Raw genomic sequence first — 88,491 nt, 5'->3', positions numbered from 1 at the left:
GTTCGGGTGTTGGTTCGGGTGTCGGTTCCGACGTGGTCTGCGGCGGTCCAGTGGACGTCTGTGGCGGTTCGGTCGTCTGCGTCGGTTCGGAGGTCTGTGGCGGTTCGGTCGTGTTCTCCGGTGGGTCGGGAGTCTGTGGTGGTTGTGTCGTCGGCGCGGGCGTCTGCGGTCGGGTCCGGCGTCGGCTCGGGGGTCGGTGCTTCCGTGGGCTCCGGCGTCGGCTCGGGGGGTCGGCGCTTCCGTGGGCTCCGGCGTCGGCTCGGGGGTCGGGTCCGGTTCCTCCGTGGGTTCGGGTTCCTCGGTCGGTTCCGGGTCGTTCGGCTCTTCTGTCGGTTCCGGGTCGTTCGGTTCCGGCTCCTCCGTGGGCTCGGGTTCTTCGGTCGGCTCCTTGGTCGGGTCGGGAGCGTCCGTCGCTGGTGGATCCGTCGGCTGGTCCGTCGCCGGCGGGTCGGTCTCCTCGGTCTGTTCTCCCGCGGGTGTATCGGTGGCGGTACTGCCCGGCGTCGTCACGGTCGAGCCGCTACCGTCCGTGACGAGGGTGCCGTTCGTGTCGTTCTGCTCCGCCGGTCCCGCGCCGTTGATATCGACGATGTCACCGAACAGGGTGATGCCGAAGTACGCGAGCGGAACCACGAGCAGGAGGACACCCAGCGCTACGACGGCGACGAAGGTGATGTCGTCAGTCTCCATAATCGAGGGCGTGTATGTCCCCAAAACACCGCGGGCGGGCTTAACTTAGCGGCCCTTAACTAGCCCCCCGTGACAGTGTTCTGTTGGAGAAGGTATTCGGGGAGGGCGGCACGGTAAGACTCCCGTCCGGTGGTTCCACAGATTGCGATGTGGTTAAACATTAATACTCTCGCTATCCGACACACAGACGAGTGTCTCCGCCATCTCCATCGTCCGACCGACCGACCGTCTTCATGTATCCGGACTACTCGGAGAGCAACGCTTACCAGCGACACCTTCGTGACGCCGTCACGGAGCGCGGTTACGACGTTCGGATGGTCGGTGCGGACCGAGTCCTCCCACTGCTCGGCGCGGTCCGTACACACGGTCGCCCCGACATCTTCCACGTCAACTGGCTGCATCGTCACTTCGTCACCGGGTCGTCGCTGCTGACCGCCGTTCTCGCGTTTCGGCTGCTGTTCGAGCTTCTCGTCCTCCGAGCCCTCGGTGTCGAACTGGTCTGGACGGTCCACAACCTCGTCGAGCACAGTCGTCGGACGCCCCGCCTCGAACTGGCGGTCCGGCGACTCGCCGCACAGCTCTGTGACCGCATCATCGTCCACTGTGAGAGCGCCCGTGACCTCGTCGTCGATACCTACCGACTCCCCGCGGCGACGGCCGAGCGAATCGAAGTCGTCCCGCACGGCCACTACATCGACAGCTACCCCAACGAGGTGAGCCGTGAGACTGCCCGTGAGTCGCTCGGATACGACGACGACCAGACCGTGTTCCTCTACTTCGGGCTCATCCGGTCGTACAAGAACGTCCCGAACCTCGTCCGTACGTTCTCGTCCATCGACGACCCCGACGCACGGCTGCTCGTCGTCGGAAACCCGATGAGCGAGGAGCTGGCGACCGAGGTCCGAACGCTCTGTGAACGGGACGACCGGGTCGCCTGCGTCCTGCAGTTCGTCCCCGACGGGGAGATACAGCAGTACATGAACGCCGCGGACGCCGTCGTCCTCCCGTTCGAGGAGGTGCTCACGTCGGGGACGGCCATCCTCGCCATGTCGTTCGGGCGCGCGCTCGTCGCTCCCCGTGCGGGCTGTGTCGCCGAACTCATCGACGCTGACGACCCGCTCGGCTACCAGCCCTCGAACCCCGGCGGGCTTCGACAGTCGCTGTGTACCGCCCTCGACGAGGACGCCGACGTCGACGCCGTCGGCCGCGCGAACCGCGAACTGGTGACCACGCTCGACTGGAACGGCATCGCGGACCGGACCGTCCGAGCGTACGCTCGGGGGGCCCGATGACCGGCGAAACGACCTGCTAACTCTCCCGGCGGTAGGGGTAGCCGCCGAATACTCATGGCCACTCCACGCCCCACCTCGGGTATGGGATACCGCGTCGCTATCATCGGCACCGGTGCCGACCCGAACAAGAAGGATCGGACCGGCTACGCCATGGCCTATCGCCACGCGCCGGGCTACCTCCGACTCGACGACTGTGACCTCGTGGCCTGTGCCGACATCGTGCCCGAGAACGCTCGGGCGTTCGCCGACCACCACGACATCGCACAGACGAGCGTCTACGAGGACTACCAGGAGATGCTCGAAGAGGAGGACCTCGACGTCGTCTCCGTCTGTGTGCCCGCCGCCTACCACGCCGACATCGTCGTCGGCGCGGCCGAGAGCGGCGAGTTACAGGCCATCCACTGCGAGAAGCCCATGGCGACGACGTGGGCCGACTGCAAACGGATGGTCGAGACCTGCGAGCGCCACAACGTCCAGTTGACCATCGACAACCAGCGTCGCTTCGGGAGTCCGTTCCGCAAAGCGAAGGAACTGCTCGACGACGGCACCGTCGGTGACCTCGTCCGCGTCGAGTGGTCCGAGGACAACCTCTTCGACGCCGGCGTCCACACCTTCGACCTCTGTCGGTACTACACCGACGACGCCGACGTCGACTGGGTGCTCGCGGGCATCGATTTCAGTGAGGAGAACGTCTGGTTCGGCACGCACAACGAGAACCACGGCTTCTCACAGTGGAGGTACGAGAACGGCGTCTACGGCCTCGCCGCCACCGGCGACGGCATGGACATGGTCGGTGCGTACTTCCGCCTCGTCGGCGAGTCCGGCGTCATCGAGATCGGCGTCGACGACGGTCCCGCGCTCCGCTACCGCAGAGACGGCGGGAAGTGGAAGACCGTCAAGACGGACGACTCCATCCACGGCCCGGCCTACAGCCTCCCTCGCGCCGGTGCGCGGAAGGTCGTCCAGAAGCTTCCGGTCCTCTCCGACCGCACGTTCGACAAGACGACGTTCTACGAGCGTGCCATCGAAGAGGTGGTGACCGCGCTCGACGAGGAGCGTGAGCCGGAAATCTCGGGGCGCAACGCGCTCGCCGGCACCGAACTGGTCTACGCGTCGTGGGAGTCCTCCCGCCGCCGCGGCCGCGTCAACCTCCCCATCGACATCGACGACAACCCGCTCGACGAGATGATCGAAGCACGCAACGACGACGGCGACGACCGGGAGGAAGCGGAAGCCGAATCCACGGACTGACGCGACCCGACGCGCCGTTCGACCGTCTTCCTCGCTCTCTTCGTCCTCGTTCTCTGCTCCTCACTGTCGTCGTCGGACTCGTCGTCTGGAGCGTGGGCAGCCGAGACTGACGCCTGCCACGCGAGAGACAGAGGGTGGTTCGGCCGAGGCGGTTCGGACCGTTCGGGGTCGTCGGGGGCGACCGGTTCAGACGCCGCGGCCCTGCAGTTTCTCCTCTTCGGGCATCGTCTCGTTGGCCTGCCCTTTCATGCCCTTGCCGATGCCCTTCGCGATGTCCTTCAGTCGCTCCGGGTCGTCGTAGTTGTTGACCGCCTCGACGACGGCGGTGCCCATTGCCTCGGGGTCCTCCGCGCCGAAGATGCCCGACCCGACGAAGATGCCGTCACAGCCGAGTTGCATCATCAGTGCCGCGTCCGCGGGGGTGGCGATGCCACCGGCCGCGAAGTTGACGACCGGGAGCCGACCACGCTCTGCGGTCTCGTGGACGAGGTCACGCGGGGCCTCGTTCTTCCGTGCCCACTCGTCGCGCTCCTCGTAGGCCATCCCCGAGAGCTGTCGAATGGCACGCTGGATGTTGCGCTGGTGGGTGACGGCCTGGTTGACGTCGCCCGTGCCGGCCTCGCCCTTCGTGCGAATCATCGCCGCACCCTCGTCGATGCGCCGGAGCGCCTCACCGAGGTTCCGGGCACCACAGACGAACGGGGCGGTGAAGTCGCGCTTGTCGATGTGGTAGCGCTCGTCGGCCGTCGTGAGCACCTCGCTCTCGTCGACCATGTCCGCGCCCGTCGCTTCGAGAATCTGGGCCTCGACGGAGTGACCGATGCGGGCCTTGCCCATCACGGGGATGGAGACCTCGTCGATGATGTTCTCGAGCAGTGCCGGGTCGGCCATCCGGGCGACGCCGCCGCGCTTGCGGATGTCGGCGGGCACCGCTTCGAGGCTCATGACGGCGACCGCACCGCAGTCCTCGGCGATGCGGGCCTGCTCTCGGGTCACCACGTCCATGATGACGCCGCCTTTCTGCATCTTCGCGAAGCCGCGCTTGACGAGGTCGGTGCCTCGCTTCAGGTCCTCGATGTCGGTCGCCTCGCTCATACGAATCCTCGGAACGGGACGCACTTAACCCGTGTCCTTCCGGCCCGGAACGCCCGAAAGGGACGGGACCAGCACTGTTTTGCTCGCCGCCTCCGACCCACGTCTATGTCCTTCGCCGACGCGCTGGGGACCCGTCTCACGCGTGCCTACCGGCAGTTCCTCGCGTTCGTCCGCGACGGGTCGCTCCCGCCGCGCGACGACCTTCCGCGCTACCTCGCGCCGCTCCCGGAACTCCTCGAGGATATCGGCTACCGACTCGTCTGGCTGGTCGTCGTCATCAACCTCGCGGGGACGGCGTTCGGCTTCTACTACTACAGCCAGCAGTTCGCCGCCACGCCCGTCGTGATGTGGCCGTTCGTCCCCGACTCGCCGATGGGGACGCTGTTCATCGCGCTCGCACTCGGCCTGTGGGCGCTCGGCCGAACGAACGAGTACGCCAACGCGTTCGCGCTCTTTGGCTGTATCAAACTCGGCGCGTGGACCCCCTACGTCCTGCTCGCGTTCTTCCCGGCGTGGGACGTCTGGTGGCCGATGTACAACTTCCTGTTCTGGAGTCACTGTGCGATGGTCGTCCAGGCGTTCGTCCTCCACCGTATCGCCGACTTCCCGGTGAAGGCGGTGGCGGCCGCGACGCTCTGGTACACCGTCGACCTCACACTGGATTACTTCTACAACCCGACGGGCGTCCTCACGCACACGACCATCCCCGTCTTCCGCTACGAGCCGTGGTTCCTCGACGGCTCCGTGACGAACCTCCAGATAGCGGCGGCGGGGGCGGTCGTGTTGACCGTCATCCCCCTGTTCGTCGCGCTAGCGACGCGGGTGAAGAAACTCGAATCCCGGCAGCGTACGCACTGACTCGGCCGCCCGACCACGGTCACAACGTACTTGTCGACGGACACGAACTGTCGGGCAGATGCCCTCTAGACGTGACGTACTCGCCGTGATGACGCTCGGTGGCGCGACGGCGCTCGCCGGCTGTGCCGGCACGCTGGCCGACGGTTCGGCCGGCCGCGACACCAGCGAGGACTGGCCGCAGTTCCGCGCCGACGCCGCCAACACCGGTGCGAACCTCGACGCGACCGGTCCGGTCGACGACCCCGACGTCGAGTGGGTCCACCTCGGCGGCCCGTGGTACGACATGCTCGAACCCGTGGTCACCGACGCCGTCTACACCGTCGACGACGGGGTCGCCGCACTCGATTCGGCTTCCGGCGACGTCGACTGGCGGGCAGGGGACTCCTACACCCGGCACACGCCTGCCGTCGCGGGCGACCTGCTCGTTCCCGGGGACCCGATTCGGGCGGTCGCCCGCGACGGCGGCCGGTCGGCGCTCGGTCGTCGATTCGACTTCCGGCGGTGGGAGACGACGATCGACGCCGACACGTCGCTCACGCTCCACGACGAGGTGGTTCTGCTCGGCGGAGTCGCCGATTCGGGGACGCTCGCGACGGATGTGGTCGCGCTGGAGACGGCGACGGGCGAGATTCGGTGGACGACGACCGGATCCGTAGAGGGCGCACCCGCGACCGACGGCGAGGCGGTCTACGTGGCGACGGACGGCCGGGATAGCGCCACCGCGCTCCTCGCACTCGACGCGAGGGACGGCAGTGAACTCTGGTCCCGACGACTCGGTGAGGGAGGGCCGGACGTACCGGTCGTGCTCGGGGAGGGTCTCGTCTACGTCCCACGGGACGGGTCGCTCCGTGCGTTCGACACAGCCACGGGTGACGCCGTCTGGACGTTCACACCGGACGGCGAGACCCGCGTCTCCGCGTCGCCAGCGCTCGCACAGGAGCGGCTGTACGTCCCCACGAGCGCCGAATCGTCGGGATTGGTCGCACTCGACGCCGCGACGGGCGAGCGACTGTGGGCCGCCGGCGACGGCCCCTACCGGTGTTCGCCGTCGGTCGGTGACGACGGCATCTACGCCGTCGACTTCGACGGACGACTGTCGCTGCACTGGCGCGACGGACCTGCACAGTGGCGTGTGCAGGTCGACGCGCCCGTCGCGTCCTCGCCCGTTCCGAGCGACGGGCGGGTGTTCGTCGGGACTCGTGACGGGCTACTGTACGCGCTCGGTGAGCACGAGTAGCGCTCCCGCTTAGACCAGCGCGTCGGGGTCGCCGTCGGCGTGTGAGCGGACCCACAGCTCTCCGATACGCGAGAGTCGTGTCCGGTAGGATTTGCCCTGTTCTTCCTGTTCGATGTAGCCCTTCCCGCCCGGTCCGAGGCGGTCGACGTTGTAGATGACCTTCGACCGGAAGGAGTCGGTGTACTCCTCGCCCAGGTCGCGGGCGAGCGTCTGCGCGAGTTCGGAGACGGAGGCGAACTCGCCGTGTTCGCCGAGCGTGAACATGATGAGCTCCTCGAACGGCTTGACGTTCGAGAACGAGGCGACGGGCAGTTCGACGACGTGGCTCCCTTCGACCTCCTTCGCGCCGATGGTCGTCCCGCGCTCGTCGAACTCCGCGAGCAGTTCGCGGGCGTCCCCGAGCCACTCGCTGATGCGTTCTTCCTCGACCGAGGAGTCCCGGACGTCGGTGAGCAGGTCCAGACCCAGCCGCAACTCCTCGGCGAGTTCCGTCTCCAGGTACTTCTCGGGCACCGTGTAGTACGTGCGGATGCGCTCACGGTCGCCCTGTCGCTCGACCATGATGGAGTGGGCGGCGGTGGCGAACGCGAACGAGACGGTGCGGGGCATCGAGGAGACGTTGACCCACACCTCGCCGTCCTCGCGCGACTCGCGGTCTAACTCCGCGTTGATGAGGTCGTACGCCTGCTCGAAGGCCGTGTCGTAGTCGTAGACGTCCTCGATGACGAACCGCTCGGTCTGCGCACCGAGGAGGTTCGAGAAGTCCTTCTCCAGTTTGGTGGCGAGGTTCCGGGAGTACTCGACGTTGGCCTCGCTCCCCACCGCGCCCTCCAGCAGGATGACGCGGTCCACGTCGAGTTGATCTCTGACGAGCGGAGCGATGAGCCGGTCGTAGTCGAACCCGACCGGGACGATGTGCGTCTGCATACGCCCTATGGCGTGAGGCGGCGTATAAAATCCCGCAGTCGTCGTCGGGATGGCCCCGACAGAACGGGGGTCTCACCGAGCGATACGCGGCGACAGCGCGTACTCCACCTGCCCCGCCCCCGCCGCGATCTCGAACGACAGCGCCATCGGTATCTCCATTCCCAGTTCCAGCGTCACCTCGCTCCCGCTCGGAATCGGTCGTTCCAGCGCGGTCAGGTAGTCCACCGAGAACAGCGACTCGGCCTCGCCCGCGTCGATATCGAGCAGGTCGTCGCCCGCGAGTCGGTGTCGCACGTCGTCGGTGTCGCCGCTCGCGCTGACGACGAACGCCTCGTCGTCTGCGTCCACCCCGACGGTGGCGTGGCTCGACACCATGTCGGCGGCCCGGACCGACCGCGAGAGCGCCGTCGACTCGAGCGTCACCGCCGCGGTGTACTCGAACTCCATCTCCGCCAGGTCCGGCGGCGAGCGAATCGCCTCGGGGTCCACGAGCGCCATCGTGTAGTCCAGTCCGGCGACGGCGACGGTCAGCCGTCGAGTTTCGGGGTCGAGCGCCAACTGTACGGGGTCGTCGCCGCTCGCCATCGAGAGCACGTCGTCGAGTCGTTCGAGCGGGACGCCGAGCGTCCGTTCCTCGACGTCGTAGGACTCGAACGCCGCCGGAGAGAGGTCGAGCGACACCGAAGCGACGGTCGCCGGGTCCATCGCGGCGACGTGGACGCCGTCGGCGTCGAACCGCATGCGACACTCCTCGACGAGCGCACCGAGGACGTCGACGACGGTCCGGAGGGTCGATGCGGGGACGACGACGTGGAGTGGCGTCTCCTCGGGCGGGGCGGCGAGCGTGGCGTCTGTCATGAGTACGTCCCGTCGGTTCTCGACGTGAGTGATAAACGCTACGTCGGCTTCCCGATAGATAACTCGAAATGCGGTATGTTTACCTACCTGAAACGCACACTATACTCTGATTTCGGGTATGAACGGCGACGACCGCGACCGTGGACTCCTCAGTTCGGCCGACCGCGCGTTCCTGCGTGGCGAGGCGGACCTGTCGAGTGTACAGTCCGAGCGCAACGCCCGTGCACGCATCCGTGACCGGGTGTACGACGGAGTGTTGGACTTCGAACTGCTGGTCGAACGGCTCTCCGAACGCGACCGAACGCTCGTCTTCGAGAAGCGCTTCGGGTCGATGGAGGGGACGGCGGCCCACGACGCGCTGGTCTCGGCGCTGGCGTTCGTCTACCGAGCGGTCGGCGACACGGACCTCGACTTCGAGGACGTGCTTCGTGAGGCCGTCAACGTCGCCGAGGCGAGCGAGGACCGCGCGGCGAGCGTCGACCTCGACGTGACCTACCACTCGTTGACGGTGCCCGAACTCCGGCGGAAACTCGACCGTGGGGAGTCGCTGTCGCTGACCGAACTCGCCTTCCTCCAGTCGAGCGAGGAGGTGAGCCTCCGGGAACTCGCGCGCTACTTCGAGGACGCCGACGCCGCCCGGCAGGGCATCGACGACGGGCGCATCCAGTCGAAGGTGACGGAGTTCTGACCTCGGCCGAGCTGACGGCTGGCCGCGCGCTCGTGGGCGGCCGACGGGACAGGTAGGTTCGGTGCTGACAGTCCTCGGCGGACTGAAAGGGCGAGGTGGAAGGACGAAGCACGGCACGACAAGCACTGCAGCGAACGACCAGCGGGAGCGAGCGAAGCGCGCAGTGGGCCGCACGAGTCGTCCCACCGAGGGCTTTCGGGACGCCATCTCCAGCGACGAATCAGGTGAGGGCTTTCGAGGCCGTGTCGACCGTATCGTCCACGTTATCGTATCGAACTGCGACCCACGGTAGACTGACAAACCCTTTAGCCGAAACCGACCCAGACGCGCCTATGGAGAGTCTCAATCGGATGGCGCTCGAACTCGTCGACGAGGCCATCGAGTTCGGCGACGAACTCGCCGTCGACGCCTACGAACTCGACAACGGCGCGACGGTCCTCGACTTCGGTCTCGACGCCATCGGCGGCGTCGAAGCGGGGCTACTGCTCGCCGAGATACAGTCCGCGGGGCTGGCGACGATGTCCGCCCGACTGGGCGACCTCGCGGGCACCCCCCGGACGTACGTCGACGTCTCGACCGACCAACCGGCGCTCGGCCTGCTCTGCTCGCAGAAAGCCGGCTGGGAGGTCAGTGTCGACGGCTACGAGGCACTCGGGAGCGGTCCCGCCCGTGCGCTCGTCGCCGAGGAGGAGGAGTTCCAGCGCGTCGGCTACGCCGACGCCTTCGAGTTCGCCATCCTCGCGCTCGAAGCCGACGAACACCCGACCGAAGCGGTCGCCGAACACGTCGCGGACCTCGCGGACGTGGACGTGGGGAGCGTCTTCCTGCCGGTCTACCCCACCGCGAGCATCGCCGGCAGCGTCGCCACCGCCGCACGGGTCGGCGAACTGGCGGCGTTCCGTTGCTCGGAACTGGGCTACGACCCGATGGACCTGCTCTCGATCACCGCGAGCGCCCCCGTCGCCCCCGTCGCCGAGGACGAACGCGTGGCGCTCGCACGGACGAACGACGCACTGGCCTACGGTGGTCGGGCGCACCTCGTCTGTGACTCGCCGTTCGACCGGTTCGACGAGGTGGCCTCGACGGCCGCCGAGGAGTACGGCACGTCGTTCGCCGAGGTGTTCGAGGACGTCGACTGGGACTTCTACGACGTGCCGACGAGCGTCTTCGCGCCCGCACAGGTCAGCGTCGACGTGGTCGGCGGCGAGGCGACGAGCTACGGCGAGACCGACGAGACACTGCTCGCGGACTCGTTCGGACTCGACGGGTCGTGAAGTTCAAGGTCGTCCCCGAACCGCGCTCGCTACGGTTCGTCCGCGAGGTGACGCTGGCCGTCCCGCTCGTCCCGGGCAGCGAGGACGACTGCTGTGCCCGCCTCGTCGCGGACACCCCCATCGCCTCCCGCGACGCGGCCAGGGAGTGGCTGACGTTCCTCCGCGCGCTGGGACCGGTCGCCGAGAGCGACGGGAAGTACTACCAGACGCGTGCGGACCTCGACGACACCGACCTGGCGCGTGCGTTCCGCGAACGGGTCCACCCTGTCGCCGACCTGCTGGCCGTCCTCGACACCGCCGCGGCCGACGGCGAGACGCCACTCACGCCCGAGGACGCCTACGAACGGGTCCGCGAGCGAGTCCCGCACTGGGAGCGCTCGCGCCGGACGGACTGGGAGGACGTCTGGCTCGAACGCACCGGCCGGGCGCTCGCCTGGAGCGTCGAGTTCGGCTTCGCCCAGCGCGTCGACGGCGGCTATCGACCGACCGACGACCCGCCGGCGACCGAGTGATGGTCGGAACGAACCCCCCGACGAGCGCCGTCCTGTTCGACCTCGACGGGACGCTCTGTCGGTACCGCCGGTCGCCGGCCGAGGTGCTCGCCGTCGCCTTCGAGCGCGAGGGTCTCGACCCGCTGTTCCCGGTCGAGGCGTACTACGACGCGTTCGACGAGTTCGCCGCGGAAGCCGACGGGATGACCGACCTGCGCGAACGATGCTTCGCCGCGCTCTGCGAGGACCGCGGTCACGACCCCGCCGTCGGCCGGTCGCTCGCCCGGACGTTCGCCGCCGAACGTGACCACCGCGACGTGACCCCGACGCCGGGGGCGCTGTCGACGCTCGACACGCTCGCCGGCGACCTGCCGCTCGGCGTCGTCACGAACGGGCCACGCGACGCACAACACGAGAAGCTCTCGGGACTGGGCCGCCCCGACGCGTTCGACGTGGTGGTGTGTGCCGGCGAGGAGACGCCACCGAAACCCGCGACGGAGCCGTTCGCGGTCGCACTGGCGGCGCTCGGCGTGACCGCAGAACGGACGCTGTTCGTCGGTGACTCCCCGGAGACGGACGTGACTGGCGCGAACGCGACCGGTATCGTCTCCGTGCTCGTCGGCCCGCGTACGGCCGACGGGGTGGTCCCCGACGCTCGACTCGACTCGCTCCACGCGCTCCCCGACCTGGTCCGCACGACCGACCGGTCGGTGTGACACGGCGCGGACGCGGTACGGGGCCTGAACCGCGGGACGGTGGGTGAGTATATGCCGACCCGGACGAACAGCGGATACTGTGAACGGGTACCACGAACGCGACGGCCCGCGAGACGACGGCACCTCGTCGGTCGGTCGCTGCAGCGACGACACGGTTCGAGGCCGGCGATGAGCGGGAACTCTCGGGACGTCTCCCCCGAGGGGTTCGACGGCGACACCGACGACGAGTGGGACGTGGCGCTCGACACGGCGTTCGACCTCCTCGCCGCTCGACCGCGCCGGGCGATGCTGTATCGACTCGCAGACGAGGGTACGGTCTCGTCGGAGGCGCTCACGACTGCCGTCGCCGAGGTACAGGGGGACGGCGACCGCCGACGCGCCCGAACGACGCTGACACACGCACACCTCCCGCGACTGGTCGACTCGGGCGTCGTCTCGGTCGACGCCGGGACGGAGGCGGTCCGCTACCGGCCGTCGCCGACGCTGGAGTCGTTGCTGCGATGGGCGCGACGAATCGAGCACCCGGAGGAGACGTCCGTGGGGACGCCACCGACGGTGGAGGACGACTGAACACCGACGCCCCGGCCGGGTCGCTGGCTCAGACCGCGCGACCCGTGATGCCGGACGTGCCGAGTGAGAGCGTCCCGGCGACGATGAGCGCGACCGACATCAGGCCGATGAGGACCTGTAGCGCGGTTGGAAGCCCGGTGAAGACGAGGAGCGTGATGAGGAGCGTGCCGACGGCGATGAGCAACGCTCCGCCACGGACCTTCTGGCGCTCGCTGAGCGTCCGGTTGTACTCCTTTATCTGTTTCCCGACTGCTGACATGGGAGTAACTACGGGCTACAGAGGCATAAATCGCTCAGCGTGACACGGTTTACCGTGATAGACTGCTGGTCACTCGGCCGGCGTCACGTCGGTGACGGTGCCGACGCCCTTCGACTGGCCCTCACGGAAGACGAACCGCTGGCCGGGTTCGACGTAGTACGGTCGGAACTTGAACCGGACGCGCGTCGTCCCCCTGTCGCCGGGCAGGAGGTGGCCGCCCTCCGGGGTGAACTCGGCGGCCTCGCTCACCGTCTCGACGTGGACGACGGGTTCGTAGCCCGACTGGATGCGCGTCGGGTGGTTGAGCACCATCACCTCCGCCTCGAACTCCCGGACGGCCCGTGGGTCGGCGTCGCGGGGCAACAGCACCATCCCGCGTTCGACCGCCGACTCGCGGACGCCCTTGAGCGCGACACCGACGATGCGGCCGGCCTTCGCCTCGTCGACGCGGTGGTAGTGCATCTCGATGCTCCGGACCTCCACCTCGCGGAACGTGCCGTCGTTCATCGGGCCGAGCAGGAGTTCGTCGCCGGCGCTCACCGTCCCGGTCCGGACGGTGCCCGAGGCGACTGCCCCGACCCCCGCCACCTTGTACGTCCGGTCGATGTACATCGAGAAGTCGCCCGCGCCGTCGGCCGTCTTCGGCAGACGCTCGAACAGTTCGTCCAGTTCCTGCAGTCCCGCCATCGTCACCGCGCTGGTCCGCAGGACGGGGACGACCTGTTCGCTGATCTCCTCGATGGCCGTCTCGACGCCGTAGCGGTCGATTCTGAGCGGCGTCCGGTCGGCGTTGCGAAGCAGGCGTTCGACCTCGCGTTCGACCTCCTCGACGCGTGCGTCGTCGACCACGTCCGTCTTCGTGATGGCGACGATGGTCGGCAGGTCCGTCGCCAACAGGATGCCGAGGTGTTCGCGGGTCGTCTTCGTCGGGCCGTCGTCGGCCGCGACGACGAGCAGGCCGTAGTCGAGTTTCTGCCCGACGAGGCCACGAATCGTGGTGCGAAGCCACGGTTCGTGACCGACGGTGTCGACGAACGAGACGAGGCGGTCGGCCTCCTCGACGATACGTGCCCGGTCGGTCTTGCGGTGGGGGTTGTCCATCCGGACCGGGTCGCCCTCGTCGAAGCCGTAGACGCCGTACGAGAGGTCCGCCGACAGGCCGCGCTCGACCTCGTGGGGCTGGACGTCGAGGAAACTCCGGGTCCCCCCTTCGCCGTCGTCGGGTTGGCCCGTCACGAGCGACCCGACCAGCGTGGACTTCCCGTGGTCGACGTGGCCCGCCGTCCCGACGACGATGTGCTCGTCGTCGACGTCGAGCATCGCCCCCTCGCGGATGGTAGCGACGCCGACGAGGCCGTTCCCGCCCTCGGTGCCGCTCCCGTCGGGGACACCCCACGTCTGCACCTCGTCGATGTGTGCGCCGGCCTCCTCGGCCAGCAAGGAGAGGACGTCCATCGTCTCGGAGAACGCCGCCGGCGCGATACCGGCGAGGCCGCCGTCGTCGGTGACGCCGACGACGTACGTGGCCTCGCCGTCGCCGGAGAGGACACGGTGGCGCAGTTGCGCCGCGAGGCTTTCCAGCCGTCCGTCCGCGAGGTGGAGGGCACGCGTGAGCCGTTCTTTGAACTCCACGCTGCCACCCTCCTGCTCGCCGCGTTCGAGCGCCTGCTCCAACACGGCCCGGTCGGGGCTCATCGAGTGACGCTAGTCCGCCACCCGTGAAAAGGCTTCCCGCGGGTGTGAATGGTTGTCAGTAGTGCCGTCAGGACTCGTCGGCCCCGGTCTCCCCGCGCTCGACCGTGGTGTCGGTGGTACTCGCGAGGTAGATGCCGACGGCCATGACGGTCCCGCCGACGAACAGCGGTGCGCCGACGGGTTCGCCGAGGACGAGGGCACCCAGCGCGACACCGACCACCGGTTGTGCGAAGAAGAACACCGCGATGGTCGCCGCCCCGACGTACTCCATCCCCTTGTACCAGAGATACCAGGCGGCGGCGGTCCCGAACGCACCCAGGTAGGCGACGGCCGCCACGAGCGTCCCCGTGACGGCGAACCCGAACGCCGCCGGTCGCAGCAGGTACTCCGCGAGCGCGAACGCGCCGAACAGCGGGAGCGAAGTCAGCGTCGCGTAGGTCGCCGCCTCCAGCGCGGAGTACCGCCTGATCAGCGGCTTGCCGTACACCGTGTAGACCGCGAACGTCCCGCCGGCGACCACGAGCAGCCCCGACCCGAGGAGGTTCCCGCCGGCGTCGACCCCCGACCGACCGACGACGAGGGCCACGGTTCCGACGGTGGCGAGCGTCATCCCGAGCGCCCCACGTCGGGAGAGCGACTCGTCGAAGACGGTGACGGCCAGCACGAGGGTGAACACGGGTGTCAGGAGCGTCACGAGCGACCCCTGGCCGGCGCTCGTCAGCGCGGTCCCGAGGTACTGGGTGGCGATGGAGACGGCGACCCACCCACCGAGGACGGCGAACGACCGCCACTCGCGCCGACTGAACGTCCGCCGGGGTTTGCTCACGCGGACGACCACCAGCAGGACCGCCGCGCCCACGACCATCCGGAAGAACGCGAGGGTCAACGGCGGGACGACGGCGAACCCCCACGTGCTGACGACGTAGAGTACGCCCCACAGGACGGCCGCCCCGAGGGGAGCGAGCGCCGCGACCGACCTGCTCACCGTGGGGGCTCCCCGCCGGTCACGGTCGGTGCGACTGGAGGGCCTCCAGCGCTTCGAGGAAGCCGTCGGCGTAGCTCGCCTCGGTGACGTGGTCGGCCGCCCGCTTCGCCGTCTCGTCGGCGTTGGCGACGGCGTAGGACTCGCCGACGACCTCGAACGCCGCGGCGTCGTTCTCCGAGTCGCCGACCATGGCGAACTCGTCGAGCGACCGACCGAGGCGGTCACAGACCGTCTCTAGGGCTGCGCCCTTGTCGACGCCGGGACTCGTCACGTGGTAGGCGTAGCCCGTGTCGAAGACGTGCATCCCCGCGGCGGCGGCGAGTTCGCGCAACGGTTCGCCGGGCCGGTCGAGACTGACCGCGAGTTCGGTCTCGCGCCAGCGGTTCGTGAAGTCCACGTCGCCGTACCCCAGGTCGTAGCCCCGTTCGCGGTACTCGTCGACGACGCGCTGGGCGGCCTCACGGTCACCGACGAACGTCAACGCGTCGTCGTCTTCGAGGTAGACCGCGCCGCCGTTCTCCGCGACGACGCGCGTCGGGATACCGACGAAGTGACAGAGCGCGACGGGGTAGGGGAGGGCCTTCCCGGTGGCGACGACGACGGGGTCGGGCCACTCACGCAGCGGCGTCATGACACGCGGGTCGATAGCGCCCGTCCCGTCGGTGAGCGTCCCGTCGATGTCGACGGCCAGTGGTGGGGTCATGGCGTTGGGTGGACGCCCGTCGGAATCAAGCCACCGCTCTCCGAACGTCGGGTATGACGCCGCCCGTCAGACCGGTCCGCGTCGCGCCGGCCACGTACCTGCTCGACGCGCACCTCTTCGGGACGCCCGGCGCGCTCTCGGCGTACGTCCTCGACGCCGAGCGACCGGTCCTCGTCGACGCGGGGACCGCCGACAGCGTCGACCGGTTCGCCGAAGCACTCGACCGACTCGCCATCGCGCCCGCGGACGTCGCGGCCGTCCTCGTCACCCACGTCCACCTCGACCACGCCGGCGGTGCGGGCGCACTCGCCGACCACTGCGAGAACGCGACGGTCTACGTCCACGAACGCGGCGTCGGCTACCTGACCGACCCCGAGCGACTGGCGCGACTCCGCGAGAGCGTCGACGCCGCGACCGGTCGGACCGACCCCTACGGGGTCCCACAGCCGATCCCCGAGGACCGGGTAGTCGCCGTCTCGGGCGGCGAGACGCTCGACTGCGGCGATCACACCCTCGAGTTCGTCGACGCGCCCGGCCACGCACCCCACCACTACGCCGTCTTCGACGAGACGACCGACGCCCTGTTCGCCATCGACAGCGCCGGGCAGTTCTTCGAGGAGCGACTCTACCCGACGACACCGCCACCGTCGTTCGACCTCGACGCGAACGTCGAGACCTGCGAGCGACTTCGGGCGCTGGAGCCGTCGCTGAACCTGTACGGACACTTCGGACCGGGCGGCGACGACGCCGTCGGGGAACTGGAACGGTACGCCGACCTCCTCACGGAGTGGGTCGAGGCCGTCGAGACGCTAGCTGGAGTACACGGCGACGTGACCGCCATCGTCGAGGCGCTCGACGGCCGCTGGCAGTCGCCGACGGTCGAACGCGACGTGGCGGGCGTCCTGGCCGCACGAGATGCGGGGTCGACGTGACGCGGTCGGACGGCCCGCGCTCGCTCACTGGAGGGCGACGACGAGGTGGTACGGGTCGTCGGTCTCGTGGACTGCGAGGCCGTGCCGTGCCGCGACGGTCCGGACGGTGTCGACGAAGTCGGCGTGGGAGAGCGTCAGTGGAACGGGGTTCGTGACGTCGAAACGCGCGTCCCCGAGTTCGTCGTGACGTGTGCTGATGTAGTTGGTCGACCGGAGGTCTCGTTCACATCCGGTGAGGTGAGCGAACTGTGAGCGGACGACCGTCTGGTCTGTCGCCATAGCTCATGGTTCATCGGTCACGATATAGTTCTCGCGGTGTTACTCGCGTACGTGGTGGCTTAACGCCGGCAGACGTAACCGTTCGTCGACTGTTATCGTACGACACCGAACGTTCGGGCGCTCTCACTCCGAGAGTCGTTCGTACGCCGCAGTGACCCGCTTGAACTCCTCCTCGTTCCCGCCGCGGTCCGGATGGGTCTCCTTCACTCGCTCGCGGTAGGCGCTCCTGACCGCCGACTGGTCCGCGCTCGGGTCGAGGTCCAGGATGGAGTACGCCTCGGCCGTACTCGGTCCGGTGTCGGTCCGCGGAGCACGGCGCTGACGTCCGCGCTGTCGACGCCCACCTCCCGCGCGCCGGCCCCCCGCCTGCCGTTCCCGCGCCTGTCGGCCGCCGGCCGTCTCCCGGCGCGTCTGGCCGGTTCGGCGGGGGCCGGCCCCGAACCCGCCTCGGCCACCGTCGGCCTCCGCCCGGCCGCGGGCGGTGCGTCGCTGGCGTGTCCGCTCGTCGACCCGTGCTCGCTGCTCGACGCTCGCGTAGACGCGTTCGACGAGTCGCCCCGACGCCTGGTACCACAGCAAGTAGGCGACGACGGCGAACGGCGCGGCGACGAACAGCGCCACCGGTTCGGCGACGACGGCGACGAGCGTCAGGAGGACGGCCAACCCGGCGAACGTCGCCGCGAGCGCCGCCACCAGCCGTTCACGGTTCACGGCCGAACTAACGGCCGGAAGCGCCTAAACCCCTCGCCACTCGCCGCCCCTGCAGGCCGTGCCGTTAATCCTCCCCACCGACAAGCCCCGGCTATGAGCGTCACTGGCCTCTGTGAACACTGCTCGGCGGAGGCGGCCGATAGCTGTACTCGGTGTGGGAGCGTCGTCTGTGCCGACCACTACGACGAGGAGACGGGCCTCTGTACCGACTGCATCCGCGAGATGGGTGGGAAGCCACACGACGCCGAGCGGGAACCGGACCGCCCCGACGCCGACGACACCCTGCAGTTCTGAGTCCGACTCCCGCTCGCACGCACGACCCGACCCCCGCTCGGCGAGCGGTCGCCCCGCTGGCCTAAACAGTTAGGTGCAACGGTGAGGTGACAGCCTCGCCTCTGACGAGTCGAAGCAGGCGGGGTCAATTCCGTTCGTGGGCACGATATGGAAGGCTCACCTGCCTGCTTCTTTCCTCACGCCGTCGCATCGACGAGCCACGCCGCCCGCGGTAGTGCGCTCAGTCTCGGTGGCGGTTCAGTCGGCCCTTGAGTCGCTTCGCCGCCTGCCCCGCGGCCTTGTCGAACGTCTCGCCCTCGCCCGCGAAGATGATCCCCCGCGAGGAGTTGACGAGGCCGACTCCCCCGGCGAGGCCGAACTCGACGGCGGCCTCCGCGTCCCCACCCTGTGCGCCGACGCCGGGGACGAGAAACGGGAGGTCCGGCACGAGTTCACGGACGCGTTCGAGTTCGTCCGGCGTCGTCGCGCCGACGACGAGACCGACGTTGCCGTTCACGTTCCACTCGCTGGCACGCTGGGCGACGTACTCGTAGAGGTGTTTGTCGTTGCCCACGAGGAGGTTCTGGAAGTCCGACCCACCGGGGTTCGAGGTGCGACAGAGGACGAACACGCCCTTGTCCTCCCGCGAGAGGAACGGTTCGAGCGCGTCCCGGCCGAGATAGGGGTTGACGGTGATGGCGTCGGCTGCGAGGCCGCTGCCTCGTGCGGGGTCGCTGCCTCGACGGTCCAGCAGTTTCGCGTACTGCCGCGCGGTGTTCCCGATGTCCGCACGCTTGGCGTCGAGCAGGACCGGAACCCCCTTGCCCTCCGCGTAGGCGACGGTCTCACGCAGCGCCCGCCACCCATCGGAATCCTCGTAGAACGCGAGGTTGGGCTTGTAGCACGCGGCGTGTTCGTGGGTCGCGTCGATGATGCGGCGGTTGAACGCCCATCGCGGCAGGTCGTGGTCCGCGAGGTGGTCGGGCAGTCGCTTCGGGTCGGGGTCGAGGCCGACGCTCACGACGCTGTCGACGGCGTCGATGCGCTCGCCGAGTCGCTCGAAGAAGCTCATTGCAGGCCGTGACGCGGCCACCGAATAGAGTGTTGCTATCCGGAATGACTTTGGTCCGGACGGCCCCATGTCACGATATGTCACCCGTACCGCCGCCCTCCCCCTCCTACCGAGACGACCGGTACGCCGTCTACGCCGCAGGTGGGGTGACGCTCCTCGGCGCACTCGTCGCGGTCGTGTTGTCCACGTCGACGGTCGAGACGGTCGCACCTGTCGCCGACGCCCTGGCCGTACCGCTGGCGCTCGCCGGTGTCGGACTCCTCGTCGCCGCGACGGGGACGGGCGGGGAGACGGTCCACCGACGAGTCGTCTCGGACACGCGTGGCCGGCGACTGCTCCTGCTCGCGGGCGGGTTCGTCCTGTTCGTCCCGAGCGTCACCACGCTGACGGACCTCGTCATCGGTGATGGCGGCGACACGGCCCCGGAGTGGGAGGCGCTCGCGCTCCTCGCCGCCGTCCCCGTCGTGCTGGCGGTCTGCTGGCGACTTCTCGACGCGGTTCGAGCGCGCTACGGCGAGGACTCCACACTCACGTGACCCGACGGAAGACGAGGCTCTTTGTCGCTGGACCCACAACTGGACGGTAATGTCCGACGGAGTGACGGTGACGGTCGACCCGCACGTTCACTCGGCGGCCTCCTACGACGGGCACGACCCCGTCGACCTCCTGCTCGAACAGGCCGCGGCGGTCGGGTTGGACGGTATCGTCGTCACCGACCACGACACCATCGAGGCGTCGCTCCGCGCCGCGGACCTCGCACCGGAGTACGGTCTCGTGGGGATTCCGGGGGTGGAGGTGTCGACCGCACAGGGCCACCTGCTGGCTATCGGCGTCGAAGAGCGCCCACCGCCACGCCGGTCGCTCGACGAGACGGTCGACGTCGTCCGCGAGATGGGCGGGGTCGCCGTCGTCCCCCACCCGTTCCAGCGGACGCGCCACGGCGTCCGGCGTCGGTTCATCGAGGACTGTGACGCGGTCGAGGTGTACAACGCGTGGGTGTTCACCGGCTACCGCAACCGCCGCGCGAGACGGTTCGCCGCCCGCCACGACTTCACGCCGGTCGCCGCCAGCGACGCCCACCGCGCCCCGTTCATCGGCCGGGCGTACACCGAGGTGACCGTCGAGGACGCCGACTCCACGGCGGCCGTCGACGAGAGCGACGTCCTCGACGCACTCGACGACGGCGCGACGGCGACACGGGGTCGTCGACAACCGCTCCACCGGAGCGCCGCCCACTACCTCACCGGGGCGGCCCGGAAGGCGAACCACGTGGCGCGTCGCCGCCTCCCCGGCGTCGGGGCCGTGCCGTCACCGACCGACTCGGCTTGAGTCCCGGCGAGACTCCCGGCCGGTCCGACCACCGTGTCGGCCGACGTCACGACCACGTGTGGCGAGGCTCCGTGTGTAGCCGGAACCGGTCTATACCGATAACTCTCCAGTACAGACAGTCATGCCCCGCGAGGTCTCTGTCGCCCTCGACCCGCACGTCCACTCGGACGGGTCCTACGATGGGCACGAACCGGTCGAGCGCCTGCTCGAACGGGCGGTCGAGGTCGGACTGGACGGTATCGTCGTCACCGACCACGACACCATCGAACAGTCCCTGCGAGCGGCCGAACTGGCTCCCCAGTACGGTCTCGTGGGGATTCCGGGGGTGGAGGTGTCGACCGCACAGGGTCACCTGCTGGCTATCGGCGTCGAAGCGTGTCCGAAACCGGGTCGGTCGTTCGCCGACACCGTCGACGTCGTCCGCGAGATGGGTGGCGTCGCCGTCGTCCCCCACCCGTCACAGCGGACGCGCCACGGCGTCCGGCGTCGCCACGTCGAGGACTGTGACGCGGTCGAGGTGTACAACGCGTGGGTGTTCACCGGCTACCGCAATCGCCGTGCGAGGCGGTTCGCCGCCACCAGCGACTATCCCGGTATCGCCGCCAGCGACGCCCACTCCGCGGCGTACGTTGGCCGAGCGTACACCGAACTCCTGCTCGAAGTCGAGTCGCTCGACGACCTCACGGCCGACCGCATCGTCGCGGAACTCGCCGCCGACGGTGCGACCGTCGCGGGCCGCCGTCAACCGCTCTGGCGCAGTACGAGCCACTACGTCTCCTGTACGGGTCGGAAGGCGCGTGGTGCGGTCGGGCCGCGGCGACCCTCGCTCCGGACGGTCGGTGCGCTGGCCGGCACCGTCGTCGCCGGGCGACTCGCCCGTGCCGGACTCGCTCAACTCCGTTCCTGAGTGTCGGGCGTCCGGTCGTAGACGCCCGCCCGCTCCAGTCTCCCACGCTCGCGGAGCACGTCCGGCGTCCGACACATCCCCGGCGCACCGGTCGCCTGCGGGACGATGCAGTTGTTGCAGTCGGCACAGAGGACGGCGCCGTCCGTGTCGGCGAGCAGTCGCGCCGGCAGTCGCGGTTCGGCGTAGAACGGCCGGCCCAGACCGACCGCGTCGCACGCGGCGGGCGCGTCGCCCTCACCGAGCAGTCGGTCGATCCGTCCGCGCTCGCGGATGCCGCCCTCACAGAGCACGGGCACGTCGACACGCTGGCGGACGCGACGACAGAGGTCGGCGTTCCACTCGCGGGCGGGCGGGTTGCGGGCCGCCTCGACGCGCGTGGCGGCGGCGACGAGGCGTGCCCGGAGTCGACTCCCGAACGCCGCCTCGTAGCCCGACCGGAACTGGCTGGCGGCCCACCCGCGTTCGGGGTACTCCCCGCGGACGAGGCTCATGTCCCAGAACGTCGAGCCGTGGACCGGGACGAGGGCGTCGTAGCCGTACTCCGCGAGTCGGACCGCGAGGCCGAGGGCGTCCGTCGTCGAGAGCCCCGTCCGGACGAACGGCGGGCGGTGTTTCTCGGTGGGTACCTTCGTGAACAGCGGGACGTCGCCCGCTCGCTCGCGTATCTCGTCGTGGAGCAGTTCGAGGAAGCGCCCACCGTCGGCGAACTCGTCGTCGCGCCGGTTGTAGTACGGCGAGCAGAACTGCTGGACGATGCCCATGTTGGCACTGGAGAGGTGGACGCCGTCGTAGCCCGCCTCGACGGCGCGTCGGGCGGCCCGGCCGAAGTCCGCCGCCAACTCGTACACCTCCGCCGTGGTGAGGACGTGCGCGTCGTACTCTAAGAACCCCGTTCGCGCCGCGGCACGGAGGTGGATGGGGACCCGCGAGACGGCCAACTGCTGGCGGGTCGCGGCGTCGCGGTACTCGCGGTGCCACGTCTCCAGACTGCGCAGGCCGCCGTGGTCGAGTTGAATCACGATGCGGCCGCCGTGGTCGTGGACGGCCTCGGTGACGGGGCGCAGGCGTTCGGCCTTCTCGTCGGTGTCGATGCGGGTCATGTTCGGCGCGACGGCCCCGCCCTCGCCACGGACGAGCGTCGCTCCCTGGAAGACGAGGCCAGCGCCCGACGCGGCGGCCGGTTCGAGTTCGTCGGCGAGGCGCTCGCCCGCCTCGGCGTCGTCGCCCGCACACTCCAGCAGCGGCGCGCGATAGAGACGGTTCGGGAGGGTCAGGTCACCGACTTCGAGCGGGTCGCCGAGCGCCGCTGTCATTGCCGGTGTGAGGTGGCGGGAGAGCAAAAGGCTGCGGACGCCACCGACGGCCGCGAGTTCAGGCGTCGGTGCTGTCGTCGCCGCTCGCGTCACGGCGGTCGGCCCCGGAAGCGGCGATGGCCGCCGTCACCGTCCGAACCGCCCGCTTGACCTCGCCGCCGTCCTCGACGAACACGAGGACGCGCGGCGGGTCGACCGCCTTCGGGCGAACCCGCAGGTCGGCGTCGTGGGCGGCCTCGGGGAACGCGTCGAGGCCGACTCGGAACTCGACACGTGCCCGGTCGGCGTGGGCGTAGACGTCCGCGAGGCGCGTCGGGGGGTGGCCGCCGTCGCCGCCCGCGCGGACGACGACACCGTAGGCCAGTTCGCCGAACTCGTCCGGGTCGAGCGTGTCGGCGTCGGTCACGTCGACGAGTTCGAGACGGGCGAGCGGGCCGTCCTCGCGGGCGACGAGTTCGCTCGCGAGCAGTTGCGCGAGTCGGACGCCGACGGGGGTCGGGTCGCTCACGACGCGAGGTCCGCCCGTGCCCGTTCGGCGAACGTTCCCACGTCGACACCCTGCTTGTGCGCGTAGAGGACGGCCGCGGCCTCGATGGTGATGCCCGCTTCCGACTGGAGCGCGTTGATGGCGGCGACGGCGTCCTGCTTCTCGATACCGGTGTCGACGAGTGCGTCGAGGACTCGCTGGAACGTCGAGCGCTCCTGGATGACGGACTCGTCGGGGTGGAACCCGTCGGGAATCGGTTCGTCGTCGGGGTCGAAGCTCACGACCAACTCGCCGTCCGTGCGGTCGAGCAGTCCCTCGCCGACGGCCACGTCGATGAGGCGCTTCGCCTGGTCGGGCGAGAACCAGTCACGGTCGAGACTCAGCGCGACGACGAACTCGCTCTCCGCGACCCGCTCGCGTCCCTTCGCCCGAAACGGTGCGGCGACGGCCTTCCGGAGACTCATCGGCGGATGGGGGGTCCCAGGGGGCTAAAGCCCTCCGAACCACTGCGGGTCCGCATCGAAGCCTTCTTGTCCGTCTCGGGGCTGGTTCACCGTATGAAATTCCAGGGACGCTCGGAGACGAAGCGGACCGGCGGTCGACGCCGTCGCATCCGGAAGAAGCGCAAACACGAACTCGGTCACTCCGCGACGGAGACCCGCGTCGGCGAGCAGAAACTGAAGACGGTCCAGTCGTGGGGCGGCAACACGAAGGTCCGCGCCATCACGACGAACGTCGCCAACGTCGCCACCGACGACGGCGTCGTCAGCGCCGACATCGAGACGGTCGTCGAGAACGACGCCGACCCGAACTACGCCCGCCGGAACATCATCACGCGCGGTGCGCTCATCGAGACGTCCGAGGGGACCGCCCGCGTCACCTCCCGTCCCGGTCAGGACGGCCAGGTCAACGCCGTCCTCGAATAGGACCGCTGCCGACGCGACACGCCTCGTCACCGCTCGTCGCCAGCCGTCGGTCCACCGCCCGAAGGTAACTGCTCACGGTTACTGCTAGCGTTCTTTGTAACTGCAAGTGGTATCGTCACGCCATGCACCGACGCCGGTACCTCGTGGGACTCGGGGCGACGGCCGCGTTCGCCGGCTGTCTCGGCGACTCCGGCCCGCTACGAGGGGAGCGGCGGGACCCGGACGCGCAGTCGCTCGGCGGGTCCAGTGTCGCCCGAGCGTTGACGCTCGCGGTCACGACGACGACCCACGACAGCGGGTTGCTGGACGTGTTGAACCCGGCGTTCGAGGCGACTTTCGACACCACCGTCCGGCCGGTCGTCCGTGGGACCGGCGCGGCGCTCCGGACCGGCCGGGACGGCGACTGCGACGTGGTGTTCGTCCACTCACGACCGGCGGAAGACGAGTTCATCGCCGCGGGCGACGGCATCAATCGCCGCGACGTGATGGTCAACGACTTCCTGATCGTCGGGCCGCCCGACGACCCCGCGTCGGTCGCCGGTCGTGGCCCGTCGGCGGCGTTCGAGCGCGTCGCAACCACCGGATCGAGGTTCCTCTCGCGGGGCGACGACTCGGGGACCCACGACCGGGAACGACGACTGTGGACGGCGGCGGGTGTCGCCCCGACCGGTTCGTGGTACCGCGAGACCGGTCAGGGTATGGGCAACACGCTCGTCGCGGCCGACCAGCAGGGGGCGTACACGCTGGCCGACCGCGGTACGTTCCGGTCGCTGGCCGGTCGTATCGGCCTCGTGGCGCACGTCGACACGGGCCTCGACGACCCGCACCCGCTGTTGCGCAACGAGTACGGCGCTATCGCGGTCAACCCGGCACGCCACGACGTGGCGTATCCCGAGGCGATGGCGTATCTGGGGTTCCTGACGGGACCGGCGCAGTCGCTCGTCGACTCGTTCCGTGTGGGTGGTACCCCGGTGTTCAGACCGACGGCGCTGTCGGGCGACCCCAACTTCGAGCAGTACGTTCCGCGGTCGTGAGACGCCGTCCGTGGTCTCGGAGGCGCACGACGGCTACGGTTTGGGGGCGGCCTTCTGGAGGGCGGTCTCGGCGATGTTGCCCCCGTAGTCGGCGCTGCGGCCGAGGGAGTCGACGACCAGTCCGAGCAGCTGTGCCTGCTGTGGGTCCAGTTCCCGGACGAGGTTGTCGACCTCGCGTGTGAACTCGTCGACGTCGTCGACCCGCCGTCGTGTCGCGTTCGCCTGCTGGGTTGCGACGTCGCTCTCGTCTTCGAGCAGTGCGTCCATCGCCGTCTCGATGACCTCGGTGCTCTGTGAGAGCAGGCTCTGGATGCTCTCGGCGGCCTCGTCGGGTATCTCGTCGAGTTCGAGCGCGAGTTCGGCGATCTTCGTCGCGTGGTCCGCGACCCGCTCGAGCTGTCGGGCGCTCGTGTGGTAGTCGAAACAGACCTCGCGGGCGATGCCGACCTCCGTCGCCGTCGACGGGTCGCGCAACACACCGCGGAAGACGCGGGAGGTCATGTACCAGAGCCGGTCCACGTCGTCGTCACGCTCGACGACGTCGCTCGCCAGGTCGTCGTCGTCCTCGACGAGTGCGGTGATGGCGTCCGACAGCATCGACAGCGCGACCAGTCGCATGCGCGTGATGGCGTTGACGATGGAGAGCTCCGAGGAGTCGAGCAGGTCCTGGAGGATGACCGTCTCGCCGGTCTCGCCGATGACCTCCAGCCCCACGAGACGCTGTGCGGCCTCGCGGATGGCACGGCGCTGTGCGGCAGTCACACGCGCAGTCTCCAAGTTGATGATGTCGAAGCCGCTGACGTACATCGTCACGACGGCCCGCATCAACTGCTCACCCTCGATGTCGGTGATGTCGAGGGTCCCTTCAGTCCGGTCTTCCTCCCCCTGCGGAGTCAACAGGAGCGAGTCCTCCTCCGGATAGAACTCGACGACGCTCCCGGCGCTGATGCCGTTGTCCGTCGCCCACGTCTTGGGCAGTGATACGGTGTACGTCGACCCACCAGTCACCTGCACCTTCCGGGTTTCCATGTCGGGTTTCTCGGCCGTTGCCATATAAAACAATTCATTTCTATATACTACGTCGGAGTCGACGGGTCGATTGTCTTCCAGACCCGACGAGACGTGATTCGACGGCGTCGATTGGAGTTCCCGGTGTGCGGAGTCGTACGAGGGCCGCTGGGGGCCGACTGCGTCGGGCGCTGCGGACTCTCCATCACTATATAGCAGCTGTGTGCTAAACTGTCTCATACGTTTTGAAGGAGTCAACCTTTTGTACCGTGGCCGGTTTGGAGGCTGTATGAACGCAGACGAGGTGTGCCACTGATGGCACGACAGGGGTTCCAGGACCAGCTCGATTCGCTCGGAGAGGACGTCCTCTACATGAGTGAGTTGGTCGCCGACCGACTCCGGATGGGGTTGAGCGCGCTCGAACAGAAGGACCACGAACTCGCCATGGACGTCATCGAGGGCGACGACGAGATCAACGGCGTCTACCTCGATCTGGAGAGCGACTGTATCGACCTGCTGGCCCTCCAGCAGCCGGTCGCCGGCGACCTCCGGTTCGTCGCGTCGTCGTTCAAGATCATCACCGACCTCGAACGTGTCGGTGACCTCGCAACGAACCTCGGGACGTACACGCTCGACGCCGAGCGCGACATGTTCCCCGAGGTCGACATCCAGACCATCGGCGACACCACGCTGGCGATGCTCGACGCCGCGATGGACGCCTACGAGGAGCGCGACGTGGAGGCGTGTTTCGACATCGCGGAGTGGGACGACGAACTCGACCGGATGTGCGAACGCGCCTCCGAGACGGTCGTGCGGGACCTCATCGAGACGGAACTCGAAGACGGCGAGGACGTCGAACAGATGATGGCCGACGTCTCGCGGCTCCTCCTGACGATTCGGGACCTCGAACGCGTCGGCGACCACGCGGTCAACATCGCCGCCCGGACCCTCTACATGGTCGAGAACAGCGACGAACTGATCTACTAAAACCACTTTTTCTGCGGAGGGTTCCGTCGCTCGCGGACGTTTCCCCTCCCCATCCACGGTTTCGAGTGTGCCCTAACCCATGATGTCCGAGGCTACGTACGAAACTCGGCAAAGCTCTTCAGAACGGCGTCTGCCGAGTGGTCACCTCAAGCGGCGCAGTAGCTTACGTCCGGCGTGAACGGTAGCGAGCGCCGGTTCACGCGAGCGAGGCGCACCGCGACAGCGTGCGCCGACGCGAGCGCAGTTTTTCCCACGTTTCTGCTCGGGGTTCGACCGAGCGAGCGTGTTCCGCTTCGCGGAACCGCGAGCGAGGGAGGTCCCCGACGGAAACAGTGGTGGTGTCCTACTGGAAGCCGATGCGGCCCGTCGACTGCTCGGGGCCGCGCGTGCCGCCGCGGAACTGGTCGGCGATGTCCTCGTAGTACGCCCGGATGTCGTCGTTGATGGTCGGGCGGACCGACTCCATGGCGGTCCGGAAGTGACGCATCTCGACCTCGTCGGCGTCGTGGTCCTCCCGGAGCGCTTCGATGGCCGCCTCGCGGGCGATGGACTCGATGTCCGACCCGACGTAGCCGGAGGTGAGTTCGGCGAGTTCACGCAGGCTCACGTCGGGAGCCATCGGCGTGTCGTCCGTGTGGATACGGAGGATCTGTTCTCGACCTTCGAGTTCGGGTTCGCCGATGAACACCAGACGGTCGAACCGGCCCGAGCGGATGAGCGCCGGGTCGATCATGTCCGGGCGGTTCGTCGCGCCGATGACCATCACGTTCTCCATCTCCTCCAGCCCGTCGAGTTCGGTCAGGAGCTGGTTGACGACCCGTTCGGAGACGTTCGACCCGACGTCGCCGCCCCGACCGGGGGCCAGCGAGTCGAGTTCGTCGAAGAAGATGACCGTCGGGGCCACCTGCCGGGCCTTCCGGAACGTCTGCCGGATGGCCTTCTCGCTCTCCCCGACCCACTTCGAGAGCAGCTGCGGGCCACGCACCGAGATGAAGTTCGCGTTCGTCTCGTTGGCGACGGCCTTCGCCATCAGCGTCTTGCCGGTCCCCGGCGGCCCGTAGAGCAACACGCCCGACGGCGGACTGACGCCCATCCGGGCGAACCGCTCGGGGGAGTTCATCGGCCACTCGACGGACTCCTGGACCTGCTGTTTGGCGTGGTCCAGCCCACCGACGTGGTCCCAAGTGATCTTCGGGAGTTCGACCAGCACCTCCCGCATCGCCGACGGGTCGACCTCGTTGAGCGCGCCGCGGAAGTCGTCCCGTTTGATGATCATCTTGTCGATGAGGCTCGGCGGGATGTCCTCCTCGTCGAGGTCGATTTCGGGGAGGTAGCGTCGAAGTGCCTTCATCGCCGCCTCCTTCGTCAGGCTCTCGATGTCCGCCCCGACGAACCCGTGGGTCTCGTCGGCGAGGTGGTCGAGGCTCACGTCGTCCGAGAGCGGCATCCCGCGGGTGTGAATCTGGAGGACCTCCTTGCGACCCACCTCGTCGGGGACGCCGATCTCGATCTCGCGGTCGAAGCGACCCGGACGACGGAGGGCGGGGTCGACGGAGTCGACACGGTTCGTCGCCGCGATGACGATGACCTGGCCACGCGATTCGAGACCGTCCATCATCGTCAGCAACTGGGCGACGACGCGGCGTTCGACCTCGCCCGTCACGTCCTCGCGTTTGGGGGCGATGGAGTCGAGTTCGTCGATGAAGATGATGGAGGGCGACTCCTCGCTGGCGTCCTCGAATATCTCGCGCAACTGCTGTTCGGACTCGCCGTAGTACTTCGAGATGATCTCCGGGCCGGCGATGGAGAAGAAACTCGCCGACGTCTCGTTGGCGACGGCCTTCGCCAGCAGCGTCTTCCCGGTGCCGGGCGGACCGTGCAGGAGCACCCCCTGTGGCGGCTCGATGCCGAGTTTCTTGAATATCTGGGGGTGTTTCATCGGCAGTTCGACCATCTCGCGGACGCGCTGGATCTCGCCCTGGAGACCGCCGATATCCTCGTAGGTGATGCCGCCGCCGGTCTTCTCGAAGCCCGAAATCGGCTCCTCTCGGAGTTCGACTTCCGTATCTTCGGTAATGAGACAGACGCCCTCCGGGTCGGTCTCGACGGCGATGAGCGGAATCGCCTGCCCGGGCGAGCGCATGAACGGGTGGTTCGTGGAGGACATCACCGGCACGATGTCGCGTTCGACGACGGGTCGCTTGAGAATCTGGCGTTTGACCATGCCGGCGGCGTCGGAGCCGAACTGGACAGACGCCTCCTCGGGTGGCGCGAGGACGAGTTTGTCGGCCTTCGTCGCCTCGGCCTTGCGGATGGTGACGCGCTCGCCGATACCGACGTCGGCGTTCTGGCGGGTGAAGCCGTCGATGCGGACGGTGTCGGTGTTCCAGTCCTGACGGTCGGCCCGCCAGACCTTCGCGGCGGTGCGCTCGCCGCCCTCTATCTCGATGATATCTCCTGGGCTCAGCTTCAGGTGTAACAGCGTATCCGGGTCGAGGCGTGCGATGCCGCGGCCCGAGTCGTTCGGGTACGCCTTCGCCACCTCTAGTTGGACTTCGTTCATTACGGGGTTGTGTGTGGGAATCCGGTGTCGCCGGACATATCCCTTTTGCTCATGTGTCACACACGTACGCGAATGTGACGGTCGATACGACCGAGAACGTCGGTCTCCCGTCTCGTAATTGGGTCGCTACCGGGCAAGTCACCCGGGCTTGCGAACCGTGTCGTTCACCACCGCGACGACTCGTCCGGCCGCTCTCCGACCCGTTCGCCGTGGTAGTCCGTCGCTACCGGCCCTGCTCGGTGGGTACTCCCCGGCGTGTCGCGGCGCTTTAGCCCCGTCCGGTCCGAGAGCACCCATGCGAACGCTCGCCTTCGACGGTCGGATGGGTGCCAGCGGCGACATGCTCCTCGGTGCACTGCTCGCCGCCGGCGCGGACCCGGCCGTCCTCGACTCGGTCGAAGCGGCGCTCCCGGTCCACTACGACGTCGGTGCGACCGAGAAGAACGGCATCCTCGCCACGCGGGTCGTCGTCCGACTCGACGGGGGCGACGTGGGAGACGGTGTGGACCACGGCGACGACGAAGGAGTGTCCGACGCCCACCACCACGGCGACGACGAGGACCACGACCACGCTCACCACCATGAGCACAGCCACGACCACGCTCACGGAGGTGACCACGCGGAGGGCCGGGGCGCACTCCGGACCTACCCCGAAGTCGTCGAGTTGGTCGAGGGGATGGCCCTCTCCGCCTCTGTCGAGCACGACGTACTCGCCGTCTTCGAGCGACTCGGGGAGGCCGAAGCGCGGGTCCACGGCACCGACCTCGACGAGACGCACTTCCACGAGGTCGGCGCGGACGACGCCGTCGCGGACGTCGTCGGCGTCTGTCTCCTGCTCGACGACCTCGGAGTCGAACGCGTCGTGACGACGCCGCTCGCCACCGGCGGCGGCGAGGTGACGATGAGTCACGGCACCTACCCGGTCCCGACGCCCGCGACGCTGAACCTCGCGGACGACGCGTCGTGGTCGCTCCGTGGCGGCCCCGTCGAGATGGAACTGCTCACGCCGACGGGTGCGGCGCTGCTCGCACATCTCGCCGAGGGCGTCGAGACGCTTCCCACGATGCGCGTCGAGACCTCCGGGTACGGCGCGGGCGGTTACGACGTCCCCGAGTACCCGAACGTTCTCCGGGGCATCGTCGGCGAGGCGGCGGGCGGCCTGCGCCGCGACCCCGTCCGGGTGCTGGAGACGAACGTCGACGACGTGACCCCCGAGGTGCTCGGCAGTCTCCACGAGACGCTCGCCGAGGTCGGCGCACGCGACGTGACGGTGCTCCCGACGACGATGAAGAAGTCCCGCCCCGGCCACCTCGTGAAGGTCGTGGTGAAAGCCGAGGACGCCGAACGCGTCGCCCGGCGACTCGCCGAGGAGACGGGCACGCTCGGCGTCCGCGAGACGGGCGTCAGTCACCGCTTCGTCGCCGACCGGGAGTTCGAGACGGTCACGCTCGCCGTCGACGGCGAGCGCTACGAGGTGTCGGTGAAACTCGCTAGCGCGGGCGAGGAGCGCTTCGACGTGAGCGCGGAGTTCGACGACGCACTCGCCGTCGCTCGCGAGACGGGGCTCCCCGTCCGTGAGGTGATGGACCGGGCAGAGACGGTGGCACGGGACCGGTGAGCCGGGCGTCCCGACTACGTCTCGCCGTCCTCGTCGCTTCGGTGTTCGTCGAGCGCCTCGTCCATCGTCAGTTCACCGCGTGCCACTCGGCGTGCGAGGCCCTCGGTGATGGTCCGGTCGCCCTCGCTCTGTTCGCGCGACCGGCGTTTGATGACCTGAATCTCGCCTTTCGTCGGCGTGATGTCCCGGCCCTCGATACGCTCGCCCGAGCGTCGGGCGATGTTGACCGCCGCGAGCACGTCGCCCATGCCTCGCGCACCGGTCCCGAGGTACGGCGTCGTCCCCGTCTCGTCGACGAGTTCCAGCGGCACGTCGCCCAGGTCCTCGACGATACGCGACCCGTCGAGTCGCGCCCCGTCACCGATGCGGACCGTCGGGTCGACGGTGTCCTCCAGTTCGCGCTCGACGACGGCCGCCACCTCCGAGACGGGCACCTGAAACGCCGCGACGACGGTGTCGCCGACGAGAACGGCGACCCCCGGTCTGTCGCCGGGGTCGATGCCGACGACGACCCGGTCCTCGCCGTCGCGGATGAGCGCCAGCGCCTCCTCGACCGCCCGGCGGGGGTCCTCGGGGTCGGCACGGACCACGTCGACCGATAGCTGTTCGGGGTACACCTCGTCGTCGGGACCGGTGACGAGCAGCGTCGTCGCTTCGGGCAGTGGCTCTTCGACCTCCTGTGTGGTGAACTCGACCGACCGGTCGCGCAACTCGTTGACGACGCCGTGGTACACCTCGAAGTCCGTCGTGGCGACGACTATCACGAGCGACGTTGCCCGCCGACCAGTAAAAACTCTCCCGCGTTCGCCGTGTTCGGGCCGACCGGCCCCCGACTCGACGCTACGTGTCGTCCGCCGCGACCAGGCCGTCGTCGGTGATACGGAACCGGGCGGACCCGCCGGCGGGTTTCGAGCGGTGTTTCTCCAGCGTCGCCCGGCGGTTCCCGCCGCGGAACCGTTCGAGACGGACGACGGCCGCCGACCAGTGACTCAGCGTGTGGCCGCCGAGCCCACGCGAGCGGTCGCTGTCCGGGTCGGTGAACACCTGGTTCGTGATGAGCACCGCGACGTCGTGTCGCCGCGCGAGGCTCAGCAGGTGGGTTATCTGGCGGACGACCTTCCGGAGGGTGGCTCCCTCGTCGTCGTTGTCGCGTTCGAGGCGGTAGAAGCCGGTGGCACTGTCGAGGACGACGAGGTCGACCTGCGAGGCCACCTCTGCGGCGTCCTTGACGGCCTCCTCCTGCTCCTCGAAGTCGAGTGCGTCGCTGACGATGACCCGCGAGGCGAGTTCGTCGACTCCCTCGTCGCCGGCGACCGACCGGGCCAACTGCTCGAAGCGGTCGGGGGAGATGCCCTCGGTGTCGATGTAGAGCACACTCGACCCCGAGGCGGCGACGCCGACGGCCGCCGAGAGGGCGATGTTCGTCTTGCCGGCGGCGGGCGCGCCGTACACCTGCGTCACCGCGCCGCGTTCGAGACCGCCACCCAGCAGGTCGTCGACGGGCGCACACCCGGTCGAGATGTGGTCGCTCACTGCTCGCGGCTTGGTGAGGTGACGATAAAAACCTCCCCGATACGTGCCGGTCGACCACCCGACGGCGACGGTCGGACGGTGTGGAGTCGGCACGCCTTTCCGGCCCGCCCGCCCGCTCCCGGCATGGACCCGCGACGGACGCTCGCACAGCAGATGGCCGGCGAAGTCGTGACGAGCGACGACCCCGGCGGGACGCTCCGGAAGTGGCGGACGGACTTCGACGTGGCCCAGACGACGCTCGCCGACCACCTCGACGTCTCGCCGTCGGTCGTCTCGGACTACGAGTCCGGCCGGCGACAGAACCCCGGTATCGCCGTCGTCCGCCGGATGGTCGACGGCCTGCTCGACATCGACGAGTCGCGTGGCGGTGGCCGGATTCGCCAGCACGCACGAGTCCTCACGGCGGGGTTCGACAGCGACGCCGTCCTCGACCTGCGGGAGTACCCGACGGCCATCCCGCTGGAGCGGTTCTACGACGCCATCGACGCCACCGAACTCGTCGCCGGAACCGCGACGACCATCGCCGGCCACACCGTCATCGACTCCATCGAAGCCATCACGCGACTCTCCTCCGAGGAGTTCTACCGACTGTACGGCCAGTCGACGAACCGGGCGCTCGTGTTCACGAACGTGACACGCGGGGAGTCGCCGCTCGTCGCGTTGCGGGTGGTCACGCCGACGCCGACGGCCGTCGTCCTCCACGACATCGAGGAGGATGCGGTGTGGGAGCACGCCGCCGCCCTCGCGCGAGCGGAGGGCTACTCGTTGGCGGTGACCGACCGGGAGACGAGCGCGATGCTGGACGCGATGCGGGAGGTCGCCTGAGCGACCGGCGCGCGCCGACCCGCGAGGACGGACGACAGCACGTCGAGCGTCTGCCACCCCGATTCCTCGCCAGCATCCTCGGCCTCCGTCGACCCGGTGCTCACGTCGGTGCCGGACGGAGCGAGCGGAATCGAACGCGCCGACCGCGGTTTGCTATCGCCGAATACGGTTTACCGGCGGTGTGCCGGAGCGACCGCTCGTCGGTCCGTAGCGGCAGAAAGACGGCGTCTCGACGTCGTTCTACTGGTCAGTCGATCTGTTCGGCGTAGGCGTCGGCGGCGAGGAGAGCGTCGAGTTCGCTCTCGTCGACGTCCTCCAGTTCGAGCATCCAGCCGTCGCCGTAGGGGTCGTCGTTGACGAGTTCCGGTTCGTCGAACAGCGTCTCGTTGACGGCACTGACGGTGCCCGAGAGCGGGGCGTAGAGGTCCGAGACCGCCTTGATGGACTCGATGACGCCGAACTGTGCGTCCTGGTCGAGGCTCTCGCCCGGTTCGGGGAGTTCGACGAAGACGACGTCGCCCAACTCGTCCTGTGCGAAGTCGGAGATGCCGATTCGAGCGGTGGTCGCGGACTCCTCTGCGCTCTCGACGCGGGCCCACTCGTGCGTTTCCAGATATCGAAGGTCGTCCGGTGTCTCGAAGCTCATTGGAACGGTGTGTCGCTGATGCGTGCCTGTTTGTGTTTCCCGCGAACCACGACCTGCACGCGCGTGCCGGGGTCCGCGTACTCGGCCGGGACGTAGCCGAGGCCGACCGGTCTGTCGAGGGTGGGACTCATCGTCCCGCTGGTGAGGTGGCCGATGACCTCGCCGTCGTCGGCGACGTCGTAGCCGTGGCGCGGGACGCCACGGTCCAGCAGTTCGACGCCGACGAACCGCATCTCGGGGTCGGTCCCCTCCGCGAGCGTGTCACGCCCGACGAACGCGGGTTCGGCGTCGAGTTTCACGACGAACCCGATTCCCGCCTCGTAGGGGGTTCGTGGCTCGTCCTCGGGGTCGAAGTCCTGCCCGGAGAGCAGGAACCCGTGTTCGATGCGCAGCGTGTCGCGTGCGCCGAGACCACACGGCTGGCAGTCGAACGCCGACCAGACCGCCTTGCTCTCGTCGGCCGGGCAGAGTATCTCGAAGCCGTCTTCGCCGGTGTACCCCGTCCGCGCGGCGAGGACCGGGACGTCCGCGACGGTGGTCGTGGCGATCTCGAACCGACCCACGTCCCGGACGGACTCGTCGGCCGCGTCGGCGAGGAGGGCCTCGGCGTCCGGCCCCTGGACCGCGAACATGCCGTACTCCTCGGTGGCGTCCTCGACGGTGGCGTCGAGGCCCCACTCCTCACGGTGGTCGGTCCACCGCTCGTACATCCGGACGTCGTGGCCGGCGTTCGGGACGAACAGGTAGCCCGCCTCCTCGGGGAGGTCGTAGACGACGGTGTCGTCGAGGACGACTCCCCGGTCGTCGACGACGGCCGAGTACTGGCCCTCGCCGGGCGAGAGGCGTGTCACGTCGTTGGTCGTCAGCCGCTGCATCAGTTCGAGGGCGTCGGGGCCGCCGACGCGGATCTCGCCCATGTGCGAGACGTCGAAGACCCCCGCGGCCTCGCGGACGGCGGTGTGTTCCGTGCGGATGGAGTCGAACTCCACCGGCATCTCCCACCCGCCGAACTCCGTGAACGTAGCGCCACGCTCGGCGTGTCTCTCGCGTAGCGGCGGCATCCGAAGGGCCATATCGGCATCCTCGCGGCGAACGACGTAATGATTTGGTAATCGCGCTGGTCTCGGGTGTAAACCGTATATCGAGATACGAAGTCGGGCGGAGGCACGCGCTCGTGCTCGGCGGTTCCACTGTGAATACTCCACACTCGAACAGTATCACTGTGGTGACAGAATTTGGGTCTCGGTCGGGTACGAATCCGGAATATCCCTTTTGCCCGCTACGGAGCAGAGTCTGGTGCGAGTTGACAACACTACCATGACGGACCAGGACACCATCGAATCACGAATCGAGTCGGGAGAGAGCTTCGCCGATCTCGTCGACGACGGGAGCGACCGGGACCGGACGAACGACGCCCACCGCGACGAGTCACCGACGGAACTGCTCGGGCGCGTCGGGAGCGCGCTCAGCAGACGCTCGTTCATGCACGGAGTAGGTGCCGCGGGCCTCGGGGCTGTGGCGCTCTCGGTCGTCGGCAGCGGCGTCGCGGCCGCGGACCACGAACCACCCATCTACGGACTGACGCTCGTCCCGCACGAGGACTCGGAGATGGGTCTCGCCCTGCTGGCGACCGACGACGGGAACGCGGTCGTCGGTGTCGACCTCGACTCCGGGACGATAAAGACGGACCACGCGGTCCACGTCCAGGGTGTCGCGGACGGGCGCACACTCCTCGGTCTCGACTACCGACCGTCCGACGGGATGCTGTACTCGCTCGACGGTCACGGACAGCTCTATCGGATGGACGTCCCGTCGAGCGGGGCGTCGTCCGTCTCGGCGCACACGGTGGGGTCGCCGGCGGACTACCCCGACACGGACCTCTCGGCCGGCATCGGCTTCGACTTCAACCCGGTCGCCGACGCGATTCGCGTCGTCACGACCGATGGCGACAGCTTCGTCACGAACGCCGACGACGGGACCATCATCAGGCAGGACCCGGACACGTTCTACGCGGAGGGCGACGCGAACGCGGGTACCGACCCGCAACTCAGCGCCGCCGGGTACACGAACAGCGTCCCCGACCCGGAGACGACGATGCTGTACGACATCGACAGCAACCTCGACGTGCTCGTCCAGCAGAACGCGAACCCGGACTCCCCCGACACCAGCGCCCTGACGACCATCGGGTCGCTCGGCGTCGACGTCGGGGCCGTCAACGGCTTCGACATCTCGGGGAGCGACGGGACGGCCTACGCCCTGTTCGTCGTCGACGGTGCGAGCGAACTCTACACCGTCGACCTGATGACGGGCCTCGCCTCCCGCGTCGGTGACGACAAGGGCGGTATGGGCGACGTCACGGACGTCGACATCCTGAACTTCGCGCTGACGCTCGAACACCTCGAAGCGAACTACTACACCGAGGCGCTGAAGATCTACAGCGAGGACGACTTCGAGGGCTTCGGCAGTCCGGGGATGGAGACGTTCAGCGGCGGTCGCCCGCGCTACGGCACCTACCAGCAGTACGAGAAGATCCGCGACCACGAGGTGGCTCACGTCGAAGCGCTCCGCGCGACCATCAAGGACCTCGGTGGGACGCCCGTCGAGGCCGCCGAGTACGAGTTCCCGTACTCGTCCATCGAGGAGTTCGTGAACCTGTCGGCGACCATCGAGAACGTCGGCGTCTCCGCGTACGCCGGTGCGGCACCGCTCATCGAGAACGACGAGATACTGGCCGCGGCGGCCTCCATCCACAGTGTCGAGGCCCGTCACGCCACCTACATCATGCTCCAGCGCAACGGCGGCGCGCCCCCGTTCGGCGGCGCGTTCGACCCGGCCCGCTCGATGGAGGAGGTCGTCGACATCGCCAGTCAGTTCATCGTCTCCTGAGGGCCACACCGAGCGTATCGGGGTGTGAGAACAAGGCTTATTTTCCGCTGCCTACAACGAAGACCGATGGACGATGTCTTCGTCGGGAGCCTGATGTCTTCGCCAGTGTACACCGTTCGACCGGACACGGCCGTGCAGGTCGTCGGTTCGACGATGCTCGACCGCGGCATCGGGTCGGCGATCGTCGTCGACGAGGAGGGCCGCCTCGAAGGAATCCTCACCGCGACCGACTTCGTCCGCATCGTCGCGGAGTCCGACGACACCGACGCGACCGTCGGTGACGTGATGAGTACGGACCTCGTCACCGTCACCGCCGACGAACACATCCAGACGGCCGCGAACCTCGTCATCGAACACGGGTTCCACCACCTCCCGGTCGTCGACGGCGAGACGGTCATCGGCGTCGTCACGACGACCGACCTGACGGCGTACATCTCCGACCGCGTCACACCGACACCGAACTGAGCGTCGGCCCCCAGTCGGCACTACGACTCAACTGTGACTCGAAGAACACGTGAGAGAAGCCGCCGGGCCGGGTTAGCCGTCGAACGGTTCGTCGTCGCGGTGGTTGTCGACGTTCTCCTGTTCGGCGGCCTCCTCCTCGCGGACCTCCGACTTGCGTTCGACCTCCTCCTCTATCTCCTCGTTGCGCTGCTCTCGGGCACCCTCCTTGGCCTCGGCCTCGGCCTCCTCGATGTCCTCTGCCTCCTCTTCGTCTTTCTCCTTCGCCATCGTCCGGTCGCGTTCGTGTTCGTCTGCCATATCCCTCGGCTCTCGGGCCGGCCGCATATGCGCTGGGGCGGCCCTGGCAAGCCGTTCTCCGAGCGATCCTGCCCGCGGGGTTCAGTCGCTCATGCGTGAGTCGCCGTCGGAGTCGACGTCGAGGCCGAACTCGCTGGCTCGGGTCCGCCAGAACTCGTCGTAGCCCTCTTCTCCGGTCTCGACGGTCGAGTCGCCGCTGCGCACCTCGTCGAGTTTCAGGTCGACCTCGTCCATCAGCTGGTCACCCACGTCGTCGGTGATGACGCCCGTGCGGACGGCGTCGAGGATGGCGCTCTTCTCTCGCTGGAGCACCTGCCGTTCGCCGACGAGCAGCCGTTCGCGGCGGAGTTCGGGGTTCTTCGAGAGCAACGCCGCGATGGTCTCTTGGAGTTCCGTCTGCTCCTGTTCGTACTCGTTGGTGAAGTCCTGGTAGACCTCGCGTGGCAGGTCTCCCTCGCGTTTGAGCCGGTCTGCGGCGTCGAGCGCGGCGGTGACCGCCCGCCGTCTGCCGACGAGCAGTTCGTACAGTTCCTCGGCGTCCGAGCGGGTGATGACGCCGAGGCCGTCGAGCAGCCGCTCCATCGTCAGTCCCTGGACGACGAGCGAGAACGCGGCGACACCGAACACCATCGCACGCAGTTCCTCGCGGTACGGGAACGGTCCTCCCGACTCGACGGTAGCGGGGAGCCCCAGGACGAGCGCGATGGGAATCGACCCGTGGAGGCCACCCCAGAGCATCACGTGCTGATACGAGCGGGAGACCGTCGGCTGGATGAACCGGTTGACGACGGTGGTGATGGGGTAGACGACGGCCCCGCGCGCGAGGAGCACGAGCGGGATAGCCAGCAGGATGAGCGGCGCGTGGCGCACCAACTGGTTCACGGGCGTCGTCACGCCGATCATCAGGAAGATGAACGTGTTGACGAGGAACGCGAACGTCTCCAGGGAGTTGAACACCGAGACCTTCGTCCGGGGACTCATCGCGTACTCCGCACCGCGGTTCCCGATGAAGAGACCGGCGACGACGGTGGCGATGACTCCCGAGACGTGGAGGTAGTGTTCCGCGAGGAGGAACGACCCGTACGCGAGGATGAGCGTCAGGACGATCTCGGTCATGTGGTCGTCGAGGTTGTACATCACGGTGTAGACGGCGTAGCCCGCGACGAGGCCGACGGCGAGACCACCGAGGCTCACGACGACGATGTCGACCGCGAGACCGCCGACGCCGCTCGCGGTCAGCAGGTCGTCGGGACTCGCACCGCTCTCGACGAGTGCGAGCAGTGCGGAGAACAGCACGACGCCCACCCCGTCGTTGATGAGGCTCTCGCCTTCGACGAGTACGGAGAGGCGGTCGGGCGCACCCAGTTCCTTGAAGAGGGCGAGGACGCTGACCGGGTCGGTCGGGAGTATCATCGCCGCGAACAGCAGCGAGATGAGCCACGGGAAGCCGAAGGCGTAATGCCCGGCGACACCGAGCAACGTGACCGAGACGATGAGGCCGACGACGGCGAGCGCCAGAACCGGCCCGAGGTTCCGGCGCAGTCGTTCGAAGTCCGTCGTCGCCGCCCCCTCGAACAGCAACGGCGGGAGGAGGACGAGCAGGATGAGGTCGTGTGACAGTTCGATCTGGATGTCGAACTCGCCGGTGGCGAAGCGGACGATGGAGACGGCGATACCCGCGAGCAGCAGCGCGATGGTGTAGGGGAACCGCCCGACCTTGGCGACGAACACGCCGACCGCGGCGGCGATGAGCGCGATAGGCAACAGGTCGATGAGGATCCCCTCGATGTTCGGTGCCTGCTCGCTCGCCTGGACGAGGAGCGGCACGACCAGCGAGACGAAGCCGAGTTCCATACGCCTCCAACTCGTGGCCCACTGATAAGCGAGTGGCCGGCCCAGACGGAGACCGTACCGTCGGCTATCGATTCGGTGTCAAAAGAAGGGTTCACGCGGCCGCGAGTCGGCGCGACTACTGGTACTCGGTGATGGTGACCGTGTACGAACCGCTGCCGCTGTAAGAGTCCACCAGGATGGTGAGGTCCGTCGACGTGTCGGGGTTGTCGATGGTGATGGTCTCCTGACTGTTCGTCGTCCACGAGCGGTAGTCGTAGCTCGACGTGGTCGGACAGCTACCCGTGCCGTCGCTGACGTAGAGGTCGAAGTCGGCGTCCGACGGGCCGTCGAGTTCGACGACGACCTGGCTCGGACTGGAGTAGCTGAACCCGTAGTTGTAGCACATGTCGTCGTAGTAGCCAGCGAGCGACCCGTCGGCGCTGGCCGACGTGGAGTCACCGCCACCGCCGCCGCCGCCGTCGCCACCGTCGTCGCCGCCACCGCCGCCGCTACCGGGCGTCGTGGTGACCGCGTTCCCGGCGTCGACACGACCGCTACCCTGCTCGTCGGCCGGGAGGCCGACGTCGACGGCCGTCGCTTTGAGGTGACTGCGGAGTTCGCTGTTCGTGAGGTCGTGGGCGGCCAGCGTGAGGCCGGCGACCCCGGCGACGACGGGTGTCGCCATCGAGGTGCCCGAGATCTTGCGGTAGCCGTCGTCGGACCACGTCGAGAGGACGTTCGTCCCCGGTGCGGCGAGTTCGATCTCCGAGCCGACGTTGGAGTAGCTGGCGATGGTCTCGTCGGGGTCCAGCGCGGACACGGCGAGACATTCGGAGTACGCCGCGGGGTACGAGACGGGCTGGCCCGAGTCGTTCCCCGCAGCGGCGACGACGAGCGCCCCGTTGTTCGTCGCGTAGCTGACGGCGTTCTTCATGGTGTTGGTGTAGCCACCGCCACCGAGCGAGAGGTTGATGACGTCCGCACCCTGGTCGGCCGCCCACTGGACGGCGTCGGCGATGTCGGACGTCGACCCGGAGCCCTGCTCGGAGAGCGCCCGCCCCGAGATGATGCTGGAGTTCCCGATGCCGGAGACGCCCTCGCCGTTGTTGGTCTCGGCGGCGGCGATACCGGCGACGTGCGTGCCGTGGTACTCGTCCGCGAGCGAGTCCGGATACGGGTCCGAATCGTCGTCGACGAAGTCGTAGCCGGGGTTCGACGCCATGTTGCCGTCGAGGTCCGGGTGGTCGTACTTCACACCCTGGTCGACGACGGCGACGGTGACGCCCGAGTCACCGAACGTCGTGTCCCACGCCTCGGGGGCGTTGACCTGCTGGTCGGCGTACTGGTCGCCGAACCGCGGGTCGTTGGGCACCTGGAGCGACTGGAACGTCGCGTTCTCCTCGACGTACTTCACGTCGCTCTTCTTCTGCATCGCCTCCATGAAGTTCTCGCGGGCCTTCGCGTTGCCCTTGCCGGGGAACTGGACGGCCGCGTAGCCGAGCGTCTCGTTGACGTGGACCATCTTCGCCTGCTTCGGCAGGCCGATGGTCTCCTTGACGTCTTTCGTCCCGGTGACGCCGACGAGGAGTTCGTCCGCTTTCGCCCCAGGTTCGCGTCCGGGGGTCGCGCTTGCCATACCAGTCAGACCCGCAGCGCCTGCGAGCCCCGTGAGGCGCAGGAACATGCGACGGTCGAACGTGTTATCTTCTCCCATGCGACTACTCATGACACGAGACGCTATTTCAATCTTATTATCTCAAAATTAACCTAAAAAATTACACTTTGGAGCACATATCTGAATGGTGCGTCGGCTCTCGAATCGGTACTGCTTTCGGCGAGGGTGACGAGAGACGCTCGTGAGCGGGCTCCTGAAGCGTCTCGTCCCGATAGCCGACGACCACGAACGCTCGGTCGGACTGTTCGTGGACGGACCGAACGTGTTCCGCGACGAGTTCGACGTCGACCTCGCGGACCTCCGACGGGTCGCCGAGGAGCGTGGTCGGGTCGCCGTCGCTCGACTCTATCTGAACGAGCACGCCCCTGCAGGGCTGATTCAGGCCGCCGAGGCCCACGGCTTCGAGGTGCTGACGACGAGCGGCGACGTGGACGTGAAACTCGCCGTGGACGCCGTCGCGGGATCGGTCGCCGGCGAGTTCGACGTGCTCGCCATCGCCTCCCGTGACATGGACTTCAAGCCCGCCCTCGAAGTCGCCGCCCGTCGCGGCGTGACGACGCTCGCCATCGCGCCGGGAGCCCACGGCCGCTCGGACGCCCTCCAGCGGACGGCCCACGAGTCGGTCACCATCGGCGACTGAGGCGCGTTCCGGCCTCACGGTTCGGAAAAGCACTTACCTGAGGGAGCGAACGCCGAGTCATGCCCGGTCCAGTCTTCCTGCACGCCGACCGCGTGACCCTCCGGCCACCCGAACGGGAGGACGTCCCGTTCGTCCAGCGCTGTATGAACGACCCACGCGTCTGGCGACCCGCTCTCGACGTGAACCCGATGAACGAGGAACTCGGGACGGAGTTCTTCGAGGACGTCCTCTCGAACGAGGAGAGCGTCCACTGTCTCGTGTGTCTGGACGAGGAGCCGCTGGGCATCGTCACGCTCACCGGCTCGGAGTACGGGCCGAGCGAGACGGCGCGTGCCCGGAACGCCGAACTCGCCTACTGGCTCCACCCCGACCACCACGGAGAGGGCTACGGGTCGGACGCCGCGCGTCGGATGGTCCGGTACGCCTTCGAGGACCGGAACCTCCGGCGTATCACGGCGCGTGTCGGGAGCTTCAACGACGCGTCGGTGGGGCTGCTCGAATCGCTCGGGTTCGAACGCGAGGGGACACAGCGCGAGGCGGCGTGGTTCCGGGGGGCGTACCACGACATGCTCTGGTACGGACTCCTGCGCGAGGAGTGGGAGCGAGACGACCGATGAGCGTCGAGCCCTCGGGACGGCGAGCCATCGCCGGCGTCCAACTCTCGCTCGTGGCGGTGTTCCTCGTGCTGGCCGCGGACTACGGCGTCGACGCCGTCACCGTCGTCGCCGGCGGCCTGCTCGTCGTCGGCTGTGTGCTCGTCTCGACCGGGCTTCGTGGGTGAACGCCGGACTGACCGCTCGGAACTCGCCGCCGAACCGCCCTCGTTTTGCCGGCCGGGCTCACACCACCGTACATGAACGACGTCGACCCCGTCCTCGACGACCACCTCCACCTCGACCCGGTGAACGGTCGGGGGGTGGAGGCGGCCGAGGCGTTCGCCGACCACGGCGGCACCCACCTGCTCGTGCTCAACAAGCCCTCCTGGCACTACGACGTGCAGGTGAGCGACGCCGACGACTTCCGGGTCGCCTACGACCACACGCTCGACGTGGTGGCCGACTCGAACGACGTCCTTCCGGGGAAGGCGTGGCCCGTCCTCGGCGTCCACCCGGCGCTCGTCTCGCAACTCGTCGAACGAGGGTTCTCGCCCGAGGCCGCTCGGGACCTGATGTGCACGGGACTGGACGTCGCCGCCGAGTACGTCTCGTCGGGCGACGCTCTCGCCGTCAAGTCGGGTCGACCACACTACGACGTCGACGAGGCGGTGTGGGACGCGTCGAACGACGTGATGCGCCACGCGTTCGCGCTGGGCGCGCGTGAGGACTGCGCGGTCCAACTCCACACCGAGGGTGGCGAGGAGTTCGAGCAGGTCGCACGGTGGGCCGAGCACGAGGGGATGGCCCGCGAGCACGTCGTCAAGCACTACTCGACGGGCGGGGTCGAGGGACCGACACCGAGCGTGCTCGCGGACAAAGAGGAACTCGTGCGGGCCATCGAGCGCGACGTCCCGTTCATGATGGAGACGGACTTCATCGACGACCCGGACCGGCCGGGCGCGGTGCTCGGCCCGAAGACGGTTCCACGGCGGACGCGGTGGCTCCGCGAGGAGGGCTACGACGAGGCGCTGGAGCGGGCGCACGTCGAGACGCCTCGCCTGGTGTACGGTATCGACACTCGTGGCACGCTCTCGTGAGACAGCGGGTGGCGTCCGCATCCGAACAACGAAAAGGAATATCAGCAGTCGGTCGTAGGTGAGAGATATGAGCACTCCCGAAGGCGAGTTCTACACCGACGAACGATGGCAGAACTGGCTCGACAGACTGGACGACGAGGGTGTCGACCTCGAAGACGAGGACTCCGCGCGCCTGCGCCTGAACATGCAGGACGACGTCGTCATCGCCGTCGCCAAGATCGTCTCGGCGTACGACGACGACCACCTCTCCCAGGAGGAGGCGATGGGCGAACTCGAAGACGTCAGCGCCATCGTCCTCACCGAAATCGACCAGTTCGACGACGAGGACACGCTGATGCTCGTCGACGCCGTCCAGACCGCGATGGTCTGTGTCTTCCACTCCGCACAGGAGTACGTCGCGGCCGGTCCCGCCGATGAAGGAGACATCCAGCAGCACGTCGAGGCCGCGCAGGCCGCCGAGACCGAGGAGGACCTCGACACCGCCCACGTCCACTGCGTGCAGGCGGGGACGCTCATCCTCGACGGCGAGGAGTTCGAGATGGACTTAGAGGAGATGGAGTACGGCCTCGTCGCCGAGTGGGTCAACGGTCTCGACAGCCTCTACGAGGCGATGCGCGACCCCGAAGTCATCGAGGAAGACGACGAGTAACTCGCCTCGACGGGGACACCACGGCCGACGAAGCGCGATTCGATGCTCGGCTCTCCGGACCGACCGAGCGTCGCGTCCGAGTCGCCGACGGTTCGGTCGGTCGACGCAGTAGTTCGACAATCGACGAACTCGTCGTCGTCAAACACTTATACCAGACGAACTACCCCCACAGCAATGACAGCCGTCGGCATCGACGCCATCGAGATCCACACCGGCAAGCTCAAGTTCGACCTTGCCGAGACGCTCGCACCGGTCAAGGACAAGGACCCCGAGTACTATACGAAGGGTATCGGCCTCGCGGCCTCCTCCTTTCCCGACACCTACGAGGACATCGTCACGATGGGCGCGAACGCCGCCTATCAGTTGATGAAGCGCCGTGACCTGTCGCCACAGGACATCGGCCGTATCGACGTCGCCACCGAGTCCTCGTTCGACAACTCCAAGCCCGTCTCGACGTACATCGCGGGCTGTCTCGAACAGGTGTTCGACGGCGACTTCCACCACGCCAACAAGGGCGAGCGCAAGTTCGCCTGCATCTCGGGTACCCAGAGCCTCGACGACGCGTACAACTGGATTCGCGCGGGCCGCCACCGCGGTCGGAGCGCGCTCGTCATCGCCACCGACACGGCACTCTACGCCCGCGGTGACGCCGGCGAGGCGACCCAAGGTGCGGGTGCGGTCGCCATGCTCATCAGCGAGAACCCGGACCTCGTCGAACTCTCGACCGAACAGGGCTACGGCAGTGCCGACGAGACGGACTTCCTCAAGCCCAACCAGCAGTTCCCGAGCGTCGACGGCAAGCGTTCGGTGCAGGTGTACCTCGCACGCATGCGCGAGGCGCTGGAGGACTTCGAGTCGGTCGCCGGCGACACCCACCCCGACGACTTCGAACTCATCCCGTTCCACACGCCGTTCCCCGGCATGGTCCGCAAGGCGGGCCTGCTCGGCTTCCGGCACATGATCCGTGACACCGAAATCGAGGAACAGTTGGCCGACGAAATCGGTCGCCAGCCCCGGCCCGAAGCGTTCGACTCCGACGAGGCATACCTCGACGCCATCAGCGAGTACACTGACAAGCTGAAGGGGACCGAGACGTACCAGGCGTGGTACGACGACACCATCGCGCCGACGCTCGAGATCTCGCGTGAGGTCGGCAACTGGTACACCGGGTCGGTCCACATCGCCCGCGCGAGCGGGCTGAAGGCCGCGCTCGAAGCCGACCAGGACCTCGCGGGCGAGCGTCTGCTCGTCGGGTCGTACGGCTCCGGCGCACAGGCCGAGATTCACGCCGAGACCGTCCAGGAGGACTGGGCCGAAGAGATAGCGGCGCTCACCATCGACGAGCAGATCGAGGCACGCAGGGACATCAGCTTCGAGGAGTACGAGCGCGTCCACGACGTCCACAACCACGACAAGCAGGCCGAGGACGTCGAGGAGTTCACCTCGCCGGCCGACGAGTTCGTCTTCGACGGCTGGGGTCGCATGGGCGAGCGCAAGTACCGCTACGTCGAGTAACGACACGCCGCACCCGGCCGCCGTCGCTCGCTCCTCCGTGGACGCGCTCCGGACGGGGATATCCACGAACGCGCATCGTCGGGCCGGTCGTGGACGCTAACCGAGAGTATGATATGCACCGTCCCGGTAGTGTCTCCCATCAGATGTCCCGCCGACGGACGCCCGATTCTCCAACACCATGAGTAGTGAACACACCCCCGACGGCAGTCCCTTCGCCCCGCACACGCCGAGCGAGACGGCCGCGATGCTCGACGTACTGGGTGTCGACAGCGAGGAGGACCTGTTCGACATCCCCGAGGCCGTCCGCTTCGACGGGTCGTTCGACATCCCCGCACGCAGTGAACGCGACACGCGTCGCCACCTCGAGACGGTCCTCTCGCGCAACGAGGACGTCGTCGAGTTCCTCGGCCGCGGCCACTACGACCACTACGTCCCCTCGCTGGTCGACGCTATCTCCCACCGTTCGGAGTTCCTCACCAGCTACACGCAGTACCAGCCGGAGGTCGCTCAGGGCTTCCTGCAGGCGCTGTTCGAGTACCAGTCGATGCTCGTCGAACTGACGGGTCTCGACGTGGCGAACTGCTCGATGTACGACGCCGCCACCGCACTCGGCGAGGCGGCGACGCTCGCCACTCGCGTCCGCAGCGTCTCGGGGGCCGTCGTGCTCGTCCCCGAGTTGCTCCACGAGGGGCGTCGCGGCACGCTGGAGAACTACGTCGACGGCTCGGACCTCCGCGTCGAGTCCTACCCGATGGACGACGGGAACGTCGACGTCGACGCCCTCCGCGAGCGGATGGACGAGGACGTCGCCATGGTCTACGCCGAGAACCCGACGCTCGCCGGGACCATCGAAGAACGCCTCGCGGACCTCGGTGACCTGACCGACGACCACGACGCGCTGTTCTGTCTCGGGACGGACATCGTCGCGCTCGCGCTCCTGCAGGAACCCGCGAGCGTCGGCGCGGACGTCGTCGTCGGCGAGGCCGCTTCGCTCGGCGTCGGCTACGCCGACGGGATGGGCATGGGGCTGTTCGCCTGCGACGAGTCGTTCCTCCGGCAGGTTCCGGGGCGACTCGTCGGGGCCAGCGAGGACTCGGCGGGAATGCGTGCGTACACGCTGACGCTCCAGACGCGCGAACAGCACATCCGCCGGGAACGCGCCACCTCGAACATCTGTACGAACCAGGCGTGGGTCGCCCTGCGGACGGCCATCCACGCGGCGTCGCTCGGTCCGGAGGGGCTGGTCGACCTGGCCGACGACTGCGTGACGGCCGCGGCGGCCCTCGCCGAACGCGTCGACGACATCAGCGGGATGCGCGCACCCGTCTACGACCGCCACCACTTCCGGGAGTTCGTCGCCCACACCGACCAGCCAGCGGCGGCCGTCGCCTCGGACCTCGCCGACGAGGGGTTCGCCGTCCACGTCGTCGGCGAGCACCGGATTCAGCTCTGTACGACCGAACGCAACGACACGCAGCGCGATGCGCTGGTCGAAGCACTGGAGGACGTCGCATGAAGTACGAGCAAGCACGCTGGACCGACGACTCGGAGGAACTGTACGAACCGCTGCTCTCGGAGAAGCACACCCGCGAGGTCGAGGTCGACTCGGACCTCCCCGACCACCTCACCCGCGACTCGGTCGAACTCCCCGACCTGTCGGAACCCGAACTCGCCCGTCACTACACACGGCTCTCGCAGATGAACTACGGCGTCGAGACGGGGCCGTTCCCGCTCGGGTCGTGTACGATGAAGTACAACCCGAAGTTCACCGACGACGTGGCGGGGCACCCGAAGGCTGCGACCCACCCCGACCGTCCGGCCAGCACCCGCCAGGGGACGCTCGAACTGCGCTATCACCTGCAGGACGTGCTCGGGCGTATCGGTGGGATGGACGCGGTGACGCTCCAACCGCCCGCCGGCGCGGCCGGCGAGTTCACGGGCATCCTCGTCGCCAAGGCCTACCACCAGTCGCGCGGCGACGAGCGCTCGGAGGTCGTCGTCCCCGACTCCGCACACGGGACGAACTTCGCCACGGCGGCGATGGCGGGCTACGACGTGGTCACGCTCCCCGGCGCGGAGGACGGCCGCGTCGACGTAGAGGCACTGGAAGCCGCCGTCAGCGAGGACACAGCGGCGCTGATGCTCACCAACCCCAACACGCTGGGCCTGTTCGAGCGCGACATCGAGGCCATCGCGGACCTCGTCCACGACGCCGGTGGCCTGCTCTACTACGACGGCGCGAACCTGAACGCGCTGCTCGGCCGTGCCCGTCCCGGTGACATGGGCTTCGACATCATGCACTACAACGTCCACAAGACGTTCGCCACGCCCCACGGCGGCGGCGGCCCCGGTGCCGGCCCGGTCGGCGTCACAGACGAACTCGCCGCGTTCCTGCCGGACCCGCACGTCCGCGAGACCAACGGCGGGTTCGAGGAGTACGCCCCCGAGCACTCCATCGGGAAGGTCCACGGCTACGGCGGGAACTGGCTGGTGCTCGTCCGCGCCTACGCCTACATCGCCCGGCTGGGCGACGTCGGCCTCTCGGACGCCTCGGCGAAGGCCGTCCTCAACGCCAACTACCTCGCCTCACAGATCGACTACGACATCCCGTTCGGGCCGTTCCACCACGAGTTCGTCGCCAGCGCCGACGAGGACGCCGCCGACGTCGCCAAGCGGATGCTCGACTACGGCGTCCACCCGCCGACGACGAAGTGGCCCGAGGCCGTCTCCGAGGCGCTGATGACCGAACCGACCGAAGTCGAGAACCGGCGGTCGCTCGACCAGCTCGCCACCGCGTTCGACGCCGTGGCGAACGAGGACGTCGACACCATCGAACGCGCACCCGAGAACACCGCCGCACGTCGTATCGACCAGGTGTCCGCAGCACGCTCGCCACGGCTCTCGTGGCAGGCGCTGGACGCGGACGAGCAGTAGCGGCGACGCGTCACCTCTTCAGTCGGTCACGGAACGGGTCGGTTCCCGGCCCGAAACCGTCGCAACCGTCGCAACGCGACCGCAACGGTCGTGGCTCGTTATCACACCTCGTCACCTACCTGTCGGTGCACCATGGGACTACTCAGTCGCGTCATGAGAGGAAGCGAGCCGACGCCGCGCTATCAGTGCTCGGCGTGTAGAGAGGTGTTCGAGTCGGAGGCCACCGAGGGACCCGTCTGCCCGGTCTGTGGCGACCACAACGTCAACCCCTTCTGAACGCGGGACTCTCCCTCGGTCCGTCGCGCGTGGCGACGCAGGGTCCGTCCTCCGACCCCGCACGCCGTTCATCCCGACCAGAACGCGTCCGCACCGTGGTCGTCCTGCCAGGTGAACGCGAACAGCCGTCGGGCCGGGAGTCGGTCCAGTCGCCGCCCGTCCTCGGCGTCCCCCCGTCGTGGGGTTCCAGGTCGTCCCGTCGGCCGTGACCCGACCGTCATCGTCGACCGTGAACGCGTAGCCGGGGTCCGCGAACGCGTGGAGTCCCTCGCTGGCGAACACGACGACCGACTCGTCGCCGACGGTGGCCTGCACGACGCCACCGGCCGTCTCGACGCGACCCTCTGAGAACCCGAGGGCCTCCCCGTCGCGTTCCAGTCCGAGGACGACGGCTTTGGGTGCCAGGTCCTCGCGGCCCCACTCGCGGCCCGAACCGGTCTCTCGGTGGGCGGCCAGTCCGAAGCCGTCCACCTCGAAGTAGCGCTCGTACGGTCCCGTGTCGTAGTCGATGGGGGCCGGGTCGTCGCCGTCGCTCGCGGCCTCGCTCGCCCCACCCGGTGGGGCCAGCACCTCGCCGCGTGGGCGGCCGTCCCCGACGTCCGCTCCGTCGTCGAGCGCGTACTCCGCGGCGAACCGCTCGAACGACACGAGCGCGGCGGGCAGCACGTCGAGGTCGGTTCCCGCCAGTGGCCCGGCGATGGCCGTCCCGAGCGACTGTTTCCACTCCGACTCCGTCTCGCGGTCGTACATCACCAGGTCGTCGTCGGCGAGTTTCCCCGAGACGCCGAAGGTGAGTTCGCGGACCCCGTCGTCGGTCTCGACCCGGCGGTCGTAGACGACGGCACTGCCACAGAGCGGACACCACGTGACGGCGATGGGGACGCGCTCGTCGTCGCGTTCGACCTCGCTGTTGACGATTTCGTGGTAGTGGAGGTAGCGAACCGGGTACGCGCGAGTCGGGGCCCCCTCGACGACGATGACCTCGTCGTCGCTGTCGCCGTCGTACGTCGCTTCGTAGGTCGGGTCGTCGACGCTCGGGATGGCGTCGCGTGGGACGACCTGTCTGACGTCCATGTCGGGATGACGAGCGCCCCGAGTAAAACCCTCCCCTCGGGTTGGCGAGGAGCGGACACACTCTCGGGGTCGCCGTCGTCACCGTGACGGGGGCGATTGCTCCCGACCCCGCCTCAGGAGTCGCCTGCCACCAGCACCGACGACGAATCCGGCGGTCCCGAGCACCGCCGCGAACGCGAACGGCAGAACCAGCAGCACGTAGACGTAGGCGTTCGCTCCCGACTCGGGGGAGACGCCGACACGAACCAGTCCCGCGGCACCGACGCCGACCAGCAGGACGTACGCGAGTGCGACGCCCGTGACGAGCCCGTCGTTGAGATAGCCGTGGAGTCCGCTCACGCTGACGACTGCGGCGACGACCACGCCCTGTGAGTAGCGCCACGAGCGGAACGGTTCGGTCGGCGCGCTTCCGAGACCGTGCGACGACAGGACGACCGCGAGGTACACGGCTCCGACCACGAGGAGGAACCGGTCGGTGACACGGCGGTCCCGGCCGAACAGCCACGCCCACGGCTCGTTCCGTGTCCGGGTCATACCGTCGACTCCCACGACAGTCGACAAGTAATCACCGATGGACGAAACGAGGACGGAGGTGTCCGCGCGGCCTCGTCCCGTGGGGTACGAGCGATTCGGGCCAGACGGACCGCACAGCTATCCCCCTCGCCTCCGTGGTCCGCGTATGTTCGACGCCGACCGCGTCAGCGCCGTCACGTTCGACTCCTACAGCACGCTCGTCGACGTCGATTCGGTCGAGCAGGCGCTCGCCGACCGGGTCGACGACCCGACGCCCGTCTCCCGACTGTGGCGTGCGCGCTCGCTGGAGTACACGCTCGTCGCCAACCACGTCGACGCCTACCAGCCGTTCTACGAGATGAACCGCGACGCCCTGACCTACGCCCTCGACGTCCACGACGTCGACGTGAGCGAGGCGGAGCGCGACGACATCCTCGCCACCTACCACGAACTCGACGTGTTCGAGGACGTCCGCGAGAGCATCGAGCGCCTGCACGACGCGGGCTACCCGTGTCACGTCGTCTCGAACGGGAACCCCGAGATGCTCGACTCGATGGTCGAACACGCCGGTATCGGGGACCTGCTCGACGGCGTCGTCAGCGCTCACGAAGTGGAGACGTTCAAACCCGCCGCGGAACTGTACGAGTACGCGGCCGAGCAGGTGGGCGAACCGACCGAGGAACTGACTCACGTGAGCGCGCTGTGGCTGGACGTGCAGGGAGCGACCCACGCCGGGCTACAGGGCGTCTGGCTGAACCGCGAGAACGGGCCGTGGGAGCCGTTCGACGGGGAGCCGACGCTCGAAGTGCCGTCGATTCGCGCGTTCGCCGACCGACTGCTCGGCGGGTAGTCCGACCACGTGGCCGACGCGTTCGGGCGGTGCGTTCGGGCGGTCGGTGTCACTCAGTCGACGAGTCCCACGTCGTGGACGTGTCTCTCGAGGGCCACAGAGCTCTCGAACGTCCGTTCGCAGGCCGTACACGCGTGCTCGTCCGTCGTCTCGTTCGAGTCGTCCGTCATCACCGTGTGTCGGCGTCGCACGGAGATAACGTCTCGCTCGTCAGTCACGTCACGCTGAGAAAAGTTCTTGTTCGATGCAACTCGTCGCCATAGTAGGGACAGTATGGGAGCAACCAACAGCGGCGAGCGACGCGTCGAACTGTACGTTCGGTCGCTCGCACCGGGTGGAACGCATCGCCAGCAGGACACCGTCGTCCGTCGACTCGACGACCTCCTCGACGCTGGAGTCATCGGGGCGTACGACGTGCGCGTCTGGGGCGACCGCATCCGGCACGCCTCGGCGACCGCTCGAACCGCCGACGGTCGGCACGTCCAGGACCGACTCGCACGCATCGAGCGGTGGGCGGAGCGCGACGGCTACTCGCTCGACGGCATCTACCGCGAGGTGGAGTGTGAGTGCGCCATCACCGACGAGTCGTGGACCGAAGTTCGCTTCCCCGAAATCGCGCTCGCGGAGTTCGTCGACGACGAACTGGTCTCCCTCGCACCGTCTCGCGACCCCGACGCGGGCGAACTCGTCGGCGTCCTCGACCGACTCGCCGAACTCGACGGCACGACCGCCACGGGGAGCGAGGACGACCCCGGCGACGACCGCCGACCGGTCGAAGCGGGCCACGTCGACCACTGACCGCGCGGCGCGAACTTCAGATCGGTTCGGTCGGGTCCGGTACGTCGAGTTCTTCTTTCGCTTCGCGGAACAGGCCGTCCAGGATCTCCGGTGTCGTGGGGTGGTAGGCGCGGTCGGGAACCGTCCGGACGTCGAGGCCTCCCTCGACGACCACCTGCATCGTCTTCGCCATCACGTCCGCGTGGTAGTGCAGGCCCTGGTAGCCCAGCACCGTCCCGTCCTCGCCGACGACGAGGCGAGCGAGGCCTCGTGGTGTGTCCTTGGTCTTGAAGACGCCGTCGGAACTCGCCTCGCGGGTGACGCTGAACGCGTCGAGACCCGCTTCGGCCGCCGACGTCTCGGAGTGGCCGACGCGGGCGTAGGGGTAGACCGACAGCCCCGAGAAGACGACGTGGTGGTGGGTGTTGTGGTACTCGACGAGCGACTCACCGTCACGGTGGCGCAGGACGTTCGCGGCGGCGACCTGCGCCTGTTCCTTGGCGACGTGGAGGATGGGTTCACGGCCGTTCGCGTCGCCCACGACGAACACCCGCTCGTCGTCGCGTGCCTGCATCGTCGCACCGACCCACTCGTCGTCGGTTCCGACACCCCACGCGTCCAGGCCGAGTCCGTCGAGGGCGGGGCGACGGCCCGTGAACAGGTACAGTTCGTCGGCCTCGACCTGCCGCTCCTCACCGCCCTGTTCGTAGGTGAGACGGACGCCCTCGTCCGTCGGGTCGGCGGTTCCCGCCTCGTCGGTGTCGCCGGTCCCCACGGGAGCGACCGACTGCTCGTACGCGTTCGTCAGGACGTCGACGTCGAACTCCTCGCGGTACATGTCGAGCAGTTCGTCGCCGAAGGGGGCGTCAGCCTCGTCGAGCGGTCGCTCGTCGTGTTCGACGACGGTGACGTCCATCCCGCCGACCTCCGAGAGATACGGCACCATCTCCAGGCCGATGTAGCCAAAGCCCATCACGAGCGCCGAGTCGCCGAACTCGGTCGCGTCGAGCACGTCCGCGCTGGTCCGGTAGGGAACCGAGTCGAGTCCGGGGAGGTCGGGGACGTTCGCGGTCGAACCGGTGGCGACGACGACGTAGTCCGCGTCGACCGTCTCCTCGCCGATTCGGACCGTCCCTTCGCCGGTCAGCGTCGCCGTCTCGTGGCGGAAGGTGACGTTCTCGCGGTCGGCGAGGTCGTCGACGGCGGCCCGTCGGTGGGCCGCGAACGTCGAGACGTGTTCGTCTTTCGTCGCCACGACCCGTTCGAGGTCGACGTCGGGAGGGTCACCGGGGAGTCGGTCGTCGACGCGCGTCTGGTAGTGGTGGGCGGCGGCGGAGTAGACGTCCTTCGATGGCATACAGCCCCGGAGGATACAGAGGCCGCCGCCGGGGTCGCCGTTGTCCGCGAGGACGAGTTCGACGTCCGGTTCGTCGGCCAGTGCGTCCGCGACGGCGACCCCGGCGCTCCCGTAGGCCCCGATGATGACGACACGTGTCATAACAGAGGACCGTCGGGAACCCGCTTAGCGCTTCGGCCCTCGTGCGGGCGGGGACACGTCACCAGCGCCACCGCTCGTCACCGGTTCCGAAAACGGAGAAGGGTCGGTACGAAGCCGTTCAGGCGTCCTGTGGCTTCGTGCGTTCGATAGGGTAGGCGACGTCGGACTGGATCCACGCTCCGTTCGCTTCCGGGTCGTAGATGATGACCTGCCCGTCTTCCAGTTCGAGGGCGACACAGTCCGGTTCCGTCGTCGATTCCGTCCGCGACTCGTCGTACGTCCGTGTGCTCATTGTTGGGGATTCGTCTTTCGTCGTCGAACCGTTCGACATTCGATAGTATGTCATGGAGTAGCATAAGTCTTCTACTCTCGTGTGTCGGGTCCACACATCGTCACCCGACGGCACACACCCGATACCGACGCCGTTCGGTCTGTGCGAGACGTTCGCACGTCCGGTCGAGCGTTAACCCGTCGGGCCGCTTCCGGGCGGATATGAACCGACGGACGTTCCTCGCGGCGACCGGAGTCGCACTGGGGGCGCTCGCCGGCTGTCTCGGTGCCGGACGCGAGTCCGAGGGCGGGTCGGGACCGCCGTCGACGGACGCCCCGCTCCCACTCGCTCACAGCCCTGCCTTGCTCCGCGAACACACCGTCTCGGGTGGCCCCGGCAAGGACGGCATTCCGGCCATCGACGAGCCACGGTTCGTCGACGCGACGGCCCCGGCCCTCGACGACGGCGACGTCGTGTTCGGGGTCGAAATCGATGGCGACGCCCGCGCGTACCCGCAGGACGTGCTCGTCTGGCACGAGATCGTCAACGACACCGTCGGCGGGCGTCCGGTGAGCGTCACCTACTGCCCGCTGACGGGGACCGCACTCGGCTTCGAGCGCGGCGACACGTCGTTCGGCGTCTCCGGGGACCTCGTCAACTCCAACCTCGTGATGTACGACCGTGCCACCGACAGCCGGTGGCCCCAGGTCGTCGCCACGGCCATCGACGGTCCGCTCGAAGGCGACTCGCTCCGCCAGTTCCCGGTCGTCTGGACGACGTGGGGTCGCTGGCGAACGGCGTACCCCGACACCGACGTGCTCTCGACGGACACCGGATACGTCCGGAACTACGACGACGACCCGTACGGAGGGTACAACCCGACGACCGGCTACTACGCGAGTTCCGGCACCCTGTTCGCCCCGCTCCACGAGGACGACCGCTTCGAGCCGAAGGTGCCGTTCCTCGTGACCCGAGGGCCGTCGTCGGAGGCCACCGACCGACCGTCGGTCGCCGTCCACAAGGCGACGCTCCGCGAGCGTGGCGTCCTCGCGGCCGGCCGGTCCCTCGCCGTCTCCGACCCCACTCTCGACACGGGCTACCTCTACCGGACCGGTCCGGACACACCCGACCCCGGAGCGTTCTCGTGGACGGACGGTCGGGTCCGTGGCCCCGACGGGACGTACGCCCCGTCGGCGGTACCGCTGCCCGCGACGACGACGTTCGACGCGATGTGGTTCGCGTGGGTCGGTTTCTACCCCGAGACGGAGGTCCATGCCTGACGCCACCGTCGTCACGCGGTCCCGACGGACCGTCGGTCACACTCGCCGTGCGGTCGCGTTCGCGCTCTCTCGTCGGGACGGCGTGGCAGTGTTCGGCGTCGTCACCGCCGCCTACCTCCTCGCGTACCTCGTCGTCGTCGGACACCTCGGTCCCGGTGACGGTACGTGGGGGGTGACGGTCGTCTCGGACCCGCTGTCACGAGCGCTCCGCCCCCGTGGCGCGTTCCGGTTCGAACCGGTCGCCGGTCTCGCTGCCGGGCCGGTGAGACTGCTCGTCGCGCCGCTGACGCTCGCGGTCGGTGGCGTCCTCGCGGCACTCGTCGGCGTCAACCTCTCGCTGTCGTCGCTCGCCGTCCGCCAACCGACCGCGTGTGGGCTCTCGCCGTCGACCGGCGTGCTCGCCGCCGTGCCCGGTCTGCTCTCGGGGGCGGCGTGCTGTGGGCCGACGGTGCTGCTCGTCCTCGGCGTTCAGGCGTCGGGACTCCTCCTCTCGGCGTTCTCCGTGCTCGTTCCGGTCTCGACGCTGTCGTTGCTCGTGAGTCTCGTTCTCGTCGGTCGATACGTCTCGCCGGGCGGCGCGACCGCTCGTGACTCGTTCGACTCGTCGTGAGAACTCTCCCGTCGATACCGGTCAGGCCTGTACGTCGGCGTCGCTCTCGATGTCACCGATGCGGACGAAGCCGTAGTCACACTCGCTACAGCTCCACTTCGTCTTCTCGCCGAGGTGGACGAGCGTGCTCGCCGTCCGCCAGAACGTCCGTTCTTCACCGCACTCCGGGCAGTAATGTTGGGTCTCGAGGCTCATACTCCCGTCTCCTCCCGCGTCGCACTTCACGCTTCGCTTTCGCCGACACCTGCCCCGGCCGAGCGGCGCACGCGCCGGGCGGCCGAGCGCGGTCGGCTATAAGTCGATGGCGCGTGAGGACGGCGTATGAAGATCTACACCGGCCGTGGCGACGAGGGGATGACCGACCTCCGGAACATGTCCCGCGTCTCGAAGACCAGCGCACGCATCGAGGCCTACGGTACGGTCGACGAGGCCAACGCGCTCATCGGCGTCGTCCGTCCGTCGGGCCACGACGACGTCGACGAGCACCTCCGAGCCATCCAGAACCACCTCCACATCATCCAGGCGGACTTCGCGGACCCGGACGACGACAGCGACGTCCCCCGCATCGGCGAGGCGGCGGTCGACGAACTGGAGGCGTGGATGGACGGCTACGACGACGAACTCGACCCGCTGTCGTCGTTCATCCTCCCCAGCGGGAGCGAACCGGGCGCGAAACTCCACCACGCCAGAGCGGTGGTCCGCCGGGCCGAACGCCGAGCGGTGGAGTTGGCCGCGAGCGACCCCGTCAACGCCGAGGCCATCGCGTACCTCAACCGCCTGTCGGACGCGCTGTTCGTCTTCGGTCGCGTCGTGAACAAGCGAGAGGGCGTCCCCGAGGAGTCACCGACGTACTGAGGTCACCGGACAAGGGAATCGTTAAGTCCCGCGACCGATTTTTCACGACTGCGGGTTGGTGATCTAGGCCGGTTATGATACCTCCTTCACACGGAGGAAGTCGGCGGTTCAAATCCGCCCCAACCCATCCTCGCGTCACAACGGCCGTGAGCGAAGCGAGCGGTCCGTGGTTCACGGTCCGCCTCGGCCGTCTTCGCGTTGCGGTGCGTGCGTCTCGCTACTCACCGAGTGCAAAAAAGCCGAAGCGGTCGTTACTGCTCGCGGCGTGCGAGGAGGGCGACAGCCAGTAGCGCGACCACGGCCACCACGACACCGAAGCCGGGGCCGAAACCACTGGAGGAGTCCGTCTCCTCGCCACCCTGCACGATGCCTGCCTCGTCGGAGGAGTTGTTGACCGGTGCGCCCGGCCCGGCGGCGGCCTCCTCACCGTCGGTGGTGGTCACGGGCGACTCGCTGTCGTCGGTCGGTGTTCCGTCGTCGGTCGGTGTTCCGTCGTCTGTCGACGTGCCGTCGTCGGCTTCGGTCGGCGTGTCGGTGTCGTCGGACCCGCTCGGTTCGGTCGTCGACTGGTCCGTGTCGCCGCTCTCGTCGGTCGACGAGTCCGAGTCGTCGCTTCCGCCATCGCTGGCCGAGTCGGAGTCGCTACCCCCATCGTCGGCCGAGGAATCGGAGTCGTCGGACGAGTCGGTGTCGTCGCCTCCCGCCGAGGAGTCGTCACCATCGTCAGCGGACTGACTGGAGTCGTCCGTCGACCCGTCGTTCGTGGAGTCGTCGCCGTCGTCGGTCGACTCCGACCCGTCGTCGGTCGACGAATCGTCGCTCGTCTCGGAGTCGCCGGCGTCCGTCGAGGAGTCGTCCGACGAGTCCGAGTCGTCGCTGGTGCTCTCGTCGGTGTCGTCGTCTTCCGCCTCGGTGTCGTCGGTGTCGTCGGTGTCGCTGTCGTCGGACTCGTCGGGGGTGGTCGTTCCGTCGTCGGCACCGCCAGTGTCGCCGTCGTCCGACTCGTCGGACTGGTCGCCGTCGGATGCACTTCCGTCACCGGAGTCCGGCGACTCGGTCGTGTCGTCGGGAGACTCCGTCTCGTCGGGTGAGTCCGTGGTGTCGTCGGGTGTCTCGGTCTCGTCGGGTGTCTCGGTGTCCTCTACCGGCGCGTCGGCGCTGACCGCGAGCGAGTAGGCGTCGAAGCCGGTCATACCGCCGCTCACTTCGATGTAGTACTCGCCGTCGGCAGGTGCGGTGGCCGAGAGTTCGGGCGGGTCGCACGGCCCGGCACCGGGCGTGCAGCTCGTCTCGACTTCGTCGAGGACCGTGCCGTCCGCGGTGAGGATGCGGACGTCGTAGGAGTTGCCGATACGACCGACGCCACGGTCCACGTCGGCGGTGATGGTCGAGCCTTCGGCGGCGGAGACGACGTAGTAGTCCTCGTCGCCCTCACCGAGGACGGCGTCGATGGTCGCGGACCCGGAGAGCGACGCGGCGCTACTCGTCTGGTCGTTCGACTCGTAGTCGTCGGGGGCGGCCGTGTCGACGGTGAAGCGGTACTCCTGGGCGTCCTCTTCCGGCAGGCTGCCGGAGTACGTGAACTCGACGGTGTACTCGCCGCCCTGTGCGGCCTGTCCACCGAACAGTTCGGGGTCGACGAACTCGCCGTTCTCGGTGGCGAACTCCTCGCCGTCGGGACCGTAGACGGTCGCCGAGACGACGTCGGGTTGGCCGACGAGTGCGGAGACGCGGACGTAGTCCCCCTGTTCGACGTCGAAGGTGTAGGTGTCGCTGGTGTCGCCCGTCGAGAGCGTGTCGGTCTGCTCCGAACCGACCGTCGCGTCCTTGGGGTCACCGTCGTCGACCTGCTGTGGCTCCTCGCTCGGTGCTTCGAAGCTCGTGTACATCGAGTAGGCGTCGTAGCCGCGGATGCCGTCCTCGCCGGGAGCGACACGGACGTAGTAGGTGCCGTCCGACGGGGCGGTCGTCGAGATACCCTGTGGGTTGCACGGCCCGGCACCGGGCGTGCAGACGCTCTCCGTCTCGGCGAGGACGGTGCCGCTCCCGTCCAGTATCTGGACCGAGTAGGAGTTGTCGAGGAGGTTCTCGTCACGGTCGAGGTCGGCGACGATGGCCGTCCCTTCCGCGGCCTCGAAGCTGTACCAGTCCTCCTCACCCTCGCCGAGTTCGGCGTCGACGGTCGTCGTCTCCTGGAGCGTGGCCGCCGAACCCGTTCCGCCGTTCGGTTCGTAGTCGTCGGGGGCGACGACGTTCACCTCGAAGTCGTACTCGACGGGGGTCGCTTCGGAGTACGCGGAACCGCCCTCGAAGACGACGCGGTACTCGCCGGTCTCGGGTGCCTCTGCACCCCGAAGAATCCACTCGGGGTAGAGCTCGAACGTCTCGAGTTCCTGCCCGGACGGCCCGAGGATGGTCATGTCGACGCCGGTCGCTGCGCCGTTGTACGTGCCGACACGCAGGTACTCGCCCTGTTCCGCCTCGAACGTGTAGACGTCTCTCGTGTCGTTCTCCGACAGCGAGTCGCTGTACTCCTGGCCCAACTGGACGCTGGTCGAGTCGTTACCGGCGTCCTGGAGCGCGGCACTCGCGCCGAGGCCGACGACCCCGAACGCGCCGCTGGCGACGACGAGCAGGGCTACGGAGAGAGCAGCGATTCGTTGGAGAGCAACCCGGGCGCGGGAACTGTCCGACTTCTCAGTCGGTCTTCTACGGCGCATAATCGTTCGGTTCACCATCCCGTTGTAAATATGTTGACAAAAAGTCACACGGTAGTGAGTCTCATCGAACGATGACTGTGGTTGCGAGAGATACCTGTTCGCTCGACGCGCGCCTCTCTCGGGTCCGAACGGCGGCGACCGCCGGAGCGTCCGTCTCGCGCTGTCGGGCCGCGTTCGGTCCCGTGTCTCCCGTCGGCGGAGTCAGTTATAGGGACTCCCGCCCTCGGTCCGTGCGTGACGTTTTCCATCTGTGTCAGAGAGGAGTACCGGCCCGCCGATGGGGAGGCGGCCGCGTTGCTCGACGAGGAGGACTCGGCCGACCACTACACGCGCTTCGGCGTGGCCGTCACCACCAGACTCCCCGGCGTCGGAACGCTCTGTCCGTTCGTCGGCGAGAACGGTGCTATCGCCACCCAGAGTCTCGTCAACGTCCGACTGGGCCGGAAGGGGATCGCCTACCTCGACGACGGACTCGCTATCGACGCCGCACTGGAGGCGCTGCTCGACGCCGACGATGGGCGTGCACAGCGACAGCTCCACGGCGTCGACCGGGACGGGACGTTCGCGTTCTCCGGCGAGGAGTGCAACGACTGGTACGGCCACCACGTCGGGGAGAACTACACGGTCGCGGGGAACCTGCTCACCGGGGAGTCGGTCGTCGAGGCGGTCGCCGAGGCGTACGAGGCCACCGCGAACGACGACGAGCGACCGCTCGCCGAGCGCCTCGTCGACGCGCTCGCCGCGGGACACGCCGAGGGTGGCGACAGACGCGAGGACCTCCCCATCCAGAGCGCGGCGTTGCGCGTCGTCTCGGACGAGCCACGGGACTACTCGCCGTACTACGACGACCTGCGCGTCGACGCCAGCGAGACGCCCGTCGCCGACCTCAAGGAGACCTACGAACTCGCGCGCCAGGGGTACGAGGACGTCCTCGACAAGTACGACGACGGCGAGGAGGACGACCCGGACGCGGAGTGAACGAGCGGACGAACACGGGCGAGAGAGCCCCACCGCGCTGTGTCACGGGACCCTGGGACGACCCGCTCACTCCCGTGGGTCGTGGGCGCGGTCACCCCACACCAGTTTCTCGGGGATGCGGACGTGGGTATCGTGCTCGACGGTGAGCTGACAGGAGAGGCGTGGGTAGCCAAAGCGGGCGGCCAGTCGGTCGTGCCAGTGCTCGGGCGCACGTGGAGTGAGTACACGAACGCCACAGGTCGCACACAGCCCCCGACCGCCGCAGTTGACGCGTTCGGTGACCGACGTGTACGGCGAGCGGCCGGCGTCCAGTAGCGCCCGGCGGAGGTTCGTCCCCGGCGTGACCGACAGCACCGTCGTCTCGCCGTCGTGGTCGACGGTCAGCGTCACCGGCGCTCCCCCGTCGCCCGTCGCGTCGTCCGCACCCGTCGATTCGCCGGTCATGGTCGTCGTTCGGTCGCCGACGAGTTACGCCTTGCCGGTCGCGCCGCCGCCCGAATCCGACGAGTTTTCGGGGGGCACGGCCGACCCTCCGCCATGACCGACGAGCGTGGTCCGCGGGTCGTCGTCGACGACGACCGCGAGGCGGCCCTCGACATCCGACGGGCGGTGTTCGTCGAGGAGCAGGACGTGCCCGAGGAACTGGAACTGGACGAGTACGACGACGCCCCCGACACCGACCACGTCGTCGCCTACGACGGCGAGACGGCCGTCGGGACGGCCCGACTGCGCCCCTCCGGGACGGCGGCCCCCGACCCGGTGGGGAAGGTCCAGCGGGTCGCCGTCCTCGCCGACCGGCGGGGCGATGGGTGGGGAAGCCGACTGATGAGACGGGTCGAGACGCTGGCGCGGGAGCGTGGCTACGAACGGCTCACCCTCGACGTCCAGACACAGGCCCGCGGGTTCTACGAGCGCCTCGGCTACGAGGTAGTCGACGAGACGGAGTTCGTGGACGCTGGTATCCCTCACGTTCGGATGGAAAAGCGGGTGTGACGGCGAGAGAGACGGACCGCGCTCGGCCACTCAGCGCTCGGTTCGGATGCGGTACTCGTCGCGCGCGGCCTGGAGCGCCGCGGCGAAGATGGCGAGGTAGTCGACGACGTCGAGGTCCTCCAGTCGGTCGCTGGCGACGCGACTCGCGCTCGACGTCTGCACTTCGAGCGCCTCGTCGCTCTCGTCGTCCTCGTCGCCCTGCGTCGAGACCCTGTCGATGGGGTCCTCGTCCTCGTCGTCGACGCGCTCGACGGCGTCCTCGGTGTCGCTCGACGACGACCCCTTGCTCCGGCCACGAAGCTTGAGCACGACGAACAGGACCGCCAGCAGACCCAGCGCGCCGACGACGCCTTTCACCTTCCCGCCGCCTCGCTCTATCTCCTCGATTTCGACTTCCTCGGCGATGTCTGAATCGGTCATTGTCGGTTCGAGAGGTTCGCCAGCCGCGTATTTAGTCGCTCAACTGCCGGAGATACTGGCCGCCACTCGGCGGAGACCACCGCGAACGCCGAGGAGACGGGTGCGTCGAGCGGTCGGCCGCTCAGTCGCGCTCGTGGAACACGACGTCGACGGGGTCTCGCGGGTGCATCGTGAGCGACGGTCGCAGTTCGAGGTCGGGGTCCGACACCAGTTCCGGCGAGTAGCGCCGCAGTATCAGGCTCATGATGATCTTCGCCTCGACCAGCGAGAACTGCCGGCCGATGCACGCCCGTGGGCCGGCCCCGAACGGGAAGTACGCGTAGGGGTGGCGTTCGCGGACCCGTTCGGGCGTCCAGCGCTCGGGGTCGAACCTCTCGGGGGCCTCCCAGTAGTCGGGATGGCGGTGGAGCACCCACTGGGGGACCATCAGCAGCGAGTCCGCCGGGACGCGATACCCGCTCAGTCGCACGTCGACGTTCGACTGTCGGAACAGCGTGTAGACCGGCGGCAGGACGCGCATCGTCTCTTTGAGTACCCGTTCGGTGTACGAGAGGTCACGCAGGTCGCTCATCCCCGGCAGTTCGCCCTCGTCGAGGACCGAATCGACCTCCTCGTGGAGGCGTTCGAGCACGTCCGGGAGCTGGCCGACCTGGTGAAACGCGTAGGTGAGCGTCAGCGCGGTGGTGTCGTGGCCCGCCAGCAGCATCGTCATCATCTCGTTGCGGACCTGCTCGGTCGTCTGGTCGCCCGCCGCTTCGGCCCGGAGGAGCCGCGAGAGGAAGTCCTCGCCGTCGACGTCGCCCGCGCGACGCCGGTCGATGAGGTCCTCGACGATTCCCTCCAGCGTCGCCAGCGACTCGTTGTACTCGCGGTTGCTCGGCGTCGGCACCCACGCCGGCGTCAGGAAGCGAATCGGGTCCGGTTCGAACCGAGTTCCCAGCGGTTCGAGGTTGTCCTGGACGGCGTAGACCGTCTCCTCGTCGGGGTCGACCCCGAACATCGCGCCGACGATGACGTCGACGGTGAGGCGGGCGAGGGGGAGTTGGACGTCGAACGGCTCTTCGACCGGCCAGTCGTCGAGGGCGTCCGTCGTCTTCTCGCCCATCGTCTCGACGAGGCTGGCGATGCGGCCCATGTTGAACGCCGGCTGGGCGATAGACCGCTGTTGTTCCCAGTAGTCGCCCGTCGAGAGGAGGAGGCCGTCGCCCAGCAGTCCCGTCAGCGCGTCGTCCTGGAAGTCCGCCTTCCGGAACGCCGCCTCGTCGTTCATCAGCACCGTCTCGACGTCGTCGGGGTTCATGAGGATGAACGTATCGAGCGGCCCGAGTTGGAATTTGGCGATGTCGCGGTACGCGCGACGGACCGCGTCCATGAACCGGAACGGGTCACGCGCGTAGTCGAACGTGCTGCCCACCACCGGCGGTTCCGGCGGTCCGGGCGGCTGGGTGTCCATAGAGAAAGGACGGTCCAGCGGGCGATAAGGGTTGGTTCGGTCGGGGTTCGGTAGTGTGGTTTCGGTGGGGACGGATGGTGGGGACGTCCGCCGGTCTGCGCTCACCGAACGGTGTAGCCACCGTCGACGACGACACACGCCCCCGTCATGTACCGCGAGGCGTCGCTGACGAGAAACAGCGCCACGGGGGCGACGTCCTCCGGCCCGGCGATGTCGTCCATCAGCATCTCGTCGCTCCACACCTCGTCGATGTTCGGGTCCACCGCGTCGGCCTGGTCGGTGTTGTCCGTCCGGACGTACCCCGGTGCCACGGTGTTGACGCGGATGTCGTGTTCGGCCCACTCGGAGGCCAGTTGGCGCGTGAACGCCTCGACACCGCCCTTCGAGGCGTTGTACGCGACCTGTCGCTGCGGGTAGTTGGCGACGAGCGCCGACATCGAGGAGACGCTGAGGATGGTCCCACCGCCCGACTCTATCATCTCGCGGCCGACGTGTTTCGAGCAGCAGAACGCCCCGCGGAGGTTGACGTCGACCACCGAGTCCCACTCCTCGACGGTCATCGTCTCCGCCGCCTCGTGGACGACGATACCCGCGTTGTTGACGAGTACGTCGATACTGTCGAACGCCTCGACGACGGCGGCGACCATCGACTCGACGCTCTCCTCGTCGGCCACGTCCACCTCGACGGCGAGCGTCTCGACACCCGTCTCCTCGGCGATTTCGGTGGCCGTTTCCTCACCCGACTCGACGTCCCGGTTGGCGACCACGATGTCCGCGCCCGCCTCGGCGAGTGCCTGCGCGATGGCTCGGCCGATACCGCGGTTCCCGCCGGTGACGATGGCCGTCTGCCCGTCGAGTCTGAACCTGTCGAGAACGGTCATGGTCCAGTGACAGAGCGTGCCGTGATAACACGTTCGGGCTTTTGTGGGTGGCCCGCGAGTCCCGACCATGCGCGCTGCCGTCCTCACCGAACCACACGAGTTCCGACTCGAAGACCGTCCGCGGCCCGACCCGGCCGTAGACGAGGTGCTCGTCGCCATCGGCGACGTCGGCATCTGCGGGTCGGACGTCCACTACTACGAACACGGCCGCATCGGCGACTACGTCGTCGAGGAACCGCTCGTCCTCGGTCACGAAGCGGCCGGTGAGGTGGTCGCGGTGGGCGACGACGTCACCTCGCTCGAAGCCGGCGACCGGGTCGCCCTCGAACCGGGAGTCCCCTGTCGGCGCTGTGCGCACTGCAAGCGCGGCGAGTACAACCTCTGTCCCGACGTGACGTTCATGGCGACACCACCGCACGACGGCGCGTTCGCCGAGTTCGTCGCGTGGCCCGCCGACTTCACGTACCGACTGCCCGACCACGTCTCGACCACCGAGGGGGCGCTCTGCGAACCGCTCTCGGTGGGCATCCACGCCTGTCGGCGTGGTGAGGTCGAGACGGGTGACACCGTCCTCGTCGCCGGTGCGGGTCCTATCGGGCTGCTGGTGCTCGCCGCAGCACGAGCGGCGGGTGCGACGGACGTGCTCGTCACCGACGTCGTCGACGAGAAACTCGCGTTCGCCGACGAGCGTGGGGCCGACCGCACCGTGAACGTCGCCGAGGCGGACCTCGAACCGGTCGTCACGGAGTGCACCGACGGTGAGGGGGTAGACGTGGTAATCGAGGCCTCCGGCGCGGAACCGTCGATTCGCTCGACGCTCGACGTGGTTCGACGCGGGGGCGTCGTCGTCCTCGTCGGCCTCGCCAGCGAGGCGACGGTTCCGTTCGACGTGCTGGACGTGGTGGACAACGAACTCGACGTGCGTGGGTCGTTCCGCTACGAGAACACCTACCCGGCCGCCATCGACCTGCTCGCGGACGGTGCCGTGGACGTGGGCGGGTTGGTCGACTTCGAGATGGGGCTGGACGACGTAGACGATGCGTTCCAGCGAGCGCAGGAGCCAGCGGTGGTGAAGGGGATGATTACGTTCGAGTGACGACCCGCGAGAACGGCAGAACGTGAGAGCTGCGACGCCCGCTCAGAGCAGGTCTTCGACGTTGTCGGCGACCTCCTCGGGGGTGTCGCCGACGGGGACGCCCGCGTCCTGTAGTGCCGAAATCTTCGACTCCGCCGTCCCGGTTCCGCTGCCGGAGACGATAGCGCCCGCGTGGCCCATGCGCTTTCCGGGGGGTGCCGTTCGACCGGCGATGAAGCCGGCGACGGGCGTGTCCATGTGTTCGCCGATGAACGCGGCGGCCTCCTCCTCGTCCTCGCCACCGATCTCACCGCACATCACGACGGCGTCGGTGTCGGGGTCGTCCTCGAACAGGCCGAGGGCGTCGACGAAGTCCGTCCCGATGATGGGGTCGCCACCGATACCGACGGCGGTGGTCTGACCGATACCGCGCTGGGTGAGACTGTCGACGACCTGGTAGGTCAGCGTCCCCGAGCGGGAGACGAGACCGACGTTGCCCGACGAGAAGATGTTGCCCGGCAGGATGCCGAGTTTCGCCTCGCCGGGCGTGATGAGACCGGGGCAGTTGGGACCGACGAGGTGCGTGTCGGTCTCCGAGAGGCGCTTGTAGACCCGCGCCATGTCCTGCTGGGGGACGCCCTCGGTGATGGCGACGACGAGGTCGAGGTCCGTGTCGAGCGCCTCGAACATTGCGTCGGATGCGAACGCCGGCGGGACGAAGACGACGCTCGCGTCGGCGTCCTCCTCGTCGACGGCGGTCGAGACCGTGTCGTAGACCGGGATGCCGTCGACCTCCTGCCCGCCCTTGCCGGGGACCGCACCGGCGACGACGTTCGTCCCGTAGTCGACCATCTGCTGGGTGTGGAACTTGCCTTCCCCACCGGTGATGCCCTGTACCACTACGCGCGTGTCGTCGTCTACGAGAATGCTCATTTGTCTGCCTCCGTGTCCGCGTACTCGACGGCGCGCTGGACGGCGTCCTCCAGCGTCTTCTCGACCGTCACGAGGTCGGTGTTCAGGATCTCCATTCCCTCCTCGGCGTTCGTCCCGGCGAGACGGACGACGACGGGTTTGGGAATCTCGTCGAACGATTCGAGCGCTTCGTTGATACCCTTCGCCACCTCGTCACCACGGGTGATGCCGCCGAAGATGTTGAACACGACACTGTCGACGTTCTCGTCGGAGAACACCATGTCCAGTGCGTTCGCGACACGGGACGCCTTCGCGCCGCCCCCGATGTCGAGGAAGTTGGCGGGCTCTCCTCCATAATAGTCGACGAGGTCCAGCGTCGTCATGACGAGGCCCGCGCCGTTGCCGATGATACCCGTGTTGCCCGAGAGTCGGACGTAGTCGAAGCCGTACTCGTCGGCCTTCGCTTCGAGGTCGTCCTGAGCGGTGTCGCCCTCCTCTTCCATCTCCCGCAGGTCGGCGTGGCGGAACAGCGCGTCGTCGTCGATGTTCATCACGGCGTCCGCACAGACGACCTCGCGGTCGCTCGTGATCATCACCGGGTTGACCTCGATGTCCGTCGAGTCCTTGTCGTCCCAGAGCTGATACAGCGTCGTCAGGACGCTCGCGACGTCCATCGCCACGTCGCGCTCGACGCCGGCGTCGTAGACGGCCTTGCGCGCCTGGAACGGGTGCATCCCGAACGACGGGTCGACGTGGACGCGCGAGATGGCCTCGGGCGTCTCCTCGGCGACCGACTCGATGTCGACGCCGCCTTTCGTCGAGACCATGGCGACCGGTTTGCCCTCGTTGCGGTCCATCGTGACGCCGACGTAGAGTTCGTTGACGAAGTCGACGGCCGCCTCGACGAGCACGCGGTCGACGTGCAGGCCCTTGAGGTCCATGCCGAGGATGCGGTCTGCGGCCTCGCGTGCCTCCTCCTCGGAGTCGACGAGTTCGATACCGCCGGCCTTCCCCCGGCCGCCGACCTGTACCTGCGCCTTGATGGCGACCGGGTAACCCACGCGGTCGGCCGCCTCGACGACCTCGTCGACGCTCGCGGCGAGTTCCGAATCGGGTACCGGAAGCCCCGCGTCGGCGAAGACCTGCTTCGCCTGATACTCGTGGAGTTTCATCGCCTGTAGGCGCGTTCGGACCCCGCTTAAATCCCGACGGTTCCGGTATGGTTCGCGTCTCCCCGTGGCCTCACGACGGCCCTGCTCCCGAGTTCGCCACCGCGGTAGACTGATGACGAAACCCATCAACCGGACCCGTGACCGAGAAACAGCCGTTCTCGGAGTTCTCGCTCGTGGTCGGCGTGGCGCTCCTCTCGGTCGGTGCGGTACTGTTCGTCGCCGGTACTCCGGCAGCGGCCTGGTGGCTCTTCACCGCACTGGGGCTCACCCTCCTCGTCGGCGTCGTGGGAAAACGACTGTTCTCACCGTCGCTGTCGAACGAGGCCAGCATCGAAGGCCCTGGACGGGGACTCGCGTTCATGCTCCTGAGCGTGTCGATACGCTACGAGATGTACCTGTTGGGACTCCCGGTGTTGGACCTCCTCGACGGAGCCCCGGAAGTGGATAGTGTCGTCGTGGTCGCGGCCGGCCTCTGGGTCGCAACCGCCGGCGCGTGTTCGTCGTCGGCCTCGCCGAGTTCACCGGCGTCGACCGACCTGCCGAACGCTGACGGTCCTGGGGACGAGCGCACGATACGACCTCCTGGCAGGGTTCGTCACCATCCGAGAGAAACCGCTTGGCTACTGCCCGGACGAGCGTGTCCGCATCCGGTCGGCCAACTGCGTCGAGACGCTCGACAGCCGTGACGCGCCCAGCGCGGCGACGACGAGTCCGCCCATCGTGTTGTAGAACAGGTCGAGGACCGTGTCGCCCAGGCCGTACTGCGTGAGCACCTCGTTCGCCCCCAACAGCGACGAGACGACACCGATGTAGAACTCCAGCAGTTCCCAGACGACGCCGAACGCCATCACGAACAGCAGGATGGCGAGGAACATGAACCGTGGCGGCAACCGGATGGCCGTCGAGTACTGCTGGAGTGCCAGCAGCGTCGCCAGGGCGGCCCCGGCGACCAGCGACGAGGACATCGCGTGGGTCAGGTGGTCCCACCACCAGGTCCCGGCGTAGAGCGTGAAGTCGATGCCGGGAATCGCCAGCGTCCCCAGCGCGTGGAGGAACATCGCCGCCGTAATCCAGAGGACGAGACCGACCCCGAGCGTCAGGTCGAACCGTCGTGCCAGCAGGTTCGGGAGGAACGTCACGAGCAAGCCGACGCCGGCGTTGACCGCGACGCCGCCGTTGCCCGTCAGGAGGCCGACGAGGAACATCCCGGCGATGAGCACCTGGAGGACGCGGACGAGTGCGCTCTCACGGGCCGGTGAGAGCCGACGTCGTCGGGCCGCCTCGGTGCTGGGGGTGCGTTCGCTCATGCCGCGACCCCCTCGATACCCTCGGCGTCCAGTGTCGCACGGAGTTTCCGGCGGAAGTACCACCGGAAGACGCCGCCAGCGACGAGACTCGCCAGCAGTGCGGCGGTGAAGACGGTCATCAACTCGTCGTTCGTCTCCAGGAACGTCGTTCCGAGGAACCGTGCGGAGGCGGCCGACCCGAGCGCCCAGAACCCCGTGAACGCGAGCGTCGTGACGACGACGAACCCGACGGCGACGTTGGGCGTCATCCTGAGGGCCGTCGTCGACTGGAGCGCCACGATGGCGAGCAACGCGAGCGTCGCTATCCCGACACCGTCGACGACGTCCCCGAGGAACGTCGGCCCGTACGCGCCGGCCCCCACCGGTATCGTGGCGACGAACAGCAAGAACCACGGGACGGTCCGCTTCCACGACCGGTAGACCAGCGGCGGGACGAGCGCCACCGCGGCCGTCGCCGCCGCCAGTACCGTGTCGACCAACAGTCCCTCCAGGAGGTAGACGACCGTTCCGAGCACCATCAGTACCGTGAAGAACCACGCGATAACCGCGTTCACCCGCCGATCCCTGACGAACCACTCCTCCGGTAACTGCTGTTGACTCATGTTGCACCTCGACGGAAGCGCGACGGTGGGCGCGGCCGCTCGTCACACCCCGACTCGTCGTGAGAGTCGGTACCCAACGACGTGAACCTATCGGGCGACTGACTCGTCTCCGGACCTGTCCGGGGACGAACTCGTCAGTCGTCGAGGTCGGCGTACATGCGCGCCAGTCCGCACTCCGGGCAGACCGCCGCACCGAGGGGGTGTTTCTCCTTGACACCGAGGCTCCCGAGGAGTCCCTCGCGGTTCTCGTCGGAGACGACGCGGACGGTGAACCCATCGTCGGTCCGCACCGTCATCGATTCGAGCGTCACGCCACAGTCCGGACAGCGTCGGTCCACTGGAGGGGCCATGCGACACGCTCGTCGCCCTCGGGCAAAAACTGTTGACCTCACTCGCGCCACCTACGCTTTTGCCACGGGGCGACGACCTCCCGGTATGCACGCAGTTCGTTACCACGAGACTGGTGGTCCCGACGTACTACAGGTCGACGACGTCGACCCGCCGGACCCCGGCCAGGGCGAGGTCCTCGTCGACGTCCACGCCGCCGGCGTCAACCCCGTCGACACCTACTTCCGGACCGGCGCGTACCCCGTCCCCGAACTCCCGTGGACTCCCGGGTCGGACCTCGCGGGCGTCGTCGGTGCGGTCGGTCCCGGTGTGGAGGCGTTCACGGTCGGCGACCGGGTGTTCGGAACCGGCCTCGGCCGGACCGTCCAGGGGAGTCACGCCGAACAGGTCGTCGCCCCCGTCGACCACGTCGCGGTGCTGCCCGACGACGTGTCGTTCAACGAGGGGGCGGCCGTCGCACTCGTCGGCGTCACCGCGTGGCGGGCGCTCGTCGGGTACGCCGACCTCGAACCCGCCGAGACGTGTCTGGTCCACGGTGCGAGCGGCGGCGTCGGTCACGTCGCCGTCCAACTCGCCGAGGCGACGGGCGCACGGGTCGTGGCGACCGCCAGCGAGCAGTACCACGACCACCTCCGGGATCTGGGGGCGGACGTCGTCCTCGACTACCACCGCGAGGACCTCGAATCGGCCATCGCGGAGGCCGGCGCGCCCGACGTGATTCTCGACACGTTCATGGACGAGTACTTCCCGCTCGACGCGCGAGTCGCCGCCCACGGCGCGCGCATCGTCGGCATCGGCAACACGAGCGACGAGGCCCGCATCCCGCTGGGGCCGGCGAAGTCGAAGGACCTCGACTTCCAGGTGATGTCGATGTTCAACGTCGAGGCGTACGGGCCGATTCTCGACCGACTGGGCCACCTCGTCGTCGCGGGTGAGGTCGTCCCCGAAGTCGCAGAGACGTTCCCGCTGGCGGAGACGGCCGACGCCCACCGGACGGTGATGGAGGAGTCGTTCCTCGGGAAACTCGTCGTCGAACCCTGAACGGGCCGGGGGTCACCCGTCGCTTCTCGCCGTCCGACCCAGTGCCGTGAATCACACGACAGTTGAACGACACGCCGGAATACGGACGACTCGTCGCCTCGGTGGCACGAACGTCGTCGGGAAACTACCGTGGCGTTTATTGTGAGGCCGTGAGTCGCCACACCGCACACATGGTAGAACGTGAGACGTGGGCGACGCGTGCGGGGTTCATCCTCGCGGCTATCGGGAGTGCCGTCGGGTTGGGGAACATCTGGCGGTTCCCGTTCCAGACGGCGACCAACGGCGGGTCGGCGTTCCTCCTCGTCTATCTCGTCGCAGTGCTGGTCATCGGCATCCCGGCACTGCTCGGGGAGTTCGTCGTCGGCCGGCGGGCGAACATCAACGCCATCGAGGCGTTCAACAAGCTCGGCCGCCCACAGTGGGCGTTCGTCGGTGCCATCGGCGTCCTCGGCTCGTTCTGGACGCTGTCGTACTACAGCGTCGTCGGGGGGTGGGTCCTCCGGTTCATCTACGGCTTCGCCTCCGGCGTCGTCCTCGACCAGCCACAGACGTACTTCACCGACGTGGCGGCGACGGGCCTCGACGCCGTCGCGCTCCACGGTCTGTTCATGCTCGTCACGGCGGGTATCGTCGCGCTGGGTATCGAGGACGGTATCGAACTGGCGACGAAGTTCATGGTGCCGAGCATCGTCGTCCTGTTGCTCGGGCTGGCCGTCTACGCGTTCACCCTCCCCGGGTCGGGCGCGGGCTACGAGTTCTACCTCTCACCCGACTTCGCTACCGTCGTCGAGAACTGGACGACGGTCGTTCCGGCCGCGGCGGGACAGGCGCTGTTCAGCCTCTCGGTCGGGTTCGCGGTGATGATTACGTACGCGTCGTACCTCTCGAAGGACGACAGCCTGCCCGCCGACGGCCTCACCATCGCCGTCTCGAACTCGTTCGTCGGCTTCCTCGCGGGCCTCGTCGTCATCCCGCTGCTGTTCGCCGCGGGCATCACCATCGGCGGCGAGGGGAGTCTCGTCAGCGGGAGCGGCGGCGCGGGTGCGGTGTTCATCGGCGTCACCACGGCGCTCGTCGACCTGCCGGGGCTGGCCGCACGCGTCGTCGGCGCACTGTTCTTCGGGACGGTCCTCATCGCGGCCATCTCCTCGTCCATCAGCCTGCTCGAAGCCGTCGTCTCGTATCTCGTGGACAACTACGCGCTGCCGCGTGCGCCCACCGCGGCCGGCCTCGGCGGCGTCGTCTTCCTGCTCGGCGTCCCCTCGGCGCTCGACACGGCGTGGCTCACCTGGTTCGACGGTATCAGCGTCTCGCTGTTCCTCCCCGTCGTCGTCCTGCTGGTCGTGCTGTTCGTCGGCTGGGAGCTCGGCGGCGAGGCCGTCGACGAACTCCGACAGGGGACGAGCGGTGGGACGCTGCTCCCGATGGTCTGGCTCTGGAGCCTCCGGACCGTCGTGTTGCTCGCCATCCTCGTCGTCGTCGGCCTGAACTTCTACGACCTGTTCCTGACGCCCGAGGCCGGCGACTACTTCATCGTCCCGCCCGGTCTGTAGCCGGGCCACGCCGTCGGTCCGGTCGTCGCTCCGACTCTCCGGCGACCCGCGCCGGACGCCCTGCCGGTGGCGAGTGACGTAAACCGTCCAGCCCCCTACGTTCGAAGACATGGTATCCCCGAGCGCCCGGTATCGAGCGACGGCGGACGACTCGCGCTCGGACGACCGGACCGAGTACCGACCCGGCGTCTGCAACATCGGCCGAACCGAACAGCGCAGACGCTACCGATACGCCGCAGTCGGGGCGCTCGTGACGCTCGGCTACCTCGCCGCGCTCGTCGTCACCGACGCACCGACGGGTCTCGTCCTCGGCGCGTTCGCGCCGCTGGCGCTGGCCGTCGAGTTCTCGATTCAGGCACGGACGCAGTTCTGCGTGCGGTTCGCCCTCCGCGGCCGCTATGACTTCACCGGGTCCGGCGGCGACTCGGGACGGGTGACCGCGTCGGCGAACCGACGGGCCGACACCGTCTCGGCGGCGAAGGTGACGGTCTTCTCGCTGCTCGTCGCCGGCGTGGCGACGGGGGCGCTCTACGTGGGCGGTACGATGCTCTGACCGACGCTCGCCCCGTCGCCGCTGTCGCCCCGTCGCTCTCCGCCCGACTCACCGCGGATGCACCACGACCCACGTCCACACGCGATAGTCGGAGCGCCGTCTGCACGCCGAAGGGTCGTCAGCGGACGCGCCAGGTGTCCTCGCCGGGGAGGAACCGACCGAGGTCGACCTCGCGGCGGAAGTCAGTCGACTGGAGCGCCCGGAGCGCCTGGACGAGTCGCTCCTCGTCGCCGTCGTCCCACTCGCTCGGGTCGCGGACGGGGTAGACGAGGAAGCCGCTCCCCCGTATCTCGGTGCCGTGGAGGGCGGCCACGTCGTCGTCGGTCTTGGCGGCCTGCGCGGTGTACTCGGAGAGGACGTGGCGCGTCGCACGCTCGCCGACCGGGAGGAGGACGTGAGCGGCGATGGCACGCAACTCGGCGTCGAAGTACCGCTCCATCTCGGCGTACTCACGCTCGGTCGGCGTCCCGTCGGGGACACACATGTGCAGGTACGAGAGGAACGTCCCGCGAACGGTCGGTCGGGGACCGGCCTCGTCGAGCAGTCCGGCCTCGACGAGCGCCCGCTGGAGGCGCACTCCGGCGTCGTTCGTGAACGGGACGCCGCTGCCGTCGAGGCCGGTCCCGTCGTCCTCGTCGGTCGGGGCCGTCTCGGCCGTCGTCGTTCCGCCGTCCGGACGCGACGCCCCGCCGTGGACGCCGGGGTGGTCGCCGACGACGTGGAAGGCGGCGTTGGCGTCGCCGTACCCGGGGACGTACTGCTCACAGGGCGGACGCATGCCGAACGGGTTGTTCGTCCGGTCGGTGACGTTCTCCACGGGGGACGGTAGACGTGGCACGGCAAATGCCGTGCGGTTCGAGCGTGCCTGCTTCCGCAACCCCCAACGCTTTGCCACCGCTCTCCGACCCGCGGAGTATGGCTGTCGTCGTCGTCGGTCGGGTTCCCGTGGCGGAGTTCGCACTCGAAGAGACGCTCTCGGCGGTGCCCGACGTGGAGTTCAACGGTGGGCGTATCGTCCAGTCCGCCGAGGACGAGGTCGTCCCCGTCATCTGGGGACGAGGTGGTGAGCGAGCGGCGGTCCAAGCGGCGCTCGAAGACGACCCGTCGACCGAGGAGGCGGAACTGCTCGTCGACCTCGAGGACGAGTGGCTCTACCGGATGCGCTGGACCGACCGCGTCCACCTCGTCCTCCAGATGCTGCTGGACTCGCACGCGACTCTGCTCGACGCGGAGGTGGCCAGCGACGCCGAACACTGGTCGCTCCGACTGCTCTACCCGACCCACGACGAACTCTCGAAGACCTACGACTACTGTACGGAGAACGACGTCACCTTCGACATCCGGAAGGTCTACGAGATGGACGAGGAACCCGCCGGACAGTACGGCATCACCGAGGGGCAGTTCGCCGCACTCGAAGCGGCGTGTGAAGGGGGCTACTTCCGGGTCCCGCGCGAGACGAACCTCGACGCCATCGGCGAGGACCTGGACCTCTCACACCAGGCCGTCTCCGAACGCATCCGTCGCGGGATGGACAGTCTCGTGAGCGAGACGCTCCTCATCGGAAACAGCCGACAGAAGTAGGCTCGGGCGGGAACGCGAGTGCCCCTCCCGGTCAGTCCTCGCCGGCGTTCTCCCGAGCGGAGCGGTCCCCGTCCTCGTTTCTCCCCCCGGAGTCGTCACCGTCGTCGGCCTCCCGTTCGATGTCGTCGAGCGTGTCCCGGACGTCGACGAGTGGCGGCAGTCGCCCGTCGTCCTCGGCCGTATCAGACATGTCTGGCGCTCCTCTCGGCTGTCGGTTAGGCGTTCACCTCGCGGGTGCCGTGCGGGGGGGGGGCGGCCGGTTCGACCGCTCCCGGTATCCTTTTGCTTCGAGTCGGAGAACCACCGACAATCAATGACGATGGAGGAGCGCATCGAGGAGTTACGCGAGCGCAAGGCCCGCGCGGAACTCGGCGGCGGCGAGGACCGCATCGAGTCCCAGCACGACAAGGGCAAGATGACCGCCCGCGAGCGCATCGACTACTTCCTGGACGACGGCACGTTCCGGGAACTCGACCAACTGCGGACCCACCGGGCGAAGAAGTTCGGGATGGAAGACCGCCAGATACCCGGCGACGGCATCGTCACCGGCTACGGCGAGGTGGACGGGCGAACCACCTTCGTCTTCGCCCACGACTTCACCGTCTTCGGCGGGTCGCTCGGCGAGGTGTTCGCCGAGAAGCAGTGCAAACTGATGGACAAGGCGATGGAGGTCGGTGCCCCCATCGTCGGTCTGAACGACTCGGCGGGCGCACGCATCCAGGAGGGGGTGACCGCCCTCGGTGGCTACGCGGACGTCTTCCACCGCAACCAGCAGGCCAGCGGCGTCGTCCCGCAGATATCGGCCATCATGGGACCGTGTGCGGGCGGGTCGGTCTACTCACCGGCCATCACGGACTTCACGTTCATGGTCGAGGACACCAGCCACATGTTCATCACCGGCCCGGACGTCATCGAGACGGTCACCGGCGAGGAGGTGGGCTTCGACGAACTCGGCGGCGCGGGCACGCACACCGGCACCTCGGGCGTCGCACACTTCTCGGAACCCGACGAGGAGACGGCGCTCGACGACGTGGCACACCTGCTGTCGTACCTGCCACAGAACAACGTCGAGGACCCGCCGCGCGTCGACCCGTGGGACGACCCCGACCGGGCCGACGAGGAACTGAACGGCATCGTCCCGGACAGTCCACAGAAGCCCTACGACATGCACGAGGTCATCGACGGCGTGCTCGACCGGGACTCCTTCTTCGAGGTCCAGGAGAGCTACGCCCGGAACATGGTCGTCGGGTTCGCCCGCCTCGACGGGCACTCGGTGGGCGTCGTCGGCAACCAGCCACGCGCCAACGCGGGGACGCTCGACATCGACGCCTCGCTGAAGGGCGCGCGCTTCGTCCGGTTCTGTGACGCGTTCAACGTCCCCATCGTCACGTTCGTCGACGTGCCGGGGTTCATGCCCGGTACCGACCAGGAGCACAACGGCATCATCAAGCACGGTGCGAAACTGCTCTACGCGTTCAGCGAGGCCACCGTCCCCCTGATGACCGTCATCACCCGGAAGGCCTACGGCGGGGCGTACTGCGTGATGGCCTCCAAGCACATCGGCGCGGACGTCAACTACGCGTGGCCCACCGCCGAGATCGCCGTCGTCGGCCCGCAGGGAGCGGTCAACATCCTCTATCGCGGCGAGTTGAACGAGGCCGACGACCCCGACACGCGCCGCCAGGAACTCATCGACGAGTACCGCGAGGAGTTCGCCAACCCCTACACCGCCGCCGACCGGGGGTACGTCGACGACGTCCTCGAACCGCCGGCGACGCGGCGACGACTCATCGACGACCTGGAGATGCTCCGGAGCAAGCGCGTCGACGCCCCGTCGAAGAAACACGGTAACATCCCGCTCTGACCATGGAGGCCGAACTCGGCGGACTGGCCGACGCCGACGCGGAGGAAGCCGCTGCCATCGTCGCCGCCGTCCGTGCGCACCTGCGTGCGCAGGCGGCCGCCGCGGCCGCCGCGAGCGACGACGGCGAGGCGACGTGGGACGGCGAACGCTGGGCGTACGCCGGCCGCCTCGAAGCGACGGGCCGGCGTGGGCGTCGCCGTCGTGTCCCGAGCAGTGCGCCGCGCGACGCGTGGGCGGCCTCGGGCCGTTCCGACCGGTTCTGACTGCGGGCGCTCCCGCCCCCGTTGGCGGCGTTCAGACCGAGGTGACGCCGTCGCCGGTCGCTATCTCGCCGGACTCGACGACGCGAGCGCGCAGGCCACCGCGGTGGACCAGCGCCTCCCTGATGCCACGTTTCTCCAGGGACCGCTCGAGGTACGAACAGGGTTCACAGAGTTCGACACCCTCACAGACGGCGTCGCCCACCCGGAAGCGCTCGCCGACGAGGTGGTTCAGCGCGACGCCCTCGACGGTGACGTTCCGGCGGTGTTCGCCGGGGGCGACGGCGACGTCGTAGTCGTCCTCGACGGCCACCAGCGCCTCGTGTTCGATGAGCGTCAGGTGCTTCGGCGTCTCGCTGGCCGACTGCGAGAACGTCCCCGCCTCCGCGAAGTACCGGTCGCCACGCAGGCCGCGGTCCGCGACGGCCTCGACCCGGTCGCGGGGTTCGACGGGGGCGGCCGACTCGGGGGCGACGTGGATGGCGACGACCCGCCCGCTCGACCGGGCGGCGTCCGCCGCCGTCTCGTGTTCCTCCATACCGGTCGGTCGGCGAGCACCGTGGTAACGGTTTCCGTGCCTCGGTGCCGTGTCGCGTCTCAGACGACCGCCCAGTCGTCGACGATGAGACCGTCGACGCCCATCTCGTGGAGTCGTCGAGCGGTCGCGGACCGTTTGACCGTCCAGACGTTGACGGTGAACCCCTCGTCGCGGGCGGCGGCGACGTGCTCGGGGGCGTCCTCACACAGTCCGACCGAGGGGTGGACCGCCGCACAGTCGAGGTGCCGCGCACGAGCGAGACCGTGTCGCCAGTCCCGCCCGAGTCGCTTGAGTTCCTGGTGGAACAGGAACGCGAGCGGCAGGTCGGCGTGTTCGCCGACCTCCCGGAGCGCTGCCCGCTCGAACGAGGAGACGAGTACCTCGTTGTCCACGCCGTCGAGGACCGCGAGGAGGTCGGCGGCCATTCCGGCGTGTTTCAGTTCGACGTTGACGCCGACGCCGTCGGGGACGTCCGCGAGGAGGTCCGCGAGCAGCGGGATGGACTGTTCGCTCCCCAGCACCCTGAGAGACCGGAGGCGCGAGTAGGGCGTCTCGGAGACCCGGCCGCGCGCGCCGGTCAGTCGCCGCAGACGGTCGTCGTGGACGACGACGAGTTCGCCGGAGCCACAGCGCCGGACGTCGATCTCGACCATGTCGACGTGCGAGGCCGCCCGACGAACCGCGAGTCGCGTGTTCTCGGGGGCACGGTCGGCACAGCCACGATGCCCGATGACCTGCATCGCTCGGACGGTCGACGGCGACGACCAAATAACGCCCGACGACACGGTGGCGGCGAACCGCCCGGTCGGTCGTGGGGAGGGGTGACGGTCGTGGCCGAACGCCCTGGACCGATAGAAACACGTAGCCGTTGGGAATAGTGGACTCCAAGAATGTTCGACAAGGTACTCGTGGCGAACCGAGGGGAGATCGCGGTGCGCGTCATGCGCGCCTGCGAAGAACTCGGCGTAGAGACCGTCGCCGTCTACTCCGAGGCGGACAAGAACGCTGGACACGTCAGGTACGCGGACGAAGCGTACAACGTCGGCCCGGCGCGCGCCGCGGACTCCTACCTCGACCAGGAGGCTATCGTCGACGCCGCGGAGCAGGCCGGCGCGGACGCTATCCACCCCGGCTACGGCTTCCTCGCGGAGAACGCCGACTTCGCCGCCCTCGTCGAGGAGACGGAGGGGGTCACCTGGGTCGGCCCGGCCAGCGAGTCGATGGAACAGATGGGCGAGAAGACGAAGGCGCGCAAGGTGATGCAGGCCGCCGACGTCCCCATCGTTCCGGGGACGACCGACCCCGCCGAGTCCGCCGAGGAAGTGAAGCAGTTCGGCGAGGAGTACGGCTACCCCGTCGCAATCAAGGCGGAAGGCGGCGGCGGTGGTCGCGGGATGAAGGTCGTCTGGGACGAGAGCGAGGCGGAAGACCAGTTCGAGACGGCCAAACGCGAGGGCGAGGCGTACTTCGACAACGACTCCGTCTACCTCGAACGCTACCTCGACCACCCGCGTCACATCGAGGTGCAGGTCATCGCCGACCACTCGGGCAACGTCCGCCACCTCGGCGAGCGCGACTGCTCGCTCCAGCGCCGCCACCAGAAGGTCATCGAGGAGGGCCCCTCGCCCGCACTCGACGAGGAGATGGCCGAGGAGATCCGCGAGGCCGCCCGGCAGGGTGTCGCCGAGGCCGACTACCGGAACGCCGGGACCGTCGAGTTCCTCGTCGCCGACGGGGAGTTCTTCTTCCTCGAAGTCAACACCCGCATCCAGGTCGAACACACCGTCACCGAGGAGATTACGGGTATCGACATCGTGAAGTGGCAGCTTCGGGTCGCCGCCGGCGAGGCGTTCGACTTCTCGCAGGACGACGTCGACATCGAGGGCCACGCGATGGAGTTCCGTATCAACGCGGAGAACGCCGCCAACGACTTCGCGCCCGCGACGGGTAAACTGACGGCGTACGACCCGCCGGGCGGTATCGGCGTCCGGATGGACGACGCGCTCCGACAGGGTGACACCATCGGCGGCGACTACGACTCGATGATCGCCAAACTCATCGTCTACGGGTCGGACCGCGAGGAGTGCATCGCGCGCTCGAAACGCGCGCTCGAAGAGTACAACATCGAGGGCGTCACGACCATCGTCCCGTTCCACCGCCTGATGCTCACCGACGAGCAGTTCGTCGCCGGCACCCACACGACGGACTACCTCGACGAGGAACTCGACACCTCGCGTATCGAGGAGGCCCAGGAGAAGTGGGGGTCGGCCTCGGACGCGAGCGAGGACGACGAGGACGTCGTCGAACGCGAGTTCACCGTCGAGGTCAACGGCAAGCGCTTCGAAGTGTCGCTCGAAGAGCGCGGCGAGTTGGCCGTCGCGGCCGCCGGGTCCGGTGGTGGCTCCGGCAGCACGCCCAAGAAGCGCTCGGGCGGTTCGGGCGGCTCCTCGGGCGGGTCGTCGTCCAGCGCCGCCGGCAACAGCGTCACGGCGGAGATGCAGGGTACCATCCTCTCCGTCGGGGTCAGTGAGGGCGACGAGGTGGACGCGGGCGACGTGCTCTGTGTCCTCGAAGCGATGAAGATGGAGAACGACGTCGTCGCCGAACGCTCCGGCACCGTCACCGAAGTCGCCATCGGCGAGGGGGAGTCGGTCAACATGGGCGACGTGCTGGTCGTCATCGATTAGTCACCACCACCTTTTGCTGCAGTCGCGTGCTGACGGCCTTCGGCCGTCAGCGGCTCCTTGGCAAAAGCTGGACCAGAAGGATTCGTCCCTCTCTGCACGCTCTTCGAGCGTTCCGTTCGGTCCTCACCCCGCTCGCTCGTTCGCTATCGCTCTCTCGCTCACGGCACGACTCACCAGATCCGACCGCACCAGCACAGCACCCGACCACCGCCCGACCGCCGACGCTAAACCGCGTCGGCACCTGGGTTCGACAATGAGTAGTGACGCCTCCGCAGTCGACGAGAACGACCTCCGCGAGCGCATCACCCAGTTCCTGATGCGGAACTTCCCGCAGATAGAGGGCCACGGCGGAAGCCACGAGATTCTGGATTTGGACGTCGAAGAAGGGTCGGTCACCATCGCGCTCGGCGGCGCGTGTGAAGGCTGTGGCGTCTCGCCGATGACGATTCAGGCGCTCGAAGCGCGACTCCCGCGCGAGATTCCGGAGATTCAGCGCGTCCAGGCGGAGACGAGCGACACGTTCTCCGCGGAGGGCCGCGGCTTCGACCCCGACGACGTCCCGTTCTGAGCGTCGCATCGGCGGAACGCTTTTTTCACAGGTTGGCCGACCGTCCGGTATGCGAACGGGCCACTCGGCACTGCTCGTCCTCGCCGTCGTCGTCGCTGGCTGTGGCGGCGTGACGGCACCCGGTGGCGACGGTGCCCCGGACGGGCCGACGCCAGCGGCCGTCCCGACGGACCACCCGATGGACGACCGGCCGCCCGGAGTCGGTCGGAACGGTCTCTCCGACCCCATCGAGGTGGCGGACGGACACGCCGAGACGCTGGAGGCCCGGAGTTTCACCCGACGACTGGCGTCGGTCGTCCGCTACCGGAACGGCACGGTGATGAGTCGGTTCGACCAGACCGTCCGCCACGCGCCGGGGGAGACGTACGCGCGGACCGTCTACGGTGAGCGGACGGTCTCTTTCTTCGCCGCGACCGGTGGCGTCGAGGAGGTGTGGACGAACGACACCGTCGCCGTCCGCCGACTCTCGTCGGAGGCGGGGGTCGAGTACGTCGCCGGGTCGCCGCCACGGGACGCCGTCTTCCGCGAACGGCTCTACTCCCTGCTCGCGTCGATGCGTACGGGCGAGACGACGGCGAACGCGACGGCCTACCGCGTCCACACCGCCGAGGTGCCGGCACTGTTCAGTACGTTCACGCAGCGACTGACGAGCATCGAGACGTGGAACCAGACGCTCGTCGTCGAACCGGACGGTCGGATTCGCCTGCTCCGCATCGAGTACACGGGCAACGCGTCGGCGAGCGGCCCGTCGATACCCGTCGCCGGGACGTACGAACTCCGGTTCGCGGACGTCGGGAACACGTCAGTCGAACGGCCGGCGTGGGTCCCCGAGGCGCTGAACGTGACGACGGGACGGCAGGGACCGCAGACGAACAGCCTCATTGCCCGACCGGCGGAAGCGACGGTATGAACGACACGCGCCTGCGAGTGCTCGACGCGCTGGCCGACGGACCGGTGTCCGGTCCCGCCCTCGCCGAGCGCCTCGACGTCTCCCGGAACGCGGTCTGGAAACACGTCGAGGCGCTCCGGGAGGACGACTTCGAGGTGACGAGCGGGGGCGCGGGCTACACGCTCGACGCGATGCCACCGCTCCACGAACTGTCGCTGTCGCTCGGCCTCGACGCACCGTTCGCCGTCGAGTCACACGACAGTATCGACTCCACGAACCGCCGTGCCCGCGAACTCGCCGAGGACGGAGCCGAGGAGGTGGTCGTCGTCGCCGACGCACAGACTGGTGCTCGCGGTCGACTGGACCGCTCGTGGGAGGCTCCGCCGGGTGGTGTCTACCTGAGCCTCGTCGTCCGACCCGACGTTCCGATTCGGGACGCACCGCTGTTCACGCTCGCCGCGGCGGTGGCGACGGCCCGTGCCGCCCGCGAACAGGGCGTCGACGCCCACATCAAGTGGCCGAACGACGTCGTCGTCCCCCGTGGGACGACTGCCAGTCGGACGGAGTCCGACGACGTCGTCGCCCCACGGGACGAGACCCGGTACGCCAAACTCGCGGGCATCCTCACCGAGATGCAGGGGGAGGCCGACCGCGTGGGCTGGCTGGTCGTCGGCATCGGCGTCAACGCCGAGGTGACGGCGGAGGGACTTCCCGACGGCGCGACCAGCGTCCGCGCGGAGACAGGGGCCGTCGACCGGCGAGCGTTCGTCCAGCGCCTGCTCTCGGAGTTCGACGCGCTCCGAGCCGACCTGGACGCGGTGGTCCCGGCGTGGCGGGAACTGGCGCTGACGCTCGGCCAGCGCGTCCGTGTCGAGACGCCCGGCGGCGAGGTGGTCGGCGAGGCGGTCGACGTCGAGCGACCGGGGACGCTCGTCGTCCGACGCGACGACGGCGAGACGGTTCGCGTGAGCGCGGGCGACTGCGAGCATCTGCGGCCGGTCTCGGAGCCGGACGAGTAGGAGACCGGCTACGCGAGCACGACCCGCTCGACGTCGCTCGTCCCCGCCCGCCGCACCACGGCGCGGACGACCTCCTGTGCGCCGGTGAGGTTGTCCGAGTCGCCGTCGAGCACCAGCAGTCGCGCGTCGCGGCCCGGTTCGACGACGCCGCAGTTCAGCCCCGCCGCGTCCGCGCCGGCGTGGGTCGCCATCGCCAGCACCTCGGTCGCCGAGACGTCGTAGAGTTTCGCCGTGAACTCCATCTCGCGGAACATCGACGGCGCGTTCAGGAAGACGTTGTCCGTCCCGAGCGCGACGGTGGTGTGCTCCAGCAGGTCCTCGACGGGCGGCAGCCCCACGTCCGTGACGAGGTTCGAGCGCGGACAGACCGCGACCGGTATCCCGGCGTCGGCGACCCGCCGCAGGTGGTTCTCGTCGGCGTGGACCATGTGGACGAGCAGGTTCGGGTCGAGCGCGAGCGCCGGGTCGATGTCACTGGCGTTCACCTCGCCGGCGTGGATGGCGAACGGTTTGTTGGCCGCACGAGCGGCCGCCCGTTCCTCGGTGAAGTCGGTGTCGTTCGCGCCGCTCGCGCCGTAGCCGTCGGCCACGTCCAGCACCTCGCTATCACCGCGACCGTAAACCGTCGCGTCGAGCGAGAGGCCGTCGAGCGCCCGGCGAAGCCGTTCGACGCCCTCGACGCCACCCTCCCGGAACTCGAGGAACGCGCCGGTCCCCGAGCGCTCCATGTACCGCAGCGAGCGGACCATCCCGGCGACCAGTTCGTCGCCGTCGGCCGCACGCAGGAGGCGGTGTTTCAGACCGTCGGGCGGCGCGACGAGTGCTTCGAGCGAGAGACCACCGCCGGCCTCCTTGGCGATGGAGTCACCGCTGTGCGTGTGGGCGTTGACGAACGCGGGGAGGACGATACCGTCCGACTCGACGGGGTCCTCCTCGAGAGCCACGATTTCGCCGTCTTCGACGACGACTCTCCCCTCGACGGGGTCGAACTCACGACCACGGAGGACGGTGCCTTCGAGGACCGTCTCGCCCGTCGTCGTCACCACGTCCGGGTCGCCGGCCGGTGTGTGACTGGCCGGCATCTCAGTGTCCCTCGAACTCGTCGAGCGTCGCGGGGCGCGAGCCACGGATGTCGCTGACCAGCGCGTCGAGGTCGAGTCCGAGGACGCGCTCGGCGGCGTGACCGACCCGCTCGGTCACGTCGCGGGGGGCGTAGACGCCGAGTCGCCACTGGTCTTCCTGCACGCGGAGGACGGCCTGGACCAGGGTCGACTGGTCACGCAGGCGGCGCACCTGGCCGTTGACGACGACCCGACTGGTCGACTCGGGGATGGAGGGCCGCGACGGGATGTCGAGGACGACGTGCTCCGGGTCGACGTCGGCCTCGTCGGCGACGTCGCGTTCGTACTCGCGGATGGTGTCGTGGTCGGCGTCGATGAGCGCGTCGTCGACGGCGTCGAACTCCGCCCACACCGCGCGTTTGTAGAGGTCCCGCGTGTCGAGACGACGGGCGTACTCGGCGGTTTCCTCGCACTGGCGGAGAGCCACGGTGAGGTCCCGGTCGTCCATCCGTCGCAGTTCCCACGCGTCGGTCGCCCCCGCCCGGAGCAGGCCCTCGGCCGCCCGACGCAGCATCGACTTCGAGATGCGGGCGACGTGGTGGCTGTAGACGGTCGGGTTCATCAGCGCCCGCGCGAGCAACAGGGACTCGCCCGTCTGGACGTTGCCCTCGCCGAGGACGAGTTCGCCCTCGGTGAAGTCGAGTTCGCGGACGAGTCGGCCGGTGTCGATGGTGCCGTAGGGGACGCCGGTGTGGTGGGCGTCCCGGACGAGGTAGTCCATCCGGTCGACGTCCAGTTCCCCCGAGACCAACTGCCCGTACTTCCCGTCGCCACGGACGAGGTCCGCGACGGCCGACGGCGAGAGGCCGTACTCCCGGAGCACCTCGCCGACCTGCCCCTCGGTCAGCAGGTCGTCTATCTCGTCGTGGTAGCGACCCGTCTGGCGGTAGATGAGGTCTTCGAGGTTGTGCGAGTACGGGCCGTGACCGGTGTCGTGGAGGAGCGCCGCCGCCCGGATGCGGTCGGCGTTCGCCCCCTCGATGTCGAGGTTCGAGAGGGCACGGTCCGCGAGGTGGTAGACGCCCAGCGAGTGCTCGAAGCGGGTGTGGTTCGCGGAGGGATAGACGAACGAAACGGTCCCTAGCTGTCGGATGCGCCTGAGTCGCTGGACGATGGGCGTGTCGAGGAGCGCCTCGGCCACGCCGTCGACCTCGATGTGGTCGTGGACGCTGTCCTTGATGGAAATCATTGGTCGGCGTTGGGTCGGGTTCGCTTAAAAACCGTCGCACTCCTCCGACCGTCGGCGCTCTCGTGAGGCCGTCCGTCGTCTCCTCACGACGGCAGGTCGTCCGGAGAGATTCTCGTCGCCCGTTCGCGGTACTCGTCGAGTCTCGACGCCACCCACGCGCGGACGGCCTCGTCGTCGCTCTCGATGGTCGCCGTCGGGACACCGTCGTCGTCGAGCGGTGCGAGGACGGCGGTGCCGTCGACGAGTGCGAGCATGACCGGCACCGGCCCGTCGTAGCGATAGAGGTCGACGCGGTTCGTTCCGAGGGCCGTCCGCAACCGCCCCATCATCTCGGCGTCGGCCGACACCCGTAGCGCCCCCGTCGAGACGATCGCCTCGACCTGCTGGTCGCTTCGCATGAACGCCTCGAACCGGTTCTCGAAGTCGGCCCGTGCGCCGGGCGGCGCGGTCGGAGCGACGTTCCGCACCACGTCGGCCGTGTAGACGACCTCCTCCAGTCGCCGCAGGTGGCGGAGGCCGTCACCCGGCACCGGCGTCGTAATCGTCGCCTCGGCGAGTTCCCGAACGTCGAACCCGAGTTCGTCCGTCGGGAGATACTCGACCACGTCCGCGAGACGCTGGGCGGTCTCGACGGTGTCGAGCAGGTCGTCGAACTGTTCCCAGACGAGCGTCCCGGACGGTGTCAGGGTGTACTCCGACCCCCGTCGCTCGACCCAGTGACGCTCCTCGAACGACCCGAGGATGCGGCCGAGCGTCGGTTGTGAGACGCCCGTCTCTCGGTGAACCTCCGGCCGTGTCCGTGGTCCCGAGGCGAGTGTCCGAAGCACTTCGACGCGGTGGCCCGACCGGGCGAGGAACTCCACGTCGTCGAGTGGACTCGGGTCGCCCATGACTGCACGGGGTAGAGCGTCCGCGGGTAAATACCTGTCCGGAGGTTGACTCGAAACGGAGAGGGCCGAAGTTCACGCTCCCCCTCCTCGCTCTGGGGGGGCGGGCGACAGGGGGGGTTGCACGGCGTGAAAGAGTTTCACTAAATATCATTATGCTGACGTTCGGGCTATCTCTGGCCGTCATGGTATCACACGCACACACGACACCGGAGCCGTCGACCACTCGCAACGTCCTCGGCCTCGCCGCGCTGGCCGCCGTCCAGACCCGTGGTCGTCGGTTCGCCGCCTACGGGGCAGCACTGCTGGCCGTCACGCTCCCCGTGGCGTCGGTGTTCGACCCCATCACCTCCGGCCTCCCCACGACGTGGTCGGCGCTGTCCGTGCTCTGGGGGCTCGCGCTCGTCGGCGCGTGCGAGTGGCGGACCGCGTGGGACGTTCGTGCTCAGCCACGCTCCACGGAGGAGGCGCATGCGACGGACTGAGCCGAGGGTCACGGGAGCAGCGGGGGGTGGCCGATGAGCTACCCGAGGCCGAAGCGACCGAACCACGACCACGGCGGCTGGATGAAGAGCCGCGACCTCTCGCCGGTCGAACGGGGGTATCTGACGGTGCTCCTCTGGTTCGACCGGCGCTTCCGTCTCGTCGACTACGTCGAGACGCTGGAGACGCTCTACTACCGGACGAACCTCCAGTTGCCGAAGAGCCACACCGAACAGTACAACCTGGACAACAAGTTCTGGTACTGGTACCCGCTGTACGCCCTCGGGTCGTTCTCGATACTCGCGTACGTCGTCGCGGCCATCTCGGGGGCACTCCTCGGGTTCTACTACTCACCGTCGACCGCACCGGCCGGTGTGGACGGTGACGTGACCGTCGCCTACCAGTCCATCACGTTCATCATGACGGAGTTGAACCTCGGGTTCCTGCTTCGGTCCGTCCACCGGTGGTCCGCACAGGTGATGGTCGCGGCCGTCTTCCTGCACATGCTGCGGGTCTACTTCACCGGCGCGTACAAGGAGCCACGCGAACTCAACTGGATCCTCGGGATCGTCCTGCTCTCGCTACTGCTGCTGTTCGGCTACAGCGGCTACCTGCTGCCGTGGGACCAGTTGGCGTTCTGGGCCGGACAGATCGGCGTCGAACTGTTCCTCTCCGTCCCACTCGTCGGCGAGTGGGTCGCGCAGTTGCTGTTCGGTGGGTTCTCGCTGAGCCAGTCGACACTGCAGCGGATGTACATCCTGCACGTGTTCGTGTTCCCGTTCCTGATGACGGCGCTCGTCGCCATCCACGTCGGCATCGTCTGGATACAGGGCATCGCCGAACCGCACTGACTCGGTTGGCCGGCGAGGGGACGAGACGTCGCTCCCCGACCCGACGGCGGCCCTCACGCGTCCTTCTCGGCGATACCGAGCACGTCCCGTGCCGCGCTCGCCACGTCGTCGACGTGCTCTCCCGGTGTGTAGACGCCGAGTCGCCACCGTGACCGCTCGCCCGCTCGCAACGCCGCGACCAGTTCGGAGGCTGTCTCCAGGCGCTGGACGACCCCCCCGACGACGACGCGTGCGTTCGCCTCCCGCATCGACGGGAGCGAGGGCACGTCGAGCAGTACCTGTTCCTCGGGGACGTCCGCTCGCTCCGCCACGTCCGCTTCCGCCTCTCGAATCGACTCGCGTGGGAACTCCGCGACACCGGCGGGGACCGTCTCCTGACCGACCCAGAGCGCGCGTTTGAACAGGTCGCGCTCCTCGATGCGCCGGCCGAGCGTCGGGGCGTGCTCACGGAGCGCGAACAGCAGGTCGTGGTCGGCGAACCGCCGGAACGCCTCGATGGGGACGCCGCCGTCGACGATGCGCTCGGCCCCGCGTTCGAGCATCGCCCCCGCGATACGCGAGACGTGGTGGCGGTAGACGACGCCGTTCATGAGCGACCGGGCCAGCAGCATCGACTCGGCGGTCTGGACGTTCCCCTCCGCGAGCACCAGTTCACCGTCGCGGACACGCAGTTGCCGGACGAGTCGGCCGGTGTCGATGGTGCCGTAGGGGACGCCGGTGTGGTGGGCGTCCCGGACGAGGTAGTCCATCCGGTCGACGTCCAGTTCACCCGAGACGAGTTGCCCGAGTTCGCCGTCACCCGCGACGAGATCCGCGACCCGTTCGGGCGAGCAGTCGTGGTCGCGGAGGGCGGCCGCGGCCTCGGTTCCCGAGAGCAGGTCGTGAATCTCGTCGTGGTGTTCGCCGGTGTGGCGCATGATGACGTCCTCGGTCTGGTGGCCGTACGGCCCGTGGCCGATGTCGTGGAGGACGGCCGCCGCCCGGACGTGCCGTGCTCGTTCGTCGCGGACGCCCAGCGAGTCGAGTGCCTGGCTGGCGAGGTGGTAGACGCCCAGCGAGTGCTCGAAACGCGTGTGGTTCGCGGAGGGGTAGACGAGTCGGACCGTCGAGAGCTGTTTGATGTGGCGGAGTCGCTGGAAGGCAGGCGTATCGACCAGCGCCTCGGCGAGCGGGTCGAGGGCGATGTGGTCGTGGACGCCGTCCTTGACCGTGTTCATGCGCCGACGTTCGCCTCCGAGGGCAAAGGCGTCCCGTTCCGTCGGCCGGTCGCTCGGCCGACATCGAACGCCTACTCCGCGGCGGCGAGGTTCCAGTCGCTGTCGGTGACGCGTTCGGTCAGCAGGCGCTCGTCGGTGTCGCCCAGCACACGAATCTCGAAGGCTCCCTGCTGGCGCTGGATGTCGAGCGAGACGGTCATCACGTCGGCCGTCGTCTCGTGTTCGATGGGGTCCGGTCGGTCCTCGTCGCGGATGGCGAGCAGACCGAACTCCTCGTACGGGACCCGCGTCGAGGCTTCGAGCAGGTCGTCCTCGTCGTAGAGGTCGACCGTCATCTCGTCGGTCGTCTCCGTCTCGTCGACGACGAGCCGATAGGTTTCGAGCGACATACCGGGCGACACTCCCGCCCCCACTGTAGGCGTGATGGCCGGCAGTCGCAAGGCCGACCGGTCGAGGGGCAGATACAAGCCCGCAACCACACAACGACGACTCATGACGACGTTTCTCGCGGGCGGGACGGGGACGCCCAAACTGCTGTCCGGGGCCGACGAGGTGTTCCCCGTGGCCGAGACGACGGTGGTGGGCAACACCGGCGACGACGTGGAGATATCGGGCCACCTGGTCAGTCCGGACCTCGACACGATGCTCTTCCTCGACGGCGACGTGCTGGACCGCGAGACGTGGTGGGGTATCGCCGACGACGCGG

At 68.4% G+C, this 88,491-nt stretch carries 96 protein-coding genes, 1 tRNA gene and 2 pseudogenes; 52 read left to right on the top strand and 47 right to left on the bottom strand.

All coding sequences use genetic code 11. The features are described 5' to 3' along the window. Nucleotides 1-690, bottom strand: a pseudogene (locus tag GQS65_RS21700) (hypothetical protein); the annotation flags it as partial. Between the two features lie 191 nt (nucleotides 691-881). On the opposite strand from GQS65_RS21700, the gene GQS65_RS15250 reads away from it, so the two are divergent. After that, entirely contained in the window at nucleotides 882-1,982 is a 1,101-nt protein-coding gene (locus tag GQS65_RS15250) for a glycosyltransferase (RefSeq protein WP_199268482.1), read from the top strand. Nucleotides 1,983-2,063: 81 nt separating this feature from the next. Then, nucleotides 2,064-3,233 carry a Gfo/Idh/MocA family protein gene (locus GQS65_RS15245; RefSeq protein WP_158205485.1) on the top strand — a complete coding sequence of 390 codons (1,170 nt, stop codon included), beginning with the start codon at nucleotides 2,064-2,066 and terminating at the stop codon, nucleotides 3,231-3,233. Nucleotides 3,234-3,419: 186 nt separating this feature from the next. Here GQS65_RS15245 and pdxS read toward each other — a convergent pair whose 3' ends face one another. After that, nucleotides 3,420-4,328, bottom strand: coding sequence for a pyridoxal 5'-phosphate synthase lyase subunit PdxS (pdxS, locus tag GQS65_RS15240; RefSeq protein ID WP_158205484.1), 909 nt, complete (start codon nucleotides 4,326-4,328; stop codon nucleotides 3,420-3,422). A gap of 105 nt (nucleotides 4,329-4,433) precedes the next feature. Here pdxS and GQS65_RS15235 point away from each other — a divergent pair, with 105 nt between their 5' ends. After that, complete coding sequence (locus GQS65_RS15235; RefSeq protein ID WP_158205483.1) at nucleotides 4,434-5,186, top strand: DUF1405 domain-containing protein; 753 nt, start codon at nucleotides 4,434-4,436, stop codon at nucleotides 5,184-5,186. A gap of 58 nt (nucleotides 5,187-5,244) precedes the next feature. Continuing rightward, complete coding sequence (locus GQS65_RS15230; RefSeq protein ID WP_158205495.1) at nucleotides 5,245-6,423, top strand: outer membrane protein assembly factor BamB family protein; 1,179 nt, start codon at nucleotides 5,245-5,247, stop codon at nucleotides 6,421-6,423. Between the two features lie 9 nt (nucleotides 6,424-6,432). On the opposite strand, the gene GQS65_RS15225 is transcribed toward GQS65_RS15230, so the two are convergent. Further along, the gene (locus GQS65_RS15225; RefSeq protein ID WP_158205482.1) at nucleotides 6,433-7,350 is read right to left on the bottom strand and encodes an HFX_2341 family transcriptional regulator; all 918 of its coding nucleotides are present in this window, start codon (nucleotides 7,348-7,350) and stop codon (nucleotides 6,433-6,435) included. 72 nt (nucleotides 7,351-7,422) lie between these two features. Beyond that, nucleotides 7,423-8,208: a DNA polymerase sliding clamp gene (locus tag GQS65_RS15220; RefSeq protein WP_158205481.1), complete on the bottom strand. Its 786-nt coding sequence runs from the start codon at nucleotides 8,206-8,208 to the stop codon at nucleotides 7,423-7,425. A gap of 118 nt (nucleotides 8,209-8,326) precedes the next feature. Between GQS65_RS15220 and GQS65_RS15215 the strand changes: the two genes are divergently transcribed. The 5 genes from GQS65_RS15215 to GQS65_RS15195 all read left to right on the top strand — a co-directional run bounded on the left by GQS65_RS15215 (nucleotide 8,327) and on the right by GQS65_RS15195 (nucleotide 11,947). Beyond that, on the top strand, nucleotides 8,327-8,896 hold the full coding sequence (locus tag GQS65_RS15215) for a hypothetical protein (protein ID WP_158205480.1): 570 nt from the start codon (nucleotides 8,327-8,329) through the stop codon (nucleotides 8,894-8,896). 332 nt (nucleotides 8,897-9,228) lie between these two features. Then, entirely contained in the window at nucleotides 9,229-10,170 is a 942-nt protein-coding gene (gene mch, locus GQS65_RS15210; protein WP_158205479.1) for a methenyltetrahydromethanopterin cyclohydrolase, read from the top strand. Next, nucleotides 10,167-10,682: a hypothetical protein gene (locus GQS65_RS15205; protein WP_368280266.1), complete on the top strand. Its 516-nt coding sequence runs from the start codon at nucleotides 10,167-10,169 to the stop codon at nucleotides 10,680-10,682. Before mch ends, GQS65_RS15205 begins: the two co-directional genes overlap by 4 nt. Continuing rightward, nucleotides 10,682-11,377: an HAD family hydrolase gene (locus tag GQS65_RS15200; RefSeq protein ID WP_158205478.1), complete on the top strand. Its 696-nt coding sequence runs from the start codon at nucleotides 10,682-10,684 to the stop codon at nucleotides 11,375-11,377. The genes GQS65_RS15205 and GQS65_RS15200 overlap by 1 nt, the downstream gene beginning before the upstream one ends. Before the next feature lie 168 nt (nucleotides 11,378-11,545). Beyond that, entirely contained in the window at nucleotides 11,546-11,947 is a 402-nt protein-coding gene (locus tag GQS65_RS15195) for a DUF7344 domain-containing protein (RefSeq protein ID WP_158205477.1), read from the top strand. A gap of 28 nt (nucleotides 11,948-11,975) precedes the next feature. On the opposite strand, the gene GQS65_RS15190 is transcribed toward GQS65_RS15195, so the two are convergent. The 4 genes from GQS65_RS15190 to GQS65_RS15175 all read right to left on the bottom strand — a co-directional run bounded on the left by GQS65_RS15190 (nucleotide 11,976) and on the right by GQS65_RS15175 (nucleotide 15,589). Next, nucleotides 11,976-12,206, bottom strand: coding sequence for a hypothetical protein (locus GQS65_RS15190; RefSeq protein WP_158205476.1), 231 nt, complete (start codon nucleotides 12,204-12,206; stop codon nucleotides 11,976-11,978). Between the two features lie 69 nt (nucleotides 12,207-12,275). Next, on the bottom strand, nucleotides 12,276-13,901 hold the full coding sequence (locus GQS65_RS15185; RefSeq protein WP_158205475.1) for a GTPBP1 family GTP-binding protein: 1,626 nt from the start codon (nucleotides 13,899-13,901) through the stop codon (nucleotides 12,276-12,278). 67 nt (nucleotides 13,902-13,968) lie between these two features. After that, a complete protein-coding gene (locus GQS65_RS22155; RefSeq protein WP_368280265.1) occupies nucleotides 13,969-14,886 on the bottom strand; it encodes an EamA family transporter in 918 nt (305 codons plus the stop codon). Between the two features lie 19 nt (nucleotides 14,887-14,905). Continuing rightward, a complete protein-coding gene (locus tag GQS65_RS15175) occupies nucleotides 14,906-15,589 on the bottom strand; it encodes a phosphoglycolate phosphatase (RefSeq protein ID WP_158205474.1) in 684 nt (227 codons plus the stop codon). 53 nt (nucleotides 15,590-15,642) lie between these two features. On the opposite strand from GQS65_RS15175, the gene GQS65_RS15170 reads away from it, so the two are divergent. Continuing rightward, entirely contained in the window at nucleotides 15,643-16,521 is an 879-nt protein-coding gene (locus GQS65_RS15170) for an MBL fold metallo-hydrolase (RefSeq protein WP_158205473.1), read from the top strand. 24 nt (nucleotides 16,522-16,545) lie between these two features. Here GQS65_RS15170 and GQS65_RS15165 read toward each other — a convergent pair whose 3' ends face one another. Together GQS65_RS15165 and GQS65_RS15160 are read right to left on the bottom strand one after the other, a co-directional pair. Beyond that, nucleotides 16,546-16,800 (bottom strand): hypothetical protein, encoded by a 255-nt coding sequence (locus tag GQS65_RS15165; RefSeq protein WP_158205472.1) that lies wholly within the window; start codon nucleotides 16,798-16,800, stop codon nucleotides 16,546-16,548. 123 nt (nucleotides 16,801-16,923) lie between these two features. Next, complete coding sequence (locus tag GQS65_RS15160) at nucleotides 16,924-17,511, bottom strand: DnaJ domain-containing protein (protein ID WP_368280264.1); 588 nt, start codon at nucleotides 17,509-17,511, stop codon at nucleotides 16,924-16,926. A gap of 93 nt (nucleotides 17,512-17,604) precedes the next feature. Between GQS65_RS15160 and GQS65_RS15155 the strand changes: the two genes are divergently transcribed. Further along, nucleotides 17,605-17,805, top strand: a complete 201-nt coding sequence (locus GQS65_RS15155; RefSeq protein ID WP_158205471.1) for a hypothetical protein — start codon at nucleotides 17,605-17,607, stop codon at nucleotides 17,803-17,805. A gap of 220 nt (nucleotides 17,806-18,025) precedes the next feature. Here GQS65_RS15155 and pyrF read toward each other — a convergent pair whose 3' ends face one another. Then, on the bottom strand, nucleotides 18,026-18,856 hold the full coding sequence (gene pyrF, locus GQS65_RS15150) for an orotidine-5'-phosphate decarboxylase (protein WP_158205470.1): 831 nt from the start codon (nucleotides 18,854-18,856) through the stop codon (nucleotides 18,026-18,028). A gap of 77 nt (nucleotides 18,857-18,933) precedes the next feature. Here pyrF and GQS65_RS15145 point away from each other — a divergent pair, with 77 nt between their 5' ends. From GQS65_RS15145 to GQS65_RS15135, 3 genes are all read left to right on the top strand, one after another. Further along, entirely contained in the window at nucleotides 18,934-19,392 is a 459-nt protein-coding gene (locus GQS65_RS15145) for a hypothetical protein (RefSeq protein WP_158205469.1), read from the top strand. A 49-nt stretch (nucleotides 19,393-19,441) separates the two neighbouring features. After that, on the top strand, nucleotides 19,442-20,185 hold the full coding sequence (locus tag GQS65_RS15140; protein WP_158205468.1) for a CehA/McbA family metallohydrolase: 744 nt from the start codon (nucleotides 19,442-19,444) through the stop codon (nucleotides 20,183-20,185). Between the two features lie 121 nt (nucleotides 20,186-20,306). Beyond that, nucleotides 20,307-21,092: a PHP-associated domain-containing protein gene (locus tag GQS65_RS15135; RefSeq protein ID WP_158205467.1), complete on the top strand. Its 786-nt coding sequence runs from the start codon at nucleotides 20,307-20,309 to the stop codon at nucleotides 21,090-21,092. Here GQS65_RS15135 and GQS65_RS15130 read toward each other — a convergent pair. The 3 genes from GQS65_RS15130 to GQS65_RS15120 are packed head-to-tail and all read right to left on the bottom strand — an operon-like array spanning nucleotide 21,077 to nucleotide 23,356. Further along, nucleotides 21,077-22,405, bottom strand: coding sequence for an oxidoreductase (locus GQS65_RS15130; protein WP_158205466.1), 1,329 nt, complete (start codon nucleotides 22,403-22,405; stop codon nucleotides 21,077-21,079). The two genes, GQS65_RS15135 and GQS65_RS15130, sit on opposite strands and share 16 nt — an antisense overlap. A gap of 58 nt (nucleotides 22,406-22,463) precedes the next feature. Continuing rightward, a complete protein-coding gene (locus tag GQS65_RS15125; RefSeq protein ID WP_368280262.1) occupies nucleotides 22,464-22,913 on the bottom strand; it encodes a hypothetical protein in 450 nt (149 codons plus the stop codon). Then, on the bottom strand, nucleotides 22,910-23,356 hold the full coding sequence (locus tag GQS65_RS15120; protein WP_158205465.1) for a DUF2240 family protein: 447 nt from the start codon (nucleotides 23,354-23,356) through the stop codon (nucleotides 22,910-22,912). The genes GQS65_RS15125 and GQS65_RS15120 overlap by 4 nt, the downstream gene beginning before the upstream one ends. A gap of 93 nt (nucleotides 23,357-23,449) precedes the next feature. On the opposite strand from GQS65_RS15120, the gene GQS65_RS15115 reads away from it, so the two are divergent. After that, the gene (locus tag GQS65_RS15115; protein ID WP_158205464.1) at nucleotides 23,450-23,818 is read left to right on the top strand and encodes a 30S ribosomal protein S8e; all 369 of its coding nucleotides are present in this window, start codon (nucleotides 23,450-23,452) and stop codon (nucleotides 23,816-23,818) included. 122 nt (nucleotides 23,819-23,940) lie between these two features. After that, nucleotides 23,941-24,852: a substrate-binding domain-containing protein gene (locus GQS65_RS15110; protein WP_158205463.1), complete on the top strand. Its 912-nt coding sequence runs from the start codon at nucleotides 23,941-23,943 to the stop codon at nucleotides 24,850-24,852. Between the two features lie 33 nt (nucleotides 24,853-24,885). Here the strand turns inward: GQS65_RS15110 and GQS65_RS15105 are convergent, their stop codons facing one another. Beyond that, entirely contained in the window at nucleotides 24,886-25,881 is a 996-nt protein-coding gene (locus GQS65_RS15105; protein WP_158205462.1) for a phosphate signaling complex PhoU family protein, read from the bottom strand. A gap of 294 nt (nucleotides 25,882-26,175) precedes the next feature. Here GQS65_RS15105 and phoU point away from each other — a divergent pair, with 294 nt between their 5' ends. After that, nucleotides 26,176-26,847: a phosphate signaling complex protein PhoU gene (phoU, locus tag GQS65_RS15100; RefSeq protein ID WP_158205461.1), complete on the top strand. Its 672-nt coding sequence runs from the start codon at nucleotides 26,176-26,178 to the stop codon at nucleotides 26,845-26,847. Nucleotides 26,848-27,190: 343 nt separating this feature from the next. On the opposite strand, the gene GQS65_RS15095 is transcribed toward phoU, so the two are convergent. Then, nucleotides 27,191-29,410 carry a CDC48 family AAA ATPase gene (locus GQS65_RS15095; RefSeq protein ID WP_158205460.1) on the bottom strand — a complete coding sequence of 740 codons (2,220 nt, stop codon included), beginning with the start codon at nucleotides 29,408-29,410 and terminating at the stop codon, nucleotides 27,191-27,193. Between the two features lie 295 nt (nucleotides 29,411-29,705). On the opposite strand from GQS65_RS15095, the gene larC reads away from it, so the two are divergent. Then, nucleotides 29,706-31,028, top strand: coding sequence for a nickel pincer cofactor biosynthesis protein LarC (larC, locus tag GQS65_RS15090; RefSeq protein WP_158205459.1), 1,323 nt, complete (start codon nucleotides 29,706-29,708; stop codon nucleotides 31,026-31,028). A 14-nt stretch (nucleotides 31,029-31,042) separates the two neighbouring features. Here the strand turns inward: larC and GQS65_RS15085 are convergent, their stop codons facing one another. Next, on the bottom strand, nucleotides 31,043-31,792 hold the full coding sequence (locus tag GQS65_RS15085) for a hypothetical protein (protein WP_368280261.1): 750 nt from the start codon (nucleotides 31,790-31,792) through the stop codon (nucleotides 31,043-31,045). Between the two features lie 76 nt (nucleotides 31,793-31,868). Continuing rightward, nucleotides 31,869-32,561: a DNA repair and recombination protein RadB gene (radB, locus tag GQS65_RS15080; RefSeq protein WP_368280260.1), complete on the bottom strand. Its 693-nt coding sequence runs from the start codon at nucleotides 32,559-32,561 to the stop codon at nucleotides 31,869-31,871. 123 nt (nucleotides 32,562-32,684) lie between these two features. Between radB and GQS65_RS15075 the strand changes: the two genes are divergently transcribed. Next, the gene (locus GQS65_RS15075; protein WP_158205458.1) at nucleotides 32,685-33,386 is read left to right on the top strand and encodes a helix-turn-helix domain-containing protein; all 702 of its coding nucleotides are present in this window, start codon (nucleotides 32,685-32,687) and stop codon (nucleotides 33,384-33,386) included. 247 nt (nucleotides 33,387-33,633) lie between these two features. On the opposite strand, the gene gcvH is transcribed toward GQS65_RS15075, so the two are convergent. Together gcvH and gcvT are read right to left on the bottom strand one after the other, a co-directional pair. Then, nucleotides 33,634-34,032: a glycine cleavage system protein GcvH gene (gene gcvH / locus GQS65_RS15070; protein WP_158205457.1), complete on the bottom strand. Its 399-nt coding sequence runs from the start codon at nucleotides 34,030-34,032 to the stop codon at nucleotides 33,634-33,636. Then, the gene (gene gcvT / locus GQS65_RS15065) at nucleotides 34,029-35,105 is read right to left on the bottom strand and encodes a glycine cleavage system aminomethyltransferase GcvT (protein ID WP_158205456.1); all 1,077 of its coding nucleotides are present in this window, start codon (nucleotides 35,103-35,105) and stop codon (nucleotides 34,029-34,031) included. Before gcvT ends, gcvH begins: the two co-directional genes overlap by 4 nt. A 244-nt stretch (nucleotides 35,106-35,349) precedes the next feature. On the opposite strand from gcvT, the gene GQS65_RS15060 reads away from it, so the two are divergent. Together GQS65_RS15060 and GQS65_RS15055 are read left to right on the top strand one after the other, a co-directional pair. Next, nucleotides 35,350-36,918: a DUF4394 domain-containing protein gene (locus GQS65_RS15060; RefSeq protein ID WP_158205455.1), complete on the top strand. Its 1,569-nt coding sequence runs from the start codon at nucleotides 35,350-35,352 to the stop codon at nucleotides 36,916-36,918. Nucleotides 36,919-36,984: 66 nt separating this feature from the next. Beyond that, on the top strand, nucleotides 36,985-37,383 hold the full coding sequence (locus tag GQS65_RS15055) for a CBS domain-containing protein (RefSeq protein WP_158205454.1): 399 nt from the start codon (nucleotides 36,985-36,987) through the stop codon (nucleotides 37,381-37,383). Between the two features lie 72 nt (nucleotides 37,384-37,455). On the opposite strand, the gene GQS65_RS15050 is transcribed toward GQS65_RS15055, so the two are convergent. The 3 genes from GQS65_RS15050 to GQS65_RS15040 form a co-directional block, all read right to left on the bottom strand. Continuing rightward, nucleotides 37,456-37,680 (bottom strand): hypothetical protein, encoded by a 225-nt coding sequence (locus GQS65_RS15050; protein ID WP_158205453.1) that lies wholly within the window; start codon nucleotides 37,678-37,680, stop codon nucleotides 37,456-37,458. An 81-nt stretch (nucleotides 37,681-37,761) separates the two neighbouring features. Then, nucleotides 37,762-39,534: a Na+/H+ antiporter gene (locus GQS65_RS15045; protein ID WP_158205452.1), complete on the bottom strand. Its 1,773-nt coding sequence runs from the start codon at nucleotides 39,532-39,534 to the stop codon at nucleotides 37,762-37,764. A 115-nt stretch (nucleotides 39,535-39,649) separates the two neighbouring features. Continuing rightward, nucleotides 39,650-41,227, bottom strand: coding sequence for a S8 family serine peptidase (locus tag GQS65_RS15040; RefSeq protein ID WP_158205451.1), 1,578 nt, complete (start codon nucleotides 41,225-41,227; stop codon nucleotides 39,650-39,652). Nucleotides 41,228-41,369: 142 nt separating this feature from the next. On the opposite strand from GQS65_RS15040, the gene GQS65_RS15035 reads away from it, so the two are divergent. From GQS65_RS15035 to gcvPB, 8 genes are all read left to right on the top strand, one after another. Next, nucleotides 41,370-41,828, top strand: coding sequence for an NYN domain-containing protein (locus GQS65_RS15035; RefSeq protein WP_368280259.1), 459 nt, complete (start codon nucleotides 41,370-41,372; stop codon nucleotides 41,826-41,828). Between the two features lie 59 nt (nucleotides 41,829-41,887). Next, a complete protein-coding gene (locus GQS65_RS15030; protein ID WP_158205450.1) occupies nucleotides 41,888-42,445 on the top strand; it encodes a GNAT family N-acetyltransferase in 558 nt (185 codons plus the stop codon). Further along, nucleotides 42,442-42,609 (top strand): hypothetical protein, encoded by a 168-nt coding sequence (locus tag GQS65_RS15025; protein ID WP_158205449.1) that lies wholly within the window; start codon nucleotides 42,442-42,444, stop codon nucleotides 42,607-42,609. The genes GQS65_RS15030 and GQS65_RS15025 overlap by 4 nt, the downstream gene beginning before the upstream one ends. 72 nt (nucleotides 42,610-42,681) lie before the next feature. Beyond that, nucleotides 42,682-43,521, top strand: a complete 840-nt coding sequence (locus GQS65_RS15020) for a TatD family hydrolase (protein WP_158205448.1) — start codon at nucleotides 42,682-42,684, stop codon at nucleotides 43,519-43,521. A gap of 67 nt (nucleotides 43,522-43,588) precedes the next feature. Next, entirely contained in the window at nucleotides 43,589-44,170 is a 582-nt protein-coding gene (locus tag GQS65_RS15015; RefSeq protein ID WP_158205447.1) for a DUF2150 family protein, read from the top strand. A 174-nt stretch (nucleotides 44,171-44,344) separates the two neighbouring features. After that, nucleotides 44,345-45,685 carry a hydroxymethylglutaryl-CoA synthase gene (gene hmgB / locus GQS65_RS15010; RefSeq protein WP_158205446.1) on the top strand — a complete coding sequence of 447 codons (1,341 nt, stop codon included), beginning with the start codon at nucleotides 44,345-44,347 and terminating at the stop codon, nucleotides 45,683-45,685. A gap of 178 nt (nucleotides 45,686-45,863) precedes the next feature. Further along, nucleotides 45,864-47,201, top strand: a complete 1,338-nt coding sequence (gene gcvPA / locus GQS65_RS15005) for an aminomethyl-transferring glycine dehydrogenase subunit GcvPA (protein WP_158205445.1) — start codon at nucleotides 45,864-45,866, stop codon at nucleotides 47,199-47,201. After that, nucleotides 47,198-48,619: an aminomethyl-transferring glycine dehydrogenase subunit GcvPB gene (gcvPB, locus tag GQS65_RS15000; RefSeq protein ID WP_158205444.1), complete on the top strand. Its 1,422-nt coding sequence runs from the start codon at nucleotides 47,198-47,200 to the stop codon at nucleotides 48,617-48,619. The genes gcvPA and gcvPB overlap by 4 nt, the downstream gene beginning before the upstream one ends. A 344-nt stretch (nucleotides 48,620-48,963) precedes the next feature. On the opposite strand, the pseudogene GQS65_RS14995 reads toward gcvPB, so the two are convergent. Together GQS65_RS14995 and GQS65_RS14990 are read right to left on the bottom strand one after the other, a co-directional pair. Continuing rightward, nucleotides 48,964-49,969, bottom strand: a pseudogene (locus GQS65_RS14995) (DUF3179 domain-containing protein). A 78-nt stretch (nucleotides 49,970-50,047) separates the two neighbouring features. Continuing rightward, entirely contained in the window at nucleotides 50,048-50,503 is a 456-nt protein-coding gene (locus GQS65_RS14990) for a hypothetical protein (protein ID WP_158205443.1), read from the bottom strand. Nucleotides 50,504-50,648: 145 nt separating this feature from the next. On the opposite strand from GQS65_RS14990, the gene GQS65_RS14985 reads away from it, so the two are divergent. Both GQS65_RS14985 and GQS65_RS14980 read left to right on the top strand, forming a co-directional pair. After that, a complete protein-coding gene (locus tag GQS65_RS14985; protein ID WP_158205442.1) occupies nucleotides 50,649-51,332 on the top strand; it encodes a haloacid dehalogenase type II in 684 nt (227 codons plus the stop codon). A 273-nt stretch (nucleotides 51,333-51,605) separates the two neighbouring features. Next, a complete protein-coding gene (locus tag GQS65_RS14980; protein ID WP_158205441.1) occupies nucleotides 51,606-52,130 on the top strand; it encodes an HTH domain-containing protein in 525 nt (174 codons plus the stop codon). Between the two features lie 16 nt (nucleotides 52,131-52,146). Here the strand turns inward: GQS65_RS14980 and GQS65_RS14975 are convergent, their stop codons facing one another. Both GQS65_RS14975 and GQS65_RS14970 read right to left on the bottom strand, forming a co-directional pair. Continuing rightward, nucleotides 52,147-53,607 carry an FAD-dependent oxidoreductase gene (locus GQS65_RS14975; RefSeq protein WP_158205440.1) on the bottom strand — a complete coding sequence of 487 codons (1,461 nt, stop codon included), beginning with the start codon at nucleotides 53,605-53,607 and terminating at the stop codon, nucleotides 52,147-52,149. A 118-nt stretch (nucleotides 53,608-53,725) separates the two neighbouring features. Further along, nucleotides 53,726-53,899: a DUF7331 family protein gene (locus tag GQS65_RS14970; protein ID WP_158205439.1), complete on the bottom strand. Its 174-nt coding sequence runs from the start codon at nucleotides 53,897-53,899 to the stop codon at nucleotides 53,726-53,728. Nucleotides 53,900-54,099: 200 nt separating this feature from the next. On the opposite strand from GQS65_RS14970, the gene GQS65_RS14965 reads away from it, so the two are divergent. Both GQS65_RS14965 and GQS65_RS14960 read left to right on the top strand, forming a co-directional pair. Beyond that, nucleotides 54,100-55,158, top strand: coding sequence for a DUF3179 domain-containing protein (locus tag GQS65_RS14965; RefSeq protein WP_158205438.1), 1,059 nt, complete (start codon nucleotides 54,100-54,102; stop codon nucleotides 55,156-55,158). Next, complete coding sequence (locus GQS65_RS14960) at nucleotides 55,151-55,768, top strand: hypothetical protein (RefSeq protein WP_158205437.1); 618 nt, start codon at nucleotides 55,151-55,153, stop codon at nucleotides 55,766-55,768. Before GQS65_RS14965 ends, GQS65_RS14960 begins: the two co-directional genes overlap by 8 nt. Nucleotides 55,769-55,789: 21 nt before the next feature. On the opposite strand, the gene GQS65_RS21450 is transcribed toward GQS65_RS14960, so the two are convergent. Continuing rightward, nucleotides 55,790-55,963 (bottom strand): DUF7838 family putative zinc beta-ribbon protein, encoded by a 174-nt coding sequence (locus GQS65_RS21450; protein WP_199268481.1) that lies wholly within the window; start codon nucleotides 55,961-55,963, stop codon nucleotides 55,790-55,792. A gap of 126 nt (nucleotides 55,964-56,089) precedes the next feature. Between GQS65_RS21450 and GQS65_RS14955 the strand changes: the two genes are divergently transcribed. Next, the gene (locus tag GQS65_RS14955; protein WP_158205436.1) at nucleotides 56,090-56,623 is read left to right on the top strand and encodes a cob(I)yrinic acid a,c-diamide adenosyltransferase; all 534 of its coding nucleotides are present in this window, start codon (nucleotides 56,090-56,092) and stop codon (nucleotides 56,621-56,623) included. 52 nt (nucleotides 56,624-56,675) lie between these two features. Further along, nucleotides 56,676-56,750, top strand: a tRNA-Val gene (locus GQS65_RS14950). A gap of 124 nt (nucleotides 56,751-56,874) precedes the next feature. On the opposite strand, the gene GQS65_RS14945 is transcribed toward GQS65_RS14950, so the two are convergent. Then, complete coding sequence (locus tag GQS65_RS14945; RefSeq protein WP_158205435.1) at nucleotides 56,875-59,343, bottom strand: pre-peptidase C-terminal domain-containing protein; 2,469 nt, start codon at nucleotides 59,341-59,343, stop codon at nucleotides 56,875-56,877. Nucleotides 59,344-59,577: 234 nt separating this feature from the next. Between GQS65_RS14945 and GQS65_RS14940 the strand changes: the two genes are divergently transcribed. Then, a complete protein-coding gene (locus GQS65_RS14940; RefSeq protein ID WP_394351453.1) occupies nucleotides 59,578-60,321 on the top strand; it encodes a DUF1028 domain-containing protein in 744 nt (247 codons plus the stop codon). A gap of 66 nt (nucleotides 60,322-60,387) precedes the next feature. On the opposite strand, the gene GQS65_RS14935 is transcribed toward GQS65_RS14940, so the two are convergent. Then, nucleotides 60,388-60,765, bottom strand: a complete 378-nt coding sequence (locus GQS65_RS14935; RefSeq protein ID WP_158205433.1) for a 2Fe-2S iron-sulfur cluster-binding protein — start codon at nucleotides 60,763-60,765, stop codon at nucleotides 60,388-60,390. Nucleotides 60,766-60,858: 93 nt separating this feature from the next. On the opposite strand from GQS65_RS14935, the gene GQS65_RS14930 reads away from it, so the two are divergent. Further along, a complete protein-coding gene (locus GQS65_RS14930; protein WP_158205432.1) occupies nucleotides 60,859-61,314 on the top strand; it encodes a GNAT family N-acetyltransferase in 456 nt (151 codons plus the stop codon). A 30-nt stretch (nucleotides 61,315-61,344) separates the two neighbouring features. Here the strand turns inward: GQS65_RS14930 and GQS65_RS14925 are convergent, their stop codons facing one another. The 3 genes from GQS65_RS14925 to GQS65_RS14915 all read right to left on the bottom strand — a co-directional run bounded on the left by GQS65_RS14925 (nucleotide 61,345) and on the right by GQS65_RS14915 (nucleotide 64,068). After that, a complete protein-coding gene (locus GQS65_RS14925; protein WP_158205431.1) occupies nucleotides 61,345-61,734 on the bottom strand; it encodes a hypothetical protein in 390 nt (129 codons plus the stop codon). A 121-nt stretch (nucleotides 61,735-61,855) separates the two neighbouring features. Next, nucleotides 61,856-63,187 carry a cytochrome P450 gene (locus GQS65_RS14920; protein ID WP_158205430.1) on the bottom strand — a complete coding sequence of 444 codons (1,332 nt, stop codon included), beginning with the start codon at nucleotides 63,185-63,187 and terminating at the stop codon, nucleotides 61,856-61,858. A 101-nt stretch (nucleotides 63,188-63,288) separates the two neighbouring features. Beyond that, entirely contained in the window at nucleotides 63,289-64,068 is a 780-nt protein-coding gene (locus GQS65_RS14915; protein ID WP_158205429.1) for an SDR family NAD(P)-dependent oxidoreductase, read from the bottom strand. 67 nt (nucleotides 64,069-64,135) lie between these two features. Here GQS65_RS14915 and GQS65_RS14910 point away from each other — a divergent pair, with 67 nt between their 5' ends. Further along, nucleotides 64,136-65,164: an NAD(P)-dependent alcohol dehydrogenase gene (locus tag GQS65_RS14910; protein WP_158205428.1), complete on the top strand. Its 1,029-nt coding sequence runs from the start codon at nucleotides 64,136-64,138 to the stop codon at nucleotides 65,162-65,164. A 42-nt stretch (nucleotides 65,165-65,206) separates the two neighbouring features. Here GQS65_RS14910 and sucD read toward each other — a convergent pair whose 3' ends face one another. Together sucD and sucC are read right to left on the bottom strand one after the other, a co-directional pair. Then, complete coding sequence (gene sucD, locus GQS65_RS14905; RefSeq protein ID WP_158205427.1) at nucleotides 65,207-66,076, bottom strand: succinate--CoA ligase subunit alpha; 870 nt, start codon at nucleotides 66,074-66,076, stop codon at nucleotides 65,207-65,209. Next, nucleotides 66,073-67,227, bottom strand: coding sequence for an ADP-forming succinate--CoA ligase subunit beta (sucC, locus tag GQS65_RS14900; protein ID WP_158205426.1), 1,155 nt, complete (start codon nucleotides 67,225-67,227; stop codon nucleotides 66,073-66,075). Before sucC ends, sucD begins: the two co-directional genes overlap by 4 nt. A 137-nt stretch (nucleotides 67,228-67,364) precedes the next feature. Here sucC and GQS65_RS14895 point away from each other — a divergent pair, with 137 nt between their 5' ends. Then, nucleotides 67,365-67,913, top strand: a complete 549-nt coding sequence (locus GQS65_RS14895; protein ID WP_158205425.1) for a hypothetical protein — start codon at nucleotides 67,365-67,367, stop codon at nucleotides 67,911-67,913. Here GQS65_RS14895 and GQS65_RS14890 read toward each other — a convergent pair. The 3 genes from GQS65_RS14890 to GQS65_RS14880 all read right to left on the bottom strand — a co-directional run bounded on the left by GQS65_RS14890 (nucleotide 67,848) and on the right by GQS65_RS14880 (nucleotide 69,486). Further along, a complete protein-coding gene (locus GQS65_RS14890) occupies nucleotides 67,848-68,534 on the bottom strand; it encodes a hypothetical protein (RefSeq protein ID WP_158205424.1) in 687 nt (228 codons plus the stop codon). The two genes, GQS65_RS14895 and GQS65_RS14890, sit on opposite strands and share 66 nt — an antisense overlap. After that, nucleotides 68,531-69,136, bottom strand: coding sequence for a hypothetical protein (locus GQS65_RS14885; RefSeq protein ID WP_158205423.1), 606 nt, complete (start codon nucleotides 69,134-69,136; stop codon nucleotides 68,531-68,533). The genes GQS65_RS14890 and GQS65_RS14885 overlap by 4 nt, the downstream gene beginning before the upstream one ends. A 134-nt stretch (nucleotides 69,137-69,270) precedes the next feature. After that, the gene (locus GQS65_RS14880) at nucleotides 69,271-69,486 is read right to left on the bottom strand and encodes a hypothetical protein (protein WP_158205422.1); all 216 of its coding nucleotides are present in this window, start codon (nucleotides 69,484-69,486) and stop codon (nucleotides 69,271-69,273) included. An 85-nt stretch (nucleotides 69,487-69,571) separates the two neighbouring features. On the opposite strand from GQS65_RS14880, the gene GQS65_RS14875 reads away from it, so the two are divergent. From GQS65_RS14875 to GQS65_RS14865, 3 genes are all read left to right on the top strand, one after another. Continuing rightward, entirely contained in the window at nucleotides 69,572-70,525 is a 954-nt protein-coding gene (locus tag GQS65_RS14875) for an NADPH:quinone reductase (RefSeq protein ID WP_158205421.1), read from the top strand. A 170-nt stretch (nucleotides 70,526-70,695) separates the two neighbouring features. After that, nucleotides 70,696-72,078, top strand: coding sequence for a sodium-dependent transporter (locus GQS65_RS14870; protein ID WP_158205420.1), 1,383 nt, complete (start codon nucleotides 70,696-70,698; stop codon nucleotides 72,076-72,078). A gap of 109 nt (nucleotides 72,079-72,187) precedes the next feature. After that, complete coding sequence (locus tag GQS65_RS14865) at nucleotides 72,188-72,631, top strand: hypothetical protein (protein ID WP_158205419.1); 444 nt, start codon at nucleotides 72,188-72,190, stop codon at nucleotides 72,629-72,631. A gap of 118 nt (nucleotides 72,632-72,749) precedes the next feature. Here GQS65_RS14865 and GQS65_RS14860 read toward each other — a convergent pair whose 3' ends face one another. Further along, on the bottom strand, nucleotides 72,750-73,448 hold the full coding sequence (locus tag GQS65_RS14860) for a uracil-DNA glycosylase family protein (protein WP_368280247.1): 699 nt from the start codon (nucleotides 73,446-73,448) through the stop codon (nucleotides 72,750-72,752). A gap of 98 nt (nucleotides 73,449-73,546) precedes the next feature. Here GQS65_RS14860 and GQS65_RS14855 point away from each other — a divergent pair, with 98 nt between their 5' ends. Beyond that, entirely contained in the window at nucleotides 73,547-74,212 is a 666-nt protein-coding gene (locus GQS65_RS14855) for a helix-turn-helix domain-containing protein (protein WP_158205418.1), read from the top strand. A 31-nt stretch (nucleotides 74,213-74,243) separates the two neighbouring features. Here the strand turns inward: GQS65_RS14855 and GQS65_RS14850 are convergent, their stop codons facing one another. Next, complete coding sequence (locus tag GQS65_RS14850) at nucleotides 74,244-74,402, bottom strand: hypothetical protein (protein ID WP_158205417.1); 159 nt, start codon at nucleotides 74,400-74,402, stop codon at nucleotides 74,244-74,246. 129 nt (nucleotides 74,403-74,531) lie between these two features. On the opposite strand from GQS65_RS14850, the gene GQS65_RS14845 reads away from it, so the two are divergent. Together GQS65_RS14845 and GQS65_RS14840 are read left to right on the top strand one after the other, a co-directional pair. After that, nucleotides 74,532-76,076, top strand: a complete 1,545-nt coding sequence (locus GQS65_RS14845) for an acyl-CoA carboxylase subunit beta (protein WP_158205486.1) — start codon at nucleotides 74,532-74,534, stop codon at nucleotides 76,074-76,076. A gap of 2 nt (nucleotides 76,077-76,078) precedes the next feature. Continuing rightward, on the top strand, nucleotides 76,079-76,339 hold the full coding sequence (locus GQS65_RS14840) for an acc operon protein (RefSeq protein WP_158205416.1): 261 nt from the start codon (nucleotides 76,079-76,081) through the stop codon (nucleotides 76,337-76,339). Nucleotides 76,340-76,370: 31 nt separating this feature from the next. On the opposite strand, the gene GQS65_RS14835 is transcribed toward GQS65_RS14840, so the two are convergent. Beyond that, the gene (locus GQS65_RS14835) at nucleotides 76,371-76,874 is read right to left on the bottom strand and encodes an MOSC domain-containing protein (protein ID WP_158205415.1); all 504 of its coding nucleotides are present in this window, start codon (nucleotides 76,872-76,874) and stop codon (nucleotides 76,371-76,373) included. 59 nt (nucleotides 76,875-76,933) lie between these two features. Then, on the bottom strand, nucleotides 76,934-77,614 hold the full coding sequence (locus GQS65_RS14830) for a glycerophosphodiester phosphodiesterase (RefSeq protein WP_158205414.1): 681 nt from the start codon (nucleotides 77,612-77,614) through the stop codon (nucleotides 76,934-76,936). A 150-nt stretch (nucleotides 77,615-77,764) separates the two neighbouring features. Between GQS65_RS14830 and GQS65_RS14825 the strand changes: the two genes are divergently transcribed. The 4 genes from GQS65_RS14825 to GQS65_RS14810 all read left to right on the top strand — a co-directional run bounded on the left by GQS65_RS14825 (nucleotide 77,765) and on the right by GQS65_RS14810 (nucleotide 82,037). Beyond that, a complete protein-coding gene (locus tag GQS65_RS14825) occupies nucleotides 77,765-79,561 on the top strand; it encodes an acetyl-CoA carboxylase biotin carboxylase subunit (protein WP_158205413.1) in 1,797 nt (598 codons plus the stop codon). Between the two features lie 253 nt (nucleotides 79,562-79,814). Next, the gene (locus GQS65_RS14820) at nucleotides 79,815-80,129 is read left to right on the top strand and encodes a NifU family protein (protein ID WP_158205412.1); all 315 of its coding nucleotides are present in this window, start codon (nucleotides 79,815-79,817) and stop codon (nucleotides 80,127-80,129) included. Between the two features lie 49 nt (nucleotides 80,130-80,178). Next, complete coding sequence (locus tag GQS65_RS14815) at nucleotides 80,179-81,039, top strand: hypothetical protein (protein ID WP_158205411.1); 861 nt, start codon at nucleotides 80,179-80,181, stop codon at nucleotides 81,037-81,039. Further along, nucleotides 81,036-82,037: a biotin--[acetyl-CoA-carboxylase] ligase gene (locus tag GQS65_RS14810; protein ID WP_158205410.1), complete on the top strand. Its 1,002-nt coding sequence runs from the start codon at nucleotides 81,036-81,038 to the stop codon at nucleotides 82,035-82,037. The genes GQS65_RS14815 and GQS65_RS14810 overlap by 4 nt, the downstream gene beginning before the upstream one ends. An 8-nt stretch (nucleotides 82,038-82,045) precedes the next feature. Here the strand turns inward: GQS65_RS14810 and GQS65_RS14805 are convergent, their stop codons facing one another. From GQS65_RS14805 to GQS65_RS14795, 3 genes are all read right to left on the bottom strand, one after another. Further along, nucleotides 82,046-83,119 (bottom strand): amidohydrolase family protein, encoded by a 1,074-nt coding sequence (locus GQS65_RS14805; RefSeq protein ID WP_158205409.1) that lies wholly within the window; start codon nucleotides 83,117-83,119, stop codon nucleotides 82,046-82,048. Nucleotide 83,120: 1 nt separating this feature from the next. After that, nucleotides 83,121-84,347, bottom strand: a complete 1,227-nt coding sequence (locus GQS65_RS14800; protein WP_158205408.1) for an HD domain-containing protein — start codon at nucleotides 84,345-84,347, stop codon at nucleotides 83,121-83,123. A gap of 83 nt (nucleotides 84,348-84,430) precedes the next feature. Next, entirely contained in the window at nucleotides 84,431-85,237 is an 807-nt protein-coding gene (locus tag GQS65_RS14795) for a helix-turn-helix transcriptional regulator (protein WP_158205407.1), read from the bottom strand. Between the two features lie 182 nt (nucleotides 85,238-85,419). On the opposite strand from GQS65_RS14795, the gene GQS65_RS14790 reads away from it, so the two are divergent. Next, nucleotides 85,420-85,719, top strand: coding sequence for a hypothetical protein (locus tag GQS65_RS14790; protein ID WP_158205406.1), 300 nt, complete (start codon nucleotides 85,420-85,422; stop codon nucleotides 85,717-85,719). Between the two features lie 33 nt (nucleotides 85,720-85,752). Beyond that, on the top strand, nucleotides 85,753-86,568 hold the full coding sequence (locus tag GQS65_RS14785) for a cytochrome b (protein WP_158205405.1): 816 nt from the start codon (nucleotides 85,753-85,755) through the stop codon (nucleotides 86,566-86,568). A 53-nt stretch (nucleotides 86,569-86,621) separates the two neighbouring features. Here GQS65_RS14785 and GQS65_RS14780 read toward each other — a convergent pair whose 3' ends face one another. Next, a complete protein-coding gene (locus GQS65_RS14780; RefSeq protein ID WP_158205404.1) occupies nucleotides 86,622-87,785 on the bottom strand; it encodes an HD domain-containing protein in 1,164 nt (387 codons plus the stop codon). Nucleotides 87,786-87,856: 71 nt separating this feature from the next. Beyond that, nucleotides 87,857-88,174 (bottom strand): hypothetical protein, encoded by a 318-nt coding sequence (locus GQS65_RS14775; protein ID WP_158205403.1) that lies wholly within the window; start codon nucleotides 88,172-88,174, stop codon nucleotides 87,857-87,859. Nucleotides 88,175-88,277: 103 nt separating this feature from the next. On the opposite strand from GQS65_RS14775, the gene GQS65_RS14770 reads away from it, so the two are divergent. Next, nucleotides 88,278-88,491 (top strand): 2-phospho-L-lactate transferase CofD family protein (locus tag GQS65_RS14770; RefSeq protein WP_199268479.1); only part of this gene is annotated, 214 nt, incomplete at its 3' end.

The sequence above is a fragment of the Halomarina oriensis genome, from assembly GCF_009791395.1.
Taxonomy (GTDB): Archaea; Halobacteriota; Halobacteria; order Halobacteriales; family Haloarculaceae; genus Halomarina; species Halomarina oriensis.
This window is presented reverse-complemented; position numbering and strand designations above follow the sequence as displayed.

Coding starts and splice junctions, on each gene's coding strand:
- GQS65_RS14820 (WP_158205412.1), top strand. CDS start 79,815: ATGAGTAGTGACGCCTCCGCAGTCGACGAGAACGACCTCCGCGAGCGC.
- GQS65_RS15045 (WP_158205452.1), bottom strand. CDS start 39,534: ATGGAACTCGGCTTCGTCTCGCTGGTCGTGCCGCTCCTCGTCCAGGCG.
- GQS65_RS15185 (WP_158205475.1), bottom strand. CDS start 13,901: ATGAGCCCCGACCGGGCCGTGTTGGAGCAGGCGCTCGAACGCGGCGAG.
- GQS65_RS15215 (WP_158205480.1), top strand. CDS start 8,327: ATGAACGGCGACGACCGCGACCGTGGACTCCTCAGTTCGGCCGACCGC.
- GQS65_RS14825 (WP_158205413.1), top strand. CDS start 77,765: ATGTTCGACAAGGTACTCGTGGCGAACCGAGGGGAGATCGCGGTGCGC.
- GQS65_RS14780 (WP_158205404.1), bottom strand. CDS start 87,785: ATGAACACGGTCAAGGACGGCGTCCACGACCACATCGCCCTCGACCCG.
- pdxS (WP_158205484.1), bottom strand. CDS start 4,328: ATGAGCGAGGCGACCGACATCGAGGACCTGAAGCGAGGCACCGACCTC.
- GQS65_RS14800 (WP_158205408.1), bottom strand. CDS start 84,347: ATGATTTCCATCAAGGACAGCGTCCACGACCACATCGAGGTCGACGGC.
- GQS65_RS14805 (WP_158205409.1), bottom strand. CDS start 83,119: ATGCCGGCCAGTCACACACCGGCCGGCGACCCGGACGTGGTGACGACG.
- larC (WP_158205459.1), top strand. CDS start 29,706: ATGCGAACGCTCGCCTTCGACGGTCGGATGGGTGCCAGCGGCGACATG.
- GQS65_RS14850 (WP_158205417.1), bottom strand. CDS start 74,402: ATGTCTGATACGGCCGAGGACGACGGGCGACTGCCGCCACTCGTCGAC.
- GQS65_RS15115 (WP_158205464.1), top strand. CDS start 23,450: ATGAAATTCCAGGGACGCTCGGAGACGAAGCGGACCGGCGGTCGACGC.
- GQS65_RS15050 (WP_158205453.1), bottom strand. CDS start 37,680: ATGGCAGACGAACACGAACGCGACCGGACGATGGCGAAGGAGAAAGAC.
- GQS65_RS21450 (WP_199268481.1), bottom strand. CDS start 55,963: ATGAGCCTCGAGACCCAACATTACTGCCCGGAGTGCGGTGAAGAACGG.
- GQS65_RS15140 (WP_158205468.1), top strand. CDS start 19,442: ATGTCCGACGGAGTGACGGTGACGGTCGACCCGCACGTTCACTCGGCG.
- GQS65_RS15120 (WP_158205465.1), bottom strand. CDS start 23,356: ATGAGTCTCCGGAAGGCCGTCGCCGCACCGTTTCGGGCGAAGGGACGC.
- GQS65_RS15200 (WP_158205478.1), top strand. CDS start 10,682: ATGGTCGGAACGAACCCCCCGACGAGCGCCGTCCTGTTCGACCTCGAC.
- GQS65_RS15165 (WP_158205472.1), bottom strand. CDS start 16,800: ATGGCGACAGACCAGACGGTCGTCCGCTCACAGTTCGCTCACCTCACC.
- gcvH (WP_158205457.1), bottom strand. CDS start 34,032: ATGAGCTTCGAGACACCGGACGACCTTCGATATCTGGAAACGCACGAG.
- GQS65_RS15075 (WP_158205458.1), top strand. CDS start 32,685: ATGGACCCGCGACGGACGCTCGCACAGCAGATGGCCGGCGAAGTCGTG.
- GQS65_RS15020 (WP_158205448.1), top strand. CDS start 42,682: ATGAACGACGTCGACCCCGTCCTCGACGACCACCTCCACCTCGACCCG.
- GQS65_RS14840 (WP_158205416.1), top strand. CDS start 76,079: ATGGAGGCCGAACTCGGCGGACTGGCCGACGCCGACGCGGAGGAAGCC.
- GQS65_RS14835 (WP_158205415.1), bottom strand. CDS start 76,874: ATGGAGGAACACGAGACGGCGGCGGACGCCGCCCGGTCGAGCGGGCGG.
- GQS65_RS14980 (WP_158205441.1), top strand. CDS start 51,606: ATGGGAGCAACCAACAGCGGCGAGCGACGCGTCGAACTGTACGTTCGG.
- gcvT (WP_158205456.1), bottom strand. CDS start 35,105: ATGGCCCTTCGGATGCCGCCGCTACGCGAGAGACACGCCGAGCGTGGC.
- gcvPA (WP_158205445.1), top strand. CDS start 45,864: ATGAGTAGTGAACACACCCCCGACGGCAGTCCCTTCGCCCCGCACACG.
- GQS65_RS14890 (WP_158205424.1), bottom strand. CDS start 68,534: ATGAGCGAACGCACCCCCAGCACCGAGGCGGCCCGACGACGTCGGCTC.
- GQS65_RS15055 (WP_158205454.1), top strand. CDS start 36,985: ATGGACGATGTCTTCGTCGGGAGCCTGATGTCTTCGCCAGTGTACACC.
- GQS65_RS15220 (WP_158205481.1), bottom strand. CDS start 8,208: ATGACAGACGCCACGCTCGCCGCCCCGCCCGAGGAGACGCCACTCCAC.
- GQS65_RS15060 (WP_158205455.1), top strand. CDS start 35,350: ATGACGGACCAGGACACCATCGAATCACGAATCGAGTCGGGAGAGAGC.
- GQS65_RS14880 (WP_158205422.1), bottom strand. CDS start 69,486: ATGGCCCCTCCAGTGGACCGACGCTGTCCGGACTGTGGCGTGACGCTC.
- GQS65_RS15040 (WP_158205451.1), bottom strand. CDS start 41,227: ATGGGAGAAGATAACACGTTCGACCGTCGCATGTTCCTGCGCCTCACG.
- GQS65_RS14985 (WP_158205442.1), top strand. CDS start 50,649: ATGTTCGACGCCGACCGCGTCAGCGCCGTCACGTTCGACTCCTACAGC.
- GQS65_RS14930 (WP_158205432.1), top strand. CDS start 60,859: ATGACCGACGAGCGTGGTCCGCGGGTCGTCGTCGACGACGACCGCGAG.
- GQS65_RS15225 (WP_158205482.1), bottom strand. CDS start 7,350: ATGCAGACGCACATCGTCCCGGTCGGGTTCGACTACGACCGGCTCATC.
- GQS65_RS14965 (WP_158205438.1), top strand. CDS start 54,100: ATGAACCGACGGACGTTCCTCGCGGCGACCGGAGTCGCACTGGGGGCG.
- GQS65_RS15175 (WP_158205474.1), bottom strand. CDS start 15,589: ATGACCCCACCACTGGCCGTCGACATCGACGGGACGCTCACCGACGGG.
- GQS65_RS14955 (WP_158205436.1), top strand. CDS start 56,090: ATGAAGATCTACACCGGCCGTGGCGACGAGGGGATGACCGACCTCCGG.
- GQS65_RS14845 (WP_158205486.1), top strand. CDS start 74,532: ATGGAGGAGCGCATCGAGGAGTTACGCGAGCGCAAGGCCCGCGCGGAA.
- GQS65_RS14925 (WP_158205431.1), bottom strand. CDS start 61,734: ATGACCGATTCAGACATCGCCGAGGAAGTCGAAATCGAGGAGATAGAG.
- GQS65_RS14865 (WP_158205419.1), top strand. CDS start 72,188: ATGGTATCCCCGAGCGCCCGGTATCGAGCGACGGCGGACGACTCGCGC.
- GQS65_RS15095 (WP_158205460.1), bottom strand. CDS start 29,410: ATGAACGAAGTCCAACTAGAGGTGGCGAAGGCGTACCCGAACGACTCG.
- hmgB (WP_158205446.1), top strand. CDS start 44,345: ATGACAGCCGTCGGCATCGACGCCATCGAGATCCACACCGGCAAGCTC.
- GQS65_RS15145 (WP_158205469.1), top strand. CDS start 18,934: ATGTCACCCGTACCGCCGCCCTCCCCCTCCTACCGAGACGACCGGTAC.
- GQS65_RS15030 (WP_158205450.1), top strand. CDS start 41,888: ATGCCCGGTCCAGTCTTCCTGCACGCCGACCGCGTGACCCTCCGGCCA.
- GQS65_RS15245 (WP_158205485.1), top strand. CDS start 2,064: ATGGGATACCGCGTCGCTATCATCGGCACCGGTGCCGACCCGAACAAG.
- GQS65_RS15105 (WP_158205462.1), bottom strand. CDS start 25,881: ATGGAAACCCGGAAGGTGCAGGTGACTGGTGGGTCGACGTACACCGTA.
- sucD (WP_158205427.1), bottom strand. CDS start 66,076: ATGAGCATTCTCGTAGACGACGACACGCGCGTAGTGGTACAGGGCATC.
- GQS65_RS14875 (WP_158205421.1), top strand. CDS start 69,572: ATGCACGCAGTTCGTTACCACGAGACTGGTGGTCCCGACGTACTACAG.
- GQS65_RS14945 (WP_158205435.1), bottom strand. CDS start 59,343: ATGCGCCGTAGAAGACCGACTGAGAAGTCGGACAGTTCCCGCGCCCGG.
- GQS65_RS14910 (WP_158205428.1), top strand. CDS start 64,136: ATGCGCGCTGCCGTCCTCACCGAACCACACGAGTTCCGACTCGAAGAC.
- GQS65_RS14830 (WP_158205414.1), bottom strand. CDS start 77,614: ATGCAGGTCATCGGGCATCGTGGCTGTGCCGACCGTGCCCCCGAGAAC.
- GQS65_RS14795 (WP_158205407.1), bottom strand. CDS start 85,237: ATGGGCGACCCGAGTCCACTCGACGACGTGGAGTTCCTCGCCCGGTCG.
- GQS65_RS15230 (WP_158205495.1), top strand. CDS start 5,245: ATGCCCTCTAGACGTGACGTACTCGCCGTGATGACGCTCGGTGGCGCG.
- GQS65_RS14920 (WP_158205430.1), bottom strand. CDS start 63,187: ATGGACACCCAGCCGCCCGGACCGCCGGAACCGCCGGTGGTGGGCAGC.
- mch (WP_158205479.1), top strand. CDS start 9,229: ATGGAGAGTCTCAATCGGATGGCGCTCGAACTCGTCGACGAGGCCATC.
- sucC (WP_158205426.1), bottom strand. CDS start 67,227: ATGAAACTCCACGAGTATCAGGCGAAGCAGGTCTTCGCCGACGCGGGG.
- GQS65_RS15025 (WP_158205449.1), top strand. CDS start 42,442: ATGAGCGTCGAGCCCTCGGGACGGCGAGCCATCGCCGGCGTCCAACTC.
- GQS65_RS14855 (WP_158205418.1), top strand. CDS start 73,547: ATGGCTGTCGTCGTCGTCGGTCGGGTTCCCGTGGCGGAGTTCGCACTC.
- GQS65_RS14870 (WP_158205420.1), top strand. CDS start 70,696: ATGGTAGAACGTGAGACGTGGGCGACGCGTGCGGGGTTCATCCTCGCG.
- GQS65_RS15130 (WP_158205466.1), bottom strand. CDS start 22,405: ATGACAGCGGCGCTCGGCGACCCGCTCGAAGTCGGTGACCTGACCCTC.
- GQS65_RS14975 (WP_158205440.1), bottom strand. CDS start 53,607: ATGACACGTGTCGTCATCATCGGGGCCTACGGGAGCGCCGGGGTCGCC.
- GQS65_RS15135 (WP_158205467.1), top strand. CDS start 20,307: ATGCCCCGCGAGGTCTCTGTCGCCCTCGACCCGCACGTCCACTCGGAC.
- GQS65_RS14970 (WP_158205439.1), bottom strand. CDS start 53,899: ATGAGCACACGGACGTACGACGAGTCGCGGACGGAATCGACGACGGAA.
- pyrF (WP_158205470.1), bottom strand. CDS start 18,856: ATGAGCTTCTTCGAGCGACTCGGCGAGCGCATCGACGCCGTCGACAGC.
- GQS65_RS14810 (WP_158205410.1), top strand. CDS start 81,036: ATGAACGACACGCGCCTGCGAGTGCTCGACGCGCTGGCCGACGGACCG.
- GQS65_RS14785 (WP_158205405.1), top strand. CDS start 85,753: ATGAGCTACCCGAGGCCGAAGCGACCGAACCACGACCACGGCGGCTGG.
- GQS65_RS14960 (WP_158205437.1), top strand. CDS start 55,151: ATGCCTGACGCCACCGTCGTCACGCGGTCCCGACGGACCGTCGGTCAC.
- GQS65_RS14815 (WP_158205411.1), top strand. CDS start 80,179: ATGCGAACGGGCCACTCGGCACTGCTCGTCCTCGCCGTCGTCGTCGCT.
- GQS65_RS14790 (WP_158205406.1), top strand. CDS start 85,420: ATGGTATCACACGCACACACGACACCGGAGCCGTCGACCACTCGCAAC.
- GQS65_RS15170 (WP_158205473.1), top strand. CDS start 15,643: ATGACGCCGCCCGTCAGACCGGTCCGCGTCGCGCCGGCCACGTACCTG.
- GQS65_RS15155 (WP_158205471.1), top strand. CDS start 17,605: ATGAGCGTCACTGGCCTCTGTGAACACTGCTCGGCGGAGGCGGCCGAT.
- GQS65_RS15235 (WP_158205483.1), top strand. CDS start 4,434: ATGTCCTTCGCCGACGCGCTGGGGACCCGTCTCACGCGTGCCTACCGG.
- GQS65_RS14885 (WP_158205423.1), bottom strand. CDS start 69,136: ATGAGTCAACAGCAGTTACCGGAGGAGTGGTTCGTCAGGGATCGGCGG.
- GQS65_RS14935 (WP_158205433.1), bottom strand. CDS start 60,765: ATGACCGGCGAATCGACGGGTGCGGACGACGCGACGGGCGACGGGGGA.
- GQS65_RS15110 (WP_158205463.1), top strand. CDS start 23,941: ATGCACCGACGCCGGTACCTCGTGGGACTCGGGGCGACGGCCGCGTTC.
- GQS65_RS15015 (WP_158205447.1), top strand. CDS start 43,589: ATGAGCACTCCCGAAGGCGAGTTCTACACCGACGAACGATGGCAGAAC.
- phoU (WP_158205461.1), top strand. CDS start 26,176: ATGGCACGACAGGGGTTCCAGGACCAGCTCGATTCGCTCGGAGAGGAC.
- GQS65_RS14775 (WP_158205403.1), bottom strand. CDS start 88,174: ATGTCGCTCGAAACCTATCGGCTCGTCGTCGACGAGACGGAGACGACC.
- gcvPB (WP_158205444.1), top strand. CDS start 47,198: ATGAAGTACGAGCAAGCACGCTGGACCGACGACTCGGAGGAACTGTAC.
- GQS65_RS14990 (WP_158205443.1), bottom strand. CDS start 50,503: ATGACCCGGACACGGAACGAGCCGTGGGCGTGGCTGTTCGGCCGGGAC.
- GQS65_RS15195 (WP_158205477.1), top strand. CDS start 11,546: ATGAGCGGGAACTCTCGGGACGTCTCCCCCGAGGGGTTCGACGGCGAC.
- GQS65_RS15190 (WP_158205476.1), bottom strand. CDS start 12,206: ATGTCAGCAGTCGGGAAACAGATAAAGGAGTACAACCGGACGCTCAGC.
- GQS65_RS14915 (WP_158205429.1), bottom strand. CDS start 64,068: ATGACCGTTCTCGACAGGTTCAGACTCGACGGGCAGACGGCCATCGTC.